We start from the raw sequence: 110,304 nt of genomic DNA on the forward strand, positions 1-110,304 counted from the left end.
AGCTGCTCGACCGCTGTGCCGCCGTCGCGATCGCGTCGCCGACGGCCACGCACGCGCCGCTGACGATCGAGGCGGCGGCCGCCGGCGTCCCGGTGTTCTGCGAGAAGCCGCTCTCGCTCGACCGGGACGCGGCGCTCGCCGCCGTCGAGGCGTGCGAGCAGGCGGGGGTGGCCCTGCAGGTGGGGTTCCACCGCCGGTTCGATCCCGACTGGGTCGCCGCCGCCGAGCGGATCGCGGCCGGTGAGCTGGGGCAGGTGCAGCTGTTCCGCACCTCGCTGCGCGACATGGACCCGCCGAACCCGGCGTTCCTCGCCCACTCCGGCGGCTTCTTCGCCGACGTCACCGTGCACGACCTCGACGTCGCGCGCTGGCTGTGCGGCGAGGTCGCCGAGGTGTCCGCGCACGGCGCCGCGGCCGATCCCGCGTTCGCCGCCAACGACGACATCGACACCGCCGTCGTCGTGCTGCGGTTCGCGTCCGGCGCGCTCGGCGTGATCGACAACTCCCGGTCGGCGCGGTACGGCTACGAGTGCTCCACCGAGGTCATGGGCACGCTCGCCACGGCACGGATCGACAACCCGCATCCGCGCGGGCTGGAGTGGCGCACGCCCGGCGCGGCGACCCGCGGGTTCGCCCGCGACTTCGAGGAGCGCTACCCGTTCGCGTACGCGGCCGAGCTGGACGCGTTCGCCCGCTGCGTGCGCGACGGCAGCCCACCCCGCGTCACCGGCCGCGACGCGATCGCGGCGTCCGACCTGGCCACCGCCGCGACCGAGTCGTGGCGGAGCGGCCGAACCGTCTCGTTGGAGGTACCCGTATGAGCACCGAAGGTGTTCCCCGAAGGGGCTGCGCCGAAGGCGCCCGAAAGGACACAGCATGAGTCAGATCGCCGGCGCACCCATCTCGTGGGGGGTGTGCGAAGTGCCGGGCTGGGGCTACCAGCTCAGCCCGGAACGGGTGCTCGCGGAGATGCAGGAGGTCGGGCTGGCCGCCACCGAGTGGGGGCCGGACGGGTTCCTGCCAGCCGACCCGCGCGCCGTGCTGGCCGAGCACCACCTGCAGGCCATCGGCGGGTTCGTGCCCGTCCAGTTGCACCGGGCCGACCACGACCCGGCGCCGGAGGTCGAGAAGGTCCTCGCCGGGTACGCGGCCACCGGCTCCGACGTGCTCGTGCTCTCCGCGGACACCGGCCTGACCGGCTACGACGCCCGTCCCGAGCTGGACGACACCGGCTGGCGCACGCTGCTCGGGAACCTCGACCGGCTCGCCGCGCTGGCCACCGAGCACGGCGTGCGGGCGGTCCTGCACCCGCACGTCGGCACGATGGTGGAGAACACGTCCGACGTGCAGAAGGTCCTGGAAGGCTCGTCGATCGCGCTGTGCCTCGACACCGGCCACCTGCTCATCGGCGGCACCGACCCCGCCGAGCTGACCCGCCAGGTGCCGGACCGGATCGCGCACACGCACGTCAAGGACGTCGACCTCGGGCTCGCCAGGCAGGTGCAGTCGGGGCGGCGCACGTACACCGAGGCCGTCCGGGAGGGCATGTACCGGCCCGTCGGGCAGGGCGACGTCGACTTCGCCGCGATCGTCGGGCACCTGCGCGGCCGCGACTACACCGGCTGGTACGTGCTGGAGCAGGACACGATCCTCACCGAGGAGCCGCAGGGTGAGGGCCCGCTGACCGACGTGCGGACGAGCGTCGAGGCACTGCAGGAGCTGCTCGCATGAGGATCGGCATCCTGGGCGCCGCCCGCATCGCCGAGCGGGCGATCGTCGACCCGGCGCGGGCGATCGGGGCGCGGATCGTCGCCGTCGCCGCGCGGGACCCGGAACGGGCCAAGGCGTACGCGGCCCAGCACGGCATCGAGAAGGCGCACGCGACCTACGACGACGTGCTCGCCGATCCCGAGGTCGACCTCGTCTACAACCCGCTGGCCAACAGCCTGCACGGGCCGTGGAACCTGCGCGCGATCGCGGCCGGCAAGCACGTCCTGTCGGAGAAGCCGTTCGCCAGCAACGCCGCCGAGGCGCGGGCGGTGGCCGAGGTCGCGCGGGCCTCGGGGCTGACGGTCGTGGAGGCGTTCCACCACGTCCACCACCCGGTGGTGCGGCGGCTGCGCGCGTTGCTGGACTCCGGCGAGCTGGGCGAGCTGCGCCGCATCGAGTCCTACTTCCGGGTGCCCGCCCCGCCGGACACCGATCCGCGCTGGCAGCTGGAGCTCGCCGGCGGCGCGCTCATGGACCTCGGCTGCTACACGCTGCACCTGCAGCGCTGGCTCGGCTCGTCGCCGCGGGTCGTCACGGCGCGGGCCGGGGAGCGGGCCGGTCACCCGGGAGTCGACGAGTGGCTGGAAGCCGATCTGGAGCACGCCGACGGCGTCACCGGGATCGCGCACTGCCACATGGCCGCACCGACCCTGGTGGCCACCTGTCGGCTGGTCGGCACCCGCGGGGAGGCGGTCGCGCACAACGCGGTGCTGCCGCACCTCGACGACCGCGTGACGATCACCGTCGACGGTGAGGAGCGGACCGAGCACCTCGGCACCCGCACCACGTACACGTACCAGCTGGAGGCGCTGGTCGCGCACCTGCGCGGCGAGCACCCCTTCCCGCTGGACCTGGACGACGCGGTGGAACAGGCGGAGCTGCTGGACGCGGCCTACACGGCGGCGGGAATGTCCCCGCGGCCGACGCACTGAGGTGCCCCCGGCTTTGTCGAGAACGAACTTGTGGTGATCAACAGGCCCTTTTGATCACCGCAACGTCGTTCTCGACGGGGTTGCTGCACCGAACGGAGGTACCGATGCCGGTCACCGACCAGCACCTCACCGAGGACGCGTGCCGGGTGGACGACCTGATCGCCGTCCTCGACGAGCGCACGACCCCCGCCGACTTCCCGCTGGCCGCGGGCGTCGAGCAGGAGGTCCTCGTCTACGAGGCGGGCGCGCTGCTCGCCGCTGATCCCGCGGCGACCCGCGCCGAGCTCGTCCGCGCGTTCGCCGACGGGCCCGGCGTGGTCGTGCTGCGCGGCGCCTACCCCGACACCGCGGTGGTCGACCGGGCGACCGCCGTCTTCGAGGAGATCATCGCTGACGAGGGCGGGAGCGGAGCCGACCACTTCGCGGCCGCCGGCGCCAACGACCGCGTCTGGAACGCGCTCGAGAAGCTCGCGGTGCGGGCGCCCGAGGTGTTCGTCGACTACTACGCGAACCCCGCGATCGCCCTCGCCGCGGACGCCTGGCTCGGCCCCGGCTACCAGGTGACCTCGCAGGTCAACGTCGTGCGGCCGGGCGGGCAGGCCCAGGTCGGCCATCGCGACTACCACCTCGGCTTCCTGCCGAGCGCGGTGATCGAGCGGTTCCCGCCGCACGTCCACCGGCTCTCGCCCGTGCTCACGCTGCAGGGTGCGGTCGCGCACACCGACATGCCCGTCGAGACGGGGCCGACGCTCTACCTGCCGCACTCGCAGAAGTACCTGCCCGGCTACCTGGCCATGAACCGGACCGACTTCCGGCAGCTGTTCGTCGAGCGGCACGTCCAGCTGCCGCTGGCGAAGGGTGACGCGGCGTTCTTCAACCCCGCCGTCGTCCACGGCGCCGGCACCAACACCACCGCCGACCAGCGCCGGATCGCGAACCTCCTGCAGGTCTCCTCCGCGTTCGGCCGGGCCATGGAGAGCGTCGACCGCGAGCGCGTGTGCGCCGCGATCTACCCGGCACTGGCCGCGCACCCCGATCCGCAGCACGCCATCGCCGCGGCCGCCGAGGGCTACGCGTTCCCGACGAACCTCGACCGCGATCCGCCCGTCGACGGGCTGGCCCCGCCCACGCAGGCCGACGTCGTCCGGCGGGCGCTGGCGCAGCGGTGGCCGCCCGAGATGTTCCGGTCGCGGCTCGCCGCCCATTCTGCACGGAGGAGGACATCGTGAGCTTGTTGGCCGACAAGGTGGTGCTGGTCAGCGGCGGCACCCAGGGCGTCGGCGCCGGGGTGGCCCGGGCTGCCGTCCGCGAGGGTGCCCAGGTGGTGATCACGGGCCGGCGCGCCGAGCTGGGGGAGCAGGTCGCCGCCGACATGGGCGCACGGTTCGTGCAGGCCGACGTCGCCGACGTCGCGTCCGCGCAGGCGTCGGTGGCAGCGACGGTGGCTGAGTTCGGCCGCGTCGACGCGCTGGTGAACTCGGCAGGCCTGGTCGACCGCGGCACGCTCCTCGACACGACGCCCGAGCTGTTCGACCGGCACGTCGCCATCAACCTGCGCGGCCCGTTCTTCCTCATGCAGGCGGCCGTGCAGGACATGCTGCGCCGCGGCGCGCCGGGGTCGATCGTCAACGTCATCTCGTCGGCCGAGCACGGCGGGCCGCCGCACCTCGCGCCCTACGTCGCGGCGAAGGCGGGCCTGGCCGGGCTGACGCGCAACGCGGCGCACGCGCACCGCTTCGACCGCATCCGCATCAACGGCCTCGACATCGGCTGGACCGAGACCGAGGGCGAGGAGGTGATCCAGCGGACCGCGCACGGCGCGCAGGACGGTTGGGTCGCCGAGGCGGCGAAGCAGCTGCCCATGGGCAAGCTCGCGCAGGTCGACGAGATCGCGGACTTCGTGGTCTTCCTGCTGAGCGACCGCAGCGGGGTCGTCACCGGCTCCGTCATCGACTGGGACCAGAACGTGTTCGGAGGGCTGGACTGACATGCGCATCGGACTGATCGGGCTGGGACGGATCGGCGCGTTCCACGCCGAGACGCTCGCGGCTCTCGACACCGTCGACTCACTCGTCGTCACCGACGCGCTGCCCGAGGTGACCGCACGCGTCGCCGCGCAGGTGGGAGCCGAGGCCGTCGACACGCCGGCGGAGCTGCTCGCCTCCGGCGTGGACGGGGTGTTGATCGCCGCCCCGACCGGGCTGCACGCCGAGCTGACGCTGGCCGCGGTCGCCGCCGGCATCCCGACGTTCTGCGAGAAGCCGCTGGCCGCGACCCCGGCCGAGGCGGAGCGGGTGGCTGCCGCGGTCGCGGCGGCGGGCGTGCCGGTGCACGTCGGGTTCCCGCGCCGGTTCGACCCGGCGTTCCTGGCTGCGCGGGCCGCCGTCGAGGCGGGGGAGCTGGGGCGGCTGCGCACCGTCCGGTCGACCACCCTCGACCCCGCGCCCCCGCCGGCTGCGTACATCGCCGGGTCCGGCGGGATCTTCCACGACTGCGCCGTGCACGACTTCGACGCCGTCCGCTGGGTGACCGGTCGCGAGGTCGTCGAGGTCTACGCCACTGGCTCCAACGGCGGAGCGGCCTTCTTCGCCGAGGCGAACGACGTCGACACGGCCGCCACCGTGCTGACCTTCGACGACGGCACCCTCGGGCTCGTCTCCAACACCCGCTACAACGGCCGCGGCTACGACGTGCGGCTGGAGGTGCACGGCGTCGCCGACAGCGTGGCCGCCGGGCTCGACGACGGGCTGCCGCTGCGCAACACCCACCCCGGCGCGACGTTCCCGGCCGGGCCGCCCCACACGTTCTTCATCGACCGGCTCGCCGCGGCGTTCCGGGCCGAGCTGGCGGCGTTCGTCGAGGTCGTCGCAGGTCGGGCACCGGTCCCGTGCACCGTCGACGACGCGGTGGCGGTCGCGTGGATCGCGGAGGCGGCGACCCGCTCGCTGCACTCGGGCCGGCCGGTGCGGATCGCCGAGATCCGCGAAGCGGCGGCCGTCGGGTAGACGAGATGTCACAATCCGTCCCGATCGCGAGACGTTCGGGAGGGATTCGATGGACGCTCTGGACGACATCGACCGGCGCATCCTCGCCCACCTGCAGGCCGACGGGCGGCTGTCCGTGCGCGCACTCGCCGAGCAGGTGCGCATCTCCCGCGCCAACGCCTACGTGCGGCTCGAACGGCTCCGCGAGACCGGGGTGATCACCGGCTTCACCGCGGTCGTCGACCCGGCGCGCGCCGGCATGGGCACGTCGGCGTACGTGACGCTGTCGGTGCGGCAGAGCAGCTGGCGTGAGCTGCGGGAACGGCTGCGCGGCATCCCCGAGGTGCGGCACATGGCGCTCGTCGGCGGCGAGTTCGACGTCATCCTGCTCGTGCGCGCCGCCGACAACGACGCCCTGCGCCGCGTCGTGCTGGAACAGCTGCAGGCCCTGCCCGACGTGCACTCCACCCGCACGTCGCTGATCTTCGAGGACCTGGAGAACGTGGCGCGGCCGTGACCGGCGCCGCATACTCCGCGACGTGCGCGCGGAGGTGGCGGCCGGCTCGGTGCCCGTCGGCGGCGGGGTGATCGTCGACGGGGTGGTGGTGACGCAGCCCGTCGCCGGCACGTTCGCCGCCTTCGACGCCACCTGCCCGCACCGGGGCTGCACGGTCCGCGCGGTCGCCGCCGGCACGATCAACTGCTTCTGCCACGGCAGCCGCTTCCGCGTCACGGACGGTTCGGTGGCCGGCGGCCCGGCCCGGTCCCCGCTGGTGCGGCTGGCGGTCGAGGTGGCGGGGGACACGCTCAGGATCGGGTGACGGGCCGGGATACCGTCGGACCGTGGCTGATCTCCGCGCCGACTGCTCCGCCTGTGCGGGGTTGTGCTGCGTGGTGCCGGCCTTCACGGCCTCGGCGGACTTCGCGATCACCAAGCCGGCGCGCACGCCGTGCCCGAACCTGCAGGACGACCACCGCTGCGGCGTGCACTCCCAGCTGCGTGACCTGGGCTTCCCCGGTTGCACGGTGTACGACTGCTTCGGCGCGGGACAGCGGCTGGTGCAGGAGACGTTCGGGGGGCGCAGCTGGCGGGCGGGTCCCGAGGTGGCGGGGCCGATGTTCGCCGTGTACGAGACGATGCGGCTGCTGCACGAGCTGCTCTGGTACCTGCAGGACGCGCTCGCCCGCCCGGAGGCCGCCGGCCTGCACGCGGAGCTGGCGCAGCTGCAGGAGGAGACGGAGGTGTTGGCCGCGGGCGGCGCCGACGCGCTGCGCGAGGTGGACGCGCCGGCCCAGCGGGACCGGGTCAACGCGGTGCTGCGCGAGGTGGGGGAGCGGGTGCGGGCGGCAGCGCCCGGTCCGCGGAAGCGGTTCGACCGGCGCGGCGCCGACCTCGCCGGGGCCGACCTGCGCCGCCGTGACCTGCGCGGTGCGTCGCTGCGCGGGGCGTTGCTCGTCGGGGCGGACCTGCGCGGCACCGATCTCACCGGCGCGGACGTGATCGGCGCCGACCTGCGGGCCGCCGACGTGCGCGGGGCCAACCTCCGAGGCGCGTTGTTCCTCACCCAGTTCCAGGTGAACGCGGCCCGCGGGGACGCGGCGACGACACTGCCCGTCACGCTGGATCGCCCACCGCACTGGCGCTGATCCCTCGCCCGGGCGGTCAGCAGGCGCAGGGCTACTGTCGGTGGGCCGGCAGGTGTCACTCGACCAGCGCAGTCGAGCGGGGTCTAGCGTCGGAGCGGCTCGGGGATGTCCGCCACAACCGAATCCGAGGTCGCCGATGACCCGATTGGTCCTGCTGCTCCCGAACGACGGCTGCCTGACGATCGCGCGGGCCGTCGGCCGCCGCGGCGTCGAGGTGCTCGCGCTCACCACCGACGAGTACGCCTACGTCCTGCGGAGCCGGTACGTGACGGGCGGCCGGGTGATGCCGGACATCCGCCGCCACCCGCAGGCCTGGGTGGCCCAGCTGAACGCGTCCGGGCCGGCGGTGCTGATCAGCGGCTCCGACGCGGCCACCGAGTGGCTGGTGGCCCACCGCGCCGAGCTCGACCCGGAGCTGATCAGCTTCGAGACCGCGGACGGGCTGCACACCGAGCTGATGGACAAGCAGCGGCTCTACGAGATCGCGGCCGCGGCCGGCGTCCGCGCCCCGTGGATGCACCACGCCGGCACCCGCGCCGAGCTGGACGAGCTGCTGCCCGGCCTGACCTACCCGTGCGTGCTGAAGCCGACGCTGGGCCACGTCGCGAAGGACCTGGTCGGTGTCGGCACGCTGCGCATGGATTCGCCCGCGGACGTCGTCGAGCACGCCGGCCGGCTGCTCGACCTCGGGGTCCCGGTGCTGCTCACCGAGCTGGTGCCCGGTCCGGAGACGCTGCTCGAAGGCGCGGTCGCCGTGCGCGCGGCCGACGGCAGCTACCCGCTGGAGTACGGCCGCCGCAAGATCCGCCAGTGGCCGCTCGACTACGGCGTCGGCTGCCTGATGGAGGCCGCCGACGTCGCCGAGACCCGCGAGATGAACCGGAAGCTGCTCGACATCACCGGCTACGTCGGCGTCGCCGCGTGCGAGACGAAGCGGCACGCCGAGACCGGCGACCTCTACCTCATCGAGATCAACGTGCGGGTGCCCGGCGCGTTCGGGCTGGCCCAGGCCTGCGGCGTGGACGGTCCGTGGCGGCTCTACGCCACCCTCGCCGGCCTGTCGCTGGGGCCGCAGCCGCCGCAGATCGACGGCCGCAAGATGATGCTGCCCCAGAAGGAGGCCGCGGCGCTCGTGCAGCGGCTGCGCGCGCACGACGTCACGCCGTGGCAGGTGCTGCGCAGCTGGCGCGGCACCCGCGACTTCGGCGCGTTCGCCCCGGACGACCCGCTGCCGGCGCTCGCCCTGCTGCGGAGGCTGTCCGCGAAGCGGCTCAGCGGGCGGCAGCCCGCGCCGCCTCGAACGGCACCCGGTCGAACACGATCCTGACGTGCGTGATCCGCCCGTCGGTCACCGTGTGGTGCTCGGCGCCGGGCGCGTGCGGCACGGGCCGGGTGGCCGTGTCGTAGAAGAGCACCGAGGTGGTGTCGTCGCCGAACGCGCCGTGCAGGTGCGAGCCGGTGAGGAGCCGGCTGAACGGCTCGATGAACGCGCGGAACTCCGCGATCCCGGTGATCCGGCCGGCGGGGGCGTCGCACACCACGTCCGGCGCGACGTGCTGCAGTGCGGTGTCGATGTCGCCTGCCATCCAGGCGCGGTGGAACGCGAGCGAGGTCTCCAGAGCTGTCATGCAGGTACGGACACCGCGCAGCCCGCGAACGGAACGCTCGTGCCACGATCCGGTCATGACGACCGCGCTGGAGCGCGCCCGCTCCGGTGACGAGCGGGCGTTCGGCGAGCTCGTGGAGCCGCACCGCCGCGAGCTGCTCGTGCACTGCTACCGGCTGCTCGGCTCCCACACCGACGCCGAGGACGTGCTGCAGGAGACGCTGCTCGCGGCCTGGCGCGGGCTGGCCGGGTACGAGGAGCGCGCCGGGCTGCGCACCTGGCTCTACCGCATCGCGACCCACCGCTGCCTGAACGCGCGCCGCGACGCGAGCCGGCGGCCCGTCGAGCCCGTGCCGCCGTTCCCGCCGCCCGAGCCCACGCGCCGCAGCGAGGTGACCTGGCTGCAGCCGTGGCCGGAGCCGGCAGTCGAGGCCGTCGAGTCGGTGGAGCTGGCGTTCGTCACCGCCCTCGCCCACTTGCCCCCGCGGCAGGCGGCGGCCCTCGTGCTGCGTGACGTGCTCGACTTCTCGACGGCGGAGGTCGCGGCGCTGCTCGACACCACCCCGACCGTGGTGAAGGGCCTGCTGCAACGCGCCCGCGGCGGGGTCCGCGACCAGCCGCGGCCCGCCGCCGCCGTGGAGCGCGACCTCGCCGCCCGCTTCGCCGCCGCGTACGTGGCCGGTGACGTCGCCGGGGTGGTCGCGCTCCTCACCGACGACGCGTGGCTCGCGATGCCGCCGGCCCCGCACGAGTACGGCGGCCGCGCGGCGATCGCCGCGTTCCTCGCCCCCTCGTTCGTCAGCCGGGACCGGGAGGTCGAGCTCGTCCCCACCTCGGCGGCGGGCGGTCCCGCCTTCGGCGTCTACGGCGGCGGCCGGGCGGCCGCGCTGATCGTGCTGACCTGCAGAGAGGACCGGATCGCGGCCGTGACGCGCTTCCACCTGCCGGAGCTGTTCGCCCGGTTCGGGCTCCCGGATCAGTTGCGCGGCGCCAGCGCCGACATCGCGCGCCAGTCCTCCCACGGGATCGCCCAGTCGTAGACGTCGCCGTCGACCTTCGACAGCGGCACCGACGAGCTGGTGACCTCCACCGGGTCCCCGTACAGCGCGGTGTCGAAGTACGCCTTCGCGTTGGCGGTGGTCAGGTTGATGCAGCCGTGGGTGACGTTCTTCTTGCCCTGCGCGTACGTCGACGCCGGGTTGGCGTGGATGAACTCGCCGTTGTCGGAGATCCGCACGGCCCAGTGCATCTCGACGTTCTCGTAGTCGAACGTCGGGTTGGTCATGAAGACCGTCTGCGACTTGCTCGTGACGACGTGCACGCCGTTGCGGGTGACCCGGCGCGGGTCGCTCTCCAACCCGTAGCTGGCCGGGATGTCGGTGACCACCTGGCCGTCGCGCACGACGATCATGCGGTGCGAGGTGATGTCGGCCTTGACGATCTGCGAGCGGCCGATCGTGAAGGAGCGGGTGAGGTCGTTCTTGCCGAACCCGACGTCACCGAGCCCGACCCCGTAGAGCGCGGCGTGCACGGTGACCTGCGTCTGCGCCGGCCAGTACTCCTTCGGCCGCCAGTGCACCCGCGAGCCGCGGCGCGTGTCGGGCAGCCACCCCCACGAGCCCTCGACCGGCACGCTGGTGGTGACCGACAGCGCGCGCTCGGCCGTGGCCTTGTCGGCCTCGCTGAGCACCTTGTCGAACCGCACCTCGATCGGCGCGGCCACACCGACCGTGGCGCCCTCGGCCATCGTCGGCGCCGAGGCCGTGACCAGCCGCTTCTTCGGATCGATGGTCCGGAACGTGCCCGTGATCGGGACACTGCCGCCGGGACCGGTCGCGGTGCCGGTGACCGTGTACGTGGTGGCGAAGGCGGGCCGCTCGGTGGCGGTCCAGGTGCGGCCGTCGGCGGCCAGCGCTCCGGCGAGCGGCTTGCCCCCGGCCGCGGTGACGGCGACGGACTGCAGCGTCGCGTCCGAGGCGGCGACGGTGACCCCGGCAGCCGGCGCGACGTCGGCCGCCCCGTCCACGGGCGAGACGACCACCACCGGGGCAGCGGCCACCGCCGCCGCACCGGTCCGCACGGGGGCACCGACCGCACCGGTCTGCGACGCCGTCAGCACCGCGGCCCCCACCAGCAGCACTGCACCCGCCCGCCACCAGCGGAGCGACCTGCGTCCAGTCACCCGATCCCCGTACGTCGTTCCGACGGCCCGCAGGCCACGACCGGTATCAGAGCAACCGGCGCCACCGGAGTCAACGATCCTCCGAGCGGGTCGGTCCGGCGTGTCGGGAACGCCGCAGATCATGCGAAAGGATGACCCGAGGATGGGCAGCTCGCCCGACGCTTCCGGCGCTCGATCCGACGAGCATCGCGGGCATGGCCCAGCTGATCCGCGACAACCCCATCGCCGCCGTCATCGTCCTGTGCGAGTTCGGGCTGTGGGCCCTGCTCGGGGCCGGGCTGGTGGCGCGCTACCTGCTGCGGATGCGCCGCCTCGGCGCGGTGCTCCTCGCCGCCATCCCCGTCACGGACGTGGTGCTCGTCGTCGCCGTGCTGCTGGACCTGCACCGCGGCGCCCCGGCCACCGCCATCCACGGCCTCGCCGGGATCTACCTGGGGTTCAGCGTGGCGTTCGGCCCGACGATGGTGCGCTGGGCCGACCGGCACTTCGCGCACCGGTTCGCCGGCGGCCCGAAGCCGCACAAGCCGGCCAAGGGGTCGACGGAGAAGTACCAGGCCGTCTGGCAGGAGTGGTACAAGGTCGTCACCGCGGCCGCGATCGCCTCGGTCACGCTGCTCGGCCTGATCTTCACCGTGGCCGGCCCCGAGCAGGAGGCCACGCTGTACTGGTGGATCGGCCGGGTGTGGCTGGTCGTCGGCATCTGGTTCCTGGCCGGGCCCGCCTTCGAGGACCGGCCCCGCGACGCGCCGCAACGGGTCACCCGATGACGTCCCGCCTCGTGCTCCTGCTGGCCGCGCTCGGCGCGGTCGCCGGCTGCAGCGGCCGGTCCCCGTCGGTGGAGCTGGCGTGCTGGGCCACCCAGCGGTGGATCGACGCGACCCCGGCCGAGCGGGCGGAGCTCTGGGACACCGTCGTGGAGCCGACGGTCGAGCGGCTCCCGACCCACCATCCGATCGCGCAGAGGATCCGCGAGGCGGCCGCAGCAGGCCCGGACGGGCTGGGCCCGCTCGTGGGGGAGCTGCAGCGCTACTGCGACTGATCGGCACTACGGTGGCCGGGGTGGATCGGCGGGCGCTGCTGACGGCGGCACTGACGGCGCCCGTGGCCTGCGCCGCGCCGCGACCGGCCGCTCCCGTCATCGACGTGAGCGCGCAGCTCGCGGCCCTGGAGCAGCGCTTCGCCACCCGGCTCGGCGTGCACGCGGTCGCCACCGGGGACGACCGCGAGCTGGGCCACCGTGCCGACGAGCGGTTCCCGCACTGCTCCACGTTCAAGGTGCTGGCCGCCGGTGCGGTGCTGGACCGCTACCCGATCGAGCACCTGGAGCAGCGCGTGCCGATCGCCGCGTCCGACGTCGTCAGCCACTCGCCGATCTCCGGCCGGCGGGTCGGCACCGGCATGACGATCCGCGAGGCCGCCGACGCGGCCATCCGCTACAGCGACAACACCGCCGGCAACCTCCTGCTGAAGCAGGTCGACGGGCCGGCCGGTGTGACCGCGTTCGTGCGCAGCCTCGGCGACGGCGTCACCCGGCTGGACCGCTGGGAGACGGAGCTCAACAGCGCGATCCCCGGCGACGAGCGCGACACGTCCACGCCGCGCGCGCTGGCGAGCGACTACCGCGAGCTGGTCCTCGGCACCCGCCTGGATGCCGCGAAGCGCGCGCTGCTGCGCGGCTGGCTGGTCGCCAACACCACCGGCGACCAGCGCATCCGCGCCGGCGTGCCGCAGGGGTGGCAGGTCGGGGACAAGACCGGCACCGGCGACCACGCGGCCGCCAACGACGTCGCCGTCCTGTGGCCGCCGAACGCCCCGCCGCTGGTGCTCGCGGTGCTCAGCGCCTCCGACCGATCCGCCGCGAAGCCGGACAACGCGCTGTTCGGCGAGGTCGCGCGGATCGTCACGTCTGCGCTGGGGCCAGCCTCCGGGGGAGGGTGAGCGCCACCGCCACGGTCGCCAGCGTGCCCGCCGCGCCGGCGACGACGAACGTGACCGGCGCGCCGACGGCGTCGAGCAGTAGCCCGCCACCCACGTAGGAGATCGCTGCGGCCACCCCGATCGCGCCGTACAGGTTGCCGAACACCCGGCCCAGCATCCCGTCGGGCACCAGCCGCTGCACCAGCGTGCTGGACGCCACGTCCATCGCGGCGATCCCCAGACCGCGCACCGTCTGCAGGGCGAACACGACCGCGACCGCCCAGGCCAGGCCGGTGAGCAGGTTCCCGATGCTGGACACCGCGAACCCGGCGACCAGCAGCACCGTCATCGACGCGGCGCGGGCCCCGCGGGCCAGCAGCGCGTACCCGACGAGCAGCCCGATGCCGACCCCGCCGAGCAGGAGCGCGACCGTCGACTCGCTCGCGCGCAGGTCGTCGGTGGCCAGCACGACCAGCGCGACGTCGTCGATCCCGTTGGCCGCGACGACGGCGCAGAACCCGAGCGTGATGATCCGCAGCGCCGGCCGCGCCCAGATGTAGCCGAGACCCTCCCGCGCCTCCGCGAGGAATCCCGTCGGCACGGCGTCCGGCCCCTTCTGCGGCGGCAGCGCCGGCAGCCGCGCGATCAGCAGCGCCGACACCGCGAACGACGCGGCGTCCACCAGCAGCACGCCCGGCACCCCCACGAACGGCAGCAGCGCCGCTGCCACCAGCGGGCCGAGCGCCTCGGCACCGTTCGTGCCGAAGCCCATGGTCGCGTTGGCCGTCTCCAGGTCGCGCGCGCCGACCAGCGCCGGCACCGCCGCCCGCGACGCCGGCTGGAAGACCTGGCCGGCCACCGCGCGCACGGCGACGAGCAGCAGCAACAGCGGCAACGGCGGCAACGTGAGCGCGATCGCCAGCAGCACCGCGCCCTGCACGAGCTCACAGGTGATCATGACGCGGCGGCGGTCGAAGCGGTCGCCGATCGCGCCGGCCAGCGGCGCGAACAGCGAGGGCACGAAGTCCCCGACCAGGAGCAGCGCGGCCACTGCGATCGCTTGCCCGCTCGTGGCCGCGACGTGCAGCATCAGCGCGACCAGGCTCAGCGAGTCGCCCACGAACGAGACGACGCGGGCCACGGTGAGCCGGCGTAGGGACGCGTTGCGGCGCAGCAGTACCAGCGCCCCGGGGGCGGACGTTCCGGACACGGGTCGTGAGTCTGCCCGGCGGTCGTGGGCCCGGCGAACGATTAGCGGGTGATCGGCACCACCATGGTGAGCAGCTGGCGGGCCGCCGCGTCGAGCCGGGGGCCGGCGCCCGGATCGCCCGCGAGGTGGTGCAGCAGCGCCTGCTGGAACTGGCCGTCGAACATCGCGTACGTCACGGCGGGCGACGTGATCACCTCGGCGCCGGCCAGCTCGGCGTAGCGGCTGACGATCCGCCACACCATGTCCTGCAAGGTGGCGTCGATCTCCAGCACGTCCTCGCGGAACGACGTCTCGAACAGCGCCTGCGACCGCAGGTCGTACCAGAGCCGGTGCATCGTGCCGTCCTCCGCCATCGTGGCGGCCAGGCCGGCACCGAAGTCGCGGGCCACCTGGGCAGCGGTGTCGGAGTCGGTGACGATGCGGTCGTAGCGGCGGACGCACTCGGCCTTGTACCGGCGCACGCAGTAGGTGATCAGATCGACCTTGTCGCGGAAGTAGTAGTGCAGCACGCCGTGGGAGAACGCCGAGTTCTGCGCGATCTCGCGCAGGCTCGTGCGCGCGTAGCCGAGTTCGGACAGCGTCTGCAGCGCGGCGTCGGCGAGCTCCTGGCGCCGCAGCTCGAACTTGTCGACCTGGCGCTTCTCCGCCCGGTCGACACGCGCCTCGGCTGCCGTCATCTGCCCTCTCCGCCGGCACCGCTGGGTGCGTTGCCCGAGGTCAGCCTACCTGACGCCATTGTCTTGACACTTGTCAAGAAATGCTGCAGGGAAGGGGATCCCTGACCCCGGACCGGGGTGCAGCCCCGATGTGCCCGGCCGGCGCCCGCCACAGGATCGACCCGTGCCGATCCCCGTCCGCCCCTGGCGACAACTGACCGTCTGGCTGCACGTCCTGACCTCCGTCGGCTGGCTGGCATGTGCAGCGGTGCTGCTGGTCCTGCTGCTGCACGGGGAGCCGGGCGCGGCGCACGTCGTCGACACGGTGCTGCTCGCCGCTCTGGCCAACGGTTCGGCCTGCACGGGCCTGGTGCTCTCCTGCGGCACGGCGTGGGGGCTGGTCGTGCATCGCTGGGTGCTGGCGAAGTTCGCGATCACCGTGGTGCAGCTGGCGGCGGGGATCTTCCTGCTGTCCGGGGCGCTCACCGCGGCGGCGACCACCGGCCACGCACCGGTGGTGCTGCTCGCGGGCACCGCGGTCATGGCCGCGCTCATCGCCCTGCAGGCGTGGCTGTCCGTGGCCAAGCCGGGCCCGCGGACGCGCTGGGGCGTCGACCGGGCCACCGGCCGTCCGGTCAAGCTGCCGACGGCTCCGGGCTGGGTGTTCGTCCTCGGCGTCACCGCACCCGTCGCCGATCTGGTGCTGACGGCCGTCCTCGGCTTCCCGTCCCCGTTCGTGCAGGTCGTGGCGCTGACGGTGGTCGTGCTCGCGCGCCGGTCGGCGGTGCGGGGCCGGGCGCCGCGGGCCGTTGCCGCCTGACGTCGCGGGCGAATGACCCCGAACGGCGGCTCGTCCGTGCCGGCGTCGACCCGGGAGAGTGACCCGACCGGCGAGAGGACGTGATCCGTGACGACGCTGCTGCAGCAGGCACTCCGGCGCAAGTCGGTCGACCAGATGACGAGCGGGACGGATGTCGAGCACAGGGGCGGCGGCGAGCTGGCGCGATCCATCGGGCTCTTCGAGCTGACGATGATCGGGGTCGGCGCCACGATCGGCACCGGGATCTTCACCATCCTGTCGACGGCGGTGCCGCTCGCCGGACCCGCCGTCATCCTCTCGTTCGTGCTGGCCGGCGTCGTCGCCGGGCTCACCGCGCTCTGCTACGCGGAGCTCGCCGGCGCCGTGCCGGTCTCCGGGTCGTCGTACTCCTACGCCTACGCGACCCTCGGGGAGGTCGTGGCGATGGGGGTGGCCGCCTGCCTGCTGCTGGAGTACGGCGTCGCGGCCGCCGGCACGTCGGTCGGGTGGTCGCAGTACCTCAACGCGCTGCTCGGCAACGTCCTCGGCGTGCAGATCCCCGAGGCACTGGCCCAGTCGCCGGAGGGCGGCGGGATCATCAACCTCCCGGCGGTGATCCTCGTCGGGCTCTGCTGCGTGCTGCTGATCCGGGGCGCCAGCGAGTCGACCAAGACCAACGCGGTCATGGTCGTGATCAAGCTGCTCGTCCTCGTGCTCTTCGTCGCCATCGGCATCACCGGTTGGCAGACCGACCACTTCGCCGACTTCGCCCCGATGGGATTCGCCGGCATCACGCTGGCCGCCGGGAACGTCTTCTTCAGCTTCATCGGCCTCGACGCCGTGTCCACCGCGGGCGAGGAGGTCAAGAACCCGCGCCGGACCATGCCGCTGGCGATCGTCCTCGCGCTCGTCATCGTCATGTCCGTCTACATCGCCGTCGCGGCCGTCGGCGTGGCGGCGCAGCCCTGGCAGAAGTTCGAGGGGCAGGAGGCCGGTCTCTCCGCGATCCTCGCCGACGTGGTCGGCTCGTCCTGGCCGGGCACCGTGATCGCGATCGGGGCCATCATCTCGATCTTCAGCGTCACCCTGATCACGATCTACGGCCAGACCCGGATCCTGTTCGCCATGGGGCGCGACGGGATGGTGCCCATGGTGTTCGCGAAGGTGAACCCACGCACCCAGACCCCGATCGCCAACACGATCATCGTCTGCATCGTGATCGCCCTGCTCGCCGGGTTCATCCCGATCGAGTTCCTCTACGAGATGACCAGCGTCGGCACGCTCGTCGCGTTCCTGGTGGTCTCGGTGGGAGTGATCATCCTGCGGCGGACGGCACCGGACCTGCCACGCGGGTTCAAGGTGCCCGGCTACCCCGTCGTGCCGATCCTGTCGATCCTCGGCTGCCTGTACATCATCGTCGTGGGGCTGCGGCCGATCACGATCATCGTCTTCGCGATCTGGGTCGTGGTCGTGCTGGTCTGGTACTTCGCCTACGGCATCCGGCACTCGCGGTTGGGTGTGCGGGCATGAGCCTGGTCATCGGCCTGCCCCGCGACGAGCGCGCCACGGCCGCCCTGCACCTGGGCGGGTTGCTGGCCCGGTCGCTGGACGAGGACCTCGTCGTCGTGACGGTCGTGCCGCCCGCGTGGCCGCCCGGCGTCGGCCGGATCGACGCCGAGTACCAGCGCTACCTCGACGAGGAGGCCGGGGACGCGCTGGCCGCCGCCCGCGCCGCCGCACCGGCCGGCGTCGCCGCCGACTACGTCGTCTCCCACGCCCGCTCGGCCGCCGCCGGGCTGGTCGAGGTCGCCCAGGAGCGCGACGCCGCGATGATCGTGCTCGGCTCGTCGACGGCGGGGGTGCTGGGCCGGGTCGCGTTCGGCAGCGTGGCCGAGCGGCTGCTGCACACCGCGCCGGTGCCGGTGGCGCTCGCCCCGCGCGGGTTCCGCGCCGCGCCCGACAGCGTCGTGGGCCAGGTGACGGTGGCCTTCGGCGGTGCCGACCACGACACCGACCTCGCCGTCGCCATCGCCGACGTGGCCGCCCGGGCCGGCGCCTCCCTGCGGGTGGCGTCGTTCGGGGTGCGCCCGCGCACCCCGCTCACCGCGGGCGTGGGTTCCCGCGCCGAGGACGCCGTCGTCACCGAGTGGACCGCGGAGATCGGCCGCGCCCAGCAGGCCGCACTCGACGCGGTCGCCGCGCTGCCGAGCCCACCGCGGACGGTCAGCGCGACCGTCGGCCGCGGCCACGACTGGGCGGCCGCCCTGGAGAGCATCGGCTGGGACGCGACCGACGTGCTCGCGGTCGGTTCCAGTTCGGAGGGCCCGCTGAAGCGGGTCTTCGTGGGGTCGCGGTCGTCCCGGATCGTGCGGCACTCACCGGTGCCGGTCGTCGTGGTGCCCCGCGGTTAGGAGCGGACGAGCCGCGCGATCGCCTGAGAGGCCTCGCGCACCTTCTCCTCGGCCTCCGGCCCGCCGGCCGCCGCCGCGTCCACCACGCAGGTGGCGAGGTGCTCGTCGAGCAGCTCCAGCGAGAACGCCTGCAGCGCCTTCGTCGCCGCCGAGACCTGCGTCAGGATGTCGATGCAGTACTTGTCCTCCTCGACCATCCGCTGCAGACCACGCACCTGTCCCTCGATGCGGCGCAGCCGCTTGAGGTAGGCGTCCTTCTCGGGGGTGTAGCTCGGCACCCCTCAACGGTACGGAATCAGACGAGGAAGCGGTACGCGGTCGACCCAGGAGCCACCAGTTGGATGCGCAGCGGGCTGTCCTTCATGCGCGCCCACAGCGGTTCGTAGCCGTCGCGGCTCGCCAGCTCGATCCCCACCAGCGCGGCGCCGGTCTCGCGGTTGTCGCGCTTCTGGTACTCGAACAGCACGATGTCGTCGTCCGGGCCCAGCACCTCGTCGAGGAAGCGCCGCAGCGCGCCCGGCTCCTGCGGGAACTCCACCAGGAAGTAGTGCTTGAGCCCGCGGTGCACCAGCGACCGCTCCACGATCTCGGCGTAGCGGCTCACGTCGTTGTTGCCGCCGGAGAGCAGGCACACCACCGACGCGCCCGCCTCGACGGCGACGTCGTCGCCGAGTGCTGCCGCGGCGAGCGCACCCGCGGGCTCGGCGATCACCCCGTCGATCTGGTAGAGGTCGAGCATCTCGGTGCACACCCGGCCCTCCGCGACCGCGACCAGCTCCGCGCCGGTGTCGCGCACCACCGGGAACGTCAGCTCGCCGACGCGGCGCACCGCGGCGCCGTCGACGAACGACTCCAGCTCCGTCAACGTCACCGGGCCTCCGGCCGCCAACGCCGCCGCCATGCTGGCCGCCCCGGCCGGCTCGACGCCCACGATCCGGGTGCCCGGGTGCCGGGCCGCGAACCAGCCACCCAGCCCGGCGAGCAGCCCACCGCCGCCGACCGGCACCACCAGCACATCTGGCGCGCCCCCGAACTGCGCGACGATCTCCGGCCCGATCGTGCCCTGCCCGGCGATGGTGCGCGGGTCGTCGAACGCCGGGACGAGCGTGGCCCCGGTCCGGGCGGCGTACTCGGCCGCCGCGGCGGCCGCCTCGTCGTAGGTGTCGCCGTCGACGACCAGCTCCACGGCGTCGCCGCCGAGGGACCGGATCCGGTCGCGCTTCTGCCGCGGCGTCGTGCTCGGCACGTGCACGCGGCCGGCGATGCCGAGCCGCCGGCACGCGTGCGCGACGCCCTGGCCGTGGTTGCCCGCGCTCGCGCACACCGCCCCGGCCGCGCGCTGCTGCTCGTCGAGGCCGGAGAGGAGGTGGTACGCGCCGCGCAGCTTGTACGAGCGCCCGACCTGCAGGTCCTCGCGCTTCAGCCACACATGCGCGCCGGTCGCGGACGACAGCCGCTCGTTGTGCTGCAGCGGTGTGCGCACGGCGACGCGCTCCAGCCGGGCGATCGCGGCGTCCACCGCGTCCGCGACGGCCGCGACCGAGGGGGCGACGGTGAGGGGCATCCCCGGATCATCCTCGCCCGGCAGGTGCTGCCCTCAGCGGGCCCGGAGCAGCTCCAGGATCTCGTCGAGCTTGCTGCCGTGCGAGGCGAGCGTGGCGGAGTGCTCGGCGAGCGTGGCGGAGTGCTCCGCCTGCGTTGCGGCGAGGGCGTCGAGGCGCCGACCGTGGTCTGCGGCCAGATCGGCGACGCTGCCCTCCACGCGCCGGACCCCGCGTTCGACCTGGCCGACCAGCACGTAGAGGTCCGCGAGGTCGTTGACGTTCTGGGCGACCTGCGCCTCGAGGGACTTGCCCGACCGGGTCATGAGCCAGACGGTAGCGGCCCCGCAGCGGCCGCGGTGCCGCTTTCGATCGATCGGTCCGCGACCCGCCGCGAATCGACCGGTGAGCGGCTCGGCCCGGTCGAGGTGGCGGTCAGTGGACGTGGTCCTGCCAGTCGGCCGGGACGCGTCCGGCTGGTCCGGGGACGGCCTGCTCGAGCGGGCGGTGGTGCGGCGGGGCCAGCTCGGGGCCGCGCAGGCCGGTGCTCTGCGCGTAGTCCCAGAACCAGTCCTCGCCGGGTTCGTAGCTCTGCACGACGGGGTGGCCGGTGGCGCGGAAGTGGGCGGTGGCGTGCTGGGCGGGGGAGGAGTCGCAGCAGCCGACGTGCCCGCAGGCGGCGCAGCGACGCAGGTGCACCCACCAGCCGCCGGCGGCGTCGCAGTCCACGCAGCCTGGTCCGCTCGGCGCGACGGTCGGGTCGATCGAGGGCGTCATGCCTCCGATCCTGGCACGAGCAGCAAGCGGGCGAGCTGCTTCCACTGCGCGAGGTGGGGGTCGGTGCGCGGGTCGCGGTGGTCGAGGGTGTAGCCGAGGCCGACGCCGCGCATGCTCGTGAAGATCAGATCGCGGACCAGCGGGAACCGGGGATGCGCCGCCGCCTCCGGCCCGAACGAGCGCGCCATCGACTCCCGCACGGCGGCGCCGACCTCGCGCTCCCCGGGGAGCAGTGCGGCGCGGAGCTCCTCGTTGGTGCGGGCGGCCGTCCACAGCTCGACGGCGGCCCAGAACAGCGGCTCGGAGAACGTCGCCCACAGCTTCTCGACGGCCTGGTCGATGCGGGCCGGCAACGGGAGGTCGCAGTCGGGTTCGGGACTCGCGCCGCGCAGCCGTTCGGTGGCGAGGTGCCGCGACGCCGCGACGAGCAGTTCCTCGCGGGACGGGAAGTGGTGCAGCAGCCGGCCCCGGGACACCCCGGCCCTGGCCTGGATGCGCAGGGTGGTGGCGCCGGCGTACCCGTCCTCGACGAGGCAGGCGACGGCCGCGTCGAGGATGCGGGCGCGGCTGGTGGCGGTGCGCTCCTCGCGCCGGCCCCGGATCGGGGTCACCGCGTCGGTCATCCGGTCAGCGTAGCCCGAACAGTCACCGGTGACCGGATGCCGGCGGAGGGCCGCTGGTGGTGCCGATCCGCAGCGCGACGGGCAGCAGCACGTCGGCCGGCCGGCCGCCCTCGACCAGCTCCATGGCCGCGCGGGCGGCGGCCCGACCCTTCTCCGCCGTCGGCTGGACGACGGTGGTGAGCTGCGTGGCGCCCAGCCAGTGCAGGTCGGCGCCGTCGAAGCCGGTGACGGTGACGTCCTCGGGCACCCGCAGGCCCAGCTCTGCCGCGGCCTGCAGCACGCCGGCGGCGAGCACGTCGCTCTGCGCGATGATCGCCGTGGGCCGCCGCGATGCCGGCACGGCGAGCAGCGCGCGCCCGGCCGCCACCCCGTCGGCGACGGAGTTGCTCGCCGTCTCGAACGCGGGGACCGGGCCGAAGACGTCCTCGACGCCTTCGAGCCGGCGCCGCACGTCCCGGTAATGGGCGCGGGCCCGGCGGGCGCGGTTGAGCGGGCCGGACGTGCCGTCGAGCCGCAGCGGCATGGCGACGGTCTCGACCCGGGTGTGGCCCAGCTCCTGCACGTGGGCGGCGAGGGTGCGGATGCCGCCGAAGTCGTCGATGTCGACGAGGACGTCGGTGTCGTCCGGGCCCTCCACGCCGATGACGGGCACGCCGCGGCGGCGGAGCAGGGTGAGCGCGGGGTCGTCGTCGAGGCCGCAGGTGGCGAAGATGGCCGCGTCCAGCGGCAGCCGCGCGATCTGGTCGGACGTCGGCCGGCCGGCGTCGCCGGCGAGCAGCAGCAGGCCCACGCCGTGGGCGCCCAGTACCTCGGTGATGCCGTCCAGCAGGGTGATGGCGACGGGGTCGCGGAACGCGTAGAGCAGCCGTTCCCCGATGAACGCGCCGATGACGCCGCTGCGGCCGCGGCGCAGCGAGGCCGCGACGGGGTCGGGGCCGGCGTAGCCGAGCCGTTGCGCCGCCGCGAGGACGCGGTCGCGGGTGCCGGGGGCGACCCGGCTGCTCCCGGAGAACACCAGCGAGGCGGTGGACGGCGACACCCCGGCGGCCGCCGCGACGGCGGCCAGGGTGGGGCGCTCCGACATGGCCCGACGGTATCCGGAACCGGGTTGAGCCCGGCCAGGTCCTGCCGTATCGTTCACCCGAGCAGGTATCGAATCGATTCGATCGGGGTTGTAGTGAGCATGCAGACGAGCGCGACCGCGGATCCCACGCTGCGGCGTGCGCGCACCGCCGTCGTCGTCGCCTTCGTGATGGCCGGGGTGGCGCTCGCCGCGTTCCTGGCCCGCCTGCCCGCCGCGCGCGAGGACCTCGGCCTGAACACCGCCGAGCTGGGCATCCTTCTGCTCTGCATCTCGGTCAGCTCCGTCGCGAGCCTGCCCGCGTCCGGGCCGGTCGTCACCCGCCTCGGCCCGGCCCGCAGCGTGCTCGGCGGGGCCCTCTCCGTCGCGGTCGGGCACGCGCTGCTCGCGGTCGGGCTCGCCACCGCCACCGTCTGGCTGGCCGGGCTCGGGCTGGCGTTCGTCGGTCTCGGCACCGGCGTCTGGGACGTCGCCATGAACGTCGAGGGCGCCGACGTCGAGCAGCGGCTGGGCCGCTCGCTCATGCCGCGCCTGCACGCGGCGTTCTCGATCGGCACCGTGTCGGGCGCCGGCATCGGCGCGGCCACCGCGGCGCTGAACATCCCGCTGGCCCTGCAGATGGCGGTGATCGCGGTGGTCAGCCCGGTCCTCGTCGGGATCGCCACCCGCTCGTTCCTGGCCGCACCGGAGGTCGACGACTCCGACGAGCCGGTGGTCCGCTTCAGCGTCCTGGACGCCTGGAAGGAACCGCGCACCATCCTCGTCGGGCTGATGGTGCTGGGCTTCGCCCTCACCGAAGGCGCGGCGAACGACTGGATCGCCGTCGCGCTCGTCGACGGGCACGGCGCGCCGCAGACGATCGGCGCGATCGCGTTCGGCTGCTTCGTCGCCGCGATGACGGTGGGCCGGTTCTTCGGCGGCGCGTTGCTCGACCGGTTCGGTCGGGTGCCGGTGCTGCGGGTGACGGCCGTGTTCGCGCTGGCCGGCCTGCTGCTGGTGCTGTGGGGCGGTTCGGTGGTGCTGGCGCTGGTCGGCGCGCTGCTGTGGGGGATCGGGGCCTCGCTGGGCTTCCCCGTCGGCATGAGCGCGGCTGCGGACGACCCGGTCCGGGCGGCCGCGCGGGTGTCGGCGGTCAGCTCGATCGGCTACGTCGCCTTCCTGGCGGGGCCGCCGCTGATCGGGCCGCTCGGGCAGCACGTCGGCATCCTCACGTCGCTGCTCGTCGTGGTGGCCGCGGTCGTCCTGGGCGGGCTGACCAGCGGCGCGGCGAAGCCGCTCAGCCGGGGCTGAACCAGCCCATCCGGCGGCTGATCTCCTGCGTCGCGGCCAGCAGCGGACCCACCAGCGCGTCGAGGCGGGCGGCGTCCAGCCGGTAGGACGGGCCGGAGACCGAGACGGCGGCGACGACCTCGCCGGACCGGTCCAGCACCGGCGCCGCGACGGCGTTCAGCCCGACCTCGTACTCCTCGACGGCGACGGCGTACCCGCGCTGCGCGGCCAGCGCGAGCTCGGTCTCGAGCCGGGCGGGGTCGACGATCGTGCGCGGGGTGAAGCGGGGCATCCGCGAGGCGTCGAGCAGCGCGGCGCGCCGGGCCGGCCCGAGCGCGGCGAGCAGCACCTTCCCGCTCGACGTGCAGTGCAGCGGCGTGAGCTTGCCGATCCAGTTGTGCGCCGCGACGGTGGACGGCCCGCGCGCCTGGTCGACGTTGACGACCCACTGGTCCTGCAGCACCGCGACGTTGACGGTCTCGCCCACCTCGCCGGCCAGCTCGACGCACACGCCGCGCCCCTGCCGGGTGACGTCGAGGTTGTCGGTGACGGCGCCGGCGAGCGGGATGAGGCCGAACCCGAGCCGGTACTTGCCGCGGTCGGCGGACTGCTCGACGAGCCCACGGGTCTCCAGCGCGCCCAGCAGGCGGAACGCGGTGGACTTGTGGACCTCGATCTCGGCGGCGACCTCGGTGACCCCGGCCTCCCCCTTGCGGGCGAGGATCTCCAGCACGGTGATCGCGCGGTCGACCGACTGCACACCCCCGTCGCGCACAGGCGTGTTGCCCATGGCGCAACCATACGCGCATTCGGTGGTACCGCCGGCCGGAGTCCTTGACGTCGACCGTTCCCCGAGGACTATCTCCCCATGCCCACAGGCGGACCTCCCCAGCGGCCCACTCTCTTCATCGACGGCAGCTGGACGGGCGGTTCGGCGGGCACTGTGGACGTCCACAACCCGTTCGACGGCAGCGTCGTCACCACGATCGACCAGGCCGGCCCGGACGACGTCGAGCGCGCGGTCGCGGCGGCCCGCGCCGCGTTCGACACCGGTCCGTGGCCGGGCACACCTGTCGCGGAGCGGGCAGCACTTCTGCGTCGGGTCGCCGATCTGCTGGTGCGCGACAAGGAGGAGATCGCCCGCGTCGAGACCCTCGACACCGGCAAGACGCTCAAGGAGAGCCGCATCGACGTCGACGACGTCACCGCGGTGTTCCGCTACTACGCCGACCTCGCCGACAAGGACTCCGGCCGGATCGTCGACGTCGGCATGGCGCACGTGGTCTCGCGGGTGGTGCCGGTGCCGGTCGGGGTGTGCGTGCTGATCACGCCGTGGAACTACCCGCTGCTGCAGCTGTCCTGGAAGGTGGCGCCCTGCCTGGCCGCCGGCAACACGTGCGTGATCAAGCCGAGCGAGGTCACGCCGCTGACGTCGGTGCTGCTGGTGCGGCTGCTGGGGGAGGCGGGGGTCCCGGCGGGCGTGGTGAACCTCCTGCTGGGCGACGGCCGCTCGACCGGCGCCCCGCTCACCGAGCACGACGACGTCGACATGGTCAGCTTCACCGGCGGACTGGCCACCGGGCAGGCGATCATCCGCGCCTCGGCCGCCACCGTGAAACGGGTGGCGGTGGAGCTGGGCGGCAAGAACCCGAACGTCGTCTTCGCCGACACCCCGGTCGACCTGGCCGCCGACTGGGCGGTCACGGGGGCGTTCCTGCACTCCGGGCAGGTGTGCTCGGCGGGCGCGCGGCTCATCGTCGAGGACGCGCTGCACGACGAGCTCGTCGACGCGATCGCGGCCCGCGCCGAGCGCATCCGGCTGGGCGACGGGCTGGACCCGGCCAGCGAGTGCGGGCCGCTGGTCTCGGCGGCGCAGCTGGCGAAGATCGAGGACTACGTCGCGTCGGCGCAGGCCGAGGGCGCCCGCCTGGTGTGCGGCGGGCAGCGCCCCGACGACCCGGCCCTGAAGGACGGCTTCTTCTACCGCCCCACCCTCTTCGCCGACGTGACGCGGGAGATGCGCGTCATCCGGGAGGAGACGTTCGGGCCGATCCTCACCGTGGAGCGGTTCGCAAGCGAGGACGAGGCGGTCGCGCTGGCCAACGACACCCACTACGGGCTGGCCGGCGCCGTGTGGACGGGCGACATGGCCCGCGCGCACCGGGTGGCCTCCGCGTTGCGGCACGGCACCGTGTGGATCAACGACTACCACCCGTACGTCCCCGGTGCGGAGTGGGGCGGCATCGGCCGTTCCGGCAACGGGCGGGAGCTGGGACCGACCGGGCTGGCCGAGTACCAGGAGCTCAAGCACGTCTGGCACAACACCGCGCCGGAGCCGGCGGGGTGGTTCGCCGGCTGATCGTGACCAGATGACCGGTTTCCGACGGAGAGGGCACGCATGAGTTCGACGGAACGCGCCGATGACGGCCTCGCCGAGTTCGGCTACACGCAGTCGCTCGACCGCAGCATCGGCAAGTTCGCGAGCTTCGCCGCCGGTGTCAGCTACATCTCCATCCTCACCGGCACCTTCCAGCTGTTCTACTTCGGCTTCGGCCTCGGCGGGCCCACCTACTGGTGGTCGTGGCCGATGGTGTTCGTCGGGCAGCTCATGGTGGCGCTGTGCTTCGCCGAGCTGGCGGCGCGCTACCCCGTGGCGGGGTCCGTCTACAACTGGAGCAAGCGCCTCGGCGGCCCCACGGTGAGCTGGCTCGCGGGCTGGATGATGTTCACCGCGTCGGTGGTGACGCTGGCCGCGGTGGTGCTCGCCTACCAGGTGACGCTGCCGCAGATCTGGAGCGGCTTCCAGCTCGTCGGCGACGGCACCGGCGCCAGCTTCGGGCTCAGCGCCGTCATCTGGGGCACGATCCTCGTCGTGTTCACGACCCTGGTGAACGCGTTCGGGGTCCGGCTGATGGCGCGGATCAACAGCACGGGCGTGTTCATCGAGCTGATCGCCGCCTGCCTCCTGGTGATCGTCCTGGCCGTCAACATCGTGCATCCGCCGAGCGTCATCGTCGACACCACCGGGTACGGCGACGGTCCTGGCGGCTACTTCGGCGCGTTCCTCGTCGCGGCCATCGCGTCGGCGTACGTGATGTACGGATTCGACACCGCCAGCTCGCTCGGCGAGGAGACGGTCGACCCGCGGCGCACCGGCCCGCCGGCGATCCTGCGCGCGGTCATCGCCTCGTTCGTCATCGGCGGCCTGATCCTGCTGTTCGGGATACTGGCCGCGCCGAACCTGGCCGACCCCGAGCTGGGCAAGCCCTCGGGTGGGTTGCAGCTGATCGTGCTGCAGGCGCTGGGCGGCCCGCTGGGCAAGGTGTTCCTCGTCTGCATCGTCGTCGCGATCACGGTCTGCGCGCTCGCCGTGCACACCGCCGGCATCCGGTTGATGTTCGCGATGGCGCGCGACAACGCCCTGCCCGGCGGCGCGCGGCTGGCCCGGATCGATCCGGTGCGCAAGACACCGGTGGTGCCCGCCGTCGTCATCGGCGTGGTCGCGATCCTGATCCTGGCCGTCAACATCGGTACCCCGGAGATCTTCACGGCCGTGACGAGCGTCGCCGTGATCATGATCTACGTCGCGTACCTGCTGGTCACGGTCCCGATGCTGATCAAGCGCTTCCGTGGCGAATGGCCGGGCAAGGACGCGCCGAAGGGCTACTTCTCGCTCGGGGCGTGGGGGTTGCCGGTGAACATCATCGCCGTGCTGTGGGGCGCGTTCATGGCGCTCGACCTGGCCTGGCCGCGCACCGACGTCTACGGCGACTTCCCGTGGATCGCGTTCGTCTTCATCGGCTCCGTCGCGGCGGTCGGGCTCGCGTGGTTCGTGCTGCGCGGGCGGCACTCCCTCGGCGTCGTGCCCGAGCACATGGCCAGGAACCTCGACCTGGAGGAAGCGCCCTGATGGCCGAGAAGTACGACTTCGTCATCGTCGGCGGGGGGTCGGCGGGCTGCGCCCTGGCCAACCGGCTCTCCGCCGAGCCCGGGAACCGGGTGCTGGTGCTGGAGGCGGGCCGCAGCGACTGGAAGATCGATCCGTTCATCCACATGCCGGCCGCGCTGCCGTACCCCATCGGGAACGCGCTCTACGACTGGAAGTACGAGTCCGAACCCGAGCCGCACATGGGCGGGCGGCGCATCTACCACGCGCGCGGCAAGGTGCTCGGCGGCTCCAGCAGCATCAACGGGATGATCTTCCAGCGCGGCAACCCGCTGGACTACCAGCGGTGGGCCGCCGACGAGGGCATGGAGACGTGGGACTACGCCCACTGCCTGCCCTACTTCAAGCGCATGGAGACGTGCACGGCGGGCGCCGACCAGTGGCGGGGCGGGTCGGGCCCGCTGCACCTGGAACGCGGACCGGCCAGCAGCCCGCTCTTCGGCGCGTTCTTCGAGGCCGTGCAGCAGGCCGGCTACCCGCTCACCGACGACGTCAACGGCTACCGGCAGGAGGGGTTCGCCAAGTTCGACCGCAACGTCAAGCGGGGGCGGCGCTGGAGCGCGGCGCGCGCCTACCTGCACCCGGTGATGAGCCGGCCGAACCTGACGGTGCACACCCTGTCGTTCGTCACCGGTCTGCGGCGCACCGGCAACCGTGTAGTGGGCGTGGACTACCTGCGCGGCGGGCGGATCCGGCGCAGCGTCGAGGCCGGGGAGGTGATCCTCTGCGGCGGCGCGATCAACTCGCCGCAGCTGCTCCAGCTCGCCGGCATCGGGAACGCGAGCGAGCTCGAACAGCTCGGCATCGACGTCGTCGCCGACCTGCCGGGCGTGGGCGCGAACATGCAGGACCACCTGGAGGTCTACGTCCAGTACGAGAGCAAGCAGCCGGTCTCGATCGCCCCCTGGCTCAAGCACCGGCACAAGCCGCGGATCGGGGCGGAGTGGATGTTCCTGCGCAGCGGCGTCGGCGCGTCCAACCACTTCGAGGCGGGCGGGTTCATCCGCAGCAACGACCGCGTCGACTACCCCAACCTGATGTTCCACTTCCTGCCGATCGCCATCCGCTACGACGGCAGCCAGCCGGCCGCCGAGCACGGCTACCAGGTGCACATCGGGCCCATGTACTCCGACGTGCGCGGCACCCTCAAGATCACCTCGACGGACCCGCGCAAGCACCCGGCGCTGCGGTTCAACTACCTCTCGACGGAGAACGACCGCCGGGAGTGGATCGAGATGATCCGCGCGGCCCGGCACATCCTGGGCCAGCCGGCGTTCGCCGCGTTCAACGCCGGGGAGATCTCGCCGGGGCCGAGCGTCGAGACCGACCAGGAGATCCTCGACTGGGTGGCGCGCGACGCCGAGACCGCCCTGCACCCGTCCTGCACGGCGAAGATGGGCACCGACGGGATGAGCGTCGTCGACCCGCTGTCGATGCGCGTGCACGGAGTCGAGGGCCTGCGGGTGGTCGACGCGTCGGTCATGCCGTACGTGACGAACGGCAACATCTACGCCCCGGTGATGATGCTGGCCGAGAAGGCGGCCGACCTGATCCTCGGCAACGAGCCGCTGCCGCCGCTGGACGTGCCGTACTACCGCTACCGCGACGGCACACCTCTCTACCCGCCCGGCGACCCCCGCAACGCCGTCGCCGACCAGGCCGGAGCCGCGCAGTAGGGCCCAGAACCCCGGCAAGCGGCGGAACCCGCGACGGCCAGTCGCGGGTTCCGCCGCGCGTGCGTCAGCTCGTGCCGGCGGGCAGCCAGGCCTTCACCTTGTCCGCGTTGGCCTCGACCCACTTCTTCGCCGCATCGTCCGGCGACATCTTGTCGACGGCGATGGAGCGCGCGACGGAGTCCTGGTCGTCGTTGGTCCACTGGAACTTCTTGGCGAGCTCGGCCGCCGGGCTGCCGCTGTTCGCGAACTTCGTGCTCGCGATCTTGTTGAGGTCGTACGGCGGGTAGTCGCAGGCCACCTTCGCCGGGTCGGCGTCGCAGCCGTCCTTGTACGGCGGCAGGTTCACCTTGACGAGCTTCATCTCCTTGAAGAACCACTGCGGCTCGTAGAAGTAGGCGATGAGGAACTGCTTGTTCTGCTCGGCCTGGCGGAACGACTGGATGAGCGCGGTCTCACTGCCGCCCTGCACCACCTTGAAGTTCAGGTTCAGGTTGGTGACCAGCGCGTTGTCGTTCGTGACGTACGACGGGTCGCCGTCGAGGAGCTGACCCTTGTCACCCGACTCCGAGGTCTTGAACTGGTCGGCGTACTTGTTGAGGTTGTTCCAGTCCGTGATGTCGGGGTGCGCGGCGGCGAGCCACGGCGGCACGTACCAGCCGATGACGCCCTTGTTGCCGGTCGGGCCGAGGTCGACGGCGGTCTTCTGGTCGGTGATGTACTGCTTGGTGAGGTCGGGGTGCCCCCAGTTCTCCAGGATCAGGTCCACCTCGCCGGTGCCGAAGCCCGCCCAGGACACCTGCTCCTTGAGGTCCTTCTTGACGACGTTGCAGTTGAGCTTGGTCTTGGCGACGTAGGCGTAGACGGCGGCGTCGGCCTCGTAGCCGACCCAGGGGTTGACGGCGAGGTTGACGGTGCCGCACGCCGGTCCGCCGGACCCGCCGGAGCTGCTGCCGCCGCCGACCGTCGCGCCACCGCAGCCCGCGAGGGCCAGGGCCGCGATGCCGAGCACCGCGACCCACGCGCGTTGCCGCACCTTCACACCGACTGCTCCCATCAGGGCAACCTCCTCATCGAGCTTCCCGGGCACGGCGGGCCGCCGCCTGGGTGATGCGGTCGAGCATGATCCCGAGGAGCACGATGGCGAACCCGGCAGCAAGCCCCTTGCCGAACAGGCTGCCCTGGGCGAAACCGGCGACCACGTCGAAACCGAGCGCTCCCGCGCCGACGAGTCCACCGACCACGACCATGGACAGCACGTAGATGAGCCCCTGGTTGGTGGCCAGGGTCAGCGCGCTGCGCGCCATCGGCAGCTGCACCTTCGTGATGAGCTGCCACGTGCTGGAACCCATCGCCGTCGCCGCTTCGACGGTGACGGGCGAGACGTTGCGGATGCCGTCCGCGATGATCTTCATGGCGACCGGGGCGGCGAACACGACGGCCGCCACGACGGCGGTGAACCGGCTCGCCGCGAACAACGCCAGGAACGGCACCAGGTAGACGAAGGCGGGCATGACCTGTGCGGCGTCGAGCACGGGTCGGATGATGCGGTCGGCGCGGGCACTGCGGCCCATCCAGACGCCGAAGACGACGCCGAGGACCATCACGATCGCGGTCGCGACGAGGGTCGTCGCGAGCGTGGCCATGGCGTCCTGCCAGAGGCCCGTGCCGATCAGCAGCGCCAGGCAGACGGCCGCCGTGATCGTCGCGCGCAGGCCGCCGAGCAGGTAGGCGAGCGCCAGCACGACGGCGCAGGTGAGCCACCACGGCGACTGCGTGAGCAGCGTCTCCGCGCTGTCCAGCACCACGCGGGTGAAGGCGTTCTTGAAGTCGCCGGTGATGACCGAGAGGTTCGTCTGCGCCCAGGTGGTGATCACGTCGGCGAACTTGGAGATCGCGCTTCCCACGCCGATGCCGGTGTCGGGGAAGGTGGAGGCCCAGACGTAGGTGTAGGAGAGGTACGCGCACACGAGCGCGACCACGGCACCAGCGCCGAGCACGATCCGCCGACGCCGGTGCTGGGCGGGCGATGCGATGTTCGTGGCGTCGGCCTGCGCGGCCGCGGCCGTCGTGACGCGGTCCAGGACGATGGCGATCACGACGATCGCGAGGCCCGCGTTGAACGCCGTGCCGACGTCCAGGGTCTCCAGCGCCTTGACCACGGTCTTGCCGAGGCCGGGCGCGTCGATCAGGGCGGCGATCGTCACCATCGACAGCGCGGCCATGATCGTCTGGTTGATGCCGAGCACGATGGTGCGCCGCGCCATCGGCAGCAGCACCCCGCGCAGCACCTGGCCGCGCGTGGAGCCCAGCGACTCGGCCGCCTCGACGGTCGTGCGCGGCACCGACCGGATCCCGAGCGCCGTGATGCGCACGACCGGCGGCATCGCGTAGATCAGGGTGGCGATGGTGGCCGACGCGGGTCCGATGAGGAAGAACAGCGTGAGTGGCGCGAGGTACACGAACGTCGGCATCGTCTGCATGAAGTCGAGGACCGGCGTGAGGACCTTCTCGACCCGGTCGTCGAGCCCCGCCCACACGCCGAGCGGGATCCCGATCAGCAGGCTGACGAACACCGCCGCGATGGTCAGCGCGAGGGTGTCCATGGCTTCCAGCCACAGCCCCTGCAGGCCGATGAACACCAGGCCCACGACGGTGAGCACGGCGACCTTCGCGTTGCCGAACGCCCAGGCGAGGAACCCGAACACGGCGACGACACCGAGCCAGCCGAGCACCGGTGCCGGCCGATCGAACGCGGGCTGGCTGATCAGGCCCTGGATCAGGGTGACCAGCCCGTTGATGGCGAGGCGGATCGGGTCGATGACGTACAGGAAGGCGGGGCTGCTGCTGCGGGAGGCGTTGACCGCTTCGTTGACCCCGTTGAGCCACTGGTGCAGCGGCGTGAGGTCGGACGAGGCGAGCGAGAGCGTATGGATCCCGCGGAGGGGGATCCACAGGACGATCCAGCCGATCAGCACGGCAGCGACCGCGCCGCGAGTGCTGACGACCCACTCCCGGACCCGTGGCTGGGTCAGCGTCGCCATCACGTGCCCGCGATGACGCCGAGGATCTCCTCGTCGCCGACGATGCCGACCACCTTCCCGTCCTCGACCACCCGTACCGGCTTCTCGGCGGCGAGCACCGCCCGCGTGGCCTCCCGGACGATCACGTCCTGGCCCAGCTCGGGGCCGTCGGTCGGGTCGTCGGGGCGCACCGGTCGCATGATCCAGCGCAGGGTGAGGACGTGGGCGCGGGAGACGTCGCGGACGAAGTCGCGCACGTAGTCGTCGGCGGGTGCACCGACGAGCTCGTCGCCCGTCCCGATCTGCACCATCGCGCCGTCGCGCATGATCAGGATGCGGTCGCCGAGCTTCAGCGCCTCCGAGAGGTCGTGGGTGATGAAGATCATCGTCTTGCCGACCTCCTTGTGCAGCCGGATGACCTCGTTCTGCATGTCCCGGCGGATCAGCGGGTCGAGTGCGGAGAACGGCTCGTCGAACAGGAGCACGTCGGGATCGCCCGCGAGCGCTCTGGCCAGGCCGACGCGCTGCTGCATGCCGCCGGAGAGCTGGTCGGGGTAGGACCGCTCGTAGCCGGACAGCCCGACGAGATCGATCACCTCGCCGGCCCGCCTCGCCCGTTCCTGCCGCCCGACGCCGCGGATCTCGAGCCCGTACGCCACGTTCTCGGCCACGCTGCGGTGCGGCAGCAGGCCGAAGTGCTGGAACACCATCGAGAACTTGTTCCTGCGCAGGTCACGGAGCCGGGCCTGGTCGGCGGCGAGGATGTCCTCACCCTCGAACGTCAGCCTGCCGGAGGTCGGCTCGATCAGCCGGGTGAGGCAGCGCACGAGCGTGGACTTGCCGGAGCCCGAGAGGCCCATCACCACGAACATCTCGCCGGGAGCCACGTCGAAGCTCACGTCGCGCACCGCGGCCGTGCAGCCGGTGCGGTCGATCAGCTCGCGCCTCGTCAGCGCCTGCAGCTCCGGCGAGCGGGTCACCTCGAGCGCCTTCGGCCCGAAGACCTTCCAGAGGTCGCGCACCGCGATCGCGGGCTCCTGATCGGACGCTCGCTCACCCGTCTGCGCCACGGAGCGTGTCGTCGTCGATTCAGACATGCGCGCCACCTCGCCCCAGTCGTGTGAGGCGAACCACAATTGCCCCGGTGCATCGTATGGCTGGAAATTGCGCGGTCAAGTGACGATGCGGTTTCCACGATCCGCCGGAAGGTCAGGGCCCTCACCGGGGGAGGACGAGGACCCCGCTGGTCGTTCCGACGAGCAGGGCGGTCCGGGTCACCGCGAGCGCGCCCGGGCCGCCCGGCACGTCGGCGGCCTGCGCCCCGGGCGCCGGGAGCTGCTCGACGACCGTCGCCGTGGCCGGGTCGATCACCGCGAGGGTGCCGGTGGCGAGCGCGTAGGCGCGGCTGCCGTCCGGGCTCGCGACGAGCGCGAGCGGCGCCGTGGTGCCGCGCACCTCGGTGACGGCCTTCGTCGCGGGGTCGACAGACCACACGACCGTCTTGTCGCGCACCAGCACGCGGGGGCCGGCGACGGCGACGTCGAGCGGGTACTCGCCGACCGGCACCCTGGCGGTGACGGCCGCAGCGGCCGGGTCGGCGACGAGCAGCTGCCCGCCGCCGTGCTGCAGCTCCACCCACGAGACGTACAGCGCGTCGCTGCCCACAGCGGTGCCGGTGGGCGCGTTGCCGACGTCGAGGCGGCGGGTCACGCGCGCGGTGGCGATGTCGACGACGGCCACGGTGGACAGCGTCGCGACGTAGGCGGTGCGGCCGTCGGCGGACACGCTGATCCCGCTGGCGGACGAGCCGACGCTCGTGGTGCCGACCACCGCGGCATCGGCGGTGGCGAGCACGGTGAGCGCACCGTCCTGCGTGACGACGAGCAGCCGGGTGCCGTCGGGGGTGGTGGCGGCGGAGTACCCGGGCACGGGCGCGAACGCCGTGGCCGTCGCGGCGGCGATGTCGATGCGGGTGACGCCCGTGTCGTCGACGGCGTAGGCGGTGCGCCCGTCGGGTGCGGTGGCGAGGCCGGTCGGCTGCCGCAGCGCGATCGGCACCGGGCGGGCGGTCGGGGTCGGGGGCGCGGTGGACGTCGGCACTGCGGCGGCCGAGGTGGTCGGCTGCAGCTGCACGGTGCCGCCGGTGGTGCGCCACGGCGCGACCGCGAACAGCGTCGCCGTCGCCGCGACGACAACGGCCGAGCCGATCGCGACCGCGACCGGGCCCCGGCGGGACCGGGTGGCCCGCGGTGCGAGCGCGGCCCGGGCGTGCGCGGCGAGCGCTCCGGCGGTCGGGTGGCGCTGCGCCGGGTTCTTCGCCATCCCACGCGCCACGACGGCGTCGAACGCCGCCGGGATCCCGGGCCGCAGGTTCGACGGCCGCGGCGGCGGGGTGAACAGGTGCGCCGACATCAGCGGCGCCGGCCCGGTGAGGGGGAACGGCTTCTGACCGGTCAGCGCCTCGTGCAGCACGCAGGCGAGCGCGTAGACGTCGACCCGGCCGTCGATCGGGGCGTCGTGGAAGCGTTCCGGCGCCATGTAGTCGAGCGTGCCGATCGTGCTGCCCGTGGTGGTGACGGCGGTGTCGTCGCCGCCGCGGGCGATGCCGAAGTCGGTGAGGAACACCTGCCAGTCCGGCGTGACCAGCGCGTTCGAGGGCTTGACGTCGCGGTGCACGAGCCCGGCGCGATGGGCGGTGTCGAGTGCGGCGGCCAGCTGCTCGACGACGTGCACGGCGCGCTCGGGCGGCAGCGGTCCGTCGCGCGTGATCAGCGCGCCCAGATCGGCGCCCTCGACGTAGGCCATGGCGAGGTACAGCCGCCCGTCGATCTCACCGACGTCGTGCACGGCGACGATGTGCGGGTCCGACAGCCGGGCGGCGACCGCGCACTCGCGGCGGAACCGGGCGACGAAGGCGGGATCGGCGGCAAGGCTGGTGACCAGCCGCTTCACCGCCACCACGCGGTCGGTGACCGTGTCGTGGGCCCGCCACACCTCGCCCATGCCGCCGCGGCCGATCAGGCCGAGCAGCACGTACCGGCCGAACCGCTCGTCCTCCACGCGATGATCGTCGTCGATCACCCGCCGAGCGTTTCCACCGCTACCGCGGCGCGGCCGGATCCGGGAGGGTTCCGCGGTAGCGTCGTGTCGAGAACGGGGTGACGGCTCCGACCGGGAGGTGCGGGCACCGCACGGGCCCCGGTCCCTGGAGGAGAACACGATGAAGTACCTGCTGCTCTTGCACAACAACCCGGAGTTCATCCGGTCGTTGCCGGCCGAGACGATGGAGAAGATCGAGAAGGGGCACGGCGACTTCATCGAGACCGTCCGAGCGTCCGGTGAGCTGATCGTCACCCAGGCGCTCGCGGACCCGTCCACCAGCCGGGTGGTGCGCGTGGCGGACGGGAACCGCGTCGTGACCGACGGGCCGTACCTGGAGGCCAAGGAGTACCTGGGCGGCTACTACATGGTCGACGTCGAGAACGAGGAGCGGGCGCTCGAGCTCGCCGCGATGATCCCCGACGCGAGCGTCGACGGGCTGGCCGTCGAGGTGCGTGCCGTCATGTTCAGCACCGGGGGCGACGTCTGACCGCGCCGGACCGCGCCGTCGGGGACCTGCTGCGCGAGCTCGCGCCGCAGGTCCTCGGCGTGCTCGTGCGCCGGCACGGGCAGTTCGACCACTGCGAGGACGCGGTGCAGGAGGCGCTCCTCGCGGCGGCGCAGCAGTGGCCGGCCGAGGGGTTGCCCGGCAACCCGCGCGGCTGGCTGCTCACGGTGGCCACGCGCCGGCTCACCGACGAGTGGCGCAGCGAGAGCGCGCGTCGCCGTCGCGAGACCGAGCAGGCGATCGCCGACCCGGAGTTCGGCACCGAGCCGCTCGCCCCGGCCCCGGACGACGTCGAGCCGGCCACGGACGACTCGCTGACGCTGCTGCTGATGTGCTGCCACCCGGCGCTCTCGGCACCGTCGCAGCTGGCGTTGACCCTGCGCGCGGTCGGCGGCCTCACCACCGCCGAGGTGGCGGCGGCCTGCCTGGTGCCCGAGGCGACGATGGCGCAGCGGATCAGCCGCGCCAAGAAGACCGTGAAGGGCGCGGCCGGCGGCTTCGCGCTCCCGGCGGGCGAGGCCCGGCTGGAGCGGCTGCCGGTCGTGCTCCACGTGCTCTACCTGATCTTCAACGAGGGCTACACGGCGACATCCGGCGACGACCTGCAGCGCCCCGAGCTGGCCGCAGAGGCGATCCGGCTGACCCGCGCCGTCGCGCGCGCCCTGCCCGAGGACGGCGAGGTCACCGGCCTGCTCGCCCTGATGCTGCTGACCGAGGCACGCGCCGCCGCGCGCACCGACGCCGCCGGCCGGCTGGTGCCGCTCGCCGAGCAGGACCGCACCCTCTGGGACGGTGCGCTGATCGCGGAGGGCGTCGAGCTGATCAGCCGGGCGCTCGCGACCTCGCCACTCGGGCCGTACCAGCTGCAGGCGGCCATCGCCGCCGTCCACGCCGAGGCGAAGAGCGACGCCGACACCGACTGGGCGCAGATCGCGATCCTCTACGGCCTGCTCGACGGCATGGCGCCCAACCCGATGGTGACGCTCAACCGCGCCGTCGCCGTCGCCCAGGTGGACGGGCCGCAGGCCGGCCTGGCCCTGCTCGCCCCCCTCGACGCGGACGAGCGGGTCGCGCGTCACCACCGGCTGGCCGCGGTGCGCGCACACCTGCTGGAGATGGCGGGCGACGTGGCCGCGGCCCGCGAGCAGTTCCGGGAGGCCGCCCGCCGCACGACGAGCCTGCCCGAGCGCGACTACCTGGAGAAGCGCGCGGCGGCGCTCGCCTGACAGGGCCGGAGACCGGCACCTCGCAGGGGTGAGGTCGTCCTCGCAGCAGGTCGAACCTCTGCGTCGACGTCGCAACCTCTGCGAGGACCGTCTAACAGGCGTCGGGGCCGGTGAGCTTCTCCGCCTCGGTGCAGGTGGTGTGCTCGTGGGTGGGGTCGGCGCCGCTGGCGAGGCGGTAGAGCAGCCTGCGCAGCACGTCGCGCTCGGCGGGCTCCAGGGGTTCCAGCAGTGCGTCCTCGGCTGCGCGCAGGGACCTCTGCATGGCGCAGAGTGTCGCGCTCCCCGCCTCTGTGATGGTGATCCGGCGGGCTCGCCGGTCGGCGGGGTCGGGGCGGCGCTCGATGAGCCCGGCCGACTCGAGGTCGTCGAGCAGGTAGGTCATCACGGTGCGGTCGACGCCGAGCTTGCGGGCCATCGCGAGCTGGCTCGGCGGCTCGCCGAGCGCGGCGATGGCGAGCACGTGGTAGCCGCGCGGGCCGCCGGGCAGCTCGGCGAGGAGCTGCTCCGAGTGCTCCCGGTAGGAGCGCAGCACCGCGAGCAGCGCCCAGCCGAAGTCGGCCTCCAGCTGCTGCGGTGTGGTCATGACCTCACTGTACGCGTCTGTGACGAACTTCTGTTGACACGATCGTCTGCAAGACAGAAGATCTGTACGCAAGCAGATACCGAACGGACTGGAGTCCCGATGTCCACCCTCCTGCGCATCGACAGCAGCATCCGCGGCGCCGCCTCCGTGACCCGCGCGATCGGCGACACCCTGCAGAGCAGCTGGCAGGCCGCGAACCCGGACGGCACGGTCGTCCGCCGCGACCTCGCCGCCGAGCCCCTGCCCGCGTCCGCCTGGACGAACGCGGTCATCGCGTCCCAGACCCCCGAATCCGACCGCACCCCCACGCAGCGGGCCGCGCTCGCGCTCGCGGCCGCCGTCGCCGACGAGGTGCTCGCGGCCGATCTCGTCGTCGTCGGCGCCCCGCTCTACAACTACGGCGTGTCCGCGCACCTCAAGTCCTGGATCGACCTCATGGTCGTCGACCCCCGGTTCGCGCCCGGCTCGGCGCCGCTGACCGGGCGTCCGGTGGCGCTTGTCGTCGCCCGCGGCGGCGGGTACGGGCCCGGCGCCCCGCGCGAGGGCTGGGACCACACCACCCCGTACCTGCAGCGGATCTTCGCCGAGGTCCTCGGCGCCGACCTCACCCTCGTCGACACCGAGCTCACCCTCGCCGACATCAGCCCCGCCATGGCCGAGCTGCGCCCCCTCGCCGCGCAGCGCCTCGCCGAGGCCCACCAGCGCGCCGACGAGGTCGGCCGCGAGCTCGCCAGGACGACGGTCGCCGCCTAACGGGCCACCGGCACGTTCCAGTGCCGCCACAGCGCCAGCACCCGCACGACGGCGACGAGGGCGGCCGCCGCCAGCGCAACGGGCACCGGCGGTAGCGCCAACCGGTCCCCGAGCACCACGACCAGCGCCCCCAGCGCGGCCGCCACGGCGTACACCTCGCGCCGCAGCACGGTCGGGATCTCGCGCAGCAGCACGTCCCGCAGCACCCCGCCACCGATGCCGGTGATCACCCCGACCAGCGCGGACGTCACGGCCGGGGCGCCGGCGGCCAGCGCCACCGACGTCCCGGTGGTGACGAACAGGGCCAGGCCGAGCGCGTCGGCCAGCTGCACCGCCCGGCGCAGCCGCGCGACGGCGGGGTGCCAGCGGAACACCAGCAGCGCGACCGCCGCCGGCACCACCAGGTACTCCCACTGCCGCAACGACGTCGGCGGCGTGATGCCCAGCAGCACGTCGCGCACCACCCCGCCGCCGATCGCGGTCACCGCGGCCAGCACCACCACGCCGAACACGTCGAGCTTCGCGTGGACCGCCGCCAACGCCCCGGAGGCGGCGAACACGGCCACGCCCAGCAGGTCGAGGACGCTCACGACGGTCATGCGAGCGCGCCCGGCAGCACCACCGCCGCCTCCTGCAGGCTCGGCCCGTACCAGGTCAGCAACCGGCCACTGACCAGCCGCGACGGTGCCGCGAAGTACTGCGGCCCGTCGTCGGCGGTGAACGCGTACGGCTCGTCGGGCAGCACGGCGAGGTCGTGCGGCGGCAGGTCGGCGGGGTCGAACCGCGGGTAGCGCTCGTCGGCGTCGGCGAGCACGTTGTCGATGCCGAGCCGGGCCAGCACGGCCCCGGTGAACGTGTCGCGACCCACGGCCATCCACGGCTTGCGCCAGATCGGCACGACGGCCCGCCGCCGGACGGCAGGCGTGGGCAGCGCGGCCCACGCCTGCTCCGCCGCGTCCAGCCACGCCGGACGGTCGAGCCGGCAGGCCGCGAGCATCCGGGCCAGCGAGTCGAACGCGCCCTCGACGGTGCGCACGTCGGTGACCCACACGGGCACGCCGGCAGCGCGCAGCGCGTCGAGATCGGGGAGCCGGTTCTCCTCCTGGTTGGCCACCACCAGGTCGGGACGCAGCTCCACGATCGCGGCGACGTCGGGGTTCTTGGTGCCGCCGATGCGCGGCACGTCGAGGTCGGCGGGGTGGGTGCACCAGTCGGTGGCGCCGACGAGCAGACCCGGCGCGGTGACGGCGACCGCCTCCGTCAGCGACGGCACGATCGACACGACCCGCCCGACCTCGGACGGGACGGCGACCACGCGCCCCTCGTCGTCGGTGAGATCCGCCATGCGCGGCACCCTACGGGGAATGTCTCGGGCGTCCGGTGGTTGGCGTTGGTGTGGGTGATCATCCGCTGGACAACCCCGCCTGGTCGGCGTTGACGGGTCCGCATGCCGGCATCGCCGAGCGCAGCGGTGTCGCCGTGCGCTACCCGGCGGACGTGTCGCCGTTCGGGGGCCTGCCCGCCGACCCGGACGCCGACGCCTGGGCCGGGTTGGCCGAACTGGCCGGGACCTCCGTCGTGGTGCTGACCGGCCCGGAGCACCGGCCGCCGGCCGGGTGGCGCGTCGTCGAGGCGATCCCCGGCGTGCAGCTCGACGGTTCCGCGGTCGCCGGCGCGCCCGAGCCGGAGGCGGTCCGGCTCACCGAGGCCGACGTGCCCGAGATGCTCGACCTCGTGCGCCGCACCCGACCCGGCCCGCTGGAGAAGCGCACGTACGAGCTCGGCACCTACCTCGGGATCCGCCGCGGCGGAGCCCTCGTCGCGATGGCGGGTGAGCGGATGCATCCGCCGGGCTGGACGGAGATCAGCGCCGTCTGCACCGACCCCGAGCACCGCGGCCAGGGCCTCGCCGGGCGGCTCACCCTCGCCGTGGCCGCCAACGTGCGCGCCCGCGGCGACGTGCCGTTCCTGCACACGGGTGCGTCGAACGCGCCGGCGATCCGGCTGTACGAGTCGCTCGGGTTCGTCCTGCGCCGCACCACCTCGTTCGTGGCGGTGCGGCCCGACCGATGAGTCCGGCCGGCCCGGCTGGTCACCACTGCATGCGAACACTCGCGATCACCCAGAACATCACCGTGGACGGGGCCGTCGAGATGCTCGATCCCTGGTTCGACCCCACCGCCCAGGCCGGCGACCGTGCCGCGCACAACGCCGCGCTGAGCGCCCGCTGCGACGCGATCTTGCTCGGCCGGCAGACGTTCGAGGACTTCCGCGGCTACTGGCCGAAGCAGACCGACGACCGGACGGGCATCACCGACGAGCTCAACCGGACGCAGAAGTACGTGGTCTCCTCGACGCTCGGCGACCCGGAGTGGCAGAACTCGACGGTGCTCGACCACGGCTGGCGCGACCAGGTCCGCGACCTGAAGGCGGCCGACGGCGGCGACATCGTCGTGGCCGGCAGCATCCGGCTCTGCCACGCGCTGCTCACCGACGGGCTCGTCGACGAGGTCCGGCTCTACGTCTTCCCGGCCGTGCAGGGCCGCGGCCGCCGCCTCTTCCCGGACGGCTACGCCGTGAAGGAGCTGCGCCCGAAGGAGTGCACGGCCTTCGACGACGGCGTCCGCTACCTGAGCTACGCGGTCCAATGAGGTGCCTCGGGCCACCTCGACCGGACGATCGTCCGTAGGGCTGCCGCCGGCGGGGGCAGCGTGTGGCCGGCCACCGTGACCAGCGCGATCGGGCGGGTCGCCCGGAGGACCGGCACCTCCACCGTCTCGCCGGCGATCGGGTGGGTCGCGGCGGGGAGCAGCGCCACCCCGAGGCCGGCGCCGACCAGCCCGCGCACCGTCTCGACGTCGCCGCCCTCGAAGGCCAGCCGCGGCCGGAAGCCGGCGGCGCGGGCGAGCCGTTCGAGGGTGCCGCGCAGCCCGTACCCGGGCAGGAACCCGACGAACGGCTCGCCGGCGGCGTCGGCCAGCTCGATCGACCGGCGGTCCGCGAAGCGGTGGCCCGCCGGCACCACCAGGTAGAGCGGCTCCTCGCCGAGCAGCTCGACGTCGACGCCGGTGTCGTCGGGAGCGGGCGAGGTGAGCGCGAGATCGACGTCGCCCGCCCGCAGCCGATCCAGCAGGATCCCGTGGCCGCCCTGCACGAGGTCGCAGCGCGCGTGCGGGTGCGCCGCGCGGAAGTCGCGCAGCAGGCCCGGCACCGTCGACGCGCCGAGCACGGACAGGAACGCGAAGCCCACCCGGCCACGGATTGGATCGGCCTCGCCGCGGATCTCCTGCACCCCGGCCACGATCTCCGCGGCCGCCCGTTCGACGTGCCGCAGCAGGATCCGCCCGGCCCGGCTCAGCCGCAGTGTGCGACCGGAGCGCACGAACAGCTCGACGCCGAGATCGGCCTCCAACCGGGCGATGCCGCGGGAGAGCGTGGACTGCGGGACGTCGGCGTCGAGCGCCGCCCGCGTGACGTGCTCGGCGTGCGCGACGGCGAGGAACCGGGCCAGGCGCGGGGCGGTCGCGGCCAGCGCGTCGGCATCATCCATTTCTGCATCATCGATCATCCGAACATGCATTGGACGCATCACCAGGCCGCGACCTAACGTCGTTGCCGATGGCAACGATCGTCGAGGGACACGTGCGCGGCACCGCCGGCTACCGGCGGCTCGGCCGCGCGCTGTGGTGTGCGGGCGTGGCGATCTTCACGCTGGTCTACGCCGTGCAGGGGCTGCTGCCGGCGCTGGCGACGGAGTTCGCGGTCAGCCCCGCGACGGCGAGCCTGGCCCTGTCGGCGACCACGGGTGCGCTCGCGCTGGCCGTCGTCCCGCTGTCGGCGGTCGCGGAGAGCTTCGGCCGGGCGCGCGTCATGTCCGCGGCGCTGACGGTCTCGGCGGTGTTGGCCCTGCTGGCGCCGCTCTCCCCGACGTTCGGCGTGCTGCTGGCCGTGCGCGCGCTGCAGGGCGTGACGCTCGCGGCGCTGCCGGCGCTCGCGATGGCGCACCTGACCGCCGAGGTGGCACCGCGGCACCTCGGCGGGGCGGTCGGGCTGCTGATCGCCGGCAACACCATCGGCGGACTGTCCGGTCGGCTCCTCGCCGGTGCCGTCGCCGAGCTCGGCGGCTGGCGGGCCGGGCTCGCCGCCGTGGGCGTGCTGTCGCTGGCCTGCACGCTGGCGTTCCGCCTGCTCCTGCCCGCGCAGCTCACGCCGAACGTGCCGCGCACCCGGCTGCGCGACCTCGGCGCCCCGCTGCGCCGCCACCTCGCCGACCCGGCCCTGCTGCGGCTGTTCGGGATCGCGTTCCTGCTGATGGGCGCGTTCGTGAGCGTCTACAACTACCTCGGGTTCCGGCTCGTCGCGGCACCCTTCGGGCTGTCCGCCGGGACCGTCGCGCTGGTGTTCCTCGGCTACCTCGCCGGGTCGTGGACGTCCTCGCAGGCGGGCCGGCTCGGGGATCGCATCGGGCGGCGGCCCGTGCTGTGCGGGGCTCCGCTCGTCGCGGTCGGCGGCGTCGCCGTGACGCTGCCCGACGTGCTGCCGGTGGTGCTCGTCGGGCTCGTGCTCGTCACCGTCGGGTTCTTCGGCGCGCACTCCGTCGCCAGCTCGTGGGTGGGCCGGCGGTCGGCCCTGCTCGCCGGCGGGGTGCCGGCGGTCGCGGCGGCGCAGTACCTGTTCGGGTACTACGCCGGGAGCAGCGTCGGAGGCACCCTCGGCGGCATCGCCTACGGGCTCGGCGGCTGGCCCGCGGTGGCGGGCTACGTGGCCGCGCTGCTGGCCGGTGCGCTGGTGCTGGCCGTCGGGGTGCGGCCGTCAGTCCTGCGGGCCGGCCAGTAGCAGCAGCACCTTCCCGAAGAGCTCGTCCGGCACGGCGTCGGGGTCGATGCCCGACTCCACGGCCAGGCCGTTGCTCAGCGCGAACAGCACCACCGCCAGCTCGTCGGGCGGCAGTGGCAGGCGCAGCCCGGTCTGCTCGGAGAGCCGGGCGATGCCGCGCGCGACGGCGTCCCGCGCCTCCCGGCGCCGCTGGCGCAGCCCCTCGCGTCGCGCGGGGTCGTGGTGGGAGAGGGCGAAGTACTCGGCGAGGATGCGGTGCCAGGCCGCGTCCACCCGCATCGCGCGGACCAGCACCGCACCGGCCGCGAGCAGGGCGCTCTGCCGGTCGGTCGCGTCGGTGATCTCCGCCAGCGATCCGGTCAGCCGGGCCATCGCGTGCTCCTCCATCAGGGAGAGCACCAGGTCGTCCTTGCTGGCGAAGTTCGAGTAGACCGCGCCCTTGGTCAGGCCGGCGGCCTCCGCGACCTGCGTGATCGAGGAGCCGGCGATGCCGCGCTCGCCGAAGACGGCGAACGCCGCGTCCAGCACGCGCCGGCGGGTCTCGGACCGGGTGGGCCGGGTCCGTGCCTCGCGGATTCCTTCTGGCAAGTCGGCGTACCTCTTTGCGTTCGTGGTCGTTCCAGTAGTAGCCGGAGACTCGATACCGGTCGGTATCGTCGCTGATGACGGGGGTCGGACGCCATGCGTTCATGGTCGGGTCGAGTACTTGCACTGATCGTTGCGGTGGTCTGGCTCGCGGTCGGGGCGGGCCAGGCCTCCGCTGCGCCGACCGGAGGCGGGGTCAACGACCCGGCGTGCACGCCAGGATCGGCTCACCCCAATCCGGTGGTGCTCCTGCACGGACTCGGCGCCACATACTACGAGGACCTCAACGTCCTGCAGGGCTGGCTCGCCGCGCGCGGCTACTGCACCTTCGCATCGACCTACGGGGCGTACCCCGGCTTCCCGTTCGTCGGGGGTCTGCGCGACATCGACGAGTCGGCCGCGGAGATCGCCGCCTACGTGCGGCAGGTCCGGCAGTGGACGGGCGCGGAGAAGGTCGACCTCGTCGGCCACTCCGAGGGCGGCTTCCAGTCGCTGTACGTCACCAAGACCCAGGGCATCGCGGGCGACATCGGCAACGTCGTCGCGATCGCACCGCCCACGCACGGCACCTCGTTCGCCAACCTGATCACGCTCGCGAACCTGCTCGGCGCCAAGAACGGCGTCGACCAGGTGCTGCGGCTCTTCGGCTGCGTCCCGTGCACCCAGCTCACCAAGGGCGGCTCGGCGATCACGAAGATCGAGGACGGGCCGATCGCCCAGGAGGGCGTCCACTACACCGTCCTCACCTCGCGCTACGACGAGCTCGTCACCCCCACCGAGACGTCGTTCGTGCGCGAACCCGGCGTGGTGAACCAGTACGTGCAGGACTTCTGCCCGCTCGACCCCGTCGGGCACATCGGCGAGGCCTATGACACCAACGTCTGGAACATGGTGGCGAACGGGCTGGAGGGGCAGCCGGACCGCAGGTTCGTCTGCACCGCCGGATCACCCGGCTGAGTCACCGCGGGTCGGTGGCCAGCACGCCCATGACGTACTCGTCGTGCCAGCCACCGTCCCACCACAGCACCTCGCGGCTGCGGCCCTCCACCCGGAACCCGCACTTCTCGTAGACGCGCCTGGCCCGCGGGTTGAACGCGAACACCGTCAGCGAGATCCGGTGCAGCCCCGCCGCGAAGCCGTGGTCGAGGGTGAGCCGGGTGATCTCGGTGCCGTAGCCCTGGCCGAGGTGGCCGGCGGCCAGCGCGATGCGGAAGTTGCACCACGCGTTGGCCGGGTCGTACTGGTTCAGCACGGCCTCGCCGAGGAACGCGCCGTCGGCGATGCGGATCGCCGCCCAGTCCACGCGATCGACCTGGGCGGCGCGCGTCGCGAGCCACTCCCGGATCCGCTCCGGCGCGTGCTGCTCCGCCGAACCGGTCAACCGGCCGAGCTCGGGGTCGGCGAGCATCGCCAGGTAGTCGACCAACACGGCCTCGGTGAGGGGCTCCAGCCGCACCCTTTCCCCGATCTGCACGGGTTGGTCGCGGAAGAGGTCGGGCGGCAGCACGGTCGCGAGGGTCTCAGACCGCGGCGGTCCCGATCAGCCCCTCGCGGGTGACCAGCGCCGCGAGCTCCGCCTCGGCCAGCCCGGCGGTGCCGGCCGGGCGCATCGGGAGCACCATGTGCCGGCTCTCGGCGCTGGTGTCGTGCACGACGATCTCCGTGTCGGCGGGCAGCGTGAGGCCGAACTCGGCGAGCACCGCGCGTGGCTCCCGCACGACGCGCGCCCGGTACGCCTCGCTCTTGTACCAGGACGGCGACGGCCCGAGCAGCCCGATCGGGTAGCACGAGCACAGCGTGCAGACGAGCACGTTGTGCGTCGTCGGGGTGTTCTCCACGACGGTGAGCCGCTGCGTCTGCGGGCCGGTGCTCATCGAGAGCCCGAGCTCGCCGAGCGCGGAGTTCGCGTCGGCCAGCAGCCGCTGGCGGAACGCCGGATCGACCCAGGCACGGGCCACGACGCGGGCGCCGTTCGCCGGCGACCCCGACAGGATCTGCCCGATGATGCCGTCGAGCTGGGCGTCGTCGGTCAGCCCGGCGTCGATCAGGCGCTCCTCCAGCCGGCGCACCCGTACGGCGATCTCCGAGCTCGAGTGGTGCCCACTCATGACGCGGCCTCCAGGTAGGACTCCCACAACTCCACCTGCACCCAGTGCCCGCCCGACGAACCGAAGAGCTGCTCGGCCGGGAACCGGACCGTGTAGACCGGCTCGATCCGCGGATCGCTGATCCCCTGCGCACGCTCGTCCGCGAGCGGCCAGGTGCCCTGCACCTCGACGACCTCACCGACGTGCCCGCGGGCGTAGCGCGGGACCCGGGTGTGGTGCGCCGGATCCACCGGCCGGGCGCGCACCCGGTCGCCGAGCGCGAACCGCGGCTCAGGCATCGGCCGTCAACGTCTCGACGGCGAACAGCCAGCGCTCGTAGTACGAGGCGGCGAGGTACGCCGCGGGCGGCATCCGCTCGATCGCGTCGCGGAACTGGTCGAGGTTGTAGACGCCCTTCCGCAGCATCGCGACGTTGAGGGCGTACACCCGCGCCTCCCAGTCGGCGTGGAACGGGGGCTCGTCCGGTTCGACGACGATCGACCCGAAGCCCGACTGCCCGCCCACGTCGTTGACCCGCGACATGGTCCGCAGCGTAATCCCGGAATCACATGTTGCGCCGGTACTGCCCGCCCACCTCGAAGAACGCCTCGGTGAGCTGACCCAGCGAGCACACCCGTGCGGCCCGCATCAGCTCGTCGAAGACGTTGCCCTCGCCCGTCGCGACGTCCTGGAGCCGGCGGATCGCGGCCTTGGCCTCGGTGCTGTGGCGGGACTGGAAGTCGGCGAGCCGGTCGAGCTGGCTCTGCTTCTCCGCCTCCGTCGCACGGGCCAGCTCGATCTCCTGCGGTGCCTCGTCGCTCTCCGGCTTGGTGAACGTGTTGACGCCGATGATCGGCAGCGTGCCCTCGTGCTTGCGGTGCTCGTAGAGCATCGACTCGTCCTGGATCTTGCCGCGCTGGTAGCCGGTCTCCATCGCGCCCAGCACGCCGCCGCGCTCGGCGATCCGGTCGAACTCCGCCAGCACCGCCTCCTCGACGAGGTCGGTCAGCTCGTCGATCACGAACGAGCCCTGCAGCGGGTTCTCGTTCATCGAGAGACCCCACTCGCGGTTGATGATCAGCTGGATGGCCATCGCGCGGCGCACCGACTCCTCCGTCGGTGTCGTGACGGCCTCGTCGTAGGCGTTGGTGTGCAGCGAGTTCGCGTTGTCGTAGAGCGCGCACAGCGCCTGCAGCGTGGTGCGGATGTCGTTGAAGTTCATCTCCTGCGCGTGCAGCGACCGTCCCGACGTCTGCACGTGGTACTTTAGCTTCTGCGACCGCTCGTTCGCGCCGTAGCGCTCCTTCATCGCGACGGCCCAGATCCGCCGCGCGACCCGCCCGATCACGGAGTACTCGGCGTCCATGCCGTTGGAGAAGAAGAACGACAGGTTGGGCGCGAAGTCGTCGATGGCCATGCCGCGCGCCAGGTACGACTCGACGTAGGTGAACCCGTTGGCGAGCGTGAAGGCGAGCTGGCTGATCGGGTTCGCCCCGGCCTCGGCGATGTGGTAGCCGGAGATCGACACCGAGTAGAAGTTGCGCACCTTGTGGCGGATGAACCACTCCTGGATGTCGGCCATCATCCGCAGGCTGAACTCGGTGGAGAAGATGCAGGTGTTCTGGCCCTGGTCCTCCTTGAGGATGTCGGCCTGCACCGTGCCGCGCACGTTGGCGTAGGTGAACGCCTCCAGCTGCTCGCGCTCGGCCTGGTCGGGCTCGCGGCCCTCCTCCTCGCGGAACCGGTCGATCGTCTGGTCGACGGCGGTGTTGAGGTAGTAGGCGAGGATCGTCGGCGCCGGCCCATTGATCGTCATCGAGACCGACGTGGTGGGCGAGGTGAGGTCGAAGCCGCTGTAGAGCACCTTCATGTCGTCGAGCGTCGCGATCGAGACGCCCGAGGTGCCGACCTTGCCGTAGACGTCGGGGCGGGTGTCGGGGTCGCGGCCGTAGAGGGTGACCGAGTCGAACGCCGTCGAGAGGCGCTTGGCGTCGGAGTGCTCGGAGAGGATGCGGAAGCGCCGGTTGGTGCGGAACGCGTCGCCCTCGCCGGCGAACATGCGGGCCGGGTCCTCGCCCTCCCGCTTGAACGCGAACACGCCCGCCGTGAACGGGAAGCGGCCCGGCAGGTTCTCCTTGCGGAGGAACCGCAGCAGGTCGGCGTCCTCGGTGACGGTGGGCAGCGCGACCCGGCGCACCTTGCTCCCGGAGAGGGTCTCGCGGGTGAGCTGCGTGCGGAGCTGCTTGTCGCGGACCTGCACCACCATCTCGTCGCCGGAGTAGTCCTCGACAACCTGCGGCCACGTGTCCAGCAGCTCGGCCGCGTCGGCGGGCAGCGCCTTCTCCGCCTCCGCGAGCGCCGGGTCGACGGCCTCCCCGACCAGCTCCCGCGCGGTGCGCAGGTGCTGGCGGGTGCGCGCGGCGGCAACGGCGCGCTCGGTCGCCTCGTGGTAGCCGCGCACGGTCTCGGCGATGTCGGCGAGGTAGCGGGTGCGGTTCGGCGGGAGCACCGCGGCGTGCGGCGCGGAGGTCTTGCGCTCGACGTGCGGCAGCCGACCCTGGACGTCGTCGCCGAGGAGGAGCCTGCGCAGGTGCTGGTAGAGCGCGGTGACGCCGTCGTCGTTGAACGTCGCGGCGCTGGTGCCGTAGACCGGCATGTCCTCCCAGCTCTGCCCGAACGCGTCGCGGTTGCGGACGAGCTGGCGGCTCACGTCCCGGCGGGCGTCCTCGGCGCCGCGGCGCTCGAACTTGTTGATCGCGACGACGTCGGCGAAGTCCAGCATGTCGATCTTCTCGAGCTGCGACGCGGCGCCGAACTCCGGCGTCATCACGTACAGCGAGTGGTCGACGAACGGGACGATGCCGGCGTCGCCCTGCCCGATGCCGGGCGTCTCGACGATCACCAGGTCGAAGTCGGCCGCCTTGAGCACGGCGATGGCGTCAGCCAGCTGCTCGGGGAGGTTCCCGTCGTTCCCGCGGGTCGCCATGGAACGGAAGAACACGCGCTCGCCGAGGGAGTTCATGCGGATGCGGTCGCCGAGCAGCGCGCCACCGCCCTTGCGCCGGGTCGGGTCCACCGCGAGCACGGCGATGCGGAGCTTGTCCTCCTGGTCGAGCCGGAAGCGGCGCACCAGCTCGTCGGTGAGGGAGGACTTGCCGGAGCCGCCCGTGCCCGTGATGCCCAGCACCGGCACGTCGCGGCGCGGGGTCAGGTCGAGCCCGTCCGGGAGCTTGCCGGTCTCGGCGAGGGTGAGCGCACGGGCCAGTACGGCCTGCTCGCCGGTGTAGAGGCCGTCGAACGAGGCGGGTGCGGTCGCCGTCAGGTCGACGTCGCACTCCCGGATCATGATGTTGATCATTCCGGGGAGTCCGAGCTTCTGGCCGTCCTCGGGGGAGAAGATGCGCGCCACCCCGCGGGAGTGCAGCAGCTCGATCTCGCGCGGCACGATCACCCCGCCCCCGCCGCCGTACACCTTGACGTGCCCGGCGCCGCGCTCGCGCAGCAGCTCCACCAGGTAGGTGAAGTACTCGACGTGGCCGCCCTGGTAGGAGGAGATGGCAACGCCCTGCACGTCCTCCTGGACGGCGGCGTTCACCACCTCGTCGACGGAGCGGTTGTGCCCGAGGTGGATCACCTCGGCGCCCTGACGTTGCAGGATGCGCCGCATGATGTTGATCGCGGCGTCGTGGCCGTCGAAGAGGCTGGCCGCGGTGACGAACCGGACCGGGTGCGCGGGCACGTGCAGCTCTGCCATGCGATTTAGTTTGATGTCCTAGTATCGGACGTGCAAGTGATGCCGTCGGACGTCACATCGGGGAAGGGTCAGGCAGCGGCGTCGAGCTCGGCCGGCTCGCTCGCCTGCGTCACCTGGGGCGCGGGACGCCGGCGCAGCCGCGTGCCGACCGTGTGCACCAGCACACCGGCCAGCGCCAGCACGAAACCGGCCACGATGATGGCGACGACCGCGGCATCCGGCGCCACGATGCCGATGGCCAGTGAGACGGGCGGCCACCAGAGCAGGGCACGCAACGGATCGGGGATCGACCACTCCCGGGCGTCACGCCGCATGGCGAGTTCCTACCCGATCTGGTGCACCGTCAATCATTCGGGGTAGGACTCACACCGGAGCGTGATGCGGCGCTACCGTGCAGGCGTGGATCACTCAACGCTGCTGGTCTCCGAGAACGCCGCGTTCGCCCAGGTCATCCGCGGTGCGGACCCCGCCGTGCCGATCCCGACGTGCCCGGGCTGGACGATCCGGAAGCTGGCTGCCCACATCGCGCGCGGCGACCGGTGGGCCGCCACGATCGTGCGCACCCGCGCCGACGCGTACGTCAACCCGCGCGACGTGGCCGGCGGCGAGCAGCCCGACGACCGCGACGCCGAGCAGGACTGGGTGCGCGGCGGGGCGCAGGCGATCCTCGACGCCGTCGCGGAGGTCGGGGGCGACACCGCGGTCTGGACGTTCACGGGCCCGAAGCCCGCGTCGTGGTGGATCCGGCGGCGCCTGCACGAGCAGACCGTGCACCGCGGCGACGCCGCCCTCGCACTCGGCGTCCCGTACGAGATCGCGCCGGACGTGGCCGCCGACGGCGTCTCCGAGTGGTTCGGGCTGCTCACGGCCCGTCCGGAGAGCCCGTTGCCGGAGGGCGTGACGCTGCACCTGCACGCCACCGACGACGGTCTCGGCGAGGCAGGGGAGTGGGTGCTGCGCGGCACCGCGGCCGGGCTGGAATGGGAGCACGGGCACGAGAAGGCCGACGCGGCCGTCCGCGGCCCGGCGGCGAACCTCCTGCTGGCGGTGATGCGCCGCTCCCGGGAGGGCGTCGAGGTGCTGGGCGACGCGACGGTGTGGGAGCACTGGCTGGAGCGCACCGGCTTCTGACGTCACCCAGCCGGCGGCCACCTCACACAGGTTGCACCCTGTGTGAGGTGGCCGCGCGCTGTGTGACGTCGACCGTCAGACGGGGACCTCCTCTTCGCGGGCCCGCCTCGGCAGCAGCCAGGCCAGCACGACCGAGCCGGCCATGAGCGCGGCGGCGAGCCACAGGACCACGGTCACCGCGCCGGGCGCGTCGCCGGCCTCCAGCAGCCCGAAGAACACCGTGCCCAGCACGGCCGTGCCGGCGGTGGCGCCCAGCTGCTGGTTGGCGTTGAGCACGCCCGACGCGGAGCCGACCATGTCCAGCTCGACGCCGGCGAGGGTGATGTCGAAGAACGGGGTCATCGCCATGCCGACGCCGATGCCGGTGACGAGCAGCGCCGGGGCCAGCTCCCAGCCGTGCAGGCCGGCGCCGGTGGCGGTGAACGTCGCGATCGTCCCGGCGATCCCGGCCACCGTGACGACCGCGCCGATCTGGATGCACAGCCGCCCCAGCTTCGGCCCGAGCCAGGCACCGGCGAGGGTGGCGCCCACAGCGATGCCGAACGCCCAGGGCGCCTGCACCAGGCCGGCCTGCAGCGGGGTGAAGCCGAGCGTGAGCTGCAGGTGCAGGCCGAGCGCGAACGCGAGCCCGGTCAGCGAGCCGAAGAGCACCAGGCCCAGCACGAGCCCGCCGGTGAAGGCGCGGCTACGGAACAGCCCCGGCTCGACCAGCGGCGCCCGCCCGGCGCGCGAGCGACGCACCTGGTGCACGCCGAAGATCGCGAGCACCGGAACGGACACCACCATCATCGCGATGGTCCAGGTCGGCCAGCCCAGCTCGCGGCCCTCGACGAGCGGGTAGACGAGCAGCGCCAGACCGATGCTGACCAGCACGAACCCGAGCGGGTCCGGGCGCGGGCTGCCCTCCGCGCGCGACTCCGGCAGCACCTTCGCGGCGAGGACGAACGCGGCCAGCCCGACGGGCACGTTGATGAGGAAGACGGTGCGCCAGTCGGCGCCGGCCGGGTTCCAGGCGATCAGCGCGCCCGCGACGACGGGGCCGGCGACCGCGGCGAGCCCCATGACCGGCCCGAACACGCCGAACACCTTCGGCAGCTCGGTCTCGGGAAAGGTCGCCTTGATGATCCCGAAGCCCTGCGGGATGAGCAGGGCGCCGAAGAGCCCCTGCAGCACGCGGCTGGTGATGAGCATCTCCGGTGAGCCGGCGAACCCGCACAGTGCGGAGCTGACGACGAACCCGACCAGGCCGACGAGGAACATCCGGCGGCGTCCGTAGAGGTCGCCGAGCCGCCCGCCGGTGATGAGCCCGACGGCGAACGCGAGCGTGTAGCCGGCGGCGATCCACTGGATGGTGGCGCCGTCGCCGCCCAGGTCGGCGCGGATGGAGGGGGCGGCGATGCCGACGACGGTGGCGTCGAGCAGGTCCATGATCTCGGCGCCGAGGATCGCGACGAGGGCGAGCCAGCGCCAGCGGTAGGGGCTCGCGGGGTCGGGGGGCGCCGCGACGGCGGCGGAAGGTGCGGTGCTCATGTCCGGCTCCTGTGGAACGCTGTTCGTTGACGAACGATGTTCTACACCGGGGTCGTCGCACTGTCAAACGGCGTTCGCTAGCGAATGGCGTTCGTTGCGGGTTACCCTCTGCCCATGACCGACCGCGACCCCGCCGAACCCGCCTGGTGGACCCCGCGCAAGCCGATGCGCCGGCACGGCCTCTCCCGGGCGGCGATCATCGAGGCGGGGCTGCGCGTCGTGCGCAAGGAAGGCATGGACGCGCTGTCGATGCGGCGGATCGCCACCGAGCTCGACACCGGGCCGGCGTCGCTCTACGCCCACGTCGCCCACAAGGACGAGCTGCTGGAGGTGCTCTTCGACGAGGTCGCCGGCGAGATCCCGCTGCCCGAGCCGGACCCGGCCCGGTGGCGCGAGCAGGTCACCCAGCTGTGGGTCGACTCCCACGCGACGATGCTGCGCTACGGCGACATCGCCCGCTTCGCGATCGGGCACGTCCCGGTCGGCCCGAACTCGATGCGCCTCGCGGACCTCACGATGACCCTGCTGCGCCTAGGTGGGGTGCCCGACCGCGCCGTGGCGTGGGCGGTCGACGTCGTGGGCGGCTTCGTCACCGTCCGGGCCGTCGAGGACGCCACGCGCGAGGACGCGGCCAAGGACCCCGCCTTCTACCGGCGGTACGAGGAGTACTTCGCGGGTCTGCCGGCCGACCGGTTCCCGGTCTCGGCGTCGCTCGCCGCCCTCCTCACCACCGGCAGCGACGTCGAGCGGTTCCGGTTCGGGCTGGAGCTGCTGGTGGGCGGCCTCGCGGCGCTCGCAGTCGCACCAGGCGGCTCACGCACACCGTGATGCGCCGACGCACACGCCCGAACGTGTGCGCGGGCGCACGACGCTGTGCGTGAGCGGCGTTCAGATCAGGTCGTCGACCACCAGGTCCATGAGCACCCCGTCGTGCCAGCTCCCGTCGGCGCCGCGTTCGTAGGCGCGCATGACCCCGACCTCGCGGAACCCGGCCCGCGCGCAGCTGCGCACCGCACGGGTGTTGGTGGCCGCCGGGTCGATGGTGACGCGGTGGTGCCCGTTCGCGAAGAGGAACCGGGCCAGCGCGCGGAGGGCGTCGCTGCCCAGGCCCTGGCCCTGGAAGTCGGGGTGCAGGGCGAGGTCGAGCGCGGCGTGCCGGTGGTCGGGGTCGGTCTCCTCCCGGTAGAGGATCAGTCCCGCGACCTCCCCGGCGAGCTCGATCGCGTAGCAGTGCGGGCCCAGCAGCTCCCGCCGGACGCGTTCCAGGTCGTAGCCGCCCCACCAGGCGGCGATCGCCGGATGGCCGAGGATGTCCAGGAACAGCCGGATGTGCTCGGCGGTGACCGGCCGCAGCACCACGGTCTGGCCGGCGATCGGGCCCGGGTCGGTACGGATCACGGGGCGAGCTCCAATCGGGTGCGCTCGACGAGCGATGCGGCGGTGACGGGTTGTTCGAACACGGCCGCGGCGCTGCGGCCGTCGAGGCGCAGGGTGGCGATGGTGTTGCCGAAGAACGGGCCGGCGATCTTCGTCCAGGTCACGCGCTTGGGCTGGGCGCCGGCACGGGTGGCCCAGGAGTCGGTGAGCCGGGTGGCCAGGCGCGACCACGCGGCCCGGAACCCGATCGGCACGAACCACTGCAGCTTGTTGTGCACCGGCGAGCACACCAGCTGGTGGACGGGTGCGGCGCCCGGCTCCGCGTCGGCGGGTTCGGCCTTCGCCGCATAGCTGTGGTGGACGTCGCCCGACAGCACCGACACCGACGCCACCCCACCCGACGCCGCTCGCGCGATCAGCGCGGTGAGGCGGTCGAACGACGTGCGGAAGGCGGCCCAGTGCTCCAGGTCGGCGGCCTGGCGGACCCGCTCGGCGAGCTGTCCGCGCCGGCCCGGCTTGCCGGCGGCGATCTCGTTTACCGTCTCCAGCTCGCTGATCGCGTGCGGCAGCAGCCACGGCAGCGAGGTGCCGAGGACGAGGTGGTCGACCTCGCCGAAAGCGCTCACCTGCTGCTCGATCCAGTCGAACTCGCCGTCGCCGAGCATCAGGTGCTGGCCGTCGTCGAGGATCCGCCCGTTGCGCGAGTCGATCATGACGATGCGGGTGCGGCCGACGTCCCAGCGGAAGCTGAACCGCACGCCCTTCGCGCCGTCGGTCGCAGAGTCGATCACAGCGTCGGCGCGGTCGGCCAGTGCCTCCAGCAGCGGCCATGCGTCGCCGTCGTGCTCACGCAGTCGCTGCCAGTCGGGGTCCGCGGCCAGCGCCTCCGGGGAGAGGTTCCCCAGGTGCTGGAACACCCAGTACGACGCCAGGGCCGACCGGATCCGGGTCTGCCACCACGACGTCGCGCGCATCTCGTCGCGCCAGGCCGCCGACGTGTTCCAGTCGTCGCGCACGTCGTGGTCGTCGAAGATCATCGCGGTGGGGACGGTCGAGAGGATCCAGCGGATCTCCGGGTCCGACCACGCGTCCGCGTACAGGCCGACGTACTCGTCGAAGCCGACGATCTCGTCGTCGGGCCAGTCGGGGTGGCGGTCGCCGCGCGTTGCGACGCGCCTGCGGTGCTGCGGGGTCAGCTCGTCGGCGTAGACCTGGTCGCCGAGCAGCAGCAACGCCTCCGGCCACTCGTCGACCGGGGCGCGGGCCATGCGCGCGGAGTACGCGTCGAGCGCGTCGATGCCGAGTTGACGGGACAGCCGCCGATCGGCCACCTTCGTGTACCGGCAGGACCCGAACACGAGCTGCGCCCGGCCGGCGGTCTTCGGCCCGCGCGTCGGGATCACGCTCTGCGGGTACGGGCTCGACGGCAGCGGCCAGACCCGCTCGCCGTCGACCTCCACGGTGTAGGGGGTGCGGGCGTCCGGGCGCAGACCCGTGACGGCGACGAGGGCGAAGTGGTGCCCGGCGACCTCGAACGTCCGGGTGGACGAGCCGAGCACCGTCACGGTGGCCGCGGCGCTCGTCTGCACCCACACCTGCGCCGTGGTCTCGCCGACGTGTCGCAGGACCGGACCGAGGACGAGTGACACGCGTCTCACACTACTGAGGTACGAGCCTCAGCTGTCGTCCATCGCCAGCAGCGCCGCGCCGATCATGCCGGCCGCCCCGCCGAAGCTCGCCGGGACGATCGGGGCGATGCCGCGGGCGGTGGGGGCGTAGGCGTACTCGCGGGCCGCGATCCGGGCCGGGCCCAGCAGCAGGTCCCCGGTCTCGACCAGGCCACCGCCGACCACGACGGCCTCGACCTCGAAGATGTTGGCCAACGACGCGATGCCCACGCCCAGCCAGCGCCCGAGCCGGCCGAAGAGCACCTTCGCCGTCTCGTCACCCTGCTCGACGGCCTGCAGCACGGTGTGCCCGGTGACCCCGCCGTTCTCGCGGCCCAGCCGCGCGATCAGCCCGTCCGGGTCGTCCTCCGCGGCCTCGCGGGCCATCCGGCCCAGGGCCGTGCCCGAGGCGTAGGCCTCGAAGCAGCCGTGGTTGCCGCAGCCGCAGCGCGGCCCGTCGGGGTTGAGGATGATGTGGCCGAGCTCCGCGCCCATGCCGGTGGGGCCGCGGTAGATGCGGTCGTCGAAGACCAGCCCGCCGCCGATGCCCGTACCCACCGTGATCAGCACCATGTTCGGGTACGGCTCGCCCAGCCGGGCCTCGGCCAGCGCGGCGACGTTGGCGTCGTTGTCGACGCGCACCGGCAGCCCGGAGAACTCCTCCAGCTGCGCGCGCACCGGCCAGTCGCGGTAGGCGTTGTTGGGCGCCCACAGCATCACGCCCTCGGGCCACCTGACGATGCCGGCGGCGCCGACACCGATCGCGACGACGTCGTCGTGCGCCGTGCGCAGCTGCTCGATCAACCGCTGCAGCACCGCGGTGACGGCCTCCGCGGTCGACTCCGCGGGCGTCGGCTCGGTGAGCTCCTTGAGGATCGTGCCGCGTTCGTCGACGACCGCAGCGGCGATCTTCGTGCCTCCGACGTCCAGCCCGATCGCCGTCCTGCCACCTGTCGCTGTGCCCGCCACGATCGCATGATGCCACGTCGCATTGATCGATCAAGGTTCTGGTGACCTGCATCGGCGTCGCTGCCGGGACGACGCTGCGAGACCGGCGTGAACGTCCAGACCCACCGACGGCGTGGCCGTCGACGGGTTGCAGCGCCTACGCGCTCGACGCGGAGCGCGTACCGGCCACGATCGCATGATCCGTCGGCGCATTGATCGATCAAGGGTTTGGTGACCTGGGGCGCGGGGAACGCACTGCGCATGCTCTTGCGTCGTGTAGCCCGACCCATGCTGGCGGCCATCTTCATCTCCGGTGGAATCAACGCACTGCGCAACCCGGAAGGCCACGTGCAGGCGGCGCGACCCGTGCTGGACGCGGTGTCGCCCGCCGTCGACAAGGCCGTCGAGGTAGCGCCGATCGACGAGCGCCCGAGCGACGAGACCCTCGTCAAGGTCGATGCCGCGGTCAAGATCGCGGCCGGGACGATGCTGGCGCTCGGCAAGGCACCCCGGCTCGCGTCCACCGCGCTCGCGGCGTCGCTGATCCCGACGACGCTGGCCGGGCACCGCTTCTGGGAGGAGACCGATCCGCAGGTCCGCGCCCAGCAGCAGGTCCACTTCTTCAAGAACGTCAGCCTCCTCGGCGGGCTGCTCATCGCCAGCGCGGACACCGCCGGCAAGCCGTCGCTGGGGTGGCGCGGCCGGCGAGCCGCGGGCTCCGCCGTCACCGCGATCAGCGACGCGGGCGAGCGCGTCGCCGAGCTCGCCGGCGGGGTCGGTGAGACCGTCACCGGGGTCGCCGGGAGCGCGGGGTCCGCGGTCACCGGCCGGATCGGCGCGCCCGACACCACCAAGGCCAGGGAGCGTGCCGCCGGCATCGCCGCCGGACTGACCGGCCTCGGCTCCGGCGCCGCCGCGGCACTGTCGGACCGCGCAGCCAAGACGGGTGCCGGGCTCTCCCGCGTCGGCGGTGAGGTGTCCGCCCGCTCCGGCGAGATCTCCGACGACTGGGTGGCCCGCGCCGCCAAGGCGCGCAAGCGCGCCGAGAAGCGGGCGGCAGCGCTGCAGAAGAGGACCGCCAAGAAGCGGGCCCGCCTGCAGAAGCAGGCCGACAAGCGCCGCGCCGAATGGGCCAAGGCCGCCGAGGCCAAGCGCGCCCAGTGGGAGAAGGCGGCGGCGAAGAAGCGCAAGCAGATCGAGAAGCAGGCGCCCGGCGTGCTCGACCAGGTCGGCACCCAGGCGGCCAAGCTCGGCCACGACATCGCCCACCGCGCCAGCACCGTCGGGCACGAGGTGGCCCGCCAGGCCGAGGGCGTCGCGCACGACACCCGCAAGCGCCTCGCCGCAGCGCGCAGCTGACCGACCACCCGGAGGCCGACCGCCCGGCGATCACGGATCACCGGGCGGTCGTTGTGCTCAATCCTCGAGGAACCCGCCGGACTGTTGGATGACGGCCTCGCTCTCCGAGTCCAGCGCGCTCGTGGCCTCGTCGAGCAGCAGCACGTCCGCGTCGCGCAGGATCGCCCGCGCGATCGCCACGCGCTGGCGCTGCCCACCCGACAGCTTCACCCCGCGCTCGCCGACCAGGGTGTCGAAGCCGTCCGGCAGCGCGTCGACGAAGTCGAGGACGTGCGCCGCCGCTGCCGCCTCCCGCACCTGCGCCGCAGTGGCGCCCGGCCGGCCGAACGCGATGTTCTCGCCGAGGGTGCGGTGGAACATCACCGGGTCCTGCGGCACGTACGCGATCCGGCTGCGCAGGTCCGCCTGCGACAGCCGGCTGATGTCCTGGCCGCCGATCAGCACCCGCCCGCCCTGCACGTCCATCAGGCGCAGCAGCAGCCGGATGATCGTCGTCTTGCCGCCGCCGGAGCGCCCGACGAGGCCGACCCGCTCGCCGTCGCCGATGACGAGGTCCAGCCCGTCGAAGAGCGGTGTGTCCTGGCCGGAGTGGGTGAAGTGCACCTTGTCGAACCGGACCGCGGCGCCCGTCGGTGCGAGCGGCTCCGGGTCGGCGACGTCGACCACGCGCGGCTCGTCCAGCAGCAGCTCGGCGAACTGCGCCGCCTCGGTCGTGGTGCGTTCCAGCGTGCGCCAGGTCTGGTTGAACTCGAACATGATGCCGGCCGCCTGCAGGAAGTAGGCGAACACCACCACGACCGCGGTGACGCCGGCCCCGCCGGGGCGGGTGGCCACCCCGATCGCGACGACCAGCCCGAGCACGTTGGCGAGCACCGCCATCGGCGCGATGAGCGTGTCGATGCGCAGGTTCGAGTAGTCCCACGAGCGCAGCGCGAGCACGCGGTTGTCCGCCACCCGCCGGCGGTGCTCCGCGGCCTCGCGCAGCTCCGACGCGTGCGCGCGCACGGCGTCCATGTTGGACAGGGTGTCGGCGACGTGCCCGGACACCCGCGCCGACGACTCCTCGCGCGCGGCGACGATCAGCTGCCGCCGGCGGATCAGCGGCACCACCAGCACCGCGGTGACGACGATCGTGCCGACCAGCACCGCGACCAGCAGCGGGTCGAACTGCCACAGCAGGATCGACGCGAACGTCAGCGGCAGCACCTTGGCGAACACGTTGAACGCGAGGGTGTCGACGAATGCCTCGAAGCAGGACGCGTAGCTCAGCACGCGCTTGGTCAGCGACCCGGTGAAGTTCTCGTGGAAGAACGCCGCGTCCTTCGCCAGCAGCTCGTCCATGCCCCGCACGTACAGGGACTCGATGCCGTAGGCGTCGACCCGGTTGAGGCAGTGGATGCCCAACCGGTACAGCGCCTCGCCGCCGAGCATCGCCGCGGCGAACAGCAGCACGGCGGAGGTCAGCCCGCCGGTGTCGCCGGCCGTCAGGTCGGTGACCAGACCGGCCACCACCAGCGGCGGCAGGTAGAAGAGGCTGATGTTGCCCAGCGCGGGCAGTGCCAGCGCACCCACGGCGAGCAGGCCGTGGCGGCGCAGCTCGCGCAGGTAGGAGCGCAGGGCGAGGCGGAACGCGGTGCGCCGCCGGTCGGTCGTTCGGATCGTCGGTATGGAGGCCACCGTGGCGCCGGTCGGGGCAGCCGTGATGGACATGGTTCACCCCTTTCAGGGGTTGGTTGGGAGGACGACCATCGTGGCGCCGGGACCGGACGCGGTCCACCGAGTTTCGGGGCGCACACTGGGCGTCGTGACGGGGGAGACGGTCGGACTCGTGCTCGCCGGGGCCGCGGCCCGCGGCCCCTACCAGGCCGGGGCGTTGTCGGTGCTGCTCCCGGCGCTCGCCGCCGAGGGCCGCCGCCCGGTGGTGCTGCTCGGCACCAGCTCGGGCGGCATCTCCGCGGCTCTGGTCGCACAGTTCGCCGACCTGCCCGCCGCGGAGGCCGGCGACCGCATCGTCGACACCTGGACCGGCTTCGGCGAGGTGTTCCGCAACCCGCTGCTGCGCCCGGCGCCGGCCGCGGCGCTGGGGGCGCGGCTGTTCGGCGCCTCCTTCGTCCCACCCGTCACGTCGGTCCTCGACGTCGCGCCGCTGGAGGAACGCGCCGCCGACCTGTTCCACCCCGAACGGGTCGCCGCCAACATCGACGCGGAACTCGTGCGCTCGCTCGCCGTCGCGACCACGGTGTGCCCGGCCGCCAGCGCCGCCGCCCGGTCGCGGCTGTTCGTGCAGGGGCAGGCGCCGGTCGACGACGACACGGGCGACGGCATCGACGTCGTCGCCACACCGATCACACTGCAGCACCTCATGGGCTCGGCGGCGATCCCCGGGCTGTTCCCGGCGGTCCGCGTCGACGGGCCCGGCGCGGGCTACCACGTCGACGGCGGGGTGCGGCTCAACGCGCCGTTCCGCGCGGCGCTCGACCTCGGCGTCGACCGGCTGGTGGTGATCAGCGGGCACTCCGTCGACCTGCCCGACGTGCCGACACCCGTCGACGCACCGCCCGACCTCGCCGCGCTGGCCGCTCTGTCGGTGCGCGCGATCCTCGCCGACGCGCTCGGCGACGACCTGCGCGCGCTGCGCCGCAAGAACCGCCGCGCCCGCGCCAAGGTCGTGCCGCACCTGGTCGTTGCCCCGAAGGACGGCAGGCTGGCCGAGCTCGCCGCCGCCACCTTCCACCCGTCCGGGCCGTGGGACGAGTACTGGGCCATCGGCCGGCTCATCGACGCGCTCGGCGACGGTCCCGGCCGCAACGAGCTGATCAGCCTCGTCCTGTTCCGCGACAGCTACGCGAAGGCGCTCGTCGACCAGGGGCGGGCCGACGCGGAAGCGGCGCTGGCCGCGGATTGGACGATCTGAGAGGGAACCGAACGGGCGCGGGCTCCGTCCAAACGCCCATGAACACCTCCGAGTTCCTCCCGCCCCTGCGTTCCATCGGCCCCATCCGGGTCAGCCGCGACCGGCTCGACGGCCACCCCGCCTACGCGTCGCTGCTGCACGAGGCCGCGTCCACCGGCGCCTGCCCGGTGTGGGTCACCGCGCTCAACCGCGTCGAGCCGCCGGACGACCCTGCCGCCGCGATCGCCGCGATCCCGGACGTCGACCCGGAGGAGTTCCTCGCCAGGCACTGGACGCGCAACTGCCCGCTGTGCGGCTGCCGCGACCCGTTCGGCACCTTCCCCGGCCTGGCACCCCGCACCCGGTCGTCGCCGAACCCGCTCGAGACCGCCGAATCGGCCGTCGCGCTGCAGCGCGGCCACCTCGCACTCGTCCCCGCCGGCCGGCCCGCCGACGTGATCACCGCGCTCGGCTGGACCGGGCCGGCCAACTACGGCGCCGACCTGACCGGCCTGAGCGCCGTCCTGCGCAGCTGGGAGGACCGGTTCGGCGCCGTCCTCGTGCGGGTGGACGCCGCGACACTGTGGCTGTCGGTCGCCTCCCCGCCCCGCACCCCCCACCACGCCGAACGGATCGCCGCCGAGCACTTCTCCTTCTGCCGCGACGTCGACTGGGAGGACCCCCGCCCCCTCCGCACCTACGCCGCCGACCTCGTCGGGGCGCACACGTGGCGGTTCTGGTGGGACTGAGCGTTCGCCACTTGCCTTCGAGCGCGCTCGAAGGCATAGCGTCGAGGCGTGAGCATTCGTCTCGGCTACCAGATCCCCAACTTCTCCTACGGCACGCCCGTCGCCGAGCTGTTCCCGACCGTGATCGCGCAGGCGCGCGAGGCCGAGGACGCCGGCTTCGATGCCGTGTTCGTGATGGACCACTTCTACCAACTGCCCGGCATCGGCACGCCCGACCAACCGATGCTGGAGTGCTACTCGGCGTTGTCGGCGCTCGCCGTCGCCACATCGCGGGTGCAGCTGTCCGCGCTGGTCACCGGCAACACATACCGCAACCCGACGTTGCTGGCGAAGGCCGTCACCACGCTCGACGTCGTCAGCGGCGGGCGGGCCGTCCTCGGCATCGGGGCCGGCTGGTACGAGCTGGAGCACCAGCAGCTCGGGTACGAGTTCGGCACGTTCACCGACCGGTTCGCCCGGCTCGAGGAATCCCTGTCGATCATCGAGCCGATGCTGCGCGGGCAGCGCCCTACCGTCGAAGGCCGGTGGTACCGCACCGAGAACGCCATGAACGAGCCGCGGTACCGCGACGACCTGCCGATCATGCTCGGCGGCAGCGGCGAGAAGAAGACGTTCGGCCTGGCCGCGCGGTACGCGCAGCACCTGAACGTCATCTGCGACCCGGCGGACCTGCCCCGCAAGCTCGAGGCGCTGGCCGCCCGCTGCGCCGAGGTCGACCGCGACCCGGCCACCCTGGAGACCAGCTTCCTCACCACCGTCGTCGTCGACGAGGACGGCGGCAAGGCCCGGGAGGTGCAGCGCGACTACTTCGTCAGGAACGGCATCGACCCCACCTCCGACGACCCGCGCGTGCGCCTCCTCCTGTCGCGCCAGATCGTCGGCAGCCCCGACGAGGTGGCCGCGAACGTCAAGGAGCGCATCCTGGACAAGGGCATCGACGGCATCATCATCAACATGCCGCTGACCGGCCACGAGCCCGGCAAGGTCGCCCTCGCGGCGAAGGCACTGGCCCCGCTCGTGAAGTGACCGGCGCCGCCCCGGACACCGCCGCACCCTCCGGTAGGGTCCGACGCTGTCCGGGGCGGTAGCTCAGCCGGTCAGAGCAGCGGACTCATAATCCGTCAGGTCGTGGGTTCGAACCCCACCCGCCCCACTTTGTGCTGGTCAGCGCGTTATCGGCCAGGGTCAGACTCATAACCCATGCGCGATTCCTGAACTTGTGTTCGGCGGTGTTCGCCGATCGCGCCCTGTGTGCCGCAGCCGTCAGTGGTGGTCTGTGGCGCTCGTGTCGGAGCTGGTCGTGTGGGTGGCGGTCGCTAGGCTGGTGTCATGAGCGCTGAGCGGGACGAGCTGCGGGAGCTGGTGGAGCAGCTGCCGGACGAGGACGTGCCGGCCGCGCTGGCCGACGTGCGTCGCCGTCTGCGTCCTGTGGGGGAGCGGCGGTGGCCGCCGGCGTTCTTCGGTGCCGGGCGCGCGGAGCGCAGTGATGTGGCTGACCGCACGGAAGAGATCCTGCGCGAGGGGTTCGGCCGTCCGGCGTGATCGTCTGCGATACCGGTCCGATCGTTGCTGCGGCGCTTGAGGGCGACAATCGCTACCACGAGTGTGTCGAGCTGTTCACCGGGCTGCATCTCGCCGGCCACGCGTTGCTGGTGCCGGGCACGGTCATCGCCGAGGTCGGGTACATGCTCGCTCGCGAGTCCGGTGCGGAGGTCGAGGCGCTGTTCTTGACGGCAGTTGCCGAGGGGGACTTCGAGCTGGTCGATCTGACCGCGGCGGATCTGCGGCGCGCTGCGCAGCTGGTGCGGACGTACGCCGACATGCCGTTGGGTACGACCGACGCGACGGCCATCGCTGTCGCCGAGCGCTTGGGGGTACGCGAGGTGGCGACGTTGGATCGTTGTCACTTCAGTGTCGTGCGGCCGAGCCACGTTGAGGCGTTCACGCTGCTCCCGTAGCGACCGATCGTGGGCTCGCCGGGGTTCGACGTCGATCACGCCCCTGGGGGGGTCCTCGCGCACGATGGCTGCGGAGCGTTCGGCGAGGTCGTGCTCCGCGGAGAGGGCGCCGTCGCTGACGAACAGTCGCGGCGTGACAGGTCCTGGCTCGACGAGGCACGCGCGGAGGATCTTTTCCAGGGCGGGAAGCTGCGTCTCCGGGACCGCGTCGACGAGTCGGTGCAGGTCCTCCCTGCTGGTCATGGGATGACTGTCCCACGCCGGCGCGCTGGGGCGGGGACACGCGTTGCCGTTGATGTCGCATGCGCCCGGCTGCGTCGCAAGTGTCGATCTTGCTGCCGCCATGATCGCCCCACGGAAATCCCCACGGTTACTTCCGCGAACCGCGGTTGAGGGTGGATCGCCGGTGATGATCGATGCGCCGCGTGACCAGCGTGACAGGGTCTCGCGGAGCATGGTCGAACAGTGGATCTAGGAGCCGTCAGGTCGTGGGTTCGAACCCCACCCGCCCCACTCCGAACTGCAGGGTTGTGGGCTTAGGCCGAACCGCTCCGCCCGGCCGCTCAGTCCTCGGGATCGACGGGGTCGGTGGCGCGGCGGCGTTCGAGGAAGACGGTGTCGCGCCAGACGCCGTGGTGTCGGCCGATGCGTTCGCGCAGGCCGAGGGTGCGGTAGCCGGCGGAGCGGTGCAGCGCGATGGAGGCCCGGTTCTCGGGGAAGATCGCGGTCTGCAGGGTCCAGAGGCCGGCGGCGTCGGCGGCGGTGACCTGCTTGTGGATCAGGGCGGTGCCGATGCCGCGGCCGCGGGCACCGTCGGCGACGTAGATCGAGCTCTCGGCGACGCCGGCGTAGACGGGCCGGGTGGACACCGGGCTGAGCGCCGTCCAGCCGACCACCGTGCCGTCCAGCTCTGCGACCCAGCGGTGGTCGGTCAGCCACTTGCGGTCGAGTTCGCGCCGGTCGGGGACCTCGGTCTCGAAGGTGGCGTGGCCGGTCGCGATGCCCTCGGCGTAGATGCGCCGGACGTCGGCCCAGTCCGCGGCCTCCAACGGGCGCACGGTGACGTCGGCGGGCAGGTCGGTCGGGCAGCAGGGGCGCGGGCCGAGCATGCCCATCACCGCGTCGGCGGCGTGCGGCAGACCGGTGCAGCACGCCGGGTTGACCGACACGAGCGTGGTCGTGCCTTCCTTGCGCAGGTGGACGAACCCGACGTCGGCGAGCTTGCGCAGGTGGTGGGAGCAGGTGGACTGGCTGATGCCCAGCTGGGCGGTCAGCTCGCCGACGCTGACCTGGTGGCCGGCGACGGCGACCGCGTGCAGCATCCGGACCCGGGTCGGTTCGGCGAGGCAGGCGAACCACTCCGCGTAGGTCGCCGCGTCCTGCGGCCCGAGCTGGGTCGGGGGTCCTGAGACGTCGGTCAACGGCAGCGCCGCACCGCTGACGACGTCGGATGCGGACAGGCCGGTGCTCATGCGGCGATTATCGACGGAGATCGATGGTTGCGTCAATCGACGTCCGTCGATAGAGTCCCGCCAACTGTATCGACGAGCGTCGATGGAACGTGAGGGTGCGGGATGGACGTGTCGGACCTGCCGGTCGTCGTGGTCGGTGCCGGGCCGGTGGGGTTGGCCGCGGCCGCGCACCTGCTGGAGCGCGGGATCGAGGTCGTGGTGTGCGAGGCCGGTTCGGTGGCCGGCGCGAGCGTGCGGGAGTGGCACGGCGTGCGGTTGTTCTCCCCCTGGTCCGAGATCGTGGACCCGGTCGCGGAGAAGCTGCTCGCGCCCACCGGCTGGCAGCGCCCCGACGCCGGGTCCTACCCCACTGGCGGGGAGTGGGCCCGGCACTACCTGCAGCCGTTGGCGGACGAGCTGGGCGACCGCGTCCGTTACGGCGCGCGTGTGATCGGCGTGGCGCGGCGAGGACGCGACCGGATCGTCGACGCGGGGCGCGACACCGAGCCGCTCACGGTGCACATCGAGACCGCGGCCGGCGAGGTGCGGATCCCGGCCCGGGGGCTGATCGACGCGTCGGGGACGTGGTCGACTCCGAACCCGCTCGGCGCGGACGGCCTGCGCGCGATCGGGGAGCGGGCCGCCGAGCACATCGCCTACCGCATCCCCGATCTCGCCGATCCGGCGGTGCGGGCGCGGTACGCGGGCACGCGGATCGCGGTCGCGGGCAGCGGTCACTCCGCGCTGACGGCGCTGGTCGCGTTCGCCGAGCTCGCCGAGGACGAGCCCGGCACGCACGTCGATTGGCTACTGCGCCGCGGCCAGGTCGGTGACACCTTCGGGGGTGGCGCCGCCGACCAGCTCCCGGCCCGCGGGGCGCTCGGGGTGCGCGCGGCCGCCGCCGTCGAGGCCGGCCACATCACCACCGTGACCGGGTTCCGCACGACGGCCGTGGAGCGGGTGGGGGAGCGGCTGGTGCTGGAGTCGCTCGACGGGCGCCGGCTCGACCCCGTCGACGAGGTGGTGGTGCTGACCGGGTTCCGCCCGGACCTGTCGTGGCTCTCGGAGCTGCGGCTCGACCTCGACCCCACGCTGCAGGCCGCGCGGGAGCTGGCCCCGTTGATCGACCCGAACGTGCATTCCTGCGGCACCGTCTACCCGCACGGCGCCCGTGAGCTGGCCCAGCCCGAGCCGGGAGTGTTCCTGGTCGGCATGAAGGCCTACGGCCGCGCGCCGACGTTCCTGGCGCTGACCGGCTACGAGCAGGTCCGTTCCGTCGCTGCGGCGCTGGCCGGGGACCGGGAGGCCGCGGAGCGGGTCGAGCTGGTGCTGCCCGAGACCGGGGTCTGCGGTGGCGCCGGTGTGTTCGACGCGCCGGCCGACGCCGGCGGGTGCTGTGTCGCCACGACGGCGTGAACCCGTCCACGAGAGGAACCCGATGTCCGAGCCCTGGCCGACCGAGCAGATCCGCGAGAATGTCCGCGCCCGCTACGCCGCCTCCGCCACCCGCATCGCCGCCGGATCGACGTGCTCGACGAGCTGTTGCGGGCCGGCCGACGCGTCCTTCGGCGCCCAGCTCTACGACCTCACCGAAGCCGCGGGGGCGCCGGCCGCCGCCGTCCAGGCGTCGCTGGGGTGCGGGGTGCCGACCGCGGTCGCCGACCTGGAGCCGGGCGAGACCGTGCTGGACCTCGGGTCCGGCGCCGGCGCCGACGTCCTGATCTCCGCCCGTCGGGTCGCGCCCGGTGGACGCGTCTACGGCCTGGACATGACCCCGGAGATGCTCGAGCTCGCCCGCGCCAACGCCGCGACCGCGGGCGTGGACAACGTCGAGTTCCTGCAGGGCTACCTCGAGGAGATCCCGCTGCCCGATGCCAGCGTCGACGTGGTGATCTCCAACTGCGTGATCAACCTGGCCGCCGACAAGACCGTCGTGCTCCGCGAGGCGGCGCGGGTGCTGCGCCCCGGGGGCCGGTTCGCGGTCTCCGACGTGATCGCCGATCCCGGGCTGGATCCGGCGGTGCGGGCCGATCCCGACGCCTGGTCGGGATGCGTCGCCGGCGCTCTGACCCGCACCGAGTTCGAGACCGCGCTGGCTGACGCCGGGTTCGTCGAGATCGACATCGAGGAGACCCACCGCGTCCACGAGCACGCCGCGTCCGCGATCGTGCGCGCCACCCGATCCACGGGCTGACCGCGTGTTCATCCGGCGTTCGCTTGCAGGGCTGTATCGACATCCATCAACATAGATGCGTGTCGATACAGCTGCCGGTCCTGTGCTCGTCGGTACGGACCCGCGAACCCCTCACCGCAGGCGAGGCGGGCGAGCTGGCCGTGGCGTTCAAGGCGCTCGGCGACCCGGTGCGGTTGCGGCTGCTGTCGCTGATCGCCGCGCACGACGGCGGCGAGGCGTGCGTGTGCGACCTGGCCGGCGCGTTCGAACTGTCCCAGCCCACGATCAGCCACCACCTCAAGGTGCTGCGCGAGGCCGGCCTGGTCACCAGCGAACGCCGCGCGACCTGGGTCTACTACCAGGTCGTTCCCCACCGGATCGCGCTGCTCGCCGACGTTCTCGCCCCGGCCGCCGGAGCCACGACGTGAGTGCTGCTCCCGACGCCGCCGTCGTGCGGCGGCTGTCCACGCTCGACCGGTTCCTGCCCGTCTGGATCCTCGCCGCCATGGCGGTCGGGCTCGGCGCCGGCCGGTACGTCCCCGGCCTGGGGGCCGCGCTGGACGCGAGCGCGATCGACGGCGTCTCGTTGCCGATCGCACTCGGGCTGCTGATCATGATGTATCCGGTGCTGGCGAAGGTCCGCTACGACCGGCTCGACACGGTCACCGGTGACCGTCGGCTGCTGATCAGCTCCGTGGTGCTGAACTGGGTGCTCGGGCCGGCGCTGATGTTCGCGCTGGCCTGGCTGCTGCTGCCGGACCTGCCCGAGTACCGCACCGGACTGATCATCGTCGGGCTCGCCCGCTGCATCGCCATGGTCGTCATCTGGAACGACCTCGCCTGCGGTGACCGCGAGGCCGCTGCCGTGCTCGTCGCGATCAACTCGGTCTTCCAGGTGATCGCGTTCGCCGCGCTGGGCTGGTTCTACCTGTCCGTGCTCCCCGCCTGGTTCGGGCTCCCGCAGGCCGACCTCGACGTCTCCGCCTGGCAGATCGCTCGATCCGTGCTGATCTTCCTCGGCATCCCGCTCGTCGCCGGGTACCTCACCCGCCGCTACGGGGAGCAGGCCAAGGGCCGCCGGTGGTACGAGGAGACGTTCGTCCCCCGCATCGGCCCGTTCGCCCTCTACGGCTTGCTGTTCACGATCGTCGTGCTCTTCGCCCTGCAGGGCCATGCCATCACCTCCCGCCCCCTCGACGTCGCCCGCATCGCGCTGCCGCTGCTGGCCTACTTCGCGCTCATGTGGTTCGGCTCCCTGGCGCTGGCCCGCGCGATCGGGCTGGGCTACGAACGCGCGGCCACCCTGGCGTTCACCGCCGCCGGCAACAACTTCGAGCTCGCCATCGCCGTCGCCGTCGCCACCTTCGGCGTCGCCTCCGGCCAGGCACTGGCCGGCGTGGTCGGACCGCTGATCGAGGTTCCCGTCCTGGTCGCCCTGGTCAACGTCTCGCTGGCCGCTCGCCGACACTGGTTCCCCACCTCCCCAGCTCGGAAGGACGTCCCACGATGAGCGCCGCGATCGACGGGACCCCGGTCGTCCTGTTCCTGTGCACCCACAACGCCGGTCGGTCCCAGATGGCACTCGGGTTCTTCGACCACATCGCGGCAGGACGGGCCATCGCCTTCTCCGGCGGGTCCGATCCCGGCGCGTCGGTCAACCCGGCCGCCGTCGCGGCCATGGCCGAGCGCGGCATCGACATCAGCGGCGCGTACCCGAAGCGCTGGACCGACGAGGTCGTCCGCGCCGCCGACGTCGTGATCACGATGGGTTGCGGCGACGCCTGCCCCGTGTACCCCGGCCGTCGCTACGAGGAGTGGGTCCTCGACGACCCGAACGGGCTCGACGTCGCCGCGGTCCGTCCGATCCGCGACGAGATCGAGCGCCGCGTCCGCGCACTCGTCGACGAACTCGTCCCCGCCACCTCCTGACCCATCGCCCCGAGCTGCTCCGCCGCGTGGAAGGGTTGCGAGGGACGAAGCCGCGACACGGGAGACGCCAGTGCGCATCGCGTTCGGAGCCGACGACGACAACGAGTGCGTGCAGGCGGTGCTGGAGCACCTGCGGTCCGTCGCCGAGGTGGCGGTGCAGCCCGCCTCCCGCTGGCCGGAGTTCGCGCGGGCCGTCGGGGAGGCCGTCGCCGGCGGTGACGCGGACTTCGGCGTCGTCATGTGCTGGACGGGAACGGGCACGACGATCGCCGCGAACAAGGTGGTGGGGGTGCGGGCCGCGCTCGCGTGGGAGCCGTGGATCGCGGCGAACGCGCGCCGCTGGAACGACGCGAACGTGCTCGGGCTGAGCCTGAAGCGCCTCGCGCCGGACGTGGCCGTGGAGTGCGTGCGGGCGTTCCTCGACGTCGAGTCCTACGACGCCGACGAGGCGGCCGACATCGACCTGATCCGGCCGCTCTAGCCCGTGAGGCAGTACTGCACGAGCCGGCCGAACCGGGTGACCAGCTCGTCGGTGGGGGCGGATGCGATCGGTTCGATGCGCACGACGTAGCGGGCCATGGTCAGGCCCAGGATCTGCGCGTTGACCATGCCGGCCCGCAGGGCGGCGTCGGGGGTGTCGAGCATGGCCGTCAGCCGGTCGCTGATCTCGCGGTCGATGAACTCGCGCAGCAGCGCCTCGGACTCGTCGTGCGTGGGCGCCGACCGGGCGAGCATCGCCAGCGGTGCGCGGTCGGACCGGTCCATGTTGTCGAGCAGCACCCGCACGACGCGTTCGCCGAGCCCGTCGAGCCCGGCCGCGAAGATCGCCTCGATGCCCTCGGGGACGGCCGGGGCCAGCTCGATGGCCGCCGCGAACAGGCCCTGCTTGGTGCGGAAGAAGTAGAAGACCATCGACGGGTCGACGCCCGCCTCCGTGGCGACGGCGCGGACGGTGGTGCCGGCGTAGCCGTGCTGGCGGAACAGCCTGCGCGCGGTCTCGAGGATCCGCTGCCTGCTCTCCGCGCCGGATCGCCAGCGTCCGGGGCGACCGTGTTCTGCCATGGCTCGCGGAGTCTAGCCGCGCGTTTCTTCATCATGCGATGAAGTTTGCGGGTACGGTGAACTTCATCAACCGGTGAAGAAAAGGGTGGAACCGTGCGGGTGATCGTGATCGGCGCCGGACTGGGCGGGTTGGCGCTGGCCCAGGGGTTGCGGCAGGCAGGCATCGCGGTCGTGGTGGTCGAGCGGGACGCGGCCGACGCGCGCCCGCAGGGCGTGAGCCTGCACCTCGACGAGCGGGGGCGAACGGCGTTGCGCGCGTGCCTGCCGCCCGCGCACCTGCGGATGGTCGAGGCGACCCTGGGCGGTCTGCGCGCGGGCACCCGGTCGCTGTCGGACGTCGACGGCGACCTCACCGCGGGTCCGCCGCAACGGGTGGACGGGCCGGGCGGTCCGGTCCGGCCGGGCCGGATGGCCGATCGGCCGCTGCTGCGCGCGGTGCTGCTCACCGGGCTGGAGGACGTGGTGCGCTTCGGGGTCACGTTCACCGGCTACGAGCCGGCCGGCGCGGGCGTACGGGCGCGGTTCGCCGACGGCTCCGTGGAGACGGCGGACCTGCTGGTGGGCGCGGACGGCGTCGGCTCGACGGTGCGCAAGCAGCTCCTGCCGCACGTCCGGGTCGTGGACACGGGCCGGCGCATGCTCATGGGGGCGACCCCACTGCGGACGGCGGCAGGGTTGCCGGAGCTGATCGGCGACGACCCCGCGACGATGCGGGTGGGCGACACGACGATGGTGTGCAGCGTCCTGCGGTTCGCCGAGCCACCGGCCGCCGCGCGCGACCGGTGGCTGCCCGCTCTGCGCAGCCGGGTCGTCGACGACGCCGAGGACTACGTGATGTGGGCGCTGCCCGGCCGGCTCGCCGCCGACCTGCATCCGACGCTGCAGTCGATCGTCGAGAACGCCTGGCCCGAGCGCACGGTCGCGCTGCGGATCGGGGCGATCCAGGGCATGCCGGCGCTGCCGGCCGGCCCGGTCACGATCCTCGGTGACGCCGTGCGCGTCGGGCCGGGCTTCGGCGCGAATCTCGCGCTGCAGGACGCGTGCCGGCTGCGGGACGCGGTCGTCGCCGACGGACGCACCGATCTCGCGAGCGCGGGCGCATGAGCCTGGCCGTGCTCACGCGGCGGACGTGGTCGCTGTTCGAGGCCGTCGGCGGATGGCGGACGGTCGCCGACGGCGTCGCGTCGCGGCTGGTGTTCCTCGTCGCCTACCTGCTGACCGGCGAGGTGGTGGTGGCCGCACTGGTGGCGGTGGGCGGGGTCGTGGTGCTCGCGCTCCTGCGGGCGGTGACCGGCGGCCGGTTCTGGCAGTCGGCGGTCGGGCTGGTCGTCGTGGGCGGGTCGGCGCTCTTCGCCAGCACGACCGGGAACGCCGTCGACTTCTACCTCTCGACCGTTCTGATGCAGCTCGGCGGGGGCGCGGTGTTCCTGGGGTCGATGCTGGTGGGGTGGCCGATCGTCGGCGTCGTGGTGGGCGCGGGCACCGACTGGCGGCGGGATCGCGCGCTGCGGCGCCGCTACCAGCTGTGCTCGGCGATGTTCGTGGCGAAGAGCGTCCTCGCCGTCGCGGTGCTGGTGCCGCTCTACCTGGCGGATCAGGTGGTGGCCCTCGGCCTCGCCGCGGCGACGCTGGCCGGGGCGCCCGGGACCGCGCTGTGGTTCTACCTCTGCTGGCGGACGCTCAACGGCGGGAGTCGTCCAGGTACTGCAGCAGCTCGTGCGCGGCCAGCTCGACGTCCTTGTGGCCCCACTCCGCCGCCCGGTAGTGGCAGGAGATGATCCCCATGCGGTGGATGCGCCGGAAGTCGCCGAACACGAACGCGTAGCGGCGCTTGGTCTCGTCGGCCGCACCCTCGGTGAGACCGAGGTGCCAGGCGGCGTACTCCTCCCAGCTGTGCGTCTTCAGGTAGCGGGTGCCGTCCGCGGCGCTGGGCTGGACGTCGCCCCAGCTGCTGCGCAGCACGTACCGGCGGGCGTCGATGAGCTCGCGCGCGTGCCGGACGCCTGCCTCGTTGACTGCGTACTTGGCCATCACGGCATCGTGGCGCAGCCCGGCCGGGTCCGCAGTTCGCCGGGCGCGCGACGAGAACGACCTTGTCGTGAGATCGAATCGATTCAGCTCGCGGCAACGTCGTTCTCGTCGCGGGTGCCGGCGGGGGCTGGGTCAGTCGAGCGTCAGCCCCGCAGCCGGCGGCACCTGCGCGGCCCGGCGGGCGGGGAGCACCGCGGCGAGCAGGCCGGCCAGCACGGCCACGAGGACGACGGCGCCGAGCTCCGGCCACGGGACGACCATGGTGGCGCGGGTGAGGGCCCGCTTCACGAACGTCTCGAAGCCGATCCAGGCGAACCCGACCCCGATGACGGTGCCGAGGACGGCGGCGACCCCGGCCAGCAGCAGCGCCTCGGTCGCCAGCATCCGCCGCAGCCCCCTGCGGGTGAGCCCGAGCGCGCGCAGCACGGCGTGCTCGCGGGCCCGTTCGAGGACGGACAGGCCCAGCGTGTTGGCGATCCCGACCACGGCGATCGCGACGGAGATCCCGAGCAGGCCCAGCACCGACCAGGCGATGATGTCCCGTTCCCGGTTCGCCCCGACCTGGGCCTGCAGCTGGTCCTCGACGGTCGCGCCGGCCGCGTCGGCCAGCCCGGAGAGCGTCGCGACGAGGGGGAGCGGGTCGGCGGTCGGGGCCGCGCGGACCCACACGACCCGTGGCTCGGGGGTGTCGGTGAGCTGGGCCATCGTCTCCGGCGCGACGAGCGCTGCCTTGCCCCAGCCGGAGAGGGCGACGAGCCGGAGCTGCACCTCGCGGTCGCCGACGCGCACCGTCAGCTGGTCCCCGGGATGCAGGTTCGGGCGCACGAACGCGTCGAGGTCGATGCGGACGGTCCCGGGCTCCACGTCGGCGAAGCCGCCGCCGTCGCGGGCCACCTCCGCTGCGTTCGACGCGCTGAGGACCGGCAGCGGCGTGTCGAACCCGGAGATCCGTCCGACGGTGCCGGTCACCGCCACCGCCGCCGCGACGCCCGGGGTGTTCCGCACCTGGTCGAGCAGGTCGGTGGTGACGGGCTCGTCGAGCGACGTGAGCGCGGCGTCGATGGGGTGGTGCCGGGCGTTCACCTCGTCGATGCCGGCCCGCCAGGTCGCCATCCCGGTGAGCACCGCGGTCGTCAGGGTGACGCCGATCAGCAGGCCGGCCGTGGTGGTGGCGGTCCGGCGCCGGTTGCGCACCGCGTTCTGCGTCGCGAGCCGTGCGGACGGGCCGAGCAGCGCACCCCCGATCATGATCATGCGCGGGACGAGCACCGGGCCGACCAGGAGCACGCCGGCGAACAGCGCGGCCCCGCCGGCCACCATGATCGCCGTGCTGTGCCGGAGCACCGCCACGGCGAGCAGGGCCAGGCCGGCGACGAGCAGGACCGCGGCGAGCGCCAGCCGCGCCCGGCCGGTGGCGGAGCGCGTGTCCACCCCGGCCTGCGGGCGCAGCGCGGCCAGCGGGCGCACCGCGACCACCTGCCGGGTCGGCAACCACGACGCGATCATCGTGACGAGCAGGCCGACGGCGAACCCGCCCAGCAACCACGGCACCGGCAGCGCGGGCGCGGCCATCGGGGTGCTGGGCGCGACGGAGTTGATCAGGGGCAGCAGGCCGTAGCCCAGCCCGACCCCGATCAACGCGCCGACCAGCGACGCGAGCACGCCGACGGTGGCCGCCTCCTTCCGCACCGAGCCCAGCACCTGCTTGCGGGTGGCGCCGACGCAGCGCAGCAGCGCGAAGTCGCGCAGGCGCTGCGCGAACAGGATGGAGAACGTGTTCGCGACGACGAGGAGCGAGACCACGAGCGCGACGCCGGCGAAGAGGAGCAGCAGCAGCGTGATCATGTCGGTGTCGTTGTTGAGCCCGGCCAGGCCCTCGCGGACGTAGTCGTCGGCCGACCAGACCCGCATGCCCACGGTGACCGGGCCGACGTCCCCGCGCACCGAGATGCTGCCGATGTGGAAGGTGGGCTGGTCGCGCCACGCCAGGTACTGCTGCCACGTGACGTACATCGACGCCTGGGTCCAGGTCGTGGGGGAGCGCACGAGCCCGACGACCTGCAGGTCGGTCGCCGCGGCGCCGGCGCCGACCCGGATCCGGTCACCCACCGAGACCTTCTGCGCCTGGGCGTCCCAGACGTGCATCACCACCTCGCCCGTGCGGTCGGGGAAGCGGCCCGCGTAGAGCGTCTGCCAGCGCAGCTCGGGTGACGCGGCGATCGGGCCGATCGTGGTCCGGCCTGCGAACTCGCCCGAACCCATCGGGGTGCCGTCCGCCCGCTGCGCCGGCAGGTCGACCCGGCCGAGCCCGGACGCGTTGTCGCCGAGCCGGTTGATGAGCGCGATCGCGTCCGCCACGTTCAAGGTGTCGGGGCAGCACGCCGGGCCACGCACCGGCGCGTCGGCGTCCACGTCGACCACGTGGTCGGCGCCCCGGTACGGCGCCCCCGAGCCGGCCATGAACCCGGCCCGCGCCCCGTCGGTGAGCACCCCGATCACGACCACGAACGCGACGGAGACGAGCACGGCGACGGCGGCGGCGACGTAGCGGCGGGTGTGGGTGCGCAGCGACGCGCGGAAGACGCTGCGCATCAGACGATCCGCCCGTCCTGCATGGTGACGACGTGGTCGGCGTACGTCGCCGCGTCGCGGTCGTGGGTGACCATCACGACGGTCTGGCCGAGCTCGCGCGCCGAGCGGCGCAGGTGGTCCAGCACCTCGGCGGAGGTGGTGCTGTCGAGGTTGCCGGTGGGCTCGTCGGCGAACAGCAGGTCGGGCTGCATGACCAGGGCGCGGGCGATCGCGACGCGCTGCTGCTGGCCGCCGGACAGCTCCGCGGGGCGGTGGCCGAGCCGGTCGGCGACGCCGAGGGTGTCGGCGATGGCGCGTGCGCGTTCCCGCGTCGCGTCGTCGATGCGGCCGCCCAGCTCGAGCGGGAGCAGGATGTTCTGCCACGCGGTGAGCATCGGCAGCAGGTTGAACGCCTGGAAGACGAACCCGACGTGCTCGCGGCGGAAGACGGTCAGTGCGTCGTCGTCGAGCGCGGCGAGGTCCGTCCCGCCCACGGTGACGGTGCCGCTGCTGGCCTGGTCGAGACCGGCCAGGCAGTGCATCAACGTCGACTTGCCGGAGCCGCTCGGGCCCATGATCGCGGTGAACCGGCCGCTCGGCAGGTCGAGGTCCACCCCGCGCAGGGCGTGCACCGCGGCGTCGCCGCTGCCGTAGGTCTTGGTCAGGTTGCGCGCGCCGGCGGCCATGAGTGTGGTGGTCACCGCATCCTCGGATCGTGCGTCGGGTCGGGGTACAGGGGCGGGCAGCCGTGCTCGACGGCGTCGGGCCGCAGCTCGAAGTGCCACGGCTCGTTGGCGTAGATCCGGCACAGACCGTAGGCGGCGCCGTGCTCGGCGAGCCACGCCGCCGCGGCGGGGCGGCCGATGTCGACGGCGTGCCCCGACACGTGCGGGGACGTGTCGGGCGTCGCGACCCAGCGGGCGGCCTCCTCCTCCGACCCGTACTTCTCGACGGCCTCGCGGAGCAGCTGCGCCTGGTAGGCGCGCGAGCGCCACCCGCTGTTGACGGAGAGCGTGACGCCCTCACGGGCCGCCCGGGTCGCCGCCCGGCGGAGCGCGGCGAGCAGGTCGGGGTCGAGGTTGACGACGGCCGGGAGCTCGTCGTCGAAGACGGTGACACCGACCGGGACGGCGCCGTCGGCGGTGCCGAGCGCCTCGCCGGCCTCCGGCGCGCGGACGTCGGCGGACGCGAAGGTCGTCGGGACCGACCGGTAGCCGACGGCACCGATGATCGCGGCGATGACCACGGCCATGGCGAGGAGGCTCGACGGGCCGGTGTGCGCCCGCGTTCGCTGGTTCATGCTCCCAGTCGAGTGAAAGTGCTGTTACCAGCTCGTATGCGGTTCTCGATACGTCGGCGATATGCGTGGGCTCGTAGCATCGAGGCGTGCGGGTGCTGGTGGTCGAGGACGAGCTGTACATGGCGGAGGCCATCCGCGACGGGCTGCGCCTGCAGGCGATCGCCGCCGACATCGCCGGTGACGGCGACACCGCGCTCGAGATGCTCTCCGTCAACTCCTACGACATCGCGGTGCTCGACCGCGACATCCCGGGGCCGTCCGGTGACGAGGTGGCCGAGCGCATCGTCGCGTCCGGCAGCGGCATGCCGATCCTGATGCTGACCGCCGCCGACCGGCTCGACGACAAGGCGTCCGGGTTCGGGCTCGGCGCCGACGACTACCTCACCAAGCCGTTCGAGCTGGGGGAGCTGGTGCTGCGGCTGCGGGCGCTCGACCGCAGGCGGGGCCACAACCGGCCGCCCGTGCGGGAGATCGGCGGCCTGCGCCTCGACCCGTTCCGCCGCGAGGTCTACCGCGACGGTCGCTACGTGGCACTGACCAGGAAGCAGTTCGCGGTGCTGGAGGTGCTCGTCGCGGCGGAAGGCGGCGTCGTCAGCGCGGAGGACCTGCTCGAACGGGCGTGGGACGAGAACGCCGACCCGTTCACCAACGCCGTGCGGATCACGGTCTCGGCGCTGCGCAAGCGGCTCGGCGAGCCCTGGCTGATCGCGACGGTGCCCGGGGTCGGCTACCGCATCGACGGGGCGTGAGCGGCTCGTGGAGCGGCGTCCCGGCATGAGCGTCCGGCTGAAGCTCACCCTGAGCTACGCCGGGTTCCTCATGCTCGCCTGGCTCCTGATCATCTTCGCCGCGTGGGTGTTCCTCGCGCGGTCCTTCCCGCTCAGCTCGTTCGTCCCCCGGCTCGAGAACATCCCCCGCGCGTTCAACCCGAGCAACTTCGGCCCCAGCGTCTTCGGTGCGGCGGTGGCCCTCGTGCTGGTGTTCCTGCTGGTGTTCGGGCTCGTGGGCGGGTGGCTCCTCGCCGGGCGCATGCTCGCTCCGCTGAGCCGCATCACGCACGCCACCCGGCAGGCCGCGAACGGGTCGCTCGCGCACCGGATCGAGCTGGAGGGCAGCAAGGACGAGTTCCGCGAGCTCGCCGACGCCTTCGACGCCATGCTCGCCCGGCTGGAGGCGCACGTCGCCGCCCAGCAGCGGTTCGCGGCCAACGCGTCCCACGAGCTGCGCACCCCGCTCGCCATCACGCAGGCCCTGCTCGACGTGGCGCGGAACGACCCGAGCCGCGAGAGCACCGTGCTGGACGAGCGCCTCCGCGCCGTGAACGTCAGGGCGATCGAGCTGACCGAGGCGCTCCTCCTGCTCAGCCGCACCGACCAGCGCACCTTCACCCGCGAGCAGGTCGACCTGTCCCTGCTGGCGGAGGAAGCCGTCGAGACGCTCGTGCCGCTGGCCGAGAAGCACGGCGTCGCACTGGAGACGTCCGGCGACGCCGCCCCCGCGGTGGGTTCGCACGCGCTCCTGCTGCAGCTGACCACGAACCTCGTGCACAACGCGATCGTCCACAACCTGCCCGCGCACGGCGTCGTGCAGATCAGCACCGGCCTCCAGGGCCGGAACGCGGTGCTGACCGTCGAGAACTCCGGGGACCGGCTCGCCCCGCAGCTGGTCGCCACCCTCACCGAGCCGTTCCAGCGCGGCTCGCGCCGGACCAGCACCGACCACGCGGGGGTCGGCCTCGGCCTGGCGATCGTCAAGAGCATCGCCGAGGCGCACGAGGGAACCCTCACGCTCGCGGCGCGGGAGACCGGCGGCCTGCGCGTCACGGTGGAGCTGCCCGCGGTCACATCCGGGCGGCGCCACGGCTCATAGGTGCGTGCGAAGGACGCACCCGTGAGGAGGACGTGATGCAGTTCGTGTTCGTGATCCACCAGGGCGCCTACCCGCTGCCGGGCACGCCGGAGTGGTCGACCCTGTCCGCTGAGGACGCGAGGTCGGCCTACACCGGCTGGGCCGCCATCAACAAGATGTCCAACGTGGAGGGCGGGCCGCCGCTGGGCCTGCCCAAGGACGCGACGACCGTCCGCGTCCAGGACGGCGCGACCGTCCGCACCGCCGGCCCGTTCCTCGACGCGACGAGCGCAGTCGGCGGGTTCATGCTGGTCGAGGCGGCGGACCTGGACGAAGCCGTGGAGGTCGCGGCCAGGATCCCGCAGGCGCGGTTGGGTGGTGCCGTCGAGGTGCGGGTGCCGGCGAAGTACTGGTGAGGGCGCGGGTCCGGTGCCCGACCGGCACCGGGCCCGTCGTCATCGGGCCGCGCGGAGGACGTCGATCCGCACGATCCGGTCGTCGACGACGGCGAAGGTCATCACCGCCGTCGGGTGTCCGTCGCGGGTGACCACGGCGCCCACCATCCCCTCGAGAAGGACGGGGTGCAGCCGGGCGCCCCGGGGAACGCGCGCCCCGGTCGCCACCGCCGCCGCGCCGCGCACGACGAGCGGCGGCCGGGCGCTCCCGAAGTCGGTCCGCAGCTCGACCTCGGGGTCGAGCACCCGCACGAGGGCGTCGAAGTCGGCCGCCCGTGCGGCCGCGTAGAACGCGTCGACCACCTGCCGCTGCCGAGCCAGGTCGGGGGCGTCGACCGCGCCGCCCCGGACGCGGCGTCGAGCCCGGCTGGCGAGCTGCCGCGCCGCGGCGGGCGAGCGGCCAACAACGGCGGCGATGTCGGCGAACGGCACGTCGAACAGGTCGTGGAGCACGAACGCCAGCCTTTCGCCCGGCGTGAGCCGGTCGAGCACCACCAGCAGCGCCAGCCCGACCGAGTCGGCCAGCAGCGCCTCCTGCTCGGGGTCGAGCGCCGCAGCCGGGACGGCCGGGTCCGCCGGCTCCTCGCGGCGACGCCGCCGGGAACGCAGCTGGTGCAGGCACTCCCGGGCGACCACCGTGGTCAGCCAGCCACCGAGGTTGTCGATCCGCTCCGCTTCGGCGCTGCTCAGCCGCAGCCACGCGTCCTGCACGGCGTCGTCGGCCGCTGTCTCCGAGCCGAGCATGCGGTGCGCCACGGCGCGCAGCCGCGGCCGTTCCCGCTCGAAGCGCTCTGCCAGCCACGCGGTCTCGTCCATCGGTCACCGTCCTGTCGTCGGGGCTCGTCCCGTTGAGCCCGCAGGCCACCGCCGATGTGACAGGCCGGCCCCACGATCGGCCGGTGCGGCACCGGTGCCTCGTCTCGCCGCGCCGTCCTCGACCCGGGCAGGGTTCGCGATGGCCGGCGGCGTCATCACCCCGGTCGCCGCTGTGCGACCTGCGCTCGGGTTAGCCTCGGCCAGTGAAGATCGCTGTGGTCGGGGGCGGGGTCGTCGGGATGTCCGCCACGGTGGCTCTGCTGGACGCCGGGCACGACGTCACGTGCTACGAGCCCGGGCCGATCATGGGGGAGCGGTCGGTCGGCTCGACGCGCATCTTCCGCTTCGCGCACGTCGAGCCGGAGCTGGTGCGCCTCGCCGGGGAGGCGCGGCGCGGGTTCGACCGGTGGAGCGAGCTGGCCGGGCGGCCGATGGTGCTGCCCGTCGAGTGCGTGATCACGGGCTCCGACCTGGTCGAGCGGGCGTCGGCGATGGCCGAGGTCGGGGCCGACTTCGAGGTGGTGCGGGCCGGGTCGGGCCGGTTGCGGCTGCCGGTGCGGGAGGAGCCCGCCGTCGCGCTGGTCGACGTCGGCGGCGGGGTGGTCGACGTCGACGCGGTGCGCGCGTTCCTCACCGAGCGCGGCGGACGGGCGGTCGTGCACGAGCCCGTGTACCGGCTGGACGTCACGGCCGGCGGCGCGGTCGCGGTGACCGCACCGGGTGGCCGGACGGAGTTCGACGCGCTGCTGCTGGCGGCCGGTGCCGCGACGGCGCACCTGGCCGCGCAGGTCGGGATCCACGTCCCGCCGTTGCTGGCGCACCACCTGCGCTGCACGTTCCCCGTCGCGGACGGCGAGTGGCAGGCGTGGATCGACCTGCCGCGCGACCGGCCGGGCACCTACCAGCACCTCGCCGGACCGGGCCGGTGGGCCGTCGGCAGCGCGGTCGAGGCGGCTGAGGTGGCCTGGGAGCGCGGCCGGGACGCGGCCGAAGCGGCGTCCCGCACGGCGCTGCTGGAGTACGCGCGCACCCACCTCGCCGTCGACCCGACGATCGTCGACGAGATCTACTGCACCACCGTGCCGAACCTCGACGACGGCGTGCACGTGCGCCGCAACGGCCCGGTCGTGGCGAACTACGGGGTCAACCTGATGAAGTTCGCGCCGGTGCTGGGTCGGGACCTGGCGGCAGCCGTCTCCACCTGACGGCCACCCGACGTTCATCCGGCTTCGCCACAGTGGGCCGGGTGGACCGGTTCGCGCGGCTGTGCGCCGCGGTCGTTGCCCGCCTGCCGTTCGGGTTGTCGCGGGTGGTGGCGCCCAGCCTGATCGGGTTCGGGCTGATCAACGGGTGCACGTTCGGCGTCGACCTGGTGCTGCTCAGCGTCTTCGGCCGGGCGCTGGGCTGGCCGGCGCCGGTGGCGATCACGGTGGCGTACGCGATCGCGTTCGGGCTGAGCTTCGTGCTCAACCGCGTGTTCAACTTCCGCTCGCACGCCCCGGTCGGCCGCCAGACCGCGATCTACGTGGTCGTCGTCGTGGTCAACTACGCGGCCATCCTGATGGGCGTCGGTGCCGGGTTGACCGCCCTCGGCGTCGACCTGGTGCTCGCGCGGCTGATCGCCGGCGCCTGCGAGGGCGTGTTCATGTACTGCGCCATGCGCTGGGTGGTGTTCGGTCGCCCGGCCGCACTGGACCAGGGGGAACGAGCCGCGGCCGGGTCGTGACGTCGTCGACGTCGTCCAGCGTCGGTGGTGGGTGGAGCACGCCGGCCGGAAGGTGTTCTCGTCGGTGGGCGTTGCCCCTTCCGGCCGGCCGCGTGGAACGATCCCGGAGTGGACTCCGGTGCGCTTGCGCAGTTCCTCGCGGAGCACCCGCCGTTCGACTCGTTGGACCCCGACGCGCTCGCCGCCGTGGCCGCTGCCAGCAAGGTGCAGCGCTTCGCCGGCTCCGAGCTGGTCGTCGACGCGTTCACCGAGCCGACGGGCGAGGTGTTCGTGGTCGTCGACGGCCAGGTGGAGCTGTGGAACAGCGACTCGGCGGGCGAGGCCGACGAGTTCGTGTCCCGGGGCGGGGTGTTCGGGTTCTCCGCGATGCTGACCGAGCGGTCGATGGGCCCGCGGGCCGTCGCAGCGGGGGAGGCGACGGTGGCGCGGATCCCGGCGTCGGTCGCCGCGCCGGCGTTCGCGTCGCGGCGCGGGGCGGCGTTCCTCGTCGAGGCGGTGACGACCATGCGGACCACCGCCCGCGAACGCGCGTCCGGCCCGCCCACCTACAGCCTCGTCGACGACCTGATCGTGCGGAAACCGCTGGTCGTCGGCCCGCGGGAGCCGGTGGGAGAGGTTGCGCGGCGGATGACCGACGCGGACGTCGGCTGTGCCGTGGTGCTGGATCGCGACGGCGCGCGCGGGGTCATCACCGACGCGGTGCTGCGCCGCCGCGTCGTCGTCGAGGGGATGCCCGCCGACACGCCTGCGGAGGACGTGATGGACGCGGCCGTCCCGACGGTGCGCACCGGCGAGTCCGCCGTCGAGGCGCAGCTCGTCCTGCTGGACCGCGAGGCCGAGTACGTGCTGGTCACCACCCGGGACGGGGAGGTGCGCGGCGTCCTCGCGCCCCGTGACTTCGCGATCTCCCCGACGACGGCCGGCGTGGCTCTGCACCAGCGGTTGCGGCGGGCCGGCTCGGTCGCCGAGCTGACCGCAGCGGCCCGTGGGGTGCCGACGATGCTGTCCGAGCTCCTCGCCCGCGGCCTCGCCTCGGGTCGGGTGATCGCCGTGTACTCGGCGATGCTGGACACGGTCGTGCGCCGCGCGATCGAGTTCGTCTTCCGCGCGCACGAGGACCTCTGCGTCGACGCCTTCACCTGGCTGTCGCTCGGCAGCAACGGCCGCCGTGAGGCCGTGCCCAGCTCCGACGTCGACTCGGCGGTCGCGTTCGACGACTCCGTCACCGACGCCGAGATCGACCGCTTCCGGGCGGCGTTCGTCGAGGTCCAGGCCGTTCTCGTGGGGGCGGGGCTGTCCCTCGACGAGCACGGGGCCACGGCCGGGCAGCGGCTGTTCGCCCGCACCAACGCGCAGTGGCGAGCGGCCGGGCAGAGCTGGCTCGCCGCCCCCGAGCGGGACAAGGGTGCGCTGCTGACCTCCTTGATGGTGGACGCCCGGCCGATCCACGGCGATCCCGGCCTCCCGGCGGTGACGCGCACCGTCGGCGACCTGCGCCGCCACCCGGGCACCATGCGGCTGCTGCTGCAGGAGTCGCTCGCGCGGCGCGCCCGCGGCCGCCCGGTGCTGCACCTGCTCAGTCGCCGTCCCGAGCAGTTCGACATCAAGCAGCACGCGCTGCTGCCCGTGGTGAACATGGCGCGGTGGGCCGCGCTGTCGGTCGGCTCGCACACCCTCTCCACGACGGAACGCCTGCGGACGGCCGCGGGGTCGGCAATGCTGCCCGACGACGCCGCGCGCATGCTGATCGAGGTGTTCGAGGTGCTGCAGCGGGTGCGGCTGCGCTACCAGCTGCGTCAGGTGCGCTCGGGCGAGCGACCGTCGGACCTGCTGGCGATGCGGCAGGTGTCCTCGATCGACCGCAGCGTGATCGCGCAGGCCGTCCGGGAGATCGCGGCCGTGCAGCGGCGCATGGACAACGTCTCGCACTACGTGCCCGTCGAGGGCTGGACGGCGCCCGAGCCTGCTGGTTAGGCCGCGGGACGCGGCCTGGTGGCACCATGAGCGGCATGGGCGCGTCGGACAGCTGGGCCACCACGGCGGTGACCGGCGCACGGATGAGTGCGGTCGACTTCGTGCTGCGCGACCTGCAGCAGGCGATCGACGCCGGCATCGTCCGGGTCGGGGAGCGGCTGCCGTCGGAGGCTGCGCTGGCGGCCCGGTACTCGGTGAGCCGCACGGTGATCCGCGAGGTGCTGCGCTCCTGCGAGTCGCTCGGCCTGACCGTGACCCGCACCGGCAAGGGCACCTTCGTGGTGGCTGAGCGCCCCGCCCGCATGATCTTCGACGGGTTCTCGGCCGCCAACCTGATGGAGGCCCGGCCCTACATCGAGGTGCCGGCGGCCGCGCTGGCCGCGCTGCGGCGCACCGAGCAGCAGATCGAGACCCTGCAGAACCTGATCGAGGCGATGGACGCCGAGACCGACGACAAGGTGTGGGTGGGCCTCGACGCCACGTTCCACGTGACGATCGCCGAGGCCTCGCACAACCCGGTGTTCGCCAACATCCTGGCGACGATCCGGACGGCGCTCGCCGGCCAGTCCGGCCACCTCAACGTGCTGCCGACGCGGCGCGCGGCGTCCAACCAGGAGCACCGCGGCATCTGCGCCGCGATCGCGCGCGGCTCCGCGGTGGAGGCCGAGGACGCCATGCGCTTCCACCTCGACCAGGTCAAGGACGCGCTGACGGAGTCGATCGTCGACCTGCGCTGAGCGCGTCGGCGGCTTCGGGTGGCGGGAACCCCACCCCGGTCCGAGTATTGACGCGCCCGGGCCAGGGGGAGAGGATGCAGGGGCTGTCTAGCTGTCTGACAGGTCGCGGGTGGGGCGACCTGTATTCGTGCGCGCGTTCGATAAATGTCCGATTCCTGATCGCCTGCTTGATCCTTGTGTGCTGAACGGGATCGGCGTACAGTCCGCCGAATATCCGGACGGCGATTTCCGAAGTGCTCACCCTAATCTTTGGAATGCGTCGTCCTTGAATGGTGTCGAAGTGGTGACAGTTCTGATGCAGTGAGGAAGGTGCCGTGACCGCGACCGAAGATCCCCCGCATTCCCTGCACGCCGAACAGGTGGGCTACAAACAGACGCTCGGCCGCCGCCACGTGCAGATGATCGCCATCGGGGGTGCCATCGGCACCGGCCTCTTCCTGGGCTCGGCGTCGCGTCTGCACAGCACCGGTCCGGCGCTGCTGTTCAGCTACGCGTTCGTCGGCGTCATCGCCTACTTCCTCATGCGCGCGCTCGGCGAGCTGGTGCTGCACCGCGCGACGTCCGGGGCCTTCGTGTCCTACATGCGCGAGTTCTACGGCGAGAAGTGGGCCTACGTCACCGGCTGGATGTACTGGCTGAACTGGGCGTTGACGGGCATCGCCGAGCTGTCCGCCGTCGGCCTCTACGTGCAGTACTGGTTCCCCACCATGCCCACGTGGGCCACCGTGCTGATCGCGCTCGCGGTCGTGCTGGTGGTGAACCTGCTGTCGGCGCGGGCGTTCGGCGAGTTCGAGTTCTGGGCGTCGATCCTCAAGGTCGGCGCGATCGTCGTGTTCCTGGTCGTCGGGCTCGTGGTCGTGATCGGTGGATTCTCGATCGGCGGTCACCAGGCCGGGTTCCAGAACCTGTGGAGCAATCCGGGTGGATTCTGGCCGGCCTCCGGTGACTACAGCTGGTACGGGCCGATCCTCGTGATGTCGGGCGTCGTGTTCGCCTACGCGGCGATCGAGATGGTCGGCGTGGCGGCCGGGGAGATGGCCGATGCCGAGCGCGAGGTGCCGAAGGCCGTCAACGCGGTCATCTTCCGCATCGCCATCTTCTACTGCGGTTCCATCCTGCTGCTGGTGTCGATGCTCCCGACGACGGAGTACAAATCGGGCACCAGCCCGTTCGTCACGGTGTTCGAACGGTTGGGTCTGACCTGGATGGGGGCGCTCATCCAGATCGTCCTCATCGTCGCGGCCATGTCCAGCCTCAACTCTGGCCTCTACTCCACCGGTCGGGTGCTGCGCAGCCTCGGGATGTCGAAGCAGGCGCCGGCGTTCACGCTCAAGATGAGCAACTCCGGCGTGCCGTGGGCCGGCATCGTGCTGACGTCGGTCGTGTACGTCTTCGGCTCGCTGCTCAACTACCTCATGCCGGACGCGTTCGAGATCGCGCTGGAGGCCGCTGCCATCGGCGTCGTCTTCACGTGGGCGACGATCTTCCTCTGTCAGATCCGGTTCCGGCAGCTGGTCGACAAGGGCGTGCTGCCACCGAGCCCGTTCCCGGCGCCGTGGTCGCCGTGGAGCAGCTACATCGGCCTGGTCTTCCTGGCGCTGGTGATCGTCGGTCTCGGGGTCTCGGGTTGGGAGAGCTCGCCGTACTTCTCCCACAAGGTCTCGTTCCTCGTGGTGGTCTTCGGCATCCCGATCCTCGCGATCCTGCTGGCCGTCGGCTGGATGGTGGTCAAGCCCGCGGTCGTGGCCAACACCGGCGGGAAGATCGAGTCGGTGTGGACCGACGAGGGCCCGCGCTACGGCGGCACGGACGCCGAGGACCTCGACCCGGCGGAGAAGGGCGAAGGGGGCGTCGTCTGATGGGACCGACCATGAGACGCAGGCTCGCGGCCGTCGCCGTCGCGGCCGGGGTCGCGATCGGGCTCGCCGCCTGCTCTTCGAGCGAGCCGCCCAACCCGAACCCGGCGCCGGTCCCTGGCGCGTCCCTGCAGAAGCTGACCATCGGCATCCCGTTCGACAACCCCGGCCTGGGGCTCAAGGACGGCACCAGCTACAAGGGGTTCGACGTCGAGACCGCCACCTACGTGGCCAAGGCGCTCGGCGTTCCGGAGAACGCGATCACCTGGAAGGAGTCGACCGGCGCCAACCGCGAGAAGATGCTCGCCAGCGGAGAGGTCGACCTCGTCATATCCACGTTCTCGATCACCGACCAGCGCAAGCAGACCGTCGACTTCGCCGGCCCGTACTTCGTCGCCCACCAGGACCTGCTGGTGCGCCGCAACGAGGAGGAGATCAAGGGGCCGGACCGGCTCGACGGGCGCACCCTCTGCACCGTTCCCGGCACCACGTCCGCCGACAACATCCGGTCGCGCTACCTGGGCCGGATCACCCTCAAGGAACTGCCGCACTACTCCGACTGCGTCGACGCGCTCGCCAAGAGCCAGGTCGACGCCGTGACGACCGACGACGTCATCCTCGCCGGCTTCGCCGCCGAGCCGCAGTACCGCGGCGTGCTCAAGGTGATCGGCAAGGGCTTCTCCGACGAGGTCTACGGCGTCGGCGTGAAGAAGGGCAACAAGGCGTTGGTCGACCAGGTCAACGCGGCGCTGAAGCAGTACATCCAGGACGGCTCGTGGCGGCGGGCGCTCAACATCAGCGTCGCCCCCTCTGGCTACACCATCCCCGACCCGCCGGCGGTGGGGAGCGCCTGAGGGTGGGGCCGGACGGCCCGGGTTGCGGGTGCCGGCCGGAGTGTTGCGGTGATCAAGGGCAAAAGGTCGTTGCGGGATCGATCCAGAACGACCTTTTGCCCTTGATCGACGTCCTCCGGCCGGGTGGGTCTTCGGTTGGTGGGAGGCCCGGGCCTGACGTTCGTCGATCATGGGCAAACCGTCGCTTCTGCATCGATCCCGAACGACGTTTTGCCCATGATCAACGTCAGCGCGGTTCGGGTGGCCGCGCCACGGTGTGTCCCACGCCGCAACGAGGACAGGGTGACCTTCTAAGTAGTTAGCCTATGCTTCCCGCCGTGACGACAGCGTCAGCCGTCCCGGCGACCCGCATCGAGGGAACCGGCCTCGACCTCGGCTACCACGGACGCACGGTCGTGCACGGCGCCGACCTCGCGCTGCGCAGCGGCCGGGTCACCGCGCTCGTCGGCCCGAACGGCAGCGGCAAGTCCACGTTGCTGCGCGCGCTGGCCCGCCTGCACCGGCCGGACGCCGGCACCCTGTGCCTGGGGGACCGGACGGTCGACGCGCTGGCGATGAGCCGCCGCGACTTCGCCCGCGTCGTCACGTTGCTCGCGCAGAGCCGGCCGACGCCGACGGGGCTGTCGGTCGCGGACGTCGTCGGCTTCGGCCGGCACCCGCACCGCGGCCGCTGGCGCGCCGGTGACCCGGACGGCCCGGCCGCCGTGGCCCGCGCGATGGCCGTCACCCGCGTCGCCGAGCTCGCGGACCGTCCCGTCGACGAGCTGTCGGGCGGGCAGCTGCAGCGGGTCTGGCTCGCGTCCTGCCTCGCGCAGGACTCCGCCGTGCTGCTCCTCGACGAGCCCACGACGTTCCTCGACCTGCGCTTCCAGGTCGAGATGCTCGACATGGTGCGCGATCTGGCCGACGACGACGGCGTCGCCATCGGCGTGGTCCTGCACGACCTCGACCAGGCCGCCGGTGTCGCCGACGAGGTGGTGCTGCTCGCCGAGGGCCGCGTCCGCGCGGCCGGCCCGCCGGCCGACGTGCTGACCGCCGAGCTGCTCACCGAGGTCTACGGCATCCGCATCGAGGTCGACCACGACCCGCGCACGGGTGCGCTGCGCACCCGCCCCGTCGGCCGGCACCTGACCCGGGTGCCGGTTCCAGTCCCCGGAGGTAGTTCATGAGACGGCTCGTCCTGCTGGCCACCCTGCTCGCGCTGATCGGGCTCACGGCCTGCGGCACGACGGAGCCGGCCGCCGGGTCCGCGCCGACCGCCGCCGCTCCCGCCGGCGGGCCGATCACGCTCACCGACTCGCGCGGCAAGCAGATCACCCTGCCGAAGCCGGCGATCCGCGTGGTGGGCCTGGAGTGGAACGTGATCGAGCACGCCGTCTCGCTGGGCGTCATGCCGGTCGGCGCCGCCGACATCAAGGGCTACACGGCCTGGGTGAAGGCCGAGCCGCTCGACCCGTCGGTCAAGGACGTGGGCGTGCGCGGCGAGCCCAGCATCGACTCGATCGCAGCGCTGCGCCCCGACCTCGTCCTCGCCACCGACTCGCTGCCCGACGCGGCGGTGACGCAGATGGAGAAGTTCGCGCCGGTCGTGTTCGTGCCGGGCGGTGACGCGAAGGACCCCGTCGGCCAGATGCGCAAGAACCTCACGCTGGTCGGGAAGGCGCTCGGCAAGGACGCGGAGGCGTCCGCGCTGCTCGCCGCGTTCGACGCGAAGGTCGCCGACGGCAAGGCCAAGCTCGCGGCCCGCGCCGGGCAGAAGTTCCTCTTCGCCGACGCCTACGCCGAGGGCGGCCAGGTCTCCATCCGGCCGTACACCAAGGGCTCGCTCGTCTCCGGGGTCACCGAGCAACTGGGCCTGGCCAACGCGTGGCCCGACCAGGGCGACCCCGCCTACGGCCTCGCCCAGACCGACGTCGAGGGCCTCACCCGCGTCGGCGACGTGCAGTTCCTCTACATCGTGAACGACGCCGACGGCGGCGACGTGTTCGCCAACCAGCTCGGCTCGAACGCCGTCTGGACGTCGCTGCCGTTCGTGAAGGCCGGCAACGTACACCGCATCCCGGACGGCATGTGGATGTTCGGCGGGCCCACGTCGCTGGAGCGCTACGTCGACGCCGTCGTCGCGGCGCTGGGGTCCTGACCGCGGCAGCGCCGGTCACGCGCCCGCCGGCGCCCGTCCGGTCGCTGCGCGTGATCGGGCTGGCGGTAGCCGGTGTGGTGGTGGCCGGGCTGCTCGCCGTCGTGCACCTGACACAGGGCACGGCCGACGTCGGGTTCGCCGACGTGCTGCGGTTCGTGTTCGGGGGCGGCACCGAGCAGGCCGCGGCCGTGGTGCTCGCCTCGCGGGTGCCGCGGCTGCTGGCCGCGGTGCTCGTCGGCGTGGCGCTCGGGTTGGCGGGCGCGGCGCTGCAGTCGATCGCGCGCAACAGCCTGGCCTCGCCCGACACGCTCGGCGTCGACGGCGGCGCGTACGCCGCGCTGGTCCTCTGCTCCGTCGTCGGGTTGACGCTGCCGGTGCCGTTCGCCGGCGCGGTGGCGTTCGTCGGCGGGTTGGGGGCCGCGGCGCTGGTCATGGCGCTGTCGTCGGGCGTCGGGGCGGGGCCGACGCGGCTCGTGCTGGCGGGTTCGGCGATCGGCTTGGCGCTGGACTCGGTGGCGATCGCGCTGCTGCTGCTGTTCCGTGAGCAGACGATCGGGCTGTACGCGTGGGGCAGCGGCACGCTCGCCCAGTTCGGCACGAGCTCGATGGCGTGGATGGCGCCGGTCGTCGTGGTCGGCTTCGTCGTGCTGATGCTGCTGGCCACGCGCCTCGACCTGCACGGACTCGGTGACGACGCGGCCGCTGTCCTGGGCGTCGACGTGCGCCGCACCCGGCTCGTCACCGTGCTGACGGCGGTGCTGCTCTCCGCCGCGGCCGTGACGGTCGCGGGGCCGGTCGGGTTCGTGGGGCTCGCCGCGCCGGCGATCGTGCGCCTGCTGGTGCCGCTGGTGCCGGGTCTCGCTCGGCACCGGGTGCTGCTGCCGATGTCGGCGCTCGCCGGGGTGCTCGTCGTGGTCGGCGCGGACGTGCTGGTCCGGCTCACCCTCGGCGCGCAGGTCGGTGGCGTCGAGGTGCCGACGGGCGTGGTGACGTCGTTCTTCGGCGCGGCGGTGCTGGTGATGCTGGCGTGCCGCTTCCGCCAGTCGGGCCCGACGCGGCCGGCGCCGGCCGCCCGGTCGGCGCGGCTGCGCGGGCGCACCGGCTTCGTCGTCGTGCTCACCGTGGCGGTGCTGGCGACGGTCGCCGCGACCGTCGGCGCCCTCCTGCTCGGCGACGCGATGCTGCTGGCCGGCGACCTGGGCAACTGGGTCAGCGGGCGGGCCGGGCCGATCGTCACCTACGTGCTGGACGCGCGGGTGCCGCGCGTGCTGGCTGCGCTCACGGCAGGGGCGGCGCTGGCCGTGGCGGGCGCGGTGATCCAGGCGGCGTGCCGCAACCCGCTCGCCGAGCCGGGGATCATCGGCGTGACGGGCGGCGCGGGCCTCGGCGCGGTGCTGGTGATCACGCTGGTGCCGACGGCGAGCACGTTGCTGCTGACGGGCTCGGCGATCGCCGGCGCGGCGGTCGCGACGCTCCTGGTGTTCGGCTTGGCCGCGCGCGGCGGGCTCGACTCGGACCGGCTCGTGCTGATCGGGGTCGGGGTCTCCGCCGGAGCCGCCGCGGCGATCACGTTCGTCATCGTGCTGACCGACCCCTACAACATCGCCAAGGCGCTGACCTGGCTCTCCGGCTCCACCTACGGGCGCTCGCTGGCCCAGGTGGCGCCGGTCGCGGCCGCGCTGCTCGTGGCCGCGCCGCTGCTCTGGCGGGCCCGCGGCGAGCTCGACCTCGTCGCCGTCGACGAGGACACGCCGCGGGTGGCCGGCATCGTCCTGGAGCGGTCCCGCCCACTCCTGCTCGGGCTGGCCTGCCTGCTCACCGCCATGGCCGTCTCCGCGGTGGGGGTGATCGCGTTCGTCGGGCTCGTCGCGCCGCACGCGGCCCGTGCATTGGTCGGGGCGAAGCACGCCCGGGTGCTGCCGGTCACCGCGCTGCTCGGGGCGCTGCTGGTGTCGATCGCCGACACCGTCGGCCGCACCGTCATCGCGCCCGGTCAGCTGCCTGCCGGCCTGGTGGCGGCGCTGGTGGGCGCGCCCTACTTCGTGTGGCTGCTCTGGCGCTCGCGCACGGCGTAGCCGGCCAGCGTGACCGCCAGCGCCAGCGCCGCGATGACCGTGCTGGCGACGAACCCGTGGCGCATCCCGAGCGCGACCGCGTCGTCGCCGACCAGCACGGCGGACGTCGAGCCCACCGTCGCGGCGTAGATGGCCGACAGGACCGCGATGCCGAGGGCGGCCCCGGTCATCATCGTCGTCTGCAGCACGCCGGACGCCGCGCCGGCGTCCTGCGGGTCGACCGTGGACATGATCGCGACGTTGATCGGCACGATGACCAGGCCGAGCGCGAGGCCGATGAGCAGCATCGGCCCGAGGATGCCGCCGAGGTACGTGGTCGCGGTGCTGATCGTGGCCGACCACGCCGCTGCGGCGGTCAGCAGGAGCAGGCCCGCGGCCGCGGTCGGCTTGGTGCCGAACCGGCCGAGCAGCCCGTTCGCCGTGCGCGAGGTGACGAGCAGCCCGGCCGCCATCGGCAGGAACGCGAGGCCGGCCTGCAGCGGCGAGAGGTCCAGCACCAGCTGGAGGAACTGGATGACGAGGAACTGGAAGCTCATCGTCACCATCGGCACGAGCAGCATGATCGCGAACCCGACCGCCCTCGTCCGCTCGGCGAGCAGGCGCAACGGCATGATCGGCTGGGCCGCGCGGCGCTCGACGAGCACGAACCCGGCGAGCAGGGCTGCGCCCGCGACGAGCGTCACCAGCGTCGTCGGGTCGGCCCAGCCGTGGTCGGCGGTGCGGACCAGCGCGTAGACCACGGCCACCACGCCGATCGCGGAGGTGAGCGCGCCGGCGAGGTCGAACCGGCCGCCGTGCCGCGGTGACTCCGCCACGTGCCGAGGAGCGAGCAGCAGGACGAGCACGCCGATCGGCACGTTGATCAGCAGCACCCACCGCCACGACGCCAGCGTGGTGATCACGCCGCCGAGGATCAGGCCGAGCGTCATCGCCGACGCGGTCACCGACGAGTACACGCCGAGCGCCTTCGTCCGGTGCTCGCCGGTGAAGCTGGTGGTGAGCAGCGCGAGCGTGCTGGGCCCGGCGAGCGCCGCCCCCGCGCCCTGCGCGGCCCTGGCGACGACGAGCTGCCACGGGGTCTGCGCGAGCCCCGCGAGCAGGGAGGCCGCGGTGAACAGCCCGATGCCGACCAGGAAGACCCGCCGGCGGCCGAGGATGTCGCCCGCGCGACCGCCCAGCAGGAGCAGCCCGCCGAACGCGAGCAGGAACGCGTTGGTCACCCAGGAGAGCCCGGCCGGGGTGAACCCGAGGCCGTCGCCGATCATCGGCAGCGCGACGTTCGTGATCGTGCCGTCGAGCATCAGCATGAGCTCGCAGGACACGATGATCGCCAGGGTCAGGGAGGTCGTGCTCGGGGCGGTGACCGGCTCGCTGCCGGTCTGCGGCGAACTCGACATGGGAACTCCTCGGATACGGTGGCAGCGGAGCAGAGCGCGTGAATAGTGAACGGTTGCGTCTACTATATGGGCGGTCCGCCGCACGCACAACGGAGGGCGACCATGAGCGAGGCGGCCGCGCCGCGGAAGACCAGGCGCCGGGGTGCGGACCTCGTGCAGGCCGTCTACGCCGCGACCGCCGACCAGCTCTGCACGGTGGGCTACCCCAGGCTGAGCATGGAGGGCATCGCCGCGGCCGCGGGCACCGGGAAGGCGGCGCTGTACCGGCGCTGGAGCACGCTCGACGAGCTGGTCCGCGACACGCTCGCCGACATGCTGCCGTCACCCCCTGAGGTGGACGAGGGCACCGACCTGCGCGCCGGGATCGTTGAGCTGGTGGCCTACCTCAACGACGCGTTGTTCGACTCCAAGCGCGCCGCGTTCCAGGCGGTCGCCGCGCACAGCGGTGACGACACGTCGATGCTGCGCGAGCTGTTCCGCGAGCGCGTCCTCGACCCGTGCCAGGACCGGCTGCTGGAGCTGATGCAGCGCCACGGGGCAGGCCCCGACGACGCGCTGATCGCGTCGGTCGCGCCCGCGATGGTGATGTACGACTGCATGCTGGGCCGGCCCATGCTCACGACGGACCAGCTGGAGTCGCTGGTGGACCGCGTGCTCCTGCCGCTCGTGACGAGGCGGTGAGGCAGCGACCCGATCACGTCGACGGCGCTGCCTGGAACGCGCGGATCGTCAGCGCGGCGAGGCGCTGAGCGGTCGCGCTGCGCTCGGCCGGCGTGCGTGCGCCGGACCGGCCGGCGGCCGAGGTCATGAGGATCAGGTCGGCCAGGGTGACGTCGGCGCGAAGGTGGCCGCTGACCTGCGCACGCCGTATCAGTTCGGCGCCGGCGCGCAGCGCGGTCAGGCGCATTCCGGCGAAGTCCGCCGCGCGCGGGAACTCGGACTTCACGGCAGCGGAGAAACCGCGGTCGTCGGCGTGCAGCGCGCACAGGTCCGCGACCGTCCGGCGGAAGCCGCGCCACGGGTCGGGGTCGGTGAGCCCCCGACCCAGAGCGGATTCCCACGCGCGTGACTGCTCGGTGAACACGGCCGCGACCAGCAGCGCCTTCGTCGGGAAGTGGCGGTAGACGGTCGCCGGTCCGACGTCGGCGACCTCGGCGACGACCCGCATCGGCACACCGAAGCCGTGGGACGCGAACAGCGGGCCCGCCGCGCCGAGGATCCGGTCCCGGTTGCGTCGGGCATCGACGCGCCGGTCGTGAGGCAAACGCGCGGTCATCGCTCTCACCTTAGGTCGATGCGGCGGCCCTGCTCGTACGGTTCGGCACGGCGGGAGCGCGGGAGAGTGGGGGAATCATCGTGACGATCAGGGTCGACGGGGATGAGTGGGACCTCACGTCCGGTGTCGGCGTCACCGCGACCATGGCCGCGATGGTCCGCGCGATCGCGACCCGCACCGGTCGCCTCGACGACCCGTTCGCCGCGCCGCTCGTCCGCGCTGTCGGCATCGACCTGCTCACCCGGCTGGCGACCGGTGAGCAGCCGGCGGACGAGCTGGTGGGGCCGTCGGTGATCGACGGGGCCGAGGTGCGCACCACGTTCTACGACGAGTTCTTCCTCGACGCTGCCGGATCGGGGATCCGGCAGGTCGTCATCCTCGCCGCGGGCCTGGATTCGCGGGCGTACCGGCTGCCCTGGCCGCGAGGAACCGTGGTGTACGAGGTCGACCAGCCGCAGGTCGTCGCGTTCAAGTCCACCGCGCTGGCCGATGCCGTGCCCACCGTCGAGCTGAGGGCGGTACCGGTCGACCTCCGCGACGACTGGCCCACCGCCCTGCGCGCCGCCGGGTTCGACGCAGCCCGGCAGAGCGCGTGGAGCGCCGAAGGCCTGCTGGGTTACCTGCCGCCCGACGCCCAGGATCGACTGCTGGACACCATCACCGAGCTCAGCGTGCCGGGCAGCCGCGTGGCGACCGAGAGCAGACCCACCCCGCGGCCGGGCGACGAGGCCGGGACGAAGGCGGGCCTGCACCGCATCTCCGAGCTCTGGCGCGCGCACGGCTTCGACACCGACATGGCGGGCCTGCGCTACTTCGGCGAACGTCACGAAGCAGGTCCCTACCTGAGCGCGCTCGGCTGGGCGGTGCAGGCGAGCAGCACCCGGGAGCTGCTCGCGGCCAGGGGGCTCGGGCCGCTCCAGCACGACGACCTGCGCATGGGGGAGCTGCACTACGTCAGCGGCACCCGCGGGCGCGGCTGAGCTCCGCCGACACGTCGGTGGCGGGCAAGCGTTCGTCGAGCGGCGGACCGACCGATGCCGGGCTTCGCCCACCCCGGCAGCACAGCATTGCGCGCGGCTGGAGCCTGCCGAGATCATCGTGGCGCATCCACCACCGGGAGGGCACGTGCACGAGGTTCTGGTCGTCGGGGCAGGGCCCGGTGGGCTCGCGGCCGCCGCGGAGCTGCGCCGGCGCGGGGTGTCCGCGCTCGTCGTGGACAAGGCCGACGCCGTCGGCTCGGCGTGGCGGCAGCACTACGAGCGGCTGCACCTGCACACGATCCGCTGGAACTCCCACCTGCCCGGTCTGAAGATCCCGCGCGAGTACGGGCAGTGGGTGGCGCGTGCCGACGTCGTGCGGTACCTGGAGGCCTACACCGCCCACCATCGGCTGGACGTGCGGTTCGGCGTGCAGGTCGACCGGATCGACCGGGACGGGTCGGGGTGCGTGGCACGCAGCCCGCAGGGCGACCTCGCCGCGCGCCGTGTGGTCGTCGCCACCGGCTACAACCACGCCCCGGACGTGCCCGACTGGCCGGGCCGCGAGTCGTTCCGCGGCGAGCTCGTCCACTCGAGCGGCTACCGCAACGCCCAGCCGTACGCAGGCCGGGAGGTGCTGGTCGTCGGCACCGGCAACACCGGCGCCGAGATCGCCGTCGACCTGGTCGAGGGCGGCGCGGCGCGGGTGCGGCTCGCCGTGCGGACGGTTCCGACGTTCGTCCGCCGGCAGGTCGCGCCGATGCTCGACAACAGCGGCACCGGCCGCGTGCTGCGGCGGCTCCCGGTGTGGCTGGTCGACCGAATCATCGCGACGTCGAGCCGGCTCAGCACGCCGGACCTCTCCGCGCACGGCCTGCCGCGCCCCGCGCCGGGCGCCTACTCGCGGCTGCTCGCCGACGGCGCGGTGCCGATCATCGACGTCGGCCTCATCGCGCTGCTGCAGTCGGGGCAGGTCGAGGTCGTCGCCGCCGTGGAGGGCTTCGACGGCGACAAGGTGCGGCTCGCCGACGGCACCACCGTCGCCCCGCACGCGGTGATCGCCGCGACCGGCTTCACCCGCGGTCTCGCGGGCCTCGTCGGGCACCTGGACCTGCTCGACGGGCAGGGCCGCCCGACGGTGCACGGCGGGCGCACCCACCCGAACGCGCCCGGCCTGTACTTCACCGGTTTCACCAACCCGATCAGCGGCATGTTCCACGAGCTCGCCGTCGACGCGCGGCGCATCGCGCGGGCGGTGCAGAAGCAGCTGACGTGAGCGCCGTCGGGACGATCGTCGACCTCTGGCGGTTCCCGGTGAAGTCGATGCTGGGGGAGCGGCTCGACACCGTGCACGTCGAGGCGGACGGAGTGGTGGGCGACCGGGCCTTCGTCGTCGTGGATGTCGCGACGGGCGAGGTCGCGAGTGCCGGTCGGCCCCGGCGGTGGGCGGACCTGCTGCGCTGCCGGGCCGCGTTCCTGGCCCCGCCGGCGCCCGGCCGCCCGCTTCCGCCGGCGCGCCTCGAGCTGGGGGACGGGACGGTCGTGCGCAGCGACGACGCCGACGTCGACGACGCCCTCTCGCGCTTCGTCGGGCGCCCTGTCCGGCTGGCCGCCGCGGAACCCAACCCCTTCCCGGTCTCCCTGCTCACGACGGCGAGCCTGCGGCACATGCGCGACCTGGTGCCCGCCGGCGACTGGGACGTGCGGCGGTTCCGCATGAACGTGACCGTCGAGACGCCGGAACCGGGGCTGGTGGAGAACGGCTGGGTGCGCAGCGGGCTCGCGCTCGGCTCCGATGCCGCGGTCGCCGTGGGGCAGCCCACGGCCCGGTGCGTCATGATCGGTCTCCCCGTCGAGGAGCTGCCCCCGGACCGGACCCTGCTGAAGGCGGTCGCCACGCACAACCGCGTCGGGCGCGAGCCGTGCCTGGGCGTCTACGCCCGTGTGGCCCGGTCGGGGCAGGTCCGCGTGGGGGACGCGGTCACGTCCGCGCGATCGTGACCGGCACACCGGCCGCGCGGATGGCGGCCACCGCGCCCTCGTCGGCGGTGGCGTCGGTGATCAGCTCGTGGACCTCGGTGAGCTCGGCGATCCGGGCGAGCGTCAGGCGGCCCAGCTTGCGGCCGTCGGCCACCACGATCACCCGCCGGGCGCGGACGATCATCGCGCGGTCGGTGCGCGCCTCGTTCTCGTCGTGGGTGGTGATGCCGCCGGCCGCGTCGATGCCGTCGACGCCGACGAACGCGGTGCCGATGTTGACCGCCGCCAGCACCTGCTCGGCCCACGGCCCGACCAGCTCGTAGGACTGCGGCCGGGACACCCCGCCCACCACGACGAGCTTCACCCGCGGCCGCAGCACCAGGTCCATCGCGATGTTGAGGGCGTTGGTGACGATCGTGAGGTCGGTGCGGTCGGCGAGTTCCCGCGCGACCTCGCTGGTTGTGGTGCCGCCGGTGAGCCCGACGACGTGCGGGCCGCTGCCGATCCGCCGCGCGGCCTCCCGGGCGATGGCGCGCTTGGCGGCGCGGGACTGGTCGTGCCGGTAGCGCACCGGCAGCTCGTAGGCGACGTCCTGGGCGAGCGCGCCGCCGTGGGTGCGGGTGAGCAGGCGCTGCTCCTCGAGCAGTGCGAGGTCGCGGCGCAGGGTGGCCGCCGAGACGCCGAAGCGGCCGGCCAGCTCGCCGACGTGGACGGTGCCGGTCTCGTGCAGCGCGTCGAGGATCTGCCGCATCCGCTCGGACCGGCGCACGGAGCGCGTCACGGCGTCCACCTTCTCACGCAGGATGCGCAAACGCGCATCACGGATGCGCGTTAGTTGCGCGGTTCCGTCGGACCGTCGCAGACTCGCCGGCACACCGCACCCGACCGCAGGGGAACACCGTGCCCTACGCACCCACTGCCGAGATCGTCGCCGACGCCGTCGCGGCCGGTCGTGGCGTCGCGGCGTTCAACGTGATCGGGCTCGAGCACGCCGAGGCCGTCGTTGGCGGGGCCGAGCGGGCCGAGCGCCCGGTGCTGCTGCAGGTCAGCCAGAACGCGGTGGCCTTCCGCGGGCGCCGGCTGCGGCCGCTCGCCGCGGCCTGCCGGGAGCTGGCGGCCGCCGCGAAGGTGCAGGTGGGGCTGCACCTCGACCACGTCGAGGACGAGGAGCTGGCCCGCCAGGCCGCCGACGCCGGGTTCGGGTCGCTCATGGTCGACGCCTCCCGCGCGCCGTACGCGGAGAACGTCGCCCGCACGCGGGCGCTCGCCGACTGGGCGCACGAGCAGGGCCTGTGGGTGGAGGCCGAGCTGGGCGAGGTGGGCGGGAAGGGCGGGGCCGCGCCGCTGGACGCGCACGCGCCCGGCGCCCGCACCGACCCGGCCGAGGCCGCCGGGTTCGTCGCTGCCACGGGCGTGGACGGGCTCGCCGTCGCCGTCGGCAGCGTGCACGCGATGACCGAGCGCACCGCCCGGCTGGACATCGACCTCGTGGCGGCACTGCACGCCGCCGTGCCGGTGCCGCTGGTGCTGCACGGCTCGTCCGGGGTGGCCGACGACGAGCTGCGCCGCGCGCTCGGCGCGGGCATCGTCAAGGTCAACGTGGGGACGGCGCTCAACGTCGCCTACACGGCGGCGGTGCGGGACCGGCTGCTGGACGCGTGCGTGGTCGACCCGCGCCGCTACCTGGCGCCCGCCATCGTGGACATGGCGGCCGAAGTGCAGCGCTACCTCGCGGTGCTCGGCTGACGGCACCGCGACGTCACACACGGCTGGGCCCGTTCACACACCTCAGAACGTGTGGTGAGGGGGAACCCCGTGGCACGGGTCACCGCGACGAGGGTAGCCGCACGGTCAGCCGGTACGGGCGCGATTCTCCGGTGACCACGCGCTCCGCAGCGGCCGACGCCGCCGGGTCGGGTCCGCTGATCAGATATCGATGCGCGGTTGTCCCGGGCGGCGAACGGGGCCCAGATCAAGGCGCCGGAGCGCTCTTGGCGCTCCTGGGTTACCGGTCTCGCCAGGCGAGGGTCGAGGTTGTCTGCGCGGCGGCGGCGATCGTGCGGGCCGTCTCGGTCTTGATGTTCTTCTGGCTGGAGGCGATCCAGCCGTCCACCTTGGTGTGCCCGGCGGCCTTGTACTCCAGTGCCTGGAGCAGGCATTCGAGCTTGTCGGCATCACGCGCGCAGACGGCCTCGATTGTGGCTTGCGCCTCGAATTCACGGACTGCTTCGGTCACGGTTTTGGCTGCCGTTTCGGGCAGTCGTCTGACCTGGTCGGCGGTGATCGCCTCGGCTTCGATCGGGGTGGTCATGTAGGGGCGGGCGGTGTGGGGCAGGTCGCCCGTCCGTGTTTCCTGCGTGTCGTGCCAGATCGCCAGGAATGCGGCGCGAGCCGGGTCGGCACCTTCCTCGGCAGCGATCAGAGCGGCGAGCTGGGCAACACGGAGACTGTGCTCAGAGATTGTTTCGGAGTCGCGGATACCGACATGGGCCCACCCGGTCCGCCGCAGGCTCTTCATGACGCCGAGTTCGAACGCGAACCCTGCAATTCCGGCCGCGCCTTCATCGGTCAGCGGCTCACGCTGGTGGGGGTCACTCATGGGTCTACATGATGCCTCACCGGGCGGCGAGCCTGATGCCGTACAGGACGTTGGTCAGCTCACGGCGGGCACTCGGCGGCATGGTCGCGGTGTCGAGCAACGCCACGAGTTGCGTGTTGGCACGTTCGCTGAGGTCAGGGCGGCGACTGATGATGTGGGGGCGGGCAAGCATCAGCGAGGACAGGGTGTGCGCGTTCAGCGGAAGATGATCGATGTCTGCCCACAGCCGCCCGAGCAGGTGCTCGAACAGCGCGTCACCGGACCAGGCGTGATCATCAGCGGTTGCGACCATGAACCCGTCGTTGCGCTGCAGGGTGCGCATTTCCCCGATCCAGTATGCCCAATACCTCAGGTTCGCCTGCTCCTTTGCGTCGGTCACCAGGCCACGAGAAACGAAGTGTTCCAGCGGCTCCATGTTGCCGTTCTTGGCCAGGGCGACGGCAGCCGACCGTGTCAGGGTCCACGACGTCAGGTCAGCGTCGCCGGTGGACCGCTTCATGCAGGCCCGACGATGATCGGCGAGCCAATCCTGAGTCGATGGACGAGGATCGAACCCGAGAAGGTAGATGGCCTGCCGATGGAGCAGGCGTATTGAGTCGTCTTCGCGTCGCGTCGTGGTCGTGTGAACCCGCTGGACGGTGGACAGCAGGTTGTCGAAGAAGGACTCCTGCTCCGCCCTTGCGAGCACGGGTCGGTCCGGCGTCGGTCCACGTCGGGTCGCTCGGGACTGCTGGGCCACGTCACGCAGTCGAATCGGGATCACGCCGGAGAATGGCCAGGTGACGAGGTTGACGAAGTCGCGCTGACTGACGCACAACGACAACGGGTGCGGCGACCGGTCGATGTCGAAATCCCGCTCCGAGATGATTGATGTCAGCATGACGTCGGCATCGATCGCGTCGCGGAGAACATCGAAGGCGTAGGGTTCGGCGCCGATGTCGACCAGTGCTGCGCGGATTCCGCTCAGATCAACTGATCGCAAGGAGTGCAGAGGTCGGCGACCGGACTCCCACCCTTGGATCGTGGCCAGATCGATACCGAGCAACTCCGCCAAGGCGCCCTGAGTGCGGCCGGTCGACTCGCGAATGACCTTCAACGTGTACCCGCCTACGGCACCGATTCGAGTCGAACCCCGCACGCGCTGCGGGGTTCGATCCTTGGCCATCACGTGTCCCCCCAGGATTGCGCCAGGTGTGGCGCCCACGACGTGTGCCGAACGCGTACGGCGGTGCAGTCCCGCGCTGACGGCCACCACAATAGCGTCATTCCCGTGACCAAACAGCGACTCCGCGTCACCTCGCCGAATCGGTTCAATCCGATCACGTCCGGTACGGCATCGCGAACCTCGGGACGGGCCGGATGAGCTACGCGTGGTCGGCCGGATCGGTCGACATGACCTCGTCCGGCCCGAACAGCCGGACGCACGTGATCAGCGCTGACGCGTTCGCCGCCGGCCTGCGCGAGGGACAGGGGCGCTACGCGGCCGCATGCGGGGAGGTCGTGTTCCCCGCCGGGATGTACACCCCACCGGGGCACCGGTGTCAGGACTGCGCAGCGAGTCAGGTCCGCGAGCCCGAGCGTGACCGACTCGCCCGTCTGTTCTTCGTGGCCGCAGCAGCGCCGCTGCTCAGGCGAACGCGTCGTCGTGACCCGAGTTCAGCGGCATGATCGAGGCGGCCGACATGACCGACACGCCGAACGACGGCGAACAGATGTGCTGGAGCGCGCCGGTCCACCTGGCGCACGCGGGCAGAACCTTCACTCGGCCGCGACCGGTTCTGCTTGATCGCGCCTGGCCCTACGAACCTGAGTCGTGCCTGACCGGCGTCCGCGTGGTCGCGTTGCGCGTGGCCGACGGGACGTTCGTGTGCCCGCTGTGCGGGGTGCTGACGACGTGAGCCACGCGACCGCAGCCGATCCCTACGCCACCGGGCCGATCCGCATGCGGGCCCTGATGACCGCGCTCACCCTGGTTCCCGGCCCGCTCCGCGTCCCGGCCCGGCATCCGTCGGCGGCACCATCGCCCGCGCCGCGGGTGCGTTCGTTGCCCATCCGCGCGCCGTCGCGTCGCCCCGCTGGATCGTCACCGTCCTGCACACGGTCTCTCTCGACGCCGCCCCGGCGGCGTTCGCCGGAACCGGCGTTCGCACGATTGCCCCCGGCGTCAATGCTCGGTTCCATTCCTGCCCCATTCTGGGCGACTCCTGGCTGATCGCATCGCGCCGGTCCAAGACATTTCGGGGCCACGTTCCAGCTTTCGGCACACCTCTGGAACGCTCATATTCCTGATCTGCTACAGCAAGTGAGGGGGAACACGCGCCTACTGGAGGCCGAGCACGCGGGCCGCGTTGCCGGCGTAGACAGCCGGGAGCAGCTCGGCGGGCAGGTCGGCCGCGCTGATCCGCCACCGGCCCTGCGGCGGCACCTCCTCCGACGGCGCGTAGTCGAACGCCTCGTCGTCGGTCTCCAGGAACCGGAACGCCACCTCGTACGCCTCGGCCGTCGGCGGGTAGGCGTCGGTGCCGAACAGCACCCGGTCCGGGTGCGCGACCACCAGCCGGCGGAACGCGCGCGGGGTGCGCCCCAGCTCGGCGAACCGGCCACCGGTGTCGGCGTGGAAGTTCGGGTGGGTGGCGAACATCCGCGCCACCCAGTCGAGGTTCTCCGCGTAGCAGCCGACGTGCGCGCCGATGTAGGTGGTGCCGGGCGTGCTCGCGACGAGGTTCTCCAGCGCGGTCAGCAACCGCTCGAACGACGGCAGGCCGGGCCCGCCGAACCACCACTCCGGGTGCTCGCCCAGCTCGTCGAGGCGCTCGTTGTGGCGGTCGAGCGGCGCGAAGAACGCGGCCGGGTCGGCGGTGTGGATCAGCACCGGCAGCCCCAGCTCGCCGGCGCGCGCGAACACCGGTTGCAGGCGCGGGTCGTCGGGCAGGACGAGCGCGCCGGCGGCGTCGCGGAACCCGAGGCCGAGGTCCTTCCACACCTTCAGGCCGCGCGCCCCGCGGGCCACCGCCGCGTCGAGCTGCGCGCACAGGACCGGCGTCGGGTCGTCGGCGGCGAGCGCGCGCCAGTCGAGGTGGCAGAAGGTCAGGAACCGGCCGGGGTGGGCGCGGTCGTAGCGGGCGAGGTTGGCGTCCAGCTCGTCGCCCCAGCGCCCGTCGAGGTTCACCACGGTGATGACGTGGTGCGCGTCCATCAGCTCCACGAGTGCCGGCACGTCCTCGACCAGCCAGTCCCCGTCGGGTGCGAGCCAGCGCCCGAGGTGGTTGTGCACGTCGATGCACGGGACGGCCGGCACCGGGACGGTCGTGTGCCGGGTGATCGTCTGGGCGCGGGGGGCCCACTGCGCGAGCGGAAGCCGGTCTGCCGACGTCACGTCACTCCATCCGAGCATCCGAAGTGTTCACTTGGGCAGGAATGCTTGCCGATCGCGCACGTTCGCGCGTCATCATGGTGCCGATGAGCATCACCGAGAACGAGATCGCCAGCCAGCCCGACGTGTGGGCGCAGGCGGCCGCCCGCACCGACGAGCTCGCGGACGTGCTGCGCGCGCCCGGCGAGCGGATGCTCGTCGTCGGCTGCGGTACCTCGGCGTTCATGGCGGCGTCGATCGCGGCGCTGCGCGAGGCGGCCGGCCTGGGCGAGACCGACGGCACGTTCCCCAGCGAGGTGCCGCCCGGCCGCCGCTACGACCGGGTCGTGGCGCTGACCAGGTCCGGCACCACCACGGAGGTCGAGCGGCTGCTCGCCGACCTGCCCGGCGTGCGCCGCAGCGTGATCACCGCGGTGCCCGACGCGCCCGTCGCCCGGCACGCGCACGAGGTCGTCGTGCTCGCCGAGGCCGACGAGCGGTCGGTCGTGCAGACCCGGTTCCCGACGACCGTCCTGCGCGTCGCGCGGGCGGCCCTGGGTGCGGACGTCAGCCACCTCGACGGGCAGTGCCGGGCTGCTCTCGCCGCGCCGCTGCCCGTCGACGTCACCGCGATCGACCACGTCGTGTACCTCGGGTCCGGCTGGATCCTCGGCCTCGCCCACGAGGCGGCGCTGAAGGTGCGGGAGGCCGCGCAGGCCTGGTCGGAGTCCTACCCGGCGCCGGACTACCGGCACGGCCCGATCGCCGTCGCCGGTCCGCGGTCGCTGGTGTGGATCTTCGGCGCGCCGCCGCCCGGGCTCGTCGCCGACGTCGAGGCCACCGGCGCGGCGGTGGTCGTGCCGGACGGCGACCCGCTCGTCCAGCTCGTGCAGGCGCAACGGCTCGCGACGGCGCTCGCCGCCCACCGCGGCCTCGACCCGGACCGCCCCCGCCACCTCACCCGCTCGGTGGTCCTCGGCGCCTGAGCTACTCATCGGTCCAGCCGAACCTGGGGGGTCAGCTCCGCACACCGCTCGGGGTCCAGCACCGCCGCCCCGGGGACCAGCGCGTTGGCCGCGCCCGCCGCCACGGCCCGGCGCAGGGCGTCGTCGAGGTCTGACGGGTCGGCGGTCAGCAGGCCGGCGAGGAAGCTGTCGCCGCTGCCGACGGGGTGGTGCGCAGGCAGCGCGGGCGGGCGGGCCCACACCGGGCCGCGATCGTCGCGAGTGACGGCGACGGCGCCCGCCGCACCTGCGGTCACGACGACTAGCTGGGGCCCGTCGGTGGTCTCGAGCAGCCGGGTGGCCAGCTCGTCGGGCGGGCCGTCCGTGCCGAGCAGGGCCGCCGCTTCCGCCGCATTGATCTTGACGAGGTCGGCGTGCGCGACCGCCCCGACCAGTGCGGCGCCGTGGGTGTCCACAGCGACCCGCCCACCTGCCGCGTCGGCGAGCACCCCGATCGCCCCGTCCGGCGCCCCGGGCGGCAACGCACCCGACAGCGCCACCCAGTCCGCGGCCGCGCCGGCCACCACCGCGGTCAGCGCTGCCCACTCGTCGGCGGTGACCGGGGTGGGCGGCTCGTAGACCTCGGTGGACGCGCCGTCGTCCGCCGTGATCGTGACGCAGGAGCGGGTCTCTTCGGCGCCCTCCACGAGCTCGGCGGCGATCCCGGCGGCGGCGAGCCCGTCCGCGATCCACCGCCCGCTGTGGCCGCCGACGATCCCCGCGGCGCCGACGCTCGCACCCAGCGTGTGCGCCGCGCGCGCCACGTTGAAGCCCTTGCCGCCCGGCACCCGGACGACCGTGTGCGGGCGACTGATCCCGCCGAGCCGCGGCACCTGGTAGGTCACGTCCACGCTCGGACTGAGCGCGACGCACAGCAGGCTCATGACAGCGCCGCGTCCAGCTCGGCCGCGGTCGCCTGCGCCGCCGTGCCCCCGGCCGCGCGGGTGGACAGCGCACCGGCCGTCGCGCCGCGCCGCAGGCACTCCACGAACGGGAGCCCGGCCAGCCGGCCGGCGAGGAAGCCGACGTCGAACGAGTCGCCGGCGCCGGTCGTGTCGACGGCCTCGACGGGAGTGGCGGGGACGTCGTGCCGGCCGTCGGCGTCCCAGCCGTGCGCGCCGTCGGCGCCGGCCTTCACCGCGAGCAGTGGCCCGGCGGCGCGCACGGCCGCGGCGGCCGCGTCCAGGTCGGCGTGTCCGGTGAGCGCGCACAGCTCCGCGGTGTTGGGCAGCAGCACGTCGGTGACGGGCAGTACCTCGGCCACGCCGGCCCAGGTTCCGTCCGGGTCCCAGTTCGTGTCGAGCGAGGTCGTGGCCCCGACCGCGTGCGCCCTTTCGAACAGCGCGCGCGTGCCCCGGACCAGCCCGGGGACGAGGAAGAAGCTCGCGACGTGCACGTGGCGCACCCCGGCCAGCACGTCCACCGTCAACAGGCCGGGATCGAGCCGGGTGATCGCCGCGGCGTGGGTGAGGATGGCCCGGTCCTGCGGAGTGGACAGGATCACCGAGAGCCCCGTCGCGACGTCCGGGTCGCGCGTCACGAGCCGAGTGTCGACGCCGCGCTCGGCGAGCCGGGCGAGCACGAGATCGCCGAACGCGTCCGTGCCGACGTGCGCGGCGAGTGCCGTGCGCACGCCCAGCCGCGCGAGCCCCGCCGCGACGATGCCCGCCGAGCCGGCCAGCACCAGGTCGGCGGCGGTGAGCCACTGCTCGGCCTGCCCGAACCGGGGACGGACGTCGCCGCGCAGCACCAGATCGGGGTTGGCGTCGCCCACCACGAGGACGTCGGTATCGCGGAGCACGCCGCCGACCATGCCCGCACCGGTCCCGGCCCGTCCAGAAACGCGCACTCCTCGTGCGCGAGCGGGTGCCGGGCCGCTCAGTGCGCGGGCTTGCGGGCCAGCGCGGCGTACATCGACACGTCGACGTCGGTGAGGGCGGCCAGGTCGGCGGTGTCCAGGTGCGCGGCCAGCGGCACCTCGACGGCGGGTCGCCAGCGCAGCATGCCGACCAGGCCCGGTTCGGCCGGCTCCAGCCCGTCGAGGAAGAGGCGGTGCACGTCGGCGGCGCTGCGCGGGAACATCGGCATGCCGGCGGCGGTGAACTGCGCCATGGCGGTCGCCATGGCGCCGTGCTCGCCGAAGTCGGGGGTGACCTGCGAGAACGCCAGCGCACTGCCGGCCGGTACGGCGTCGAGCAGCGTGGTGACGAGCCGGTGCGCGTCCTCGTCGTCGAGGAAGTGCAGGAGGCCGACCGCCGAGATCGCCACCGGCCGGTCCAGGTCGAGCAGCTCACGCACCTGCGGGGCGGCGAGGATGTCCGCGGGCTTGCGCGCGTCCGCGTCGACGTAGCCGACGGCGCCGCGCGGGTCGCTCGTCATCAGCGCGGCCGCGTGCGCGAGCACGATCGGATCGTTGTCGACGTAGACGACGCGGGCCGTCGGGATGACGGACTGGGCGACCTGGTGCAGGTTCGGCTCGCTGGGGATGCCGGCGCCGATGTCGAGGAACTGGTCGAAGCCCGACCGGGCCAGCTCCGTGACGACGCGGTGCATGAAACCGCGCTGGGCCCGGGCGGCGAGCGGGGTGGTCGGTGCGATCTGGACGATCTCGTCGGCGGCGATGCGATCGGCCCAGTAGTTGGTCTTGCCACCCAGCAGCACGTCGTAGACGCGCGCGCTGTGCGCGCGGTCGAGCAGGAGGTCGGCGTCGGGCAGGAACGACTCCTCGACCTCCGGTGAGGTCGGCGCGGGTCGCGCGACCGGTTCCGGCGCCGCACCGACCAGGACGAGCGGGCGCCGGGTGCGGGTGCGGGCGGTCATCCCGGCCGCGATGGAGTCGCGCAGCATCGCGGCGGTGGGCGAGCACAGCGGCGGGGGCACGGCGTGCAGCTCGGTCTCGACGGCGAGCCGCTCGCGCAGGCGGTCGAGGTCGGCGTCGTCGACCCGGATGTCGACCAGCACGAACCGGCCCGCCATCGGGTGGTCGATCACGATCGCGTCAGGGGTCGGCAGCTCGCAGCGCACGATCGGGACCGGGAGATCCGGCACTTGCCCTCCTGCTCCGGCGGATCCCCCTTGGCACGCCACCTGCTTCGTCGCCGCAGATCGTGCGGCTCGGTGTGCCTAGTCTGCGCTGCCGGTGCGGCGAACGGTGGAAGAATCTGCCAGGCGGATCGCCGAACGGAGCATGTCGGCCAGTGCAGCGCGCTCTTCGGGGCTGCGTTCGGAGAACATCACGAGCACCGCGTGCGTGTCCGGATCGACGTCGGTGCGCTGGGTGCGCAGGTGCGTGGAGATGCCGGAGGCGTCATGCACCTCCTGCGTGGACACCTCGAGCGCGGCCGCGATGCCCCGGACGGGATCGCTGAGCGGCCCGTTCTTCCACTCGGTGTTGGTCCACTTGTGCCACATGGGACGGGAGATCTCGTAGCCGGCCGCGCGTGACCGGTCCACGAGATCCTGCTGAGTGAGCCGCAGCTCCTTCATGCGCCGCCGGATCAGGTCCTGCAGCCGTTCGCCCGACCCTCGCGGATCGGGTCGATCGACTGATTGCGGATCCATCCGCCGGCCCCCTCGTACCGGACGACACCGGACGGCCGGTGGCCGTCCCCCCACGCCCGATGCCGACGATAGCACGCAGAACTGTTTGCAATAGCCGTCATCCGGGTGGCTGCGATCCTCACCGCGTGACCGACGTGCGCCCGTGCACCGCCATGGTGTGGCTGCTCAGCTCCGTGCTCCTCGACGCGCAGGAGCGCGGGCTCGCGCACTCCGCCCAGCTGGGGAAGGCCCGCCACGGCGTGCTGGTGGCGGTCACGCCGGCCGAGCAGGTCGGCGCGGCTGTCGTGGGTCAGGCGCGGTCATCGCGTTGGTACACGTCAGGGACGCCGTCGTGGTCGTCGTCGCGTTCCTCCTCGGCGCACAGGCGCCGGTAGTGCGCGTTGCGGATCCGCAGCACGACGGACGCCAGGAGCGCCGCCACCAGCGACCCGGCGAGCACGCCGATCTTGACGTGGTCGTCGGCCGCGGTGCCGCTGCCGAACGCGAGCTCGCCGATCAGCAGCGAGACCGTGAACCCGATGCCGGCCAGCATCGACAGCCCGAGCACGTCCCACCAGGACAGGCCGTCGGCGAGCTCGGCGCGGGTGAACCGCTGCACCGCCCAGGTGCCGCCGAGCACGCCGACCGTCTTGCCCGCGACGAGGCCCAGCACGATGCCGATCGTGATCGGGTCGGCGAGCGCGGCGGCGACGCCGCCGCCGTCGACGACGGTGACGCCGGCGGCGAAGAACGCGAACACCGGCACGGCGACGCCGGCGGAGAGCGGCCGGAAGCGGTGCTCGAAGTGCTCGGCGAGGCCCGGGCCGGGACCGTCGGCGCGCCGGATCACCGGCACCGCGAAGCCCATCAGCACCCCCGCCACGGTGGCGTGCACCCCGGAGGCGTGCATCAGTCCCCAGGTCAGCGCCGCGAGCGGGAGCAGCAGCCACCACGACCGCACCCGGCGCTGCACGAGCAGCGCGAACAGCGCCAGCGGCACGACGGTCAGCAGCAGCGGCAGCCAGTTCAGCTCGTCGGTGTAGAAGATCGCGATGATCGTGATCGCGAGCAGGTCGTCGACCACGGCGAGGGTCAGCAGGAACACGCGCAGGGCGGCCGGCAGGTGCGTGCTGATCACGGCCAGCACGGCGAGGGCGAACGCGATGTCGGTCGCCGTCGGGATGGCCCAGCCGGCCAGCCCGGCGCCGGTGGCCGCGGTGCACGCGACGTAGATCAGCGCGGGCGCGGCCATCCCGCCCACCGCAGCGGCGACGGGCAGCGCGGCGCGACGCGGGTCGCGTAGGTCACCGGCCACGAACTCGCGCTTGAGCTCCAGCCCGGCGACGAAGAAGAAGATCGCCAGCAGCCCGTCGGCGGCCCACGTGGCGAGCGTCAGGTCCAGGTGCAGCGCGGCCGGCCCGACGCGCAGCGCGGAGAGCTCGGCGTACACCTCGCGCCACGGCGAGTTCGCCCACAGCAGCGCCAGCGCCGCCGCGGCGACCAGCAGCAACCCGCCGGTCGTCTCGGTGCGCAGCACGTCCCCGACGCGACGCACCTCCGGCCACGAGCCGCGCGCGAACAGGCGGGGGATCATGCGGGCGGCCTCCGGGGTCGACGAACCGAACGCCGACCAGACTTCCCGGCTCACCACCGTCCAGGGTAGTCGGCGCGCGGCCGGCTCACCCGGTCGACGGGGGCGCGGCGAGCCGCGGTGCAGTCGGCGCGGTGGCGAGGCGTGGCGGTGATCAAGGGCAACCTGTCGTCAGTTGATCTCTGTGAACGACATTCTGCCCTTGATCACGGCCTGCCGGCCGGGACGGGCACCGGGGGCGGCGTCGGCGAGCCGGCCAGCCGAGTCCGGGTGCCGCCGGTCACCCGCCGGGCAGCGCTCGTCGATCAAGGGCAGAACGTCGCGAGTTGATCTCCAGCAACGACTTTTTGCCCTTGATCACCGACCACCCCCGGCCGCGCTCGACCTCGCCGCGTCGTCGGTGATCCCGGCGAGGACGCCCTCGACGTCCGCCGGCCCCTCGCTCCACCGTGCCGCGACGTGCCCGTCCGGCCGGACGAGCACGGCCCCCTGCACCCCGATCCCGCACGCGTCGAGGTGCTCGGCCGGCAGCGGTTCGACGTGCACCGGCCACGGCCCGTCCACTGCGGCCGGTTCTGCGGCGAACAGGGTGAACCACGGCCCGAGCCGGTCGAGCGTCGAGCTGCCGTCGGGCAGCCACAGGTGCGGCATCCGGTGCCCGGGGCGGGCGACGGGCACGTACTCGGTGGCCGGGTCCGCGGACGGTGGCGCCGAGCCGTCGGGACGGACGGCCGCGGACTCGTACGCGACGCCGAGCACCTGCCCGAGCTGGGCGAAGTACCGCTCGGACCACGGCAGCTGCCCGTCCGCCGGGAGCCCGGCGTCGAGCTGTTCCCGCCTGCGCAGCACCACCTGCCACATCAGCTGCGCGTTCTCCGTCGCCTGCTCCAGCGTGCGCCGGGCCACCGGTCGCCGCTCGACGTCGTAGGTGTCGAGCAGACCCGGGCCGGCCCAGCCCTGCACCACGCCGGCGAGCTTCCAGCACAGGTTGTGCACGTCGCCGATGCCGATGTTCATGCCCATCCCGCCGGCCGGCGGGATGGCGTGCGCGGCGTCGCCGGCCAGCAGCACCCGGCCGTCGGCGAAGCGGTCGGCGACCTGCGCCATCGTCGTCCACTCCTGCACCCGCAGGACCTGCACCTCGACGTCGGTGGTGCCGAGCGCGCGGACGACCACGTCCCGCCACTCGGTCGGCCCGTCCCCACCCGGTGCCACGAACGCCCACGTGCCCTCCGGGTAGACGGGCACGAACGCGCCGCCGGCCGTGGCGTACGCACCGGCCGGCCGGTCGCCCCACCACGGCGACAGGTCCGCATCGAAGACGATCGTGACGTTCTCGCTCAGCGCGCCCGGTCCGGTCGTCCCGATGCCCAGCAGCTGCCGGATCGACGAGTTCGCGCCGTCCGCGGCGACGACGTACCCGGCCCGCACCTGGTAGGTCGCGTCACCGGCGCGGTCCAGCACCGTCGCCAGCACGGAGCTGTCCGAGACGACCAGGTCGACCAGTTCGTGGCCGAACCGCAGCTCGGAGTCTGCGGCCGCGACGAGGATCGGTTCGAGCCGGTCCTGCGACGTCACGACGCCCAGGGCGGGGCTCTCCGCGATCGGCGCGTTGACGCCTTCCATGGCGGCCGTGGCGTAGTCCGGCGTCGTCATGCCGTCGGAGAACCGGATGCGGCCGTACTCGCGCGGGAACGCGCGCGCGGTGATCTCGGCCGCGACGCCGAGCTGCCGGAACACCTCCATCGACCGGACGTTGATCAGTCGCGACCGAGGGAACGGCGACAGCTCCGGGTAGCGCTCGACGAGCAGCGTCGGCACGTTCCACCGGTCCAGCAGCGCGCGAGCGGTCAACCCCACCGGGCCGCCGCCGACGATCAGCACGGGCACGTCGAGGTCGGGCGCAGTCGTCTCCAGCATGGCGATCAGCCTGTCCGGGTGGGGTGTCACCGCCGTTTCCCCGGCGCCTCACAGGTCGGAGCAGACCAGCGCCCAGGGACGGTCGTCGAGCCGGGTCATCACCAGCGTGACCCGGCGCGTGCCGGTCAACGAGCGCTGCAGGGTCCGGTGCAGTGCGTCGACGTCGCCGGCGAGCCCGCGGCGGCGGATGTCCACCGCGCCCACGTCGAGGTCACGCAGGCGCTGGGGCAGGCGCTTCTGGTGCCACGGCGCCGAGTCGAGCACGCGCAGCGTCCGCGCGAACGGGGTCTGCACCGGCTCGTCGCCGGACAGGAACGCGATCTGCCCGTCGAGCTGCCAGGTGCCGGTCGCGCGGGCGAGCTCGGCCACCAGCCCGGCCCGGGTGACGGCCGGGTCGGGGTCGAGCAGGTAGCCACCCGGTGCGCGGACGGGCACGGCGTCGCCGGGCGCCGGCTGCAGCACGGCACCGCTCGGCAGCACGGTGGCGCGGGTGCGCGAACCGGCCAGCGCGGGCGACCACAGCGCCGCCTCCTTGAGTTCTCGTCCCACCGACACGAACTCGATCTCCCAGCCGGGCGGC

Annotated in this window: 116 protein-coding genes and 1 tRNA gene (2 of these 117 cut by a window edge); 65 read left to right on the forward strand and 52 right to left on the reverse strand. The window is 73.1% G+C overall.

Annotated features, from left to right (window positions below):
• The 10 genes from ACQEVB_RS16055 to ACQEVB_RS16100 form a co-directional block, all read left to right on the forward strand.
• A protein-coding gene (locus tag ACQEVB_RS16055) for a Gfo/Idh/MocA family oxidoreductase (protein WP_432971349.1) crosses the window boundary here: on the forward strand, positions 1–821 show its 3' portion. The gene continues 172 nt to the left of window position 1, outside the view; 821 of the gene's 993 nt are visible here — the last part of the coding sequence; the start codon falls outside the window, past its left edge; its stop codon occupies positions 819–821.
• 55 nt (positions 822–876) lie between these two features.
• Positions 877–1,731, forward strand: coding sequence for a sugar phosphate isomerase/epimerase family protein (locus tag ACQEVB_RS16060; protein WP_432971352.1), 855 nt, complete (start codon positions 877–879; stop codon positions 1,729–1,731).
• On the forward strand, positions 1,728–2,702 hold the full coding sequence (locus ACQEVB_RS16065) for a Gfo/Idh/MocA family protein (protein ID WP_432971355.1): 975 nt from the start codon (positions 1,728–1,730) through the stop codon (positions 2,700–2,702). The genes ACQEVB_RS16060 and ACQEVB_RS16065 overlap by 4 nt, the downstream gene beginning before the upstream one ends.
• Positions 2,703–2,806: 104 nt before the next feature.
• The gene (locus ACQEVB_RS16070; protein WP_432971358.1) at positions 2,807–3,931 is read left to right on the forward strand and encodes a phytanoyl-CoA dioxygenase family protein; all 1,125 of its coding nucleotides are present in this window, start codon (positions 2,807–2,809) and stop codon (positions 3,929–3,931) included.
• Entirely contained in the window at positions 3,928–4,689 is a 762-nt protein-coding gene (locus tag ACQEVB_RS16075) for an SDR family oxidoreductase (RefSeq protein ID WP_432971361.1), read from the forward strand. Before ACQEVB_RS16070 ends, ACQEVB_RS16075 begins: the two co-directional genes overlap by 4 nt.
• A 1-nt stretch (position 4,690) precedes the next feature.
• A complete protein-coding gene (locus tag ACQEVB_RS16080; RefSeq protein WP_432971364.1) occupies positions 4,691–5,707 on the forward strand; it encodes a Gfo/Idh/MocA family protein in 1,017 nt (338 codons plus the stop codon).
• Positions 5,708–5,756: 49 nt separating this feature from the next.
• Positions 5,757–6,203, forward strand: a complete 447-nt coding sequence (locus tag ACQEVB_RS16085; RefSeq protein ID WP_432971367.1) for an Lrp/AsnC family transcriptional regulator — start codon at positions 5,757–5,759, stop codon at positions 6,201–6,203.
• 22 nt (positions 6,204–6,225) lie between these two features.
• Entirely contained in the window at positions 6,226–6,507 is a 282-nt protein-coding gene (locus ACQEVB_RS16090) for a Rieske (2Fe-2S) protein (protein ID WP_432971370.1), read from the forward strand.
• A gap of 22 nt (positions 6,508–6,529) precedes the next feature.
• The gene (locus tag ACQEVB_RS16095; protein ID WP_432971373.1) at positions 6,530–7,333 is read left to right on the forward strand and encodes a pentapeptide repeat-containing protein; all 804 of its coding nucleotides are present in this window, start codon (positions 6,530–6,532) and stop codon (positions 7,331–7,333) included.
• A 136-nt stretch (positions 7,334–7,469) separates the two neighbouring features.
• Entirely contained in the window at positions 7,470–8,660 is a 1,191-nt protein-coding gene (locus ACQEVB_RS16100) for a hypothetical protein (protein WP_432971376.1), read from the forward strand.
• On the opposite strand, the gene ACQEVB_RS16105 is transcribed toward ACQEVB_RS16100, so the two are convergent.
• Positions 8,605–8,961, reverse strand: a complete 357-nt coding sequence (locus ACQEVB_RS16105; protein ID WP_432971379.1) for a nuclear transport factor 2 family protein — start codon at positions 8,959–8,961, stop codon at positions 8,605–8,607. The two genes, ACQEVB_RS16100 and ACQEVB_RS16105, sit on opposite strands and share 56 nt — an antisense overlap.
• Before the next feature lie 55 nt (positions 8,962–9,016).
• Between ACQEVB_RS16105 and ACQEVB_RS16110 the strand changes: the two genes are divergently transcribed.
• Positions 9,017–9,979, forward strand: a complete 963-nt coding sequence (locus tag ACQEVB_RS16110) for an RNA polymerase subunit sigma-70 (protein ID WP_432971382.1) — start codon at positions 9,017–9,019, stop codon at positions 9,977–9,979.
• Here the strand turns inward: ACQEVB_RS16110 and ACQEVB_RS16115 are convergent.
• Positions 9,916–11,121, reverse strand: coding sequence for an Ig-like domain-containing protein (locus tag ACQEVB_RS16115; protein WP_432971385.1), 1,206 nt, complete (start codon positions 11,119–11,121; stop codon positions 9,916–9,918). The genes ACQEVB_RS16110 and ACQEVB_RS16115 overlap by 64 nt on opposite strands.
• A gap of 194 nt (positions 11,122–11,315) precedes the next feature.
• On the opposite strand from ACQEVB_RS16115, the gene ACQEVB_RS16120 reads away from it, so the two are divergent.
• The 3 genes from ACQEVB_RS16120 to bla are packed head-to-tail and all read left to right on the forward strand — an operon-like array spanning position 11,316 to position 13,059.
• Positions 11,316–11,888 (forward strand): hypothetical protein, encoded by a 573-nt coding sequence (locus ACQEVB_RS16120; protein ID WP_432971388.1) that lies wholly within the window; start codon positions 11,316–11,318, stop codon positions 11,886–11,888.
• Entirely contained in the window at positions 11,885–12,160 is a 276-nt protein-coding gene (locus ACQEVB_RS16125) for a hypothetical protein (protein WP_432971391.1), read from the forward strand. The genes ACQEVB_RS16120 and ACQEVB_RS16125 overlap by 4 nt, the downstream gene beginning before the upstream one ends.
• Before the next feature lie 11 nt (positions 12,161–12,171).
• A complete protein-coding gene (gene bla, locus ACQEVB_RS16130) occupies positions 12,172–13,059 on the forward strand; it encodes a class A beta-lactamase (RefSeq protein ID WP_432971394.1) in 888 nt (295 codons plus the stop codon).
• Here bla and ACQEVB_RS16135 read toward each other — a convergent pair.
• Both ACQEVB_RS16135 and ACQEVB_RS16140 read right to left on the reverse strand, forming a co-directional pair.
• Positions 13,022–14,248: an MFS transporter gene (locus tag ACQEVB_RS16135; protein WP_432971397.1), complete on the reverse strand. Its 1,227-nt coding sequence runs from the start codon at positions 14,246–14,248 to the stop codon at positions 13,022–13,024. The two genes, bla and ACQEVB_RS16135, sit on opposite strands and share 38 nt — an antisense overlap.
• 41 nt (positions 14,249–14,289) lie before the next feature.
• Complete coding sequence (locus ACQEVB_RS16140; protein WP_432971400.1) at positions 14,290–14,925, reverse strand: TetR/AcrR family transcriptional regulator; 636 nt, start codon at positions 14,923–14,925, stop codon at positions 14,290–14,292.
• A gap of 163 nt (positions 14,926–15,088) precedes the next feature.
• Between ACQEVB_RS16140 and ACQEVB_RS16145 the strand changes: the two genes are divergently transcribed.
• The 3 genes from ACQEVB_RS16145 (at position 15,089) to ACQEVB_RS16155 (ending at position 18,114) form a co-directional block, all read left to right on the forward strand.
• Positions 15,089–15,724, forward strand: coding sequence for a hypothetical protein (locus tag ACQEVB_RS16145; protein WP_432971403.1), 636 nt, complete (start codon positions 15,089–15,091; stop codon positions 15,722–15,724).
• 87 nt (positions 15,725–15,811) lie between these two features.
• Positions 15,812–17,233: an amino acid permease gene (locus tag ACQEVB_RS16150; RefSeq protein ID WP_432971406.1), complete on the forward strand. Its 1,422-nt coding sequence runs from the start codon at positions 15,812–15,814 to the stop codon at positions 17,231–17,233.
• Positions 17,230–18,114, forward strand: a complete 885-nt coding sequence (locus ACQEVB_RS16155) for a universal stress protein (protein ID WP_432971409.1) — start codon at positions 17,230–17,232, stop codon at positions 18,112–18,114. The genes ACQEVB_RS16150 and ACQEVB_RS16155 overlap by 4 nt, the downstream gene beginning before the upstream one ends.
• Here the strand turns inward: ACQEVB_RS16155 and ACQEVB_RS16160 are convergent.
• The 6 genes from ACQEVB_RS16160 to ACQEVB_RS16185 form a co-directional block, all read right to left on the reverse strand.
• Complete coding sequence (locus tag ACQEVB_RS16160) at positions 18,111–18,392, reverse strand: metal-sensitive transcriptional regulator (protein ID WP_432971412.1); 282 nt, start codon at positions 18,390–18,392, stop codon at positions 18,111–18,113. The two genes, ACQEVB_RS16155 and ACQEVB_RS16160, sit on opposite strands and share 4 nt — an antisense overlap.
• Positions 18,393–18,409: 17 nt before the next feature.
• Entirely contained in the window at positions 18,410–19,678 is a 1,269-nt protein-coding gene (gene ilvA / locus ACQEVB_RS16165; RefSeq protein WP_432971415.1) for a threonine ammonia-lyase IlvA, read from the reverse strand.
• A gap of 33 nt (positions 19,679–19,711) precedes the next feature.
• Positions 19,712–19,981: a hypothetical protein gene (locus ACQEVB_RS16170; protein ID WP_432971418.1), complete on the reverse strand. Its 270-nt coding sequence runs from the start codon at positions 19,979–19,981 to the stop codon at positions 19,712–19,714.
• Positions 19,982–20,090: 109 nt separating this feature from the next.
• Positions 20,091–20,432, reverse strand: coding sequence for a UBP-type zinc finger domain-containing protein (locus tag ACQEVB_RS16175; RefSeq protein WP_432971421.1), 342 nt, complete (start codon positions 20,430–20,432; stop codon positions 20,091–20,093).
• Positions 20,429–21,055, reverse strand: a complete 627-nt coding sequence (locus tag ACQEVB_RS16180) for a TetR/AcrR family transcriptional regulator (protein WP_432971424.1) — start codon at positions 21,053–21,055, stop codon at positions 20,429–20,431. Before ACQEVB_RS16180 ends, ACQEVB_RS16175 begins: the two co-directional genes overlap by 4 nt.
• 22 nt (positions 21,056–21,077) lie before the next feature.
• Positions 21,078–22,139: a LacI family DNA-binding transcriptional regulator gene (locus ACQEVB_RS16185; RefSeq protein ID WP_432971427.1), complete on the reverse strand. Its 1,062-nt coding sequence runs from the start codon at positions 22,137–22,139 to the stop codon at positions 21,078–21,080.
• Between the two features lie 99 nt (positions 22,140–22,238).
• Here ACQEVB_RS16185 and ACQEVB_RS16190 point away from each other — a divergent pair, with 99 nt between their 5' ends.
• Positions 22,239–23,426 (forward strand): MFS transporter, encoded by a 1,188-nt coding sequence (locus tag ACQEVB_RS16190; RefSeq protein ID WP_432971430.1) that lies wholly within the window; start codon positions 22,239–22,241, stop codon positions 23,424–23,426.
• On the opposite strand, the gene ACQEVB_RS16195 is transcribed toward ACQEVB_RS16190, so the two are convergent.
• Positions 23,413–24,195 (reverse strand): IclR family transcriptional regulator, encoded by a 783-nt coding sequence (locus tag ACQEVB_RS16195; RefSeq protein ID WP_432971433.1) that lies wholly within the window; start codon positions 24,193–24,195, stop codon positions 23,413–23,415. The two genes, ACQEVB_RS16190 and ACQEVB_RS16195, sit on opposite strands and share 14 nt — an antisense overlap.
• Before the next feature lie 78 nt (positions 24,196–24,273).
• Here ACQEVB_RS16195 and ACQEVB_RS16200 point away from each other — a divergent pair, with 78 nt between their 5' ends.
• From ACQEVB_RS16200 to betA, 3 genes are read left to right on the forward strand one after another with little or no spacing between them, the layout of a single operon-like run.
• The gene (locus ACQEVB_RS16200) at positions 24,274–25,764 is read left to right on the forward strand and encodes an aldehyde dehydrogenase family protein (RefSeq protein ID WP_432971436.1); all 1,491 of its coding nucleotides are present in this window, start codon (positions 24,274–24,276) and stop codon (positions 25,762–25,764) included.
• 39 nt (positions 25,765–25,803) lie between these two features.
• Positions 25,804–27,315 carry an APC family permease gene (locus ACQEVB_RS16205; protein WP_432971439.1) on the forward strand — a complete coding sequence of 504 codons (1,512 nt, stop codon included), beginning with the start codon at positions 25,804–25,806 and terminating at the stop codon, positions 27,313–27,315.
• Entirely contained in the window at positions 27,315–29,027 is a 1,713-nt protein-coding gene (gene betA / locus ACQEVB_RS16210; protein WP_432971442.1) for a choline dehydrogenase, read from the forward strand. The genes ACQEVB_RS16205 and betA overlap by 1 nt, the downstream gene beginning before the upstream one ends.
• A 64-nt stretch (positions 29,028–29,091) precedes the next feature.
• Here the strand turns inward: betA and ACQEVB_RS16215 are convergent, their stop codons facing one another.
• The 4 genes from ACQEVB_RS16215 to ACQEVB_RS16230 form a co-directional block, all read right to left on the reverse strand.
• The gene (locus tag ACQEVB_RS16215) at positions 29,092–30,081 is read right to left on the reverse strand and encodes an ABC transporter substrate-binding protein (RefSeq protein WP_432971445.1); all 990 of its coding nucleotides are present in this window, start codon (positions 30,079–30,081) and stop codon (positions 29,092–29,094) included.
• Between the two features lie 13 nt (positions 30,082–30,094).
• On the reverse strand, positions 30,095–32,068 hold the full coding sequence (locus ACQEVB_RS16220; protein WP_432971448.1) for an ABC transporter permease: 1,974 nt from the start codon (positions 32,066–32,068) through the stop codon (positions 30,095–30,097).
• A complete protein-coding gene (locus ACQEVB_RS16225; RefSeq protein ID WP_432971451.1) occupies positions 32,068–33,144 on the reverse strand; it encodes a quaternary amine ABC transporter ATP-binding protein in 1,077 nt (358 codons plus the stop codon). Before ACQEVB_RS16225 ends, ACQEVB_RS16220 begins: the two co-directional genes overlap by 1 nt.
• A 121-nt stretch (positions 33,145–33,265) precedes the next feature.
• Entirely contained in the window at positions 33,266–35,128 is a 1,863-nt protein-coding gene (locus tag ACQEVB_RS16230) for a protein kinase domain-containing protein (protein WP_432971454.1), read from the reverse strand.
• A 139-nt stretch (positions 35,129–35,267) separates the two neighbouring features.
• On the opposite strand from ACQEVB_RS16230, the gene ACQEVB_RS16235 reads away from it, so the two are divergent.
• Positions 35,268–35,636, forward strand: a complete 369-nt coding sequence (locus ACQEVB_RS16235; protein WP_432971457.1) for a YciI family protein — start codon at positions 35,268–35,270, stop codon at positions 35,634–35,636.
• A complete protein-coding gene (locus ACQEVB_RS16240) occupies positions 35,633–36,880 on the forward strand; it encodes an RNA polymerase sigma factor (protein WP_432980388.1) in 1,248 nt (415 codons plus the stop codon). The genes ACQEVB_RS16235 and ACQEVB_RS16240 overlap by 4 nt, the downstream gene beginning before the upstream one ends.
• 91 nt (positions 36,881–36,971) lie before the next feature.
• Here the strand turns inward: ACQEVB_RS16240 and ACQEVB_RS16245 are convergent, their stop codons facing one another.
• On the reverse strand, positions 36,972–37,463 hold the full coding sequence (locus tag ACQEVB_RS16245) for a MarR family winged helix-turn-helix transcriptional regulator (protein WP_432971459.1): 492 nt from the start codon (positions 37,461–37,463) through the stop codon (positions 36,972–36,974).
• A gap of 99 nt (positions 37,464–37,562) precedes the next feature.
• On the opposite strand from ACQEVB_RS16245, the gene ACQEVB_RS16250 reads away from it, so the two are divergent.
• A complete protein-coding gene (locus ACQEVB_RS16250) occupies positions 37,563–38,216 on the forward strand; it encodes an FMN-dependent NADH-azoreductase (protein WP_432971462.1) in 654 nt (217 codons plus the stop codon).
• Here the strand turns inward: ACQEVB_RS16250 and ACQEVB_RS16255 are convergent.
• Both ACQEVB_RS16255 and ACQEVB_RS16260 read right to left on the reverse strand, forming a co-directional pair.
• Positions 38,213–38,815, reverse strand: a complete 603-nt coding sequence (locus ACQEVB_RS16255) for a trimeric intracellular cation channel family protein (RefSeq protein WP_432971465.1) — start codon at positions 38,813–38,815, stop codon at positions 38,213–38,215. The two genes, ACQEVB_RS16250 and ACQEVB_RS16255, sit on opposite strands and share 4 nt — an antisense overlap.
• Complete coding sequence (locus ACQEVB_RS16260) at positions 38,812–39,561, reverse strand: helical backbone metal receptor (protein WP_432971468.1); 750 nt, start codon at positions 39,559–39,561, stop codon at positions 38,812–38,814. Before ACQEVB_RS16260 ends, ACQEVB_RS16255 begins: the two co-directional genes overlap by 4 nt.
• Positions 39,562–39,611: 50 nt before the next feature.
• Between ACQEVB_RS16260 and ACQEVB_RS16265 the strand changes: the two genes are divergently transcribed.
• Together ACQEVB_RS16265 and ACQEVB_RS16270 are read left to right on the forward strand one after the other, a co-directional pair.
• The gene (locus ACQEVB_RS16265) at positions 39,612–40,289 is read left to right on the forward strand and encodes a GNAT family N-acetyltransferase (protein WP_432971471.1); all 678 of its coding nucleotides are present in this window, start codon (positions 39,612–39,614) and stop codon (positions 40,287–40,289) included.
• A gap of 29 nt (positions 40,290–40,318) precedes the next feature.
• Positions 40,319–40,867: a dihydrofolate reductase family protein gene (locus tag ACQEVB_RS16270; protein WP_432971474.1), complete on the forward strand. Its 549-nt coding sequence runs from the start codon at positions 40,319–40,321 to the stop codon at positions 40,865–40,867.
• Here the strand turns inward: ACQEVB_RS16270 and ACQEVB_RS16275 are convergent.
• Complete coding sequence (locus tag ACQEVB_RS16275) at positions 40,852–41,766, reverse strand: LysR family transcriptional regulator (RefSeq protein ID WP_432971477.1); 915 nt, start codon at positions 41,764–41,766, stop codon at positions 40,852–40,854. The genes ACQEVB_RS16270 and ACQEVB_RS16275 overlap by 16 nt on opposite strands.
• 68 nt (positions 41,767–41,834) lie before the next feature.
• Here ACQEVB_RS16275 and ACQEVB_RS16280 point away from each other — a divergent pair, with 68 nt between their 5' ends.
• Complete coding sequence (locus tag ACQEVB_RS16280) at positions 41,835–43,052, forward strand: MFS transporter (RefSeq protein ID WP_432971480.1); 1,218 nt, start codon at positions 41,835–41,837, stop codon at positions 43,050–43,052.
• On the opposite strand, the gene ACQEVB_RS16285 is transcribed toward ACQEVB_RS16280, so the two are convergent.
• Positions 43,029–43,640, reverse strand: a complete 612-nt coding sequence (locus tag ACQEVB_RS16285; protein ID WP_432971483.1) for a TetR/AcrR family transcriptional regulator — start codon at positions 43,638–43,640, stop codon at positions 43,029–43,031. The genes ACQEVB_RS16280 and ACQEVB_RS16285 overlap by 24 nt on opposite strands.
• 240 nt (positions 43,641–43,880) lie before the next feature.
• Between ACQEVB_RS16285 and ACQEVB_RS16290 the strand changes: the two genes are divergently transcribed.
• Positions 43,881–44,594, forward strand: a complete 714-nt coding sequence (locus tag ACQEVB_RS16290; RefSeq protein WP_432971486.1) for an esterase/lipase family protein — start codon at positions 43,881–43,883, stop codon at positions 44,592–44,594.
• A 1-nt stretch (position 44,595) separates the two neighbouring features.
• Here ACQEVB_RS16290 and ACQEVB_RS16295 read toward each other — a convergent pair whose 3' ends face one another.
• The 6 genes from ACQEVB_RS16295 to ACQEVB_RS16320 all read right to left on the reverse strand — a co-directional run bounded on the left by ACQEVB_RS16295 (position 44,596) and on the right by ACQEVB_RS16320 (position 49,792).
• Positions 44,596–45,144: a GNAT family N-acetyltransferase gene (locus ACQEVB_RS16295; RefSeq protein ID WP_432971489.1), complete on the reverse strand. Its 549-nt coding sequence runs from the start codon at positions 45,142–45,144 to the stop codon at positions 44,596–44,598.
• Positions 45,145–45,157: 13 nt separating this feature from the next.
• Complete coding sequence (locus tag ACQEVB_RS16300) at positions 45,158–45,745, reverse strand: nitrile hydratase subunit alpha (protein WP_432971492.1); 588 nt, start codon at positions 45,743–45,745, stop codon at positions 45,158–45,160.
• On the reverse strand, positions 45,742–46,023 hold the full coding sequence (locus tag ACQEVB_RS16305) for an SH3-like domain-containing protein (protein WP_432971495.1): 282 nt from the start codon (positions 46,021–46,023) through the stop codon (positions 45,742–45,744). The genes ACQEVB_RS16300 and ACQEVB_RS16305 overlap by 4 nt, the downstream gene beginning before the upstream one ends.
• Positions 46,016–46,267, reverse strand: coding sequence for a hypothetical protein (locus ACQEVB_RS16310; protein ID WP_432971498.1), 252 nt, complete (start codon positions 46,265–46,267; stop codon positions 46,016–46,018). The genes ACQEVB_RS16305 and ACQEVB_RS16310 overlap by 8 nt, the downstream gene beginning before the upstream one ends.
• Before the next feature lie 22 nt (positions 46,268–46,289).
• The gene (gene icmF, locus ACQEVB_RS16315) at positions 46,290–49,478 is read right to left on the reverse strand and encodes a fused isobutyryl-CoA mutase/GTPase IcmF (RefSeq protein WP_432971501.1); all 3,189 of its coding nucleotides are present in this window, start codon (positions 49,476–49,478) and stop codon (positions 46,290–46,292) included.
• 68 nt (positions 49,479–49,546) lie between these two features.
• Positions 49,547–49,792, reverse strand: a complete 246-nt coding sequence (locus ACQEVB_RS16320) for a hypothetical protein (RefSeq protein ID WP_432971504.1) — start codon at positions 49,790–49,792, stop codon at positions 49,547–49,549.
• Between the two features lie 85 nt (positions 49,793–49,877).
• Between ACQEVB_RS16320 and ACQEVB_RS16325 the strand changes: the two genes are divergently transcribed.
• Complete coding sequence (locus ACQEVB_RS16325; protein ID WP_432971507.1) at positions 49,878–50,609, forward strand: maleylpyruvate isomerase family mycothiol-dependent enzyme; 732 nt, start codon at positions 49,878–49,880, stop codon at positions 50,607–50,609.
• Between the two features lie 75 nt (positions 50,610–50,684).
• Here the strand turns inward: ACQEVB_RS16325 and ACQEVB_RS16330 are convergent, their stop codons facing one another.
• Complete coding sequence (locus ACQEVB_RS16330) at positions 50,685–52,139, reverse strand: DHA2 family efflux MFS transporter permease subunit (RefSeq protein WP_432971510.1); 1,455 nt, start codon at positions 52,137–52,139, stop codon at positions 50,685–50,687.
• 114 nt (positions 52,140–52,253) lie between these two features.
• On the opposite strand from ACQEVB_RS16330, the gene ACQEVB_RS16335 reads away from it, so the two are divergent.
• The gene (locus ACQEVB_RS16335; RefSeq protein WP_432971513.1) at positions 52,254–52,967 is read left to right on the forward strand and encodes a TetR/AcrR family transcriptional regulator; all 714 of its coding nucleotides are present in this window, start codon (positions 52,254–52,256) and stop codon (positions 52,965–52,967) included.
• A 60-nt stretch (positions 52,968–53,027) separates the two neighbouring features.
• On the opposite strand, the gene ACQEVB_RS16340 is transcribed toward ACQEVB_RS16335, so the two are convergent.
• Genes ACQEVB_RS16340 through ACQEVB_RS16350 form a run of 3 tightly spaced genes read right to left on the reverse strand, consistent with a single transcriptional unit; the run spans position 53,028 to position 56,152 of the window.
• On the reverse strand, positions 53,028–53,513 hold the full coding sequence (locus ACQEVB_RS16340) for a GNAT family N-acetyltransferase (RefSeq protein WP_432980391.1): 486 nt from the start codon (positions 53,511–53,513) through the stop codon (positions 53,028–53,030).
• Between the two features lie 20 nt (positions 53,514–53,533).
• Entirely contained in the window at positions 53,534–55,165 is a 1,632-nt protein-coding gene (locus ACQEVB_RS16345) for an alkaline phosphatase D family protein (protein WP_432971516.1), read from the reverse strand.
• A gap of 27 nt (positions 55,166–55,192) precedes the next feature.
• Entirely contained in the window at positions 55,193–56,152 is a 960-nt protein-coding gene (locus tag ACQEVB_RS16350) for an ROK family protein (protein ID WP_432971519.1), read from the reverse strand.
• A gap of 267 nt (positions 56,153–56,419) precedes the next feature.
• On the opposite strand from ACQEVB_RS16350, the gene ACQEVB_RS16355 reads away from it, so the two are divergent.
• Positions 56,420–57,490, forward strand: coding sequence for a DoxX family protein (locus tag ACQEVB_RS16355; protein WP_432971522.1), 1,071 nt, complete (start codon positions 56,420–56,422; stop codon positions 57,488–57,490).
• Positions 57,491–57,547: 57 nt separating this feature from the next.
• Here ACQEVB_RS16355 and ACQEVB_RS16360 read toward each other — a convergent pair whose 3' ends face one another.
• Complete coding sequence (locus ACQEVB_RS16360; RefSeq protein WP_432971525.1) at positions 57,548–59,200, reverse strand: ABC transporter ATP-binding protein; 1,653 nt, start codon at positions 59,198–59,200, stop codon at positions 57,548–57,550.
• A gap of 94 nt (positions 59,201–59,294) precedes the next feature.
• Between ACQEVB_RS16360 and ACQEVB_RS16365 the strand changes: the two genes are divergently transcribed.
• The 6 genes from ACQEVB_RS16365 to ACQEVB_RS16390 all read left to right on the forward strand — a co-directional run bounded on the left by ACQEVB_RS16365 (position 59,295) and on the right by ACQEVB_RS16390 (position 63,090).
• Positions 59,295–60,404 carry a patatin-like phospholipase family protein gene (locus tag ACQEVB_RS16365; protein ID WP_432971528.1) on the forward strand — a complete coding sequence of 370 codons (1,110 nt, stop codon included), beginning with the start codon at positions 59,295–59,297 and terminating at the stop codon, positions 60,402–60,404.
• A gap of 38 nt (positions 60,405–60,442) precedes the next feature.
• Positions 60,443–61,132: a DUF4253 domain-containing protein gene (locus ACQEVB_RS16370; protein WP_432971531.1), complete on the forward strand. Its 690-nt coding sequence runs from the start codon at positions 60,443–60,445 to the stop codon at positions 61,130–61,132.
• A gap of 48 nt (positions 61,133–61,180) precedes the next feature.
• Positions 61,181–62,158 (forward strand): LLM class F420-dependent oxidoreductase, encoded by a 978-nt coding sequence (locus ACQEVB_RS16375; protein ID WP_432971534.1) that lies wholly within the window; start codon positions 61,181–61,183, stop codon positions 62,156–62,158.
• Between the two features lie 52 nt (positions 62,159–62,210).
• Positions 62,211–62,285, forward strand: a tRNA-Ile gene (locus ACQEVB_RS16380).
• Between the two features lie 176 nt (positions 62,286–62,461).
• Positions 62,462–62,674 (forward strand): hypothetical protein, encoded by a 213-nt coding sequence (locus tag ACQEVB_RS16385; RefSeq protein WP_432971537.1) that lies wholly within the window; start codon positions 62,462–62,464, stop codon positions 62,672–62,674.
• Positions 62,671–63,090 carry a type II toxin-antitoxin system VapC family toxin gene (locus ACQEVB_RS16390; protein ID WP_432971540.1) on the forward strand — a complete coding sequence of 140 codons (420 nt, stop codon included), beginning with the start codon at positions 62,671–62,673 and terminating at the stop codon, positions 63,088–63,090. Before ACQEVB_RS16385 ends, ACQEVB_RS16390 begins: the two co-directional genes overlap by 4 nt.
• Positions 63,091–63,653: 563 nt before the next feature.
• Here ACQEVB_RS16390 and ACQEVB_RS16395 read toward each other — a convergent pair.
• Positions 63,654–64,562: a helix-turn-helix domain-containing GNAT family N-acetyltransferase gene (locus ACQEVB_RS16395; protein ID WP_432971543.1), complete on the reverse strand. Its 909-nt coding sequence runs from the start codon at positions 64,560–64,562 to the stop codon at positions 63,654–63,656.
• A gap of 108 nt (positions 64,563–64,670) precedes the next feature.
• Here ACQEVB_RS16395 and ACQEVB_RS16400 point away from each other — a divergent pair, with 108 nt between their 5' ends.
• From ACQEVB_RS16400 to ACQEVB_RS16425, 6 genes are all read left to right on the forward strand, one after another.
• A complete protein-coding gene (locus tag ACQEVB_RS16400; RefSeq protein ID WP_432980394.1) occupies positions 64,671–65,957 on the forward strand; it encodes an FAD-dependent oxidoreductase in 1,287 nt (428 codons plus the stop codon).
• Between the two features lie 22 nt (positions 65,958–65,979).
• The gene (gene arsM, locus ACQEVB_RS16405; protein WP_432971546.1) at positions 65,980–66,735 is read left to right on the forward strand and encodes an arsenite methyltransferase; all 756 of its coding nucleotides are present in this window, start codon (positions 65,980–65,982) and stop codon (positions 66,733–66,735) included.
• 59 nt (positions 66,736–66,794) lie between these two features.
• A complete protein-coding gene (locus ACQEVB_RS16410) occupies positions 66,795–67,142 on the forward strand; it encodes an ArsR/SmtB family transcription factor (RefSeq protein WP_432971549.1) in 348 nt (115 codons plus the stop codon).
• Positions 67,139–68,224, forward strand: coding sequence for an ACR3 family arsenite efflux transporter (arsB, locus tag ACQEVB_RS16415; protein WP_432971552.1), 1,086 nt, complete (start codon positions 67,139–67,141; stop codon positions 68,222–68,224). The genes ACQEVB_RS16410 and arsB overlap by 4 nt, the downstream gene beginning before the upstream one ends.
• Complete coding sequence (locus ACQEVB_RS16420) at positions 68,221–68,643, forward strand: arsenate reductase ArsC (protein WP_432971555.1); 423 nt, start codon at positions 68,221–68,223, stop codon at positions 68,641–68,643. Before arsB ends, ACQEVB_RS16420 begins: the two co-directional genes overlap by 4 nt.
• Positions 68,644–68,713: 70 nt before the next feature.
• Positions 68,714–69,124 (forward strand): RpiB/LacA/LacB family sugar-phosphate isomerase, encoded by a 411-nt coding sequence (locus ACQEVB_RS16425; RefSeq protein WP_432971558.1) that lies wholly within the window; start codon positions 68,714–68,716, stop codon positions 69,122–69,124.
• On the opposite strand, the gene ACQEVB_RS16430 is transcribed toward ACQEVB_RS16425, so the two are convergent.
• Positions 69,121–69,705: a TetR family transcriptional regulator gene (locus ACQEVB_RS16430; protein ID WP_432971561.1), complete on the reverse strand. Its 585-nt coding sequence runs from the start codon at positions 69,703–69,705 to the stop codon at positions 69,121–69,123. The genes ACQEVB_RS16425 and ACQEVB_RS16430 overlap by 4 nt on opposite strands.
• Positions 69,706–69,798: 93 nt before the next feature.
• Between ACQEVB_RS16430 and ACQEVB_RS16435 the strand changes: the two genes are divergently transcribed.
• Positions 69,799–70,809 carry an FAD-dependent oxidoreductase gene (locus ACQEVB_RS16435; protein ID WP_432971564.1) on the forward strand — a complete coding sequence of 337 codons (1,011 nt, stop codon included), beginning with the start codon at positions 69,799–69,801 and terminating at the stop codon, positions 70,807–70,809.
• A complete protein-coding gene (locus tag ACQEVB_RS16440) occupies positions 70,806–71,483 on the forward strand; it encodes a DUF3159 domain-containing protein (protein ID WP_432971567.1) in 678 nt (225 codons plus the stop codon). The genes ACQEVB_RS16435 and ACQEVB_RS16440 overlap by 4 nt, the downstream gene beginning before the upstream one ends.
• Here the strand turns inward: ACQEVB_RS16440 and ACQEVB_RS16445 are convergent.
• The 4 genes from ACQEVB_RS16445 to ACQEVB_RS16460 all read right to left on the reverse strand — a co-directional run bounded on the left by ACQEVB_RS16445 (position 71,386) and on the right by ACQEVB_RS16460 (position 75,607).
• Positions 71,386–71,736 carry a hypothetical protein gene (locus ACQEVB_RS16445; protein ID WP_432971570.1) on the reverse strand — a complete coding sequence of 117 codons (351 nt, stop codon included), beginning with the start codon at positions 71,734–71,736 and terminating at the stop codon, positions 71,386–71,388. The two genes, ACQEVB_RS16440 and ACQEVB_RS16445, sit on opposite strands and share 98 nt — an antisense overlap.
• Before the next feature lie 132 nt (positions 71,737–71,868).
• Positions 71,869–74,328, reverse strand: coding sequence for an ABC transporter permease (locus ACQEVB_RS16450; protein WP_432971573.1), 2,460 nt, complete (start codon positions 74,326–74,328; stop codon positions 71,869–71,871).
• Positions 74,328–74,993: an ABC transporter ATP-binding protein gene (locus ACQEVB_RS16455; RefSeq protein ID WP_432980397.1), complete on the reverse strand. Its 666-nt coding sequence runs from the start codon at positions 74,991–74,993 to the stop codon at positions 74,328–74,330. Before ACQEVB_RS16455 ends, ACQEVB_RS16450 begins: the two co-directional genes overlap by 1 nt.
• Positions 74,994–75,004: 11 nt before the next feature.
• Entirely contained in the window at positions 75,005–75,607 is a 603-nt protein-coding gene (locus ACQEVB_RS16460; RefSeq protein ID WP_432971576.1) for a M15 family metallopeptidase, read from the reverse strand.
• An 86-nt stretch (positions 75,608–75,693) separates the two neighbouring features.
• Here ACQEVB_RS16460 and ACQEVB_RS16465 point away from each other — a divergent pair, with 86 nt between their 5' ends.
• Genes ACQEVB_RS16465 through ACQEVB_RS16475 form a run of 3 tightly spaced genes read left to right on the forward strand, consistent with a single transcriptional unit; the run spans position 75,694 to position 77,871 of the window.
• A complete protein-coding gene (locus ACQEVB_RS16465) occupies positions 75,694–76,356 on the forward strand; it encodes a response regulator transcription factor (protein WP_432971579.1) in 663 nt (220 codons plus the stop codon).
• Between the two features lie 7 nt (positions 76,357–76,363).
• Complete coding sequence (locus tag ACQEVB_RS16470) at positions 76,364–77,476, forward strand: sensor histidine kinase (RefSeq protein ID WP_432971582.1); 1,113 nt, start codon at positions 76,364–76,366, stop codon at positions 77,474–77,476.
• Between the two features lie 35 nt (positions 77,477–77,511).
• On the forward strand, positions 77,512–77,871 hold the full coding sequence (locus tag ACQEVB_RS16475) for a YciI family protein (protein WP_432971585.1): 360 nt from the start codon (positions 77,512–77,514) through the stop codon (positions 77,869–77,871).
• Positions 77,872–77,910: 39 nt separating this feature from the next.
• Here ACQEVB_RS16475 and ACQEVB_RS16480 read toward each other — a convergent pair whose 3' ends face one another.
• Positions 77,911–78,726 carry a sigma-70 family RNA polymerase sigma factor gene (locus ACQEVB_RS16480; protein ID WP_432971588.1) on the reverse strand — a complete coding sequence of 272 codons (816 nt, stop codon included), beginning with the start codon at positions 78,724–78,726 and terminating at the stop codon, positions 77,911–77,913.
• 203 nt (positions 78,727–78,929) lie between these two features.
• Between ACQEVB_RS16480 and ACQEVB_RS16485 the strand changes: the two genes are divergently transcribed.
• The 9 genes from ACQEVB_RS16485 to ACQEVB_RS16525 all read left to right on the forward strand — a co-directional run bounded on the left by ACQEVB_RS16485 (position 78,930) and on the right by ACQEVB_RS16525 (position 90,088).
• Positions 78,930–79,931 carry an FAD-dependent oxidoreductase gene (locus ACQEVB_RS16485; protein WP_432971591.1) on the forward strand — a complete coding sequence of 334 codons (1,002 nt, stop codon included), beginning with the start codon at positions 78,930–78,932 and terminating at the stop codon, positions 79,929–79,931.
• Between the two features lie 41 nt (positions 79,932–79,972).
• Positions 79,973–80,452, forward strand: coding sequence for a GtrA family protein (locus tag ACQEVB_RS16490; protein ID WP_432971594.1), 480 nt, complete (start codon positions 79,973–79,975; stop codon positions 80,450–80,452).
• Positions 80,453–80,560: 108 nt separating this feature from the next.
• A complete protein-coding gene (locus ACQEVB_RS16495; RefSeq protein WP_432971597.1) occupies positions 80,561–82,426 on the forward strand; it encodes a putative nucleotidyltransferase substrate binding domain-containing protein in 1,866 nt (621 codons plus the stop codon).
• 35 nt (positions 82,427–82,461) lie between these two features.
• Positions 82,462–83,163: a FadR/GntR family transcriptional regulator gene (locus ACQEVB_RS16500; protein ID WP_432971600.1), complete on the forward strand. Its 702-nt coding sequence runs from the start codon at positions 82,462–82,464 to the stop codon at positions 83,161–83,163.
• A gap of 314 nt (positions 83,164–83,477) precedes the next feature.
• On the forward strand, positions 83,478–85,022 hold the full coding sequence (locus tag ACQEVB_RS16505; protein ID WP_432971603.1) for an amino acid permease: 1,545 nt from the start codon (positions 83,478–83,480) through the stop codon (positions 85,020–85,022).
• A gap of 11 nt (positions 85,023–85,033) precedes the next feature.
• Complete coding sequence (locus tag ACQEVB_RS16510; RefSeq protein ID WP_432971606.1) at positions 85,034–85,873, forward strand: glutamate ABC transporter substrate-binding protein; 840 nt, start codon at positions 85,034–85,036, stop codon at positions 85,871–85,873.
• 317 nt (positions 85,874–86,190) lie between these two features.
• Positions 86,191–87,042, forward strand: a complete 852-nt coding sequence (locus tag ACQEVB_RS16515) for an ABC transporter ATP-binding protein (protein ID WP_432971609.1) — start codon at positions 86,191–86,193, stop codon at positions 87,040–87,042.
• Positions 87,039–88,013 carry an ABC transporter substrate-binding protein gene (locus ACQEVB_RS16520; protein ID WP_432971612.1) on the forward strand — a complete coding sequence of 325 codons (975 nt, stop codon included), beginning with the start codon at positions 87,039–87,041 and terminating at the stop codon, positions 88,011–88,013. Before ACQEVB_RS16515 ends, ACQEVB_RS16520 begins: the two co-directional genes overlap by 4 nt.
• A gap of 50 nt (positions 88,014–88,063) precedes the next feature.
• Positions 88,064–90,088, forward strand: coding sequence for an iron ABC transporter permease (locus tag ACQEVB_RS16525; RefSeq protein ID WP_432971615.1), 2,025 nt, complete (start codon positions 88,064–88,066; stop codon positions 90,086–90,088).
• On the opposite strand, the gene ACQEVB_RS16530 is transcribed toward ACQEVB_RS16525, so the two are convergent.
• On the reverse strand, positions 90,049–91,485 hold the full coding sequence (locus tag ACQEVB_RS16530; protein WP_432971618.1) for an MFS transporter: 1,437 nt from the start codon (positions 91,483–91,485) through the stop codon (positions 90,049–90,051). The two genes, ACQEVB_RS16525 and ACQEVB_RS16530, sit on opposite strands and share 40 nt — an antisense overlap.
• Before the next feature lie 102 nt (positions 91,486–91,587).
• On the opposite strand from ACQEVB_RS16530, the gene ACQEVB_RS16535 reads away from it, so the two are divergent.
• Positions 91,588–92,166, forward strand: coding sequence for a TetR family transcriptional regulator (locus ACQEVB_RS16535; protein WP_432971621.1), 579 nt, complete (start codon positions 91,588–91,590; stop codon positions 92,164–92,166).
• 13 nt (positions 92,167–92,179) lie between these two features.
• On the opposite strand, the gene ACQEVB_RS16540 is transcribed toward ACQEVB_RS16535, so the two are convergent.
• Entirely contained in the window at positions 92,180–92,761 is a 582-nt protein-coding gene (locus ACQEVB_RS16540; RefSeq protein ID WP_432971624.1) for a TetR/AcrR family transcriptional regulator, read from the reverse strand.
• A gap of 80 nt (positions 92,762–92,841) precedes the next feature.
• On the opposite strand from ACQEVB_RS16540, the gene ACQEVB_RS16545 reads away from it, so the two are divergent.
• From ACQEVB_RS16545 to ACQEVB_RS16555, 3 genes are all read left to right on the forward strand, one after another.
• Entirely contained in the window at positions 92,842–93,741 is a 900-nt protein-coding gene (locus ACQEVB_RS16545) for an SAM-dependent methyltransferase (RefSeq protein ID WP_432971627.1), read from the forward strand.
• Between the two features lie 145 nt (positions 93,742–93,886).
• Entirely contained in the window at positions 93,887–95,014 is a 1,128-nt protein-coding gene (locus ACQEVB_RS16550) for a flavin-containing monooxygenase (protein WP_432971630.1), read from the forward strand.
• The gene (locus tag ACQEVB_RS16555; protein ID WP_432971633.1) at positions 95,011–95,739 is read left to right on the forward strand and encodes an MOSC domain-containing protein; all 729 of its coding nucleotides are present in this window, start codon (positions 95,011–95,013) and stop codon (positions 95,737–95,739) included. Before ACQEVB_RS16550 ends, ACQEVB_RS16555 begins: the two co-directional genes overlap by 4 nt.
• Here the strand turns inward: ACQEVB_RS16555 and ACQEVB_RS16560 are convergent.
• Positions 95,720–96,499, reverse strand: coding sequence for a DeoR/GlpR family DNA-binding transcription regulator (locus ACQEVB_RS16560; RefSeq protein WP_432971636.1), 780 nt, complete (start codon positions 96,497–96,499; stop codon positions 95,720–95,722). The two genes, ACQEVB_RS16555 and ACQEVB_RS16560, sit on opposite strands and share 20 nt — an antisense overlap.
• A gap of 119 nt (positions 96,500–96,618) precedes the next feature.
• Here ACQEVB_RS16560 and ACQEVB_RS16565 point away from each other — a divergent pair, with 119 nt between their 5' ends.
• Positions 96,619–97,464: a class II fructose-bisphosphate aldolase gene (locus ACQEVB_RS16565; RefSeq protein ID WP_432971639.1), complete on the forward strand. Its 846-nt coding sequence runs from the start codon at positions 96,619–96,621 to the stop codon at positions 97,462–97,464.
• A gap of 259 nt (positions 97,465–97,723) precedes the next feature.
• Here ACQEVB_RS16565 and ACQEVB_RS16570 read toward each other — a convergent pair whose 3' ends face one another.
• Together ACQEVB_RS16570 and ACQEVB_RS16575 are read right to left on the reverse strand one after the other, a co-directional pair.
• Positions 97,724–98,317, reverse strand: coding sequence for an HD domain-containing protein (locus tag ACQEVB_RS16570; RefSeq protein WP_432971641.1), 594 nt, complete (start codon positions 98,315–98,317; stop codon positions 97,724–97,726).
• Between the two features lie 16 nt (positions 98,318–98,333).
• Entirely contained in the window at positions 98,334–99,482 is a 1,149-nt protein-coding gene (locus tag ACQEVB_RS16575) for a helix-turn-helix domain-containing protein (protein WP_432971644.1), read from the reverse strand.
• A gap of 499 nt (positions 99,483–99,981) precedes the next feature.
• On the opposite strand from ACQEVB_RS16575, the gene ACQEVB_RS16580 reads away from it, so the two are divergent.
• A complete protein-coding gene (locus ACQEVB_RS16580) occupies positions 99,982–100,215 on the forward strand; it encodes a hypothetical protein (protein WP_432971647.1) in 234 nt (77 codons plus the stop codon).
• A gap of 422 nt (positions 100,216–100,637) precedes the next feature.
• Here the strand turns inward: ACQEVB_RS16580 and ACQEVB_RS16585 are convergent, their stop codons facing one another.
• Positions 100,638–101,693: an amidohydrolase family protein gene (locus ACQEVB_RS16585; protein WP_432971650.1), complete on the reverse strand. Its 1,056-nt coding sequence runs from the start codon at positions 101,691–101,693 to the stop codon at positions 100,638–100,640.
• Between the two features lie 83 nt (positions 101,694–101,776).
• Between ACQEVB_RS16585 and ACQEVB_RS16590 the strand changes: the two genes are divergently transcribed.
• Positions 101,777–102,655, forward strand: coding sequence for an SIS domain-containing protein (locus ACQEVB_RS16590; RefSeq protein ID WP_432971653.1), 879 nt, complete (start codon positions 101,777–101,779; stop codon positions 102,653–102,655).
• 5 nt (positions 102,656–102,660) lie between these two features.
• On the opposite strand, the gene ACQEVB_RS16595 is transcribed toward ACQEVB_RS16590, so the two are convergent.
• The 6 genes from ACQEVB_RS16595 to nhaA form a co-directional block, all read right to left on the reverse strand.
• Positions 102,661–103,557 carry a 1-phosphofructokinase family hexose kinase gene (locus ACQEVB_RS16595; protein WP_432971656.1) on the reverse strand — a complete coding sequence of 299 codons (897 nt, stop codon included), beginning with the start codon at positions 103,555–103,557 and terminating at the stop codon, positions 102,661–102,663.
• Positions 103,554–104,474 (reverse strand): carbohydrate kinase family protein, encoded by a 921-nt coding sequence (locus ACQEVB_RS16600; protein ID WP_432971659.1) that lies wholly within the window; start codon positions 104,472–104,474, stop codon positions 103,554–103,556. The genes ACQEVB_RS16595 and ACQEVB_RS16600 overlap by 4 nt, the downstream gene beginning before the upstream one ends.
• Positions 104,475–104,551: 77 nt before the next feature.
• Positions 104,552–105,721 carry an SAM-dependent methyltransferase gene (locus ACQEVB_RS16605; protein WP_432971662.1) on the reverse strand — a complete coding sequence of 390 codons (1,170 nt, stop codon included), beginning with the start codon at positions 105,719–105,721 and terminating at the stop codon, positions 104,552–104,554.
• A gap of 75 nt (positions 105,722–105,796) precedes the next feature.
• Positions 105,797–106,234, reverse strand: a complete 438-nt coding sequence (locus tag ACQEVB_RS16610) for a hypothetical protein (protein WP_432971665.1) — start codon at positions 106,232–106,234, stop codon at positions 105,797–105,799.
• Between the two features lie 118 nt (positions 106,235–106,352).
• Complete coding sequence (locus ACQEVB_RS16615) at positions 106,353–106,490, reverse strand: hypothetical protein (protein WP_432971668.1); 138 nt, start codon at positions 106,488–106,490, stop codon at positions 106,353–106,355.
• A gap of 33 nt (positions 106,491–106,523) precedes the next feature.
• Positions 106,524–107,807, reverse strand: a complete 1,284-nt coding sequence (nhaA, locus tag ACQEVB_RS16620; RefSeq protein WP_432980400.1) for a Na+/H+ antiporter NhaA — start codon at positions 107,805–107,807, stop codon at positions 106,524–106,526.
• 141 nt (positions 107,808–107,948) lie between these two features.
• Between nhaA and ACQEVB_RS16625 the strand changes: the two genes are divergently transcribed.
• Positions 107,949–108,134 carry a hypothetical protein gene (locus ACQEVB_RS16625; protein ID WP_432971671.1) on the forward strand — a complete coding sequence of 62 codons (186 nt, stop codon included), beginning with the start codon at positions 107,949–107,951 and terminating at the stop codon, positions 108,132–108,134.
• Between the two features lie 27 nt (positions 108,135–108,161).
• Here ACQEVB_RS16625 and ACQEVB_RS16630 read toward each other — a convergent pair whose 3' ends face one another.
• Both ACQEVB_RS16630 and ACQEVB_RS16635 read right to left on the reverse strand, forming a co-directional pair.
• Complete coding sequence (locus tag ACQEVB_RS16630) at positions 108,162–109,724, reverse strand: FAD-dependent monooxygenase (protein WP_432971674.1); 1,563 nt, start codon at positions 109,722–109,724, stop codon at positions 108,162–108,164.
• Between the two features lie 48 nt (positions 109,725–109,772).
• Positions 109,773–110,304 carry the 3' end of a class I SAM-dependent methyltransferase gene (locus ACQEVB_RS16635; RefSeq protein WP_432971677.1) on the reverse strand. Its footprint extends 641 nt past the window's final position, so only the last 532 of its 1,173 coding nucleotides appear in the window; the start codon falls outside the window, past its right edge; it ends in the stop codon at positions 109,773–109,775.

Origin of the sequence: Pseudonocardia sp. CA-107938 (genome assembly GCF_050936315.1) — a bacterium.
In the GTDB taxonomy this organism is placed as follows: domain Bacteria; phylum Actinomycetota; class Actinomycetes; order Mycobacteriales; family Pseudonocardiaceae; genus Pseudonocardia.

Bases quoted from the DNA above. Each gene is read 5' to 3' on its own strand.
- ACQEVB_RS16060 (WP_432971352.1), top strand. From the start codon at position 877: ATGAGTCAGATCGCCGGCGCACCCATCTCGTGGGGGGTGTGCGAAGTG.
- ACQEVB_RS16065 (WP_432971355.1), top strand. From the start codon at position 1,728: ATGAGGATCGGCATCCTGGGCGCCGCCCGCATCGCCGAGCGGGCGATC.
- ACQEVB_RS16070 (WP_432971358.1), top strand. From the start codon at position 2,807: ATGCCGGTCACCGACCAGCACCTCACCGAGGACGCGTGCCGGGTGGAC.
- ACQEVB_RS16080 (WP_432971364.1), top strand. From the start codon at position 4,691: ATGCGCATCGGACTGATCGGGCTGGGACGGATCGGCGCGTTCCACGCC.
- ACQEVB_RS16085 (WP_432971367.1), top strand. From the start codon at position 5,757: ATGGACGCTCTGGACGACATCGACCGGCGCATCCTCGCCCACCTGCAG.
- ACQEVB_RS16100 (WP_432971376.1), top strand. From the start codon at position 7,470: ATGACCCGATTGGTCCTGCTGCTCCCGAACGACGGCTGCCTGACGATC.
- ACQEVB_RS16105 (WP_432971379.1), bottom strand. From the start codon at position 8,961: ATGACAGCTCTGGAGACCTCGCTCGCGTTCCACCGCGCCTGGATGGCA.
- ACQEVB_RS16110 (WP_432971382.1), top strand. From the start codon at position 9,017: ATGACGACCGCGCTGGAGCGCGCCCGCTCCGGTGACGAGCGGGCGTTC.
- ACQEVB_RS16120 (WP_432971388.1), top strand. From the start codon at position 11,316: ATGGCCCAGCTGATCCGCGACAACCCCATCGCCGCCGTCATCGTCCTG.
- ACQEVB_RS16125 (WP_432971391.1), top strand. From the start codon at position 11,885: ATGACGTCCCGCCTCGTGCTCCTGCTGGCCGCGCTCGGCGCGGTCGCC.
- ACQEVB_RS16140 (WP_432971400.1), bottom strand. From the start codon at position 14,925: ATGACGGCAGCCGAGGCGCGTGTCGACCGGGCGGAGAAGCGCCAGGTC.
- ACQEVB_RS16155 (WP_432971409.1), top strand. From the start codon at position 17,230: ATGAGCCTGGTCATCGGCCTGCCCCGCGACGAGCGCGCCACGGCCGCC.
- ilvA (WP_432971415.1), bottom strand. From the start codon at position 19,678: ATGCCCCTCACCGTCGCCCCCTCGGTCGCGGCCGTCGCGGACGCGGTG.
- ACQEVB_RS16170 (WP_432971418.1), bottom strand. From the start codon at position 19,981: ATGACCCGGTCGGGCAAGTCCCTCGAGGCGCAGGTCGCCCAGAACGTC.
- ACQEVB_RS16175 (WP_432971421.1), bottom strand. From the start codon at position 20,432: ATGACGCCCTCGATCGACCCGACCGTCGCGCCGAGCGGACCAGGCTGC.
- ACQEVB_RS16180 (WP_432971424.1), bottom strand. From the start codon at position 21,055: ATGACCGACGCGGTGACCCCGATCCGGGGCCGGCGCGAGGAGCGCACC.
- ACQEVB_RS16185 (WP_432971427.1), bottom strand. From the start codon at position 22,139: ATGTCGGAGCGCCCCACCCTGGCCGCCGTCGCGGCGGCCGCCGGGGTG.
- ACQEVB_RS16190 (WP_432971430.1), top strand. From the start codon at position 22,239: ATGCAGACGAGCGCGACCGCGGATCCCACGCTGCGGCGTGCGCGCACC.
- ACQEVB_RS16195 (WP_432971433.1), bottom strand. From the start codon at position 24,195: ATGGGCAACACGCCTGTGCGCGACGGGGGTGTGCAGTCGGTCGACCGC.
- ACQEVB_RS16200 (WP_432971436.1), top strand. From the start codon at position 24,274: ATGCCCACAGGCGGACCTCCCCAGCGGCCCACTCTCTTCATCGACGGC.
- ACQEVB_RS16205 (WP_432971439.1), top strand. From the start codon at position 25,804: ATGAGTTCGACGGAACGCGCCGATGACGGCCTCGCCGAGTTCGGCTAC.
- betA (WP_432971442.1), top strand. From the start codon at position 27,315: ATGGCCGAGAAGTACGACTTCGTCATCGTCGGCGGGGGGTCGGCGGGC.
- ACQEVB_RS16215 (WP_432971445.1), bottom strand. From the start codon at position 30,081: ATGGGAGCAGTCGGTGTGAAGGTGCGGCAACGCGCGTGGGTCGCGGTG.
- ACQEVB_RS16220 (WP_432971448.1), bottom strand. From the start codon at position 32,068: ATGGCGACGCTGACCCAGCCACGGGTCCGGGAGTGGGTCGTCAGCACT.
- ACQEVB_RS16225 (WP_432971451.1), bottom strand. From the start codon at position 33,144: ATGTCTGAATCGACGACGACACGCTCCGTGGCGCAGACGGGTGAGCGA.
- ACQEVB_RS16235 (WP_432971457.1), top strand. From the start codon at position 35,268: ATGAAGTACCTGCTGCTCTTGCACAACAACCCGGAGTTCATCCGGTCG.
- ACQEVB_RS16245 (WP_432971459.1), bottom strand. From the start codon at position 37,463: ATGACCACACCGCAGCAGCTGGAGGCCGACTTCGGCTGGGCGCTGCTC.
- ACQEVB_RS16250 (WP_432971462.1), top strand. From the start codon at position 37,563: ATGTCCACCCTCCTGCGCATCGACAGCAGCATCCGCGGCGCCGCCTCC.
- ACQEVB_RS16255 (WP_432971465.1), bottom strand. From the start codon at position 38,815: ATGACCGTCGTGAGCGTCCTCGACCTGCTGGGCGTGGCCGTGTTCGCC.
- ACQEVB_RS16260 (WP_432971468.1), bottom strand. From the start codon at position 39,561: ATGGCGGATCTCACCGACGACGAGGGGCGCGTGGTCGCCGTCCCGTCC.
- ACQEVB_RS16270 (WP_432971474.1), top strand. From the start codon at position 40,319: ATGCGAACACTCGCGATCACCCAGAACATCACCGTGGACGGGGCCGTC.
- ACQEVB_RS16275 (WP_432971477.1), bottom strand. From the start codon at position 41,766: ATGGATGATGCCGACGCGCTGGCCGCGACCGCCCCGCGCCTGGCCCGG.
- ACQEVB_RS16280 (WP_432971480.1), top strand. From the start codon at position 41,835: ATGGCAACGATCGTCGAGGGACACGTGCGCGGCACCGCCGGCTACCGG.
- ACQEVB_RS16300 (WP_432971492.1), bottom strand. From the start codon at position 45,745: ATGAGTGGGCACCACTCGAGCTCGGAGATCGCCGTACGGGTGCGCCGG.
- ACQEVB_RS16305 (WP_432971495.1), bottom strand. From the start codon at position 46,023: ATGCCTGAGCCGCGGTTCGCGCTCGGCGACCGGGTGCGCGCCCGGCCG.
- ACQEVB_RS16310 (WP_432971498.1), bottom strand. From the start codon at position 46,267: ATGTCGCGGGTCAACGACGTGGGCGGGCAGTCGGGCTTCGGGTCGATC.
- icmF (WP_432971501.1), bottom strand. From the start codon at position 49,478: ATGGCAGAGCTGCACGTGCCCGCGCACCCGGTCCGGTTCGTCACCGCG.
- ACQEVB_RS16320 (WP_432971504.1), bottom strand. From the start codon at position 49,792: ATGCGGCGTGACGCCCGGGAGTGGTCGATCCCCGATCCGTTGCGTGCC.
- ACQEVB_RS16330 (WP_432971510.1), bottom strand. From the start codon at position 52,139: ATGAGCACCGCACCTTCCGCCGCCGTCGCGGCGCCCCCCGACCCCGCG.
- ACQEVB_RS16335 (WP_432971513.1), top strand. From the start codon at position 52,254: ATGACCGACCGCGACCCCGCCGAACCCGCCTGGTGGACCCCGCGCAAG.
- ACQEVB_RS16355 (WP_432971522.1), top strand. From the start codon at position 56,420: ATGCTGGCGGCCATCTTCATCTCCGGTGGAATCAACGCACTGCGCAAC.
- ACQEVB_RS16360 (WP_432971525.1), bottom strand. From the start codon at position 59,200: ATGTCCATCACGGCTGCCCCGACCGGCGCCACGGTGGCCTCCATACCG.
- ACQEVB_RS16370 (WP_432971531.1), top strand. From the start codon at position 60,443: ATGAACACCTCCGAGTTCCTCCCGCCCCTGCGTTCCATCGGCCCCATC.
- ACQEVB_RS16385 (WP_432971537.1), top strand. From the start codon at position 62,462: ATGAGCGCTGAGCGGGACGAGCTGCGGGAGCTGGTGGAGCAGCTGCCG.
- ACQEVB_RS16395 (WP_432971543.1), bottom strand. From the start codon at position 64,562: ATGAGCACCGGCCTGTCCGCATCCGACGTCGTCAGCGGTGCGGCGCTG.
- arsM (WP_432971546.1), top strand. From the start codon at position 65,980: ATGTCCGAGCCCTGGCCGACCGAGCAGATCCGCGAGAATGTCCGCGCC.
- ACQEVB_RS16420 (WP_432971555.1), top strand. From the start codon at position 68,221: ATGAGCGCCGCGATCGACGGGACCCCGGTCGTCCTGTTCCTGTGCACC.
- ACQEVB_RS16430 (WP_432971561.1), bottom strand. From the start codon at position 69,705: ATGGCAGAACACGGTCGCCCCGGACGCTGGCGATCCGGCGCGGAGAGC.
- ACQEVB_RS16440 (WP_432971567.1), top strand. From the start codon at position 70,806: ATGAGCCTGGCCGTGCTCACGCGGCGGACGTGGTCGCTGTTCGAGGCC.
- ACQEVB_RS16445 (WP_432971570.1), bottom strand. From the start codon at position 71,736: ATGGCCAAGTACGCAGTCAACGAGGCAGGCGTCCGGCACGCGCGCGAG.
- ACQEVB_RS16450 (WP_432971573.1), bottom strand. From the start codon at position 74,328: ATGCGCAGCGTCTTCCGCGCGTCGCTGCGCACCCACACCCGCCGCTAC.
- ACQEVB_RS16455 (WP_432980397.1), bottom strand. From the start codon at position 74,993: ATGGCCGCCGGCGCGCGCAACCTGACCAAGACCTACGGCAGCGGCGAC.
- ACQEVB_RS16460 (WP_432971576.1), bottom strand. From the start codon at position 75,607: ATGAACCAGCGAACGCGGGCGCACACCGGCCCGTCGAGCCTCCTCGCC.
- ACQEVB_RS16475 (WP_432971585.1), top strand. From the start codon at position 77,512: ATGCAGTTCGTGTTCGTGATCCACCAGGGCGCCTACCCGCTGCCGGGC.
- ACQEVB_RS16480 (WP_432971588.1), bottom strand. From the start codon at position 78,726: ATGGACGAGACCGCGTGGCTGGCAGAGCGCTTCGAGCGGGAACGGCCG.
- ACQEVB_RS16500 (WP_432971600.1), top strand. From the start codon at position 82,462: ATGGGCGCGTCGGACAGCTGGGCCACCACGGCGGTGACCGGCGCACGG.
- ACQEVB_RS16510 (WP_432971606.1), top strand. From the start codon at position 85,034: ATGAGACGCAGGCTCGCGGCCGTCGCCGTCGCGGCCGGGGTCGCGATC.
- ACQEVB_RS16520 (WP_432971612.1), top strand. From the start codon at position 87,039: ATGAGACGGCTCGTCCTGCTGGCCACCCTGCTCGCGCTGATCGGGCTC.
- ACQEVB_RS16530 (WP_432971618.1), bottom strand. From the start codon at position 91,485: ATGTCGAGTTCGCCGCAGACCGGCAGCGAGCCGGTCACCGCCCCGAGC.
- ACQEVB_RS16535 (WP_432971621.1), top strand. From the start codon at position 91,588: ATGAGCGAGGCGGCCGCGCCGCGGAAGACCAGGCGCCGGGGTGCGGAC.
- ACQEVB_RS16540 (WP_432971624.1), bottom strand. From the start codon at position 92,761: ATGACCGCGCGTTTGCCTCACGACCGGCGCGTCGATGCCCGACGCAAC.
- ACQEVB_RS16570 (WP_432971641.1), bottom strand. From the start codon at position 98,317: ATGAGTGACCCCCACCAGCGTGAGCCGCTGACCGATGAAGGCGCGGCC.
- ACQEVB_RS16575 (WP_432971644.1), bottom strand. From the start codon at position 99,482: ATGGCCAAGGATCGAACCCCGCAGCGCGTGCGGGGTTCGACTCGAATC.
- ACQEVB_RS16580 (WP_432971647.1), top strand. From the start codon at position 99,982: ATGATCGAGGCGGCCGACATGACCGACACGCCGAACGACGGCGAACAG.
- ACQEVB_RS16590 (WP_432971653.1), top strand. From the start codon at position 101,777: ATGAGCATCACCGAGAACGAGATCGCCAGCCAGCCCGACGTGTGGGCG.
- ACQEVB_RS16595 (WP_432971656.1), bottom strand. From the start codon at position 103,557: ATGAGCCTGCTGTGCGTCGCGCTCAGTCCGAGCGTGGACGTGACCTAC.
- ACQEVB_RS16610 (WP_432971665.1), bottom strand. From the start codon at position 106,234: ATGGATCCGCAATCAGTCGATCGACCCGATCCGCGAGGGTCGGGCGAA.
- nhaA (WP_432980400.1), bottom strand. From the start codon at position 107,807: ATGATCCCCCGCCTGTTCGCGCGCGGCTCGTGGCCGGAGGTGCGTCGC.
- ACQEVB_RS16630 (WP_432971674.1), bottom strand. From the start codon at position 109,724: ATGCTGGAGACGACTGCGCCCGACCTCGACGTGCCCGTGCTGATCGTC.